Consider the following 112,641-nt stretch of genomic DNA (forward strand, 5'->3'; position numbering starts at 1 on the left):
GGACGTGGTGCTGGAGATGGACAAGAAGCCGGGTCTGTTCAGCGAGGGCAGCGACACCTTCCGTTCCTTCCAGGTCGGTCTGAACGACTACCAGGGGACCGACTGGGCGGCGTACCTCAACCAGTGGCTGTCCGAGGTCGGCAGCAAGCGCAACTGGTTCTAGGCTCGGTCCCGACTGCAGGAACCGATCAGGAGGTACCGAGGTGACCGAGCTCAAGCGGCGGCCGCTCCCCCATGACTTCCATCCGCCCGTGCCGTCCTTCACGGTCACGAGCGAGGACGTCCAGGAGGGCGGGACGCTCAAGGACGCTCAGGTCTACGCGGGCGGCAACACCTCGCCGCAGCTGCGGTGGGAGGGCTTCCCGCCGGAGACCAAGAGCTTCGCCGTGACGTGCTACGACCCGGACGCCCCGACGGGCAGCGGGTTCTGGCACTGGAGTGTCTTCGACATCCCGGCCTCCGTGACGGAGCTGCCGGCCGGTGCGGGCAGCGGCAAGTTCGAGGGGCTGCCCGAGGGCGCGGTGCAGGTGCGCAACGACTACGGCACCAAGGACTTCGGCGGTGCCGCGCCGCCTCCCGGGGACGGGCCGCACCGCTATGTGTTCACGGTGTACGCCGTGGACCAGGAGAAGCTCGGTCCGGACTCCGACGCCTCGCCCGCGGTGGTCGGCTTCAACCTGCGGTTCCACACGCTCGCGCGTGCGCAGCTGATCGGTGAGTACGAGGTGCCCGCCGAAGCCTGACGTTCACGGAACGTTTGCCCGCCTCTGGTCATGGAAGTGATCAGGGGCGGGCATTTTTTATTTCGTTGTCCATCTCGGCGTGCCCGGCCAGAGTTGACCCCAGCCCGCCAGGGGGTGGGCCGGTGCACATAGGAGGTGGGCTGGTATGCGGGACACGCTGGTACTGAACGCGAGCTTCGAGCCGCTGTCGACGGTGACGTTGAACCGAGCCGTCGTTCTGGTGCTTCAGGACAAGGCCGTCGTCGAGCAGGCCCACCCCGAACTGCGGATGCGGGGAGCCGCGGTCGACATACCGGCGCCTCGGGTGATCAGGCTGTGCAGGTACGTGCGGGTGCCGTTCCGAAGACAAGCCCCGTGGTCACGGCGGGGGGTGCTGGTCAGGGACCGGCACCGGTGCGCGTACTGCGGGGGCCGGGCGACGACCGTGGACCACGTGGTGCCGCGGGCCCAGGGCGGGCAGGACACGTGGCTGAACACCGTCGCCTCGTGCGCGGAGGACAACCACCGGAAGGCGGACCGGACTCCTGAGCAGGCGGGGATGCCGTTGCTTCGGGAGCCGTTCGAGCCGACTCCTGCGGATGCGATGCTGTTGGCTCTGGCGCGGGATGACTTCGATGCGCTGCCGGAGTGGTTGGCGCAGAGTGCGGCCTAGACCGTAGGGCTTCTGTCCGTCGCCGTCTGCTGGTTCGGCTGTGGCTGGTCGCGCAGTTCCCCGCGCCCCTGACGGGGTTCGGGGAACTGTCTGTTTCAAGGCTCCGTGAGTCGATGTCAGTCGATGCTCGGCTTCTCTGTGCGCTCCGTGCCGTTCCCGTTGCCTGAACCGGGCTTCGGGGCGCCGAAGTTGCCCATCGCGCCGCTCAGGCCCTTGAGGGCGTCGCCGATCTCGCTGGGGACGATCCAGAGCTTGTTGGCGTCGCCTTCGGCGATCTTGGGGAGCATCTGGAGGTACTGGTAGCTGAGGAGCTTCTGGTCGGGGTCGCCGGCGTGGATGGCCTCGAAGACGGTGCGGACGGCCTGGGCCTCGCCCTCCGCGCGGAGCGCCGCGGCCTTGGCCTCACCTTCGGCGCGCAGGATCTGGGACTGCTTCTCGCCCTCGGCGCGCAGGATCTCGGACTGGCGGACACCTTCGGCCTGGAGGATGGCGGCGCGCTTGTCGCGGTCGGCGCGCATCTGCTTCTCCATCGAGTCCTGGATGGAGGTGGGCGGTTCGATGGCCTTCAGTTCCACGCGGTTGACGCGGATGCCCCACTTGCCGGTGGCCTCGTCGAGGACGCCGCGCAGGGCGGCGTTGATCTCCTCGCGGGAGGTGAGGGTGCGTTCCAGGTCCATGCCGCCGATGATGTTGCGCAGGGTGGTGACCGTCAGCTGCTCGATCGCCTGGATGTAGCTGGCGACCTCGTAGGTCGCGGCTCGCGCGTCCGTCACCTGGTAGTAGATGACGGTGTCGATGTTGACGACCAGGTTGTCCTGGGTGATCACCGGCTGGGGCGGGAACGGCACGACCTGTTCGCGCAGGTCGATGCGGTTGCGGATGGTGTCGATGAACGGGACGACGATGTTGAGGCCCGCGTTCAGGGTCCGCGTGTAGCGGCCGAAGCGCTCGACGATGGCGGCGCTGGCCTGTGGGATGACCTGGATCGTCTTGATCAGGGCGATGAAGACCAACACCACCAGAATGATCAGGACGATGATGATCGGTTCCATCGTGGTTCCCCGTACCTCTCTCCGCCTCGGCGCTTTCGGCAGATCTTATGTTTGTCGAAGATCTTGCTGGTCGAGTCTGACAGACCGTCGCCTGCCCCGTGGGGCGTTCGGTCCAGTTGCGTCACACCTCGGCTGACAAGGTCACATGACGATCGCCGTGGCTCCCTCGATGTCCACCACGTCGACCTCCGCGCCGACTTCGTAGGTGCGGTCGGTGTCGAGGGCGCGGGCGGACCAGACCTCGCCGGCGAGTTTGATGCGTCCGCCGGAGCCGTCGACGCGTTCCAGGACGACGGCCTGTCTGCCCTTCAACGCCTCCACGCCGGTGACGAGTTGGGGGCGTTGGGTGCGGTGCCGGGCGGCGATGGGCCGTACGACGGCGATGAGGGCGACCGAGACGGCGACGAAGGCGAGGACCTGGAGGACCGCGCCGCCGCCGAAGCCCGCGACGACGGCGGCGGCGACGGCGCCCACCGCGAACATGCCGAACTCCGGCATGGCGGTGACCACGAGCGGGATTCCGAGCGCGGCCGCGCCGATGAGCCACCACACCCAGGCGTCGATGTCGTTCACACGGTCATGGTAGGACCGCGTCCCGGTCGCCGACAGGGCGCGACGGGTGTGAACGGGTCGGCGGCGGGGAGCCGTTGGCGATCAGGCGAGCGGCAGGCCCTGGGCGGTCCAGCGGTCGCCGACCTGCTCGACGACGAGCGGGAGGCCGAAGCAGAGGGAGAGGTTGCGGGAGGTGAGCTCCAGCTCCAGCGGACCGGCGGCGAGGACCTTGCCCTGGCGGATCATCAGGACGTGGGTGAAGCCGGGGGCGATCTCCTCGACATGGTGGGTGACCATGATCATGGAGGGGGCGATGGGGTCGCGGGCAAGGCGGCCGAGGCGGCGGACGAGGTCCTCGCGGCCGCCGAGGTCGAGACCGGCGGCGGGCTCGTCGAGGAGCAGCAGCTCGGGGTCGGTCATCAGGGCGCGGGCGATGAGGGTGCGCTTGCGCTCGCCCTCGGAGAGGGTGCCGAACCTGCGGTCGAGGTAGTCGCTCATGCCGAGGCGGTCGAGGAAGGCGCGGGCGCGCTGCTCGTCGACCTCGTCGTACTCCTCCTGCCAGCCGGCGGTCATGCCGTAGGCGGCGGTGAGCACGGTCTGCAGGACGGTCTGGCGCTTGGGGAGCTTGTCGGCCATGGCGATGCCGGCCATGCCGATGCGGGGGCGCAGTTCGAAGACGTCGGTGCCGGGCTTGCCGAGGGTCTCGCCGAGGATGGTGGCGGTGCCCTTGCTGGGGTAGAGGTAGCTCGAGGCGATGTTGAGGAGGGTGGTCTTGCCGGCGCCGTTGGGGCCGAGGATGACCCAGCGCTCGCCCTCCTTGACCGACCAGGAGACCTGGTCCACCAGAGCCCGGCCCTCGCGGACCACGGATACGTCCTGAAGCTCCAGAACATCGCTCATGAGCGCGTTGTCTCCCCTTGCAGTGTGGCCGGTCTCGGCTGTCGCGTACGCCTGTGGCTCGTAGCGCCGCGCCGGTGGGCGCAGCCCTCGAAGAAATCTACGCCACCGGTCGGGCGGGCAGTTCCATCGGTCCGGTGCTTGGGCGTTCCTTAGGCTGGGAGGCATGCTCTCGGAACCGCGCTCTGGTCGCCTTGCCGCTTGGGGAAATGCCCTTCTTGCCGGACTTGTCTCGCCGGACGACGCCGTGCTGGCGATCGTCGGGGAGGACGCCGTGCACCGGGTGGAGGGGTTGCCGGGTGAGTCCGCGCCGGTCGGGCTGACGCTCGCGCTGGGCCGGCTGCGGGGGCTGGGGGTGAGCGGGCTGCGGGTGGCGCTGCCGGCGCCGGGGCATCCGCTGGGGCTGAGCGGGCCGCCGGAGTTCAACGCGCGGGCGCTGGACGCGGAGGAGGCCGTCGTCTGTCACGGGGCCGCGCTGGGGCTCGTACCGGAGGTGTACGAGGCCGGGCCCGAGGGTGATCTGCATGTCGAGGTGGTGTGGCACTGCCTTCCGGTACGGGAGGCCCCGCCGGCCGATGTGCCGTCGCTGGGTGAGGCGGAGCGGGAGCTGGCGGAGGCGTTGCGGGAGGCGACGGAGGTGCTGACGCGGCTGGATGTGGCCGGGTCGGGGCCGGTGGCGGAGGCGGCGCTGGACGCGTACCGGGCGCGGGCCGAGCGGGGGCGGGAGGTGTTGGCGCCGGGGTATCCGCCGCGGGCGGTGCGGGTGCTGGAGCTGGCGCAGCGGGTGGGGCTGCTGATCTCGCTGGCCTACGAGAACGGGCACGGGGGTGCGGTGAGCGCCGGGGAGATGGCGGCGCGGGGGGCCGCGCTGCGGCCGGTGGAGCGGACGGCTCGGCGGGCGCAGGTCGCCGCGTACAACGCGTACGTGGAGGAGCGGGAGAGGGGCGTGCGCTGAGCGCCGGGTCATGCGCGCAGGGCCCCTCGCGTCGTCCTTGACGTGAGGGGCCCTGCTCGACCGACGGACGTCAGTCGTTGACGCCCTGGTTGCCGAACGCGGGGTTCAGGCCGGCGATGCCGTTGACCGTGTTGCCGACCACGTTGACGGGGACGTGGACCGGCACCTGGATGAGGTTGCCCGAGGCGACGCCCGGCGACTTCACGGCCGCGCCCTCGGCACCCGCGTCGGCGACAGCAGTGCCCGCGGACGCGCCCGCGGCGGCACCGGCGACGGCGATGGCCACGGCGGCCTTCTTGGCGATGTTCATGGGAAGGGTTCCTCCTGCGTGTACGGATCCGACCCGGCCGCGGGTCGTACGCTGATCAACGCCGGACGCGCCGTGAACGGCACGGAACGGCCCCATGAACAGCCCGTTCGGATCATTGGACGGACAAGCTGACCGCCGTACGGCTCACTTGTTGACGCCGAGGTTGCCGAACGCCGGGTTCAGCACGCCGATGACGTTGACGCTGTTGCCGACCGCGTTCACCGGCACGTGGACCGGGGCCTGGACGAGGTTGCCCGAGAGGACACCCGGAGAGTGCTCGGCCTTCCCGTGCGCCATCGCGCCGTCGGTCGCGGAGGCCATCCCGGCACCGGCGGCCACCAGACCACCGGCCACCATCGTCACGGCCGCTGCCTTCTTCAGGTTCTTCACTTTCCTAGCCCTCCTTGCGATCGCCGCGGCAGTCGCCGCAGCACGCACTGGAGAACGCCGGGGACCCCCGGAGGATGCGCCATCCGGGGGACATTCCCACGACGGTATGAATCTCAGCCCGGAGTGGAACCTTCCGAATTGCCGCGCCACTCGGGCGGAAGCGGTCACAAGCGCCCGGAAGCGGTGGATCAACCGGCCATTCCGTGTCGTACCGCCCACAGCGCGGCCTGGGTGCGGTCCGCCAGGTCGAGTTTCATGAGGATGTTCGAGACATGGGTCTTGACGGTCTTCTCGGACAGCACCAGCGCCCGGGCGATCTCGCGATTGGAGCGGCCGTCCGCTATCAGGCCGAGCACCTCGCGCTCCCGCTCGGTGAGCGAGCCGCCTCGGCCCTGCCCCGGGCCGGACTCCTCCTCGGACAGCAGGGCACCGGCGACCTCGGGCTGGAGCAGGATGTGACCGGCGTGGACGGAGCGGATGGCGCCGGCGAGCGCGTCGGGGTCGACGTCCTTGTAGACGTACCCCGCGGCGCCCGCGCGCAGGGCCGGGACCACCGTGCGCTGCTCGGTGAAGCTGGTGACGACCAGCACGCGCGCGGGGTTGTCGAGCTCGCGGAGGCGGCGCAGCGCCTCGACACCGTCCATGCCCGGCATCTTCACGTCCATGAGCACGACGTCGGGCCGCAGCTCCTCGGCGCGGGCGACGCCCTCCTCGCCATCGGCGGCCTCGCCGACGACCTCGATGTCGTCCTGGACCTCCAGGAAGGTGCGCAGGCCCCGGCGGACCACCTGGTGGTCGTCGACGAGCAGCACCTTGATTGGATCAGCCACCGGGGACCTCCATCTCGATCGTGGTGCCCTTGCCGGGCGCCGATTCCACCGTCAGCCGGCCGCCGACCCCGCTCGCCCGGTCCCGCATGGAGACCAGACCGAGGTGGCGTCCCGCCCGTCGTACCGCCTGGGGTTCGAAGCCGCTGCCGTCGTCCGTGACCCGCAGGACGGCGCCGGCGCCGCGCCGGTCCAGGGTGACGTCGACCTGCGCGGCGCCGGAGTGCCGCAGCGCGTTGTGCAGGGCCTCCTGGGCGACGCGCAGCAGGGCCTCCTCCTGGGCGGCGGGCAGGGCGCGCACACCATGGCCGGCGAAGGTCACGCGCGCGCTGTGGGCGCGGTCGAGGACCCGTATCTGGTCGCGCAGGGTGGCGACGAGGCCGTCCTCGTCGAGGGCGGCGGGGCGCAGTTCGACGACCGCGGCGCGCAGCTCGTCGGCGGCCTCGGCGGCGAGGGCGGCGACCTGCTGGAGCTCGCCCTTGGCGCGGGCCGGGTCGCGGTCGACGAGGGCGGCGGCGGCCTGGGCGGTCAGGCGCAGGGAGAAGAGCTTCTGGCTGACGGCGTCGTGCAGCTCGTGGGCGAGGCGGGAGCGCTCCTCGGCGATGGTCAGCTCGCGGCTGCGTTCGTAGAGGCGGGCGTTGGTGAGGGCGATGGCCGCGTGCTGGGCGAGGATGCCGAGGAGGTCCTCGTCCTCCTCGGTGAAGCCGCAGCCGCCGTCGGGCTTCGCGCAGTTCTTGTTCGCCAGGAACAGCGCGCCGATGATCTCGTCGCCGTCGCGGATCGGCAGGCCCAGGAAGTCGGACAGGTCGGGGTGGGCCGCGGGCCAGCCCTCGAAGCGGGGGTCCTTGCGCACGTCGGCGAGGCGCTCGGGGCGGGCCTCGTGGAGCATCGAGGCGAGGATGCCGTGCTGGCGGGGCAGCGGGCCGATGGCCTTCCACTGGGCGTCGCTGACGCCGTCGACGACGAACTGGGCGAAGCCTCCGTGGTCGTCGGGGACGCCGAGGGCGGCGTACTGCGCGTCGAGCAGCTCACGGGCGGAGGCGACGATCGTCTTGAGGACGTCGCGCACCTCCAGGTGCCTGCTCATGGCCAGCAGCGCGGAGCTGACCGCGGCGAGGCCGGACCGATGACCTTGACTCATGTCCTCACGGTACCGGCGGGGTGTGACAGTGAGGATCCGACCGGTGACGGCCCTCGCCTAGGGCGGCGGACCTAGGTCGTAAGGACCTGGTTCCCTGCTTCCCGCGTCGGAGGCGGTCGGCGTGGTCGGCGCGGCCGACGCGGCTGTCGCATCAGGGCGCCGGCCCTGCTGGGGCCTCCTCGAGAACGAGGGTGTCGGCCCTGCCGGAGCTACCCCGGCACGAGGGCGCGGACGGGGGTGTCATCCCTGGGGAGGAGACCGCTCACACAGAGCGTTGCTCCGGCAACTGCTGGTGAGGTTGTTACGCGACCGATGTGAGCCCGCGCATAGGGCGCAGGTCACGTACGAAGGTGCCTAGGAGACGTGGGCACCGGCCGGAGCGGGACAGACAGCCCAGTCTGTCCTGTTTTGCCGTTCCCTGATCCACTATCGGGGGTCGTAGGTCACACCTTTGCCTGGGGTTTTTGCGGCCGCTAAGAATGGCTCACGTCGCTCAACGCCGCGGGTTCCGGCCCGCGGCGTTCGTGTGGGAAGCACCCCGCGCCCCGCCGGACGAAGAGGTCCCCCGCCGGACGAATGAGCGACCTCCGCGCTATTCGAAGAGGTCCATTCCGCCATGCCGAAGTACACCCTGAATCCCGATCGCAGTCGTGCGCTGACCAAGACCCACAAGCTCGGCCTCGCCGGTGTCGCCACGCTCGGCGCCGCGGCGCTCGCGTTCTCCGTGGTCCCCGCGGGCGGCGAGACCACCACGACCGAGGCCGCCGCCGCGGCCGCGCCCGTGGCCTACGGCTCGGGCAAGGTCACCGAGGTCAAGGCCACCCTGACCGACCAGCTCGCCGCCGCGAGCCTGAAGGTCGAGGCGATCGAGGCGCAGCACAAGGCCGCCCAGGAGGCCGCCGCCAAGGCCAAGGCCGCCGCGGACGCCAAGAAGAAGGCCGAGGCCGAGGCGAAGAAGAAGGCCGCCGAGAAGGCCGCCAAGGAGCGCGCCGCGAAGGAGGCCGCGAGCCGGTCCGCGAAGCGCGCCCAGGTGAAGAAGGCCGCGGTGAAGAGCTACCCGAACAACCTGGACGGGTGGATCCGCGAGGCCCTGGACATCATGAAGAAGCACAACATCCCGGGCACCTACAACGGTCTCTACCGCAACATCATCCGGGAGTCCTCGGGCAACCCGAACGCCATCAACAACTGGGACATCAACGCCCAGAACGGCGTTCCGTCGATCGGCCTGCTCCAGGTCATCAAGCCGACCTTCGACGCGTACCACGTTCCGGGCACGGCCTGGAGCCAGTACGACCCGGTCGCCAACCTGACGGCCGCCGCGAACTACGCGGCCGACCGCTACGGCTCGATCGACAACGTGAACAGCGCGTACTGAGGTCGGCGCGGACCTCTGACGTGTGCGCCGAAGGGCGGCACCCTCCTGACGGGGTGCCGCCCTTCGGCGTCGTACGGATCCTTTGCGCGCGTCCGCGGCCTACTTGCGCATGACCTCGGGCTCGTGGCGGCGCAGGAAGCGGGCCACGAAGAAGCCGCAGAGCACGCCGAGCGCGATCAGGGCGGCCATGTCCAGGCCCCAGGTGCCGACGCTGTGGTCCCACAGCGGGTCGGTGTCGGCGCCCTGCTCGGGCGGGCTGATCTTGTTGAAGTCCAGCGTGGTGCCGGCGGCGGCGACGGCCCAGCGGGACGGCATCAGGTACGAGACCTGGTTGACACCGACCGTGCCGTTCAGCGCGAAGAGGCAGCCGGTGAAGACGACCTGGATGATCGCGAACATGACCAGCAGCGGCATGGTCTTCTCGGCGGTCTTCACCAGCGAGGAGATGATCAGCCCGAACATCATCGAGGTGAAGCCGAGCGCCATGATCGGCAGGGACAGCTCGACGAGCGTCATGCTGCCGAGGACCAGGCCCTCCTCCGGGATCTCGCGGCTGGCGAAGCCGATCACGCCGACCAGCAGGCCCTGCGCCACGGTGATCAGGCCGAGCACGAACACCTTGGACATCAGGTACGCCGAGCGGGACAGGCCGGTGGCGCGCTCCCGTTCGTAGATGACCCGTTCCTTGATCAGCTCACGGACGGAGTTCGCGGCGCCGGCGAAACAGGCGCCGACGGCCAGGATCAGCAGGACGGTGGTGGCCGTGCCGTTGGGGATGATCCGGCCCGTCTGCGGGTTGATGTTGGGCAGCAGGCCCTGGTCCGGCTTGATGAGCAGGCTCACCGAGCCGAGGACGGCCGGCAGGATCACCATCAGGGCCAGGAAGCCCTTGTCGGAGACGATCACCGAGACATAGCGGCGGACCAGGGTGATGAACTGCGACATCCAGCCCTGCGGCTTCGGCGGCCTGATGGCCTGCATGGGCTGCATCTGGACGGGCTGCGGGGCGACGGCGTCGATGTCGGCCGCGTACATCTGGTAGTGCTGCGAGCCCTTCCAGCGGCCCGCCCAGTCGTACTCGCGGTAGTTCTCGAAGGCGGAGAAGACATCGGCCCAGGTGTCGTAGCCGAAGAAGTTCAGCGCCTCCTCGGGCGGGCCGAAGTAGGCCACCGAGCCGCCGGGCGCCATCACCAGGAGCTTGTCGCACAGCGCCAGCTCGGCCACCGAGTGGGTGACGACGAGGACCGTGCGGCCGTCGTCGGCGAGGCCGCGCAGCAGCTGCATGACATCGCGGTCCATGCCCGGGTCGAGACCGGAGGTCGGCTCGTCCAGGAAGATCAGCGACGGCTTGGTCAGCAGCTCCAGGGCGACGGAGACGCGCTTGCGCTGGCCGCCGGAGAGGGAGGTGACCTTCTTGTCCTTGTGGATGTCGAGCTTGAGCTCGCGCAGCACCTCGTCGATACGGGCCTCACGCTCGGCCGCCGTGGTGTCGGCGGGGAAGCGGAGCTTGGCCGCGTACTTGAGGGCCTTCTTGACGGTCAGTTCCTTGTGCAGGATGTCGTCCTGCGGGACCAGACCGATGCGCTGGCGCAGCTCGGCGAACTGCTTGTAGAGGTTCCGGTTGTCGTACAGGACCTCGCCCTGGTTGGCGGGCCGGTAGCCGGTGAGCGCCTTGAGCAGGGTGGACTTGCCGGAGCCGGACGGGCCGATGACCGCGATCAGCGACTTCTCGGGGACGCCGAAGGAGACGTCCTTGAGGATCTGCTTGCCGCCGTCGACCGTGACGGTCAGATGGCGGGCGGAGAAGGACACCTCACCGGTGTCGACGAACTCCTCAAGACGGTCGCCGACGATACGGAACGTGGAGTGACCGACGCCGACGATGTCGGCCGGGCCGAGCAGCGCGGAGCCGCCCTTGGCGATCGGCTGACCGTTGACGTAGGTGCCGTTGTGCGAGCCGAGGTCGCGGATCTCCATGCGGCCGTCGGGCGTGGAGTGGAACTCCGCGTGGTGACGGGAGACCTGGAGGTCGGAGACGACCAGGTCGTTCTCCAGCGCACGGCCGATCCGCATCACGCGGCCGACGGCGAACTGGTGGAACGTGGTCGGGCTGCGGTCGCCGTAGACCGGCGGCGCCCCCGCGCCGGCGCCGGGGCCCTGCTGCGGCACCGCGGCGGCGGGCTGCTGCGGCTGCTGCCAGCCGGCCTGGGGGGCCTGCTGAGGTACGGCCTGCTGAGGCACGGCCTGCTGCGGGGCCTGGTGCTGCGCCTGAGGGGCCGAGTGCTGCGGGGCCTGCTGGGCCGCCCAGCCGGGGTTCGCGCCCTGCGCCGCGTACGGCTGCTGCTGCGGCTGCGGCTGCGCCTGCGGTGCGGCTACGCCGGCCGCGGCGCCCGTCAGGCTGACCTGCGGTCCGTCGGTCGCGTTGCCCAGGTGCACCGCGGTGCCCGGGCCGACCTCCAGCTGGTGGATCCGCTGCCCCTGCACGAACGTGCCGTTGGTGCTGCCGTGGTCCTCGACGACCCAACTGCGGCCGTTGAAGCTGACCGTGGCGTGGCGCCACGAGACCCTGGCGTCGTCGAAGACGACGTCTCCTTGTGGATCGCGTCCGAGCGTGTACGACCGGGACGGATCCAGCGTCCAGGTCCGTCCGTTTGATTCCAGTACGAGTTCCGGCACTCCATGCCCCACTGAGTTGTCCCCCGAGTTACCCCCGTCGCTGGGAGTCTAGGGATGTCGAACATCGGGGGGAACTATTTCAGGAGCGGCCCCCTGACCGAAAGTCGGGCCTTGTGAAGACCGCGCGCGGTGCACTCGGCTCTGCCGTCGACGGGGGTTGAAACCTGCCCGGAGGGTGGTAATCCACGCGATCGGCACGGTGGCGGCCGTGGTGGTCCTCCGGAGGGGGCGCGGCGGCTGCGGCGGCCGTCGAGATCGCGCCACTCGGCGTTGGTCGGGCCGGTGCGTTCCTTTTGTTCCGGTTCTTCCTACGGTTCCTGCGGGCGGCCGGAGTTGCGGCCCCAGCGGGCGAACTCCTCGCGCGCGGGGGCACGGTGGGCGTGAGGGTCGCGGCGCGGGCGGGCGGGCCGACACGGGCGGGACGGGTGGGTAGGTGGGACACGATGTGATCACGATCGGCCGGAGCCCGTCGAGGATGGGACCCTGCGGGGCCGGGGCGTCTCGGGCGGGGCTTCTCGTGCGGGGAGCCGCCTCTGCGGGGCGGGGCCTGTCGGGAGCGGGCAGCCACCTCGGACGGTGACCCGTCGCGGGGCTAAGGCCGTCGCGGGCGGGGCGCCGTCTTGAGTGAGGAGCTTCCCGGGCGAGGAGCCGCCTCTGCGGGGCGGGGCCTGTCGGGAGCGGGCAGCCACCTCGGACAGTGACCCGTCGCGGGCGGGGCGCCGTCTTGAGTGAGGAGTTTCTCGGGCAGGAGCCACCTCTCGGGGGCGGGGCCTGTCCGGCGCGGGGAGCCCTCTCGGGCGGGGCCCGTCGGGAGCGGGCAGCCGCTGCGGAAGGCGGGACCCGTTGTGTCGCAAGCGGTGAGCCCTCTCGGGACGAGAGCCCTCTCAGGGCGGGGAGCCCTGACGGGGCGGGGCGCCCTCTCAGGGCGGGGCGCCCTCTCAGGGCGGGGCGCCCTTGCGGGGCGGGGAGCCCTCTCAGGGCGGGGAGCCTTGGGGACGGGGTCTGTCTGATCGACGATCATGGGGGCTCCGGGGGCGGTAACCCCCGCGCCTTCTGTTCGGCCCTTCAGCGCCACGCAGTGGACCCGTAGTGTTCCGTGTCCGCCAGACGGACCTCGGGGGCGCACGGCACCGGGTGCCGGATACGGTGGGAGCACCATGAGTGCTTCACAGACCTCTGACGCCCCCACCCTCCTTGTCAAGATCTTCGGCAAGGACAGGCCGGGTATCACGGCCGGGCTCTTCGACACCCTCGCCGCCTACTCCCTCGACGTGGTCGACATCGAGCAGGTCGTCACCCGTGGCCGGATGGTGCTGTGCGCACTCGTCACCGAGCCGCCGCGCGGGCTGGAGGGCGACCTCCGGGCGACCGTGCACAGCTGGGCCGAGTCGATGAAGATGCAGGCGGAGATCATCTCCGGTCACGGCGACAACCGGCCGCGCGGCCACGGCCGCTCCCTGGTCACCGTGCTCGGGCACCCGCTGACCGCGGAGGCGACCGCCGCGATCGCCGCCAAGATCACCAAGGCCGGTGGCAACATCGACCGTATCTTCCGGCTCGCCAAGTACCCGGTGACCGCGGTGGAGTTCGCGGTCTCCGGTGTGGAGACCGAGCCGCTGCGCACCGCGCTGGTGACGGACGCGGCGGCGGTCGGCGTCGATGTCGCGGTCGTGTCCGCGGGACTGCACCGGCGCGCCCAGCGGCTGGTCGTCATGGACGTCGACTCCACGCTCATCCAGGACGAGGTGATCGAGCTCTTCGCCGCGCACGCCGGGTGCGAGGACAAGGTCGCCGAGGTGACGGCGGCCGCGATGCGCGGTGAGCTGGACTTCGAGCAGTCGCTGCACGCGCGCGTGGCCCTGCTGGAGGGGCTGGACGCCTCGGTCGTGGACAAGGTGCGCAGCGAGGTGCGGCTGACGCCGGGCGCGCGGACGCTGATCCGTACGCTGAAGCGGCTCGGCTACCAGGTGGGCGTGGTCTCCGGCGGCTTCACCCAGGTCACGGACGACCTCAAGGAGCGGCTGGGGCTGGACTTCGCCCAGGCGAACACGCTGGAGATCGTCGACGGCAAGCTCACCGGCCGGGTGACCGGTGAGATCGTGGACCGGGCGGGCAAGGCGCGGCTGCTGCGCCGGTTCGCCGCGGAGGCGGGGGTGCCGCTGTCGCAGACGGTGGCGATCGGCGACGGCGCCAACGATCTGGACATGCTGAACGCGGCCGGACTCGGGGTCGCCTTCAACGCCAAGCCCGTCGTCCGGGAGGCCGCGCACACCGCGGTGAACGTGCCGTTCCTGGACACGGTCCTCTATCTGCTGGGCATCACCCGTGAAGAGGTCGAGGCGGCGGACACCCACGGCGCCGACTGAGCCGGATCGGTGAGCGAAGGGCCCGGTGCCGCCATGGCGCCGGGCCCTCGTCCGTGCGGGCGGGTCACTCGGTGGGCGCCCAGTAGTCGAGCAGGGTGCCGACACCCGGTTCCAGGGACTTCCAGGAGCCCTCGAAGGAGATCACGGCGAAGGCGGCGGCGGGGAAGCCGCGGCGGCGCATCCGCTCGGCGGCGTCGCCCTCGGCGGTGCCGGACAGGATGTCGGCCAGGCCGTGGACGCCGGGGTTGTGGCCGATGAGCAGGACGTTGCGGGCGTCGTCGGGGGTCTCGTTGAGCAGGGCGATCAGCTCGCCGGGAGACGCCTCGTAGACCCGCTCCTCGTAGACGGTCTTCGGGCGGTGCGGAAACTCGTGGACGGCGAGCTTCCAGGTCTCCCGGGTCCGGGTCGCGGTGGAGCACAGGGCAAGGTCGAAGGGGATGCCGGAGTCAGCCAGCTTGCGGCCGGCGACCGCGGCGTCCATGCGGCCCCGCTCGGCGAGCGGCCGCTCATGATCGTTCACCTGCGGCCAGTCGGCCTTCGCGTGCCGGAAGAGGACAATCCTGCGGGGTTCTGCGACGCTCATGCGTCCCAGCTTCGCATGAAAGACGCCATGCGGCTCAGGGAGTTGACATGCCTCGTCACCGGCGCCGGGAGCGGATCCGGCGGGCGGGGGCGGCGGTCATCCGCCGGGGGTGAGCAGGTCGTGGGCGCGCTCCAGGAGGTGGGCGACGGCGGGGCCGGGGCCGGTCGTCGCGTGGGCCTCGGAGGGGGTGAGGAGGAGCGCGAAGAGGGCGAGGAAGGCGAGGGTGGGCAGCGCGAGGGCCCACCAGGGCAGTCGGGTGCCGGTGCCGCCCGTGGTCACCGGGTGCGGCCGGGGGTGCGTGGGTGCCGGCATGGGTGCCTCCGCGGAGCCTCGATTCCGTCCGTGAGCCGCCGCTCGCGGCCACACCTCGACGCTACGGACTCCGCGGCCCTCGACCCATCCGGTGATCCACCCACTTGACCCTGAGCCTCGCCCCCTAGGGGATGGTGGGGCCAGCCCCACCACCCGCGGCGCGGCCGGTCGGCTCAGGGAGCGGCGATCGACGCGATGACGGCGATGACCACGAAGATGGCGAAGAAGGCGCCGAACACGATCAGCATCTTCTTCTGGCCGTTCTGGGGGTTCGGATCGAGGACAGGCATAGGGCCAGTCTCGCACCCCGCGTCCCCGGCACCCGCTTCGGGGTCAGCGGGCCGCGGCCTCGTCCTCCACCGTGCGGTCGCGCCCGGCGAGGTACCCGATGGCCATCTGCGGCACCATCAGCGCGGCCATCAGCGCGAGCGGCACGCCCCAGCCGTCGGTGTGCTGGTAGAGCACACCGACCAGGAGCGGACCGGGGATGGAGATCAGATAGCCGGTGCTCTGCGCGAAGGCGGACAGCTGGGCCACCCCGGCCCCGGTGCGGGCGCGCATCCCGACCATGGTGAGGGCCAGCGGGAAGGCGCAGTTGGAGACGCCGACGAGGACCGCCCAGAGCCAGGCGCCGCCGGCCGGGGCGACGTACAGGCCCGCGTAGCCGGCCAGGCCGCTGGCGCCGAGGGCGAGGGCCATCGGGCCCTGGTGGGGCAGCCGGGCGGCCAGGCGCGGGATGAGGAAGGCGAGCGGCACGCCCATCACCATCGTCACGGCGAGCAGCACACCGGCGGTGGAGGCGGCCACGCCCGCGTCGCGGAAGATCTGCGCCATCCAGCCCATGGTGATGTAGGCGGCGGTGGCCTGGAGACCGAAGAAGACGGCGAGCGCCCAGGCGGTACGGCTGCGGGTGATCCGCAGCGGGGCCTGCTGCCGCTCCTCACGCGCGCGTGCCGGTTCGTCGGAGGCGGCCCCGGCGGCCGCCCCCCGGCCGCGGACGAACGGCAGCCACGGCAGTACGGCCGCCATCGCCAGCGCGGACCACACGGCGAGCCCGGTCTGCCAGTCGCCGCCGAGGGCGTCGGTGACGGGGACGGTCACGGCGGCCGCGACGGAGGTGCCCATGGCCAGGGCCATGGAGTACAGGCCGGTCATGGAGCCGACCCGGTCGGGGAACCAGCGCTTGACGATGACCGGCATCAGCACATTGCTGACCGCGATGCCCATCAGGGCCAGGGCGCTGGTGGCGAGGAAGGCGGGGGTGCTGCTCACGTACGGCCGGACGAGCAGACCGGTGGCGATGGCGGCCATGCCGGCGCAGACGACGGCGCCGGGTCCGAAGCGGCGGGCCAGGCGGGGGGCGGTGACGCCGAAGACGGCGAAGCACAGCGGCGGCACGGAGGTGAGCAGGCCGGCCACACTGCCGCTCATGCCGAGCCCGTCGCGGACCTCCTCCAGCAGGGCGCCGAGGCTGGTGATGGCGGGCCGCAGGTTGAGGGCGGACAGCACGATGGCGGCGATGAGCAGGCGGCTCGCCCACGCCGTACGCGCGCGTGTGGCGTCGTTCGCCACCGGGCGGCTCGGTGTCGTGGGGGTCTTGGTGCGTGTCTCCTCGGCTGCCATCCCTCCATCATAGAATCATGGGATGATTGGTTGTCCATCCCCGGGTGGCCCATGGCGGTCACGGACGTGCAAAGGTGAGCCATGCCCCTGAGCCATCCCCGTCGCTCGGCGCTGTCCGAGCAGGTCATCGCCGCGCTGCGCCACCAGATCACCTCGGGTGAGTGGCCGGTCGGATCCCGCATCCCCACCGAGCCGGAGCTGGTGGAGCAGCTGGGGGTGGCCCGCAACACGGTCCGCGAGGCGGTACGGGCGCTCGCGCACAACGGTCTGCTGGACATCCGCCAGGGCTCGGGGACCTATGTCGTGGCGACCAGTGAGCTGGCCGGCGTGATGCACCGCCGTTTCGCCGACGCCGACCCCCGGCACATCGCCGAGCTGCGGGCCGCGCTGGAGTCGAGCGCGGCCAAGCTCGCCGCCGAGCGGCGTACCGAGCGGGATCTGCGGCAGCTCGAGACGCTGCTGCGGCGGCGCGAGGACGCCTGGGAGTCCGGCGACAAGGAGGCGTTCGTGGCGGCGGACGCGACCTTCCATCTGGCCGTGGTGTCGGCCTCCCACAACGACGTCATGACCGCGATGTACGCCGACCTGGGCGAGGTGCTGCGGGACTGGCTGCGTGACGACGTCGGCGAGCAGCTGTCCCCGGAGACGTACATGGAGCACGGCCGGCTGATGGACGCGATCCGCGCGGGCGACGCGGAGACGGCGGCCGCCGAGGCGGCGAGCTATCCGCTCGGCTGCCGGCAGGGGCGTTTCACAGCCGCTGGTGACTGATCCACACCGAGCGGACCTCCTTCCAGCACCGGCCGGTGAGCTTCACGGTCATCGCCGGGCCGGTGTCCACGGGGGCGCTGTCGGTGTCGAGGTCCCACCAGCGGTCGCACTCGATGTGCAGGCGCACCCGGTCGACGTCGACGTAGGCGTTGTGGCAGTGGGCGACGACATGGGAGCCGCTGACGCTCGTACGGCACTCGGCGCCGAACGGCGACGGCCGTTCCTCCGCGGTCGCCTCGTACGGTGCGCAGAGGGCGAGAGAGACGGCGAGGGTCACTGGGGCCAGGCTTCTGGACAGGCGCACAAGGGAACCTCCTCGGCCGGGCTGGGGAGGAAAGAGCTTGGTGAACGCTGCCTCCAGAGTGCCCGGTGGTCGCCGGTGCCCGCCCGACCGGCTAGGCCGAACGAGGGAACGCGGAAGGCCCGCGTCCGCAGGGACGCGGGCCTTCGGGGGCCTGGGAGGCGGACCTTGTGGGCCCTGTGGCCCTGGTGTCGGCCGGGCTCGGGCGCGAGCGGTCAGGCGCCGATGGCGTGCAGACCGCCGTCGACGTGGATGATCTCGCCGGTGGTCTTCGGGAACCAGTCGCTCAGCAGGGCGACGATGCCGCGGCCCGCGGGCTCGGGGTCCTTCAGGTCCCACTCCAGCGGGGAGCGGGTGTCCCACACGGAGGCCAGCTCGCCGAAGCCCGGAATGGACTTGGCGGCCATGGAGCCGAGCGGGCCCGCGGAGATGAGGTTGCAGCGGATGTTCTGCTTGCCCAGGTCACGCGCCATGTAGCGGTTCGTGGCCTCCAGGGCGGCCTTGGCCGGGCCCATCCAGTCGTACTGCGGCCAGGCGAACTGCGCGTCGAAGGTGAGGCCGACGACGGAGCCGCCGTTCTGCATCAGCGGCAGGCAGGCCATGGTCAGCGACTTCAGCGAGAACGCCGAGACGTGCATGGCGGTGGCCACGGACTCGAACGGGGTGTTCAGGAAGTTGCCGCCGAGCGCGTCCTGCGGGGCGAAGCCGATGGAGTGCACGACGCCGTCGAGGCCGCCGAGCTCCTCGCCGACCACGTCGGCGAGGCACCCGAGGTGCTCCTCGTTGGTCACGTCCAGCTCGATGACCTTGGTGGGCTTCGGCAGCTTCTTGGCGATGCGCTCGGTCAGCGTGGGCCGCGGGAACGCGGTCAGCACGACCTCGGCGCCCTGCTCCTGCGCGAGCTTGGCGGCGTGGAAGGCGATGGACGCCTCCGTCAGCACACCGGTGATCAGGACGCGCTTGCCCTCGAGAATTCCGCTCATGGTGATCAGTGACCCATTCCCAGTCCGCCGTCAACGGGGATGACGGCTCCAGTGATGTACGAGGCGTCGTCCGAGGCGAGGAACCGCACCGTGGCGGCGATCTCCTCGGTCCGCGCGTACCGGCCGAGCGGAACCTGCGACACGATGTTCGCGCGCTGCTCCTCGGTGAGGGCCTTGGTCATGTCGGTGTCGACGAAACCGGGCGCGACGACGTTGAAGGTGATGTTGCGCGCGCCCATCTCGCGGACGAGGGAGCGCGCGAAGCCGACGAGGCCGGCCTTGGAGGCGGCGTAGTTCGCCTGGCCGGGTCCGCCGAACAGCCCGACGACCGACGAGATCAGCACGACGCGGCCCTTCTTGGCGCGCAGCATGCCGCGGTTGGCGCGCTTGACGACCCGGAAGGTGCCGGTGAGGTTGGTGTCGAGGACGGAGGTGAAGTCCTCCTCCGTCATGCGCATCAGGAGCTGGTCCTTGGTGATGCCGGCATTGGCGACCAGGACCTCGACGGGGCCGTGCGCGTCCTCGATCTCCTTGTACGCCTGCTCCACCTGCTCGGAGTCGGTGATGTCGCACTTGACTGCCAGGAAGCCGGCCGGCGGCTCACCCGAGCGGTACGTGATCGCGACCTTGTCGCCGGCGTCGGCGAATGCGCGGGCGATGGCGAGGCCGATGCCCCGGTTGCCTCCGGTGACGAGAACCGAGCGGCTCAACGGATCACCCTTTCGATTGCGGTCTGTGGGATCCGCCCGAACACCTGGATGACAGGCGGCTACATCGAAAACCTATCGGGCCGTCCGCCTCGGCGGACAATCGGGCACCGACAGTGGCACAGGGGCCGCACTGTCGGATCCCTACAGAAGTGTGCCGACTCCGGGCCGAAACCTGTGGTCCGCGAGCGGGATGGACGCGATGATCGGGTCTGCCGCCGCGGCATCGTGGCCCTCCTGAACCAGCCCTTGCAGAACCGACAGAACCCTTGCAGAACCGACAGAAAGAGACGCCGGTGCCTCATAGCATTGACGAGTCGTTCCTGGCCCTGCCGCTACGCGCCCTGGCCGACGCCGCGCTCGCACGCGCGCGTGCGCTCGGGGCCGAGCATGCCGACTTCCGGTTCGAGCGGGTGCGCAGCGCGTCCTGGCGGCTCAGGGACGCCAAGCCGGCCGGCACGTCGGACATCACCGACCTGGGGTACGCGGTGCGGGTCGTGCATGGCGGGACCTGGGGGTTCGCCTCGGGGGTCGATCTGACCATGGACGCGGCCGCGCGGGTCGCCTCGCAGGCGGTGGCGATGGCCAAGCTGTCCGCGCAGGTGATCAAGGCCGCCGGGTCGGAGGAGAGGGTGGAGCTCGCCGATGAGCCCGTGCACGCCGACCGGACGTGGATCTCGTCGTACGAGATCGATCCCTTCACCGTGCCCGACGAGGAGAAGTCGGGGCTGCTCGCGGAGTGGAGCGACCGGCTGCTCGCCGCGCGGGGCGTCGACCATGTGGACGCCTCGCTGCTCACCGTGCACGAGAACAAGTTCTACGCCGACACCGCCGGGACCGTGACCACCCAGCAGCGCGTGCGGCTGCACCCGCAGCTGACCGCGGTGTCGGTGGACGAGTCCAGCGGCGAGTTCGACTCCATGCGCACCCTCGCGCCGCCGGTCGGACGCGGCTGGGAGTATCTGACCGGCACCGGCTGGGACTGGGACGCCGAGCTCGCCGAGATGCCCGAGCTGCTGGCCGAGAAGATGCGGGCGCCGAGTGTGGAGCCGGGCTCGTACGACCTGGTCGTCGACCCGTCCAATCTGTGGCTGACCATCCACGAGTCCATCGGCCACGCCACCGAGCTGGACCGCGCCCTCGGCTACGAGGCCGCCTACGCCGGCACCTCGTTCGCCACCTTCGACCAGCTCGGCAAGCTGCGTTACGGCTCCGAGCTGATGAACGTCACCGGTGACCGCACCGCCGAGCACGGCCTGGCGACCGTCGGCTACGACGACGAGGGCGTCGAGGCGCAGTCCTGGGACCTGGTCAAGGACGGCACGCTGGTCGGCTACCAGCTGGACCGCCGGATCGCGCGGCTGACCGGGCTCGGGCGCTCCAACGGGTGCGCGTTCGCCGACTCGCCCGGCCATGTGCCGGTGCAGCGCATGGCCAATGTCTCGCTCCAGCCGGACCCCGCGGGGCTGTCGACGGAGGATCTGATCGGCGGGGTGGACCGCGGGATCTACGTCGTCGGCGACCGCTCCTGGTCCATCGACATGCAGCGCTACAACTTCCAGTTCACCGGGCAGCGGTTCTTCAGGATCGAGAACGGGCGGATCACCGGCCAGCTCAAGGACGTCGCCTACCAGGCCACGACCACCGACTTCTGGGGCTCCATGACGGCCGTCGGCGGCCCGGGGACCTATGTCCTGGGCGGCGCCTTCAACTGCGGCAAGGCCCAGCCCGGCCAGGTCGCCGCGGTGTCCCACGGCTGCCCGTCCGCCCTGTTCCGGGGCGTCAACATCCTCAACACCACCCAGGAGGCCGGCCGATGAGCGCCCGCACGAGCAAGCCGTACGAGATCGTCGAGCGGGCCCTGGAGCTGTCCCGCGCGGACGGGTGCGTCGTCATCGCCGACGAGCACTCCACCGCCAATCTGCGCTGGGCGGGCAACGCCCTGACGACGAACGGCGTCACGCGCGGGCGCACCCTCACCGTGATCGCCACCGTGGACGGCAAGGAGGGCACCTCCGCGGGCGTGGTCTCGCGTTCGGCGGTGACCGCCGACGAGTTGGAGCCGCTGGTGCGGGCCGCCGAGGCCGCCGCGCGCGGGGCCGCGCCCGCCGAGGACGCGCAGCCGCTGGTGACGGGCGTGGACGCGTCCCCCGCCTTCACGGACGCGCCCGCGGAGACGTCCTCCGCGGTGTTCGCCGACTTCGCCCCGGCGCTCGGCGAGGCGTTCGCCCGCGCGCGGGCGGGCGGGCGCGAGCTGTACGGCTTCGCCAACCATGAGATGACGTCCAGCTATGTCGGGACGTCGACGGGGCTCCGGCTGCGGCACGACCAGCCCAACGGCACGCTGGAGCTCAACGCCAAGTCGCCCGACCGCACCCGCTCGGCGTGGGCGGGCCGCTCCACCCGCGACTTCAAGGACGTCGACCCGGCGGCGCTGGACGCCGAGCTCGCCGTACGCCTCGGCTGGGCGCAGCGGCGGATCGAGCTGCCGGCCGGGCGGTACGAGACGCTGCTGCCGCCGACCGCGGTCGCGGACCTGCTGATCTACCAGATGTGGTCGGCGTCGGGCCGGGACGCGGCCGAGGGTCGCACGGTGTTCTCCAAGCCGGGCGGCGGCACCCGGATCGGCGAGAAGCTCACCGAGCTGCCGCTGACGCTGCGCAGCGACCCGCACGAGCCCGGCCTGGAGTCCCTGCCGTTCGTGCTCGCCCACTCCTCCGACAGCGACGCGTCGGTGTTCGACAACGGGCTGCCGCTCGCGCCGACGCAGTGGATCGCCGACGGCGAGCTGAGGAATCTGATCACCAGCCGGCACACCGCGGGCCTGACCGGGCTGCCGCTGGCGCCGGGCATCGACAACCTGATCCTGGACGGTGGCGAGGACCGCTCCCTGGAGGAGATGATCGCGAGCACCGAGCGGGGCCTGCTGCTGACCTGCCTCTGGTACATCCGCGAGGTCGACCCCGCGTCGCTGCTGCTCACGGGCCTGACGCGGGACGGTGTCTACCTGGTGGAGAACGGTGAGGTGACCGGCGAGGTGAACAACTTCCGGTTCAACGAGTCGCCGGTCGGGCTCCTCGGACGCGTCACCGAGGCCGGGCGCACCGAGCGGACGCTGCCCCGGGAATGGAGCGACTGGTTCACCAGGGCCGCGATGCCTCCGGTGCGGGTCCCCGATTTCAATATGAGCTCTGTCAGCCGGGGCGTATAACCTCATAGGCGTGGTCGCTCGACCACACTCAGATCATCCGAGGAGACACGAGAACCGTGACGGACATCGTCGACGAGCTGAAGTGGCGCGGGCTGTTCGCCCTGTCCACCGATGAGGAGGCCCTGCGCAAGGCTCTCGCGGACGGTCCCGTCACGTTCTATTGCGGCTTCGACCCGACCGCGCCGTCGCTGCACGTGGGGCACCTGGTGCAGGTGCTCACCGTGCGCCGGCTCCAGCAGGCCGGCCACCGGCCGCTGGCGCTGGTGGGCGGCGCGACCGGGCTGATCGGCGACCCGCGCCCGACGGCGGAGCGCACGCTGAACGACCCGGAGACGGTCGCCGGCTGGGTCGGCAAGCTGCGTGCCCAGATCGAGCCGTTCTTGTCCTTCGAGGGCGAGAACGCCGCGATCATGGTCAACAATCTCGACTGGACCGCGGGTCTGTCCGCGATCGAGTTCCTGCGGGACATCGGCAAGCACTTCCGTGTCAACAAGATGCTGACCAAGGACTCCGTGGCCCGCCGCCTGGAGTCCGACCAGGGCATCAGCTACACCGAGTTCAGCTACCAGATCCTCCAAGGCATGGACTTCCTCCAGCTCTACCGGCGCTACGGCTGCACGCTCCAGCAGGGCGGCAGCGACCAGTGGGGCAACCTCACGGCCGGTCTGGACCTGATCCACAGGCTGGAGCCGCACGCCGAGGTGCACGCGCTGGCCACGCCGCTGATGACCAAGGCGGACGGCACCAAGTTCGGCAAGACCGAGGGCGGGGCCGTCTGGCTCGACCCGGAGATGACGACGCCGTACGCGTTCTACCAGTTCTGGCTGAACGTGGACGACCGGGACATCTCCACCTACATGCGGATCCTGTCCTTCAAGTCCCGTGAGGAACTGGAGGAGTTGGAGAAGCAGACGCAGGAGCGGCCGCAGGCCCGTGCGGCGCAGCGGGCCCTCGCCGAGGAGCTGACGACGATGGTGCACGGGGCGGAGCAGACCGCCGCCGTCATCGCCGCGTCCAAGGCGCTGTTCGGTCAGGGCGAGCTGGGCGAGCTCGACGACAGGACGCTCGCCGCGGCGCTGTCGGAGGTGCCGCATGTCCAGGTCGCCGAGCTCGCGCCGGTGGTGGACCTGTTCGCCGAGGTCGGGCTCGTGCCGAGCAAGTCCGCCGCACGCCGGACGGTGAAGGAGGGCGGTGCCTACGTGAACAACGTCAAGGTCGCCTCCGAGGACGCCGTCCCGGCGAAGGAGGACCTGCTGCACGGGCGGTGGCTCGTGCTGCGGCGAGGGAAGAAGAACCTGGCCGCCGTGGAAGTGACGGGGGCCTAGGTGCCGTAGAGGTGCGGGTGGACTGGCGGCTGCCGGCTCGTTGAAGCCGGTCGCGCGCATGCGGCGGTGGCCGCCAGTCGGCCCGCGTCCCTCAGGGCGTCGCCGTCACGCCCGCCGCTTCCTCTTGCCCAGCGTCGCCATGTACACCATGTCGCCCAGCGCCACGATGATCACCGCGGCGATCAGCTGGAAGATGTGCCGGCTCCAGTCGATGCCGGATGTCTCCTCGACGCCGAATCCCCGGGCCATCGCGTTTCCCGCGATCGCGCCGAGCATGCCGAAGATGGTGGTCAGCCACAGCGGGCTGTGCTGTTTGCCGGGAAGGATCGCCTTCGCGATCAGGCCCAGCACGAACCCGACGATGATCGCCCACAACCAGCCCATGGCTGCCTCCTCGTATGGCTCCACGTGAGCAGTGCCCCCAGTCTGGGCTCGGTCGCGGTACGCCGCATGTCGTGGCGTCCTTACGCGCTACGCACGAGCGCGTTCGCGCAGGAAGAGGGGGGACCCGGTCTCGAATGCGGCGGGGGCGCGGCGTACCGTGGACGGTATGCGGAAGCGGCATGGTGGCGGCGGCAGCGCCCAGGTGTTCCGGATCACCGGTGCCCGGCAGGGGCTCCAGGAGGACGTGCGCGGGCGGCAGCGCCGGTACGTCATCTCGATGAGCGTGCGCACGGTGTCGGTCGTCCTGGCCGCGGTGCTGTGGAACGTGGAGCGGCACGTGGCGATCGTGGCGCTGGTGCTGGGCATGATCATGCCGTACATCGCGGTGGTGATCGCGAACGCCGGGCGGGAGAACGCGCCGGGGCTGCCGTCGACGTTCGTCCCGACGCCCCAGAGGCCGATGATCGCGCCGGCGCGGGACGAGGAGCGGGGCGGCGCGGAGCGGGAAAGCCCTCTCACCGAGCGGTAGCAAGCTCAGGAAAAGCTCAGATCAATCATGTGCTTCCGGTGCCCGGCAACCGGTTACCCGTGACATACTGCGTACGCGCTCCGCATCCCCCGTCGGAGCGACGGACCGACGCCGGGCAGCTCCCCCCGTGGCTGCTCGGCGTCGCCTTTGTGTGGGTTGAGAGACATAGCGTGAGTGACGAGATCCCGATCTGTTCCGCCAAGGGCTGCCGTGCCGACGCGGTGTGGGTGCTGGCGTGGAACAACCCGAAGATCCATACGCCGGAGCGGCGCAAGACATGGCTCGCGTGCGACGAGCACCGGGAGCATCTGTCCCAGTTCCTCGGGGTTCGGGGGTTCCTCAAGGACGTCGTGAAGCTTGCGGACTGGCAGGCGCGGGAGGAGTCCTAGCCGCCGATCGCCGACATCGGGCGGTCCGGCTGGACGAACGTCGGGTCGTCCAGGCCCGCTCCCGCCTTCTTGCCCCACATCGCCAGGCGCCAGATGCGGGCGATCTCCTCGTCGGGGGCGCCGGAGCGCAGGGCGGCTCGCAGGTCGGTCTCCTCGGTGGCGAAGAGGCAGGTTCTGACCTGGCCGTCGGCGGTGAGCCGGGTGCGGTCGCAGGCGGAGCAGAAGGGGCGGGTGACGGAGGCGATCACGCCGACGACATGCGGGCCGCCGTCGACGAGCCAGCGTTCGGCCGGGGCCGAGCCGCGCTTGTCGGAGCCCTCGGGGGTGAGGTCGAAGCGGGTGCGCAGGGAGGCGAGGATGTCTCCGGCGGTCACCATGCCCTCGCGCTTCCAGCCGTGCTGGGCGTCGAGGGGCATCTGCTCGATGAACCGCAGTTCGTAGTCGTGCTCCACCGCCCAGGCGAGCAGGTCCGGGGCCTCGTCGGCGTTGAGCCCGGGCATCAGGACCGAGTTGACCTTGACCGGGGTGAGTCCGGCCTCGCGGGCGGCCTGGAGTCCTTCGAGGACGTCCTTGTGGCGGTCGCGGCGGGTGAGGGTCTTGAAGACGTCCGGGCGCAGGGTGTCCAGGGAGACGTTGACCCGGTCCAGGCCCGCGGCCTTCAGGGCGCCGGCCGTGCGCCGCAGGCCGATGCCGTTGGTGGTCAGGGACATCTGGGGGCGCGGTTCCAGCGCGGCGACGCGCTCGACGATGCCGACCAGGCCGGGACGCAGCAGGGGCTCTCCGCCGGTGAAGCGGACCTCCTCGATGCCCAGGGTGCGCACCGCGATGTCGATCAGGCGGACGATCTCGTCGTCGGTGAGCAGGTCGGGCTTGGCCAGCCACTGCAGGCCCTCCTCGGGCATGCAGTAGGTGCATCGGAGGTTGCAGCGGTCGGTGAGCGAGACCCTGAGGTCGGTGGCCACCCGGCCGAAGGTGTCGATGAGCACGTGGCCCCCTCCCGCGCAGCGGATCGCACGTTTTCCGTCACCTGTGAGCCTACGTGACGGCACCGACAACGACACCAGCCCGATCCACCAGGTAAGACGCGGCCGTGTCGTAGAGACCTACGACACGGCCGCGCCGGGGCTCGGTGCGATCAGTGGGCGCCGGTGCCGGTGAGGGACCTGACCTCCAGCTCGGCGTACTTGTCGGCGTCCGGCTCCTCCTTGGACAGGACGGTGCCGAGCCAGCCCATCAGGAAGCCGAACGGGATGGAGATGATGCCCGGGTTCTTCAGCGGGAACCAGGCGAAGTCGACGTCCGGGAACATCGCCTTGGGGTCGCCGGAGACGACGGGCGAGAACAGCACCAGACCGGTGGCGACGATCAGACCGCCGTAGATCGACCACAGGGCGCCCTGGGTGGTGAACCTCTTCCAGAACAGGCTGTAGAGGATCGTCGGCAGGTTGGCGGACGCGGCCACCGCGAAGGCGAGGGCGACCAGACCGGCCACGTTGAGGTCGCGGGCGAGGGCGCCCAGGAGGATGGAGACGGCGCCGATGCCGATGGTGGCCAGGCGGGCCGCGCGGACCTCCTCCTTCTCCGTCGCCTTGCCCTTCCTGATGACGTTGGCGTAGATGTCGTGCGCGAACGACGAGGACGAGGCGAGGGTCAGACCGGCGACCACCGCGAGGATCGTCGCGAAGGCCACCGCCGAGATCGTGGCCAGCAGGATCGCGCCCCACGCCGAGTCGACGCCGCCGAGGTGCAGGGCGAGCAGCGGGGCGGCGGTGTTGCCGGACGGGTTGGACGCGATGATCTCCTCCTGGGAGATCAGCGCGGCGGCGCCGAAGCCGAGGGCGATGGTCATCAGATAAAAGCCGCCGATGATGCCGATGGCCCAGTTCACGGACTTACGGGCGGCCTTGGCGTTGGGCACCGTGTAGAAGCGGATCAGGATGTGCGGCAGACCGGCGGTGCCCAGGACCAGGGCGATGCCGAGGGAGATGAAGTCCAGCTTGGAGGTGCCGGTGGCACCGTACTGGAGGCCGGGCTCCAGGAAGGCGGTGCCCTTGCCGCTGTTCTCGGCGGCCGTGCCGAGCAGGTCGGAGATGTTGAAGTCGAACTTCAGCAGCACCAGGAAGGTGATCAGGAGGGTGCCGCCGATCAGCAGCACGGCCTTGACCATCTGGACCCAGGTGGTGCCCTTCATGCCGCCGATGGAGACGTAGACGATCATCAGGACGCCGACGAGGGCGACGATGGCGACCTTGCCCGCGTCGGAGGTGATGCCGAGCAGCAGGGAGACCAGGACGCCGGCGCCGGCCATCTGGGCGAGCAGGTAGAAGATCGACACGACGATGGTGGAGGTGCCGGCGGCCGTGCGCACCGGGCGCTGGCGCATGCGGTACGCCAGGACGTCGCCCATGGTGTAGCGGCCGGAGTTGCGCAGCGGCTCGGCGACCAGGAGCAGGGCCACCAGCCAGGCGACCAGGAAGCCGATGGAGTACAGGAAGCCGTCGTAGCCGAACAGGGCGATGGCGCCGGCGATGCCCAGGAAGGACGCGGCGGACATGTAGTCGCCGGAGACGGCGAGGCCGTTCTGGAAGGCGCTGAAGGAGCGGCCGCCGGCGTAGAAGTCGGCGGCGTCCTTGGTCTGCCGGCCGGCCCACACGGTGATGATCAGGGTGGCCACGACGAACAGGCTGAACAGCGTGATGATGAGTGGCCGGTGCTCGCTGGCCTCGTTGGCGGCGAGCTGGACCTGGCCCGCGGTCAGCTGCACATGGGTGATCGCGGGGCTCATGCGCCGCCCTCCATCCGGGACTTGATGGCCTCCGCCTTGGGGTCGAGCTTCGCGGCGGCGTGCCGCGCGTACCACCAGGCGATGAGGAACGTGGTGAGGAACTGGGCGAGGCCGAAGACGAAGGCCACGTTGATGTTGCCGAAGAGCTTGGTGCCCATGAAGCCGCCGGCGTAGTTCGAGAGCAGGACGTACAGCAGGTACCAGGTGATGAAGGCGATGGTGAGCGGGAAGGCGAAGGAGCGGTAGGAGCGGCGCAGTTCACCGAACTCGGGGCTCTCCTGCACCTGGACGAACTCCTCGGCGGAGGGGAGTCGTTGCGGTGTCTTCGAGGGGGGCGGTGTCTCGGTGGCCACGGAGTCTCCTCGCGTTGCGACGGTGGACGGGGGGCGTTCGGGGGTGGGGGACGAATCGGGTGCGACGGACATGACGGCTCTGACCTCACTGTGACGTGGATCACCGAGCCAGGCGGTGAGGGTAATGCCCGGGGCGGTGATCCGACAGGGGGCACGATCGTGCTCGTGCGCCCTGTTCAACGTCACGGCGCCACGCGCGGCATGGTTCAACGTCAGTCGCGTGTCTTTCCGGGGGAGGCAGAGGGAAAACCCTCGGACCGTCATGTCAGGGGTTCCGGAACATTGCTGGCCAGCGAGTTCCGGGGATAGCTTCGCCCTGCACAACCCCGTCATGTACCTGCCCGAGTGCTCACTTCGCCTCGGGCCGGTTCCGTTTCAGGATGATGTGGAGACCCCATGGCTCATCTGCCTTCCAGAGGCCGACTCGCGCTGGCCGTGCCTGTCGTGCTGTCGCTGACCGCCTCGCTCGGCTTCCTGCCGGCGGCCGCCGCGGCCGCTCCGGTGCAGGAGTCCGGCGTCCAGGCGACGCAGGACGCGCCGACCCTGTCGTACGTGGTCAACACGAGGACGGACAGCGGCACACTCAAGTCGGTGAAGAAGGCGATCGCCGCAGCGGGCGGCACCGTCGTGATCTCGTACGACAAGATCGGTGTCATCGTCGTCCGCTCGGCGAACCCCGACTTCGGCGCGCAGATACGCACGGCCCCCGGGGTGCAGTCGGCGGGTGCCAGCCGCACCGCGCCGCTGGAGCCGATGCGCACCACGGACGAGGGTGCCGTGGACTACCTGACCGCCGCCGAGGCCGCGAAGGTCGAGGCCGCGGCGACGCCGGGCAGCGAGCCCCTCGAAGCCGACCAGTGGGACCTGCGCGCGATCGGCGCCGACAAGGCCGCCGCCATCAACCCGGGCAGCTCCCAGGTGACCGTCGCCGTCATCGACACCGGCGTCGACGACACCCACCCCGACCTCCAGGCCAACTTCTCCAAGTCGCAGTCGGCCAACTGCGACGGCGGTGTCCCGGACACCAGCGAGGGCGCCTGGCGGCCGTACACCACCGGCGACTACCACGGCACGCACGTGGCCGGTGAGATCGCCGCCGCCCGCAACGGCATCGGTGTCGCCGGTGTCGCGCCGGGCGTGAAGGTGTCCAGCATCAATGTCACCGACCGCAAGAGCGGCCTGTTCTACGCGGAGAGCGTGGTCTGCGCGTTCGTCTTCGCCGCCGACAACGGCGTGGAGATCACGAACAACAGCTACTACGTCGACCCGTGGCTGTACAACTGCATGGACGACCCCGACCAGAAGGCGATCGTCGACGCGGTCAACCGGGCCCAGCTGTACGCCCAGAAGAAGGGCACCCTGCACCTGGCCTCGGCGGGCAACTCCAACCACGACATGGACTCGGACGCGATCGTCGACAAGACGAGCCCGAACGACACCACGCCGGTGGAGCGCACCATCGACCCGCACGAGTGCTACGACGTGCCCACCCAGCTGCCGGGCGTCGTCACGGTCAGCGCGACCGGTGTGCAGAACCTGAAGTCGTACTACTCGTCGTACGGCAAGGGTGTCGTGGACGTGGCCGCGCCGGGCGGTGACCGCCGCTACCAGCTGCCGGACACCCCGTCGAAGGACGGGCGCATCCTGTCCACCATGCCGAACAACGGCTACGCCTACCTCCAGGGCACCTCGATGGCCGCGCCGCACGCCTCCGCGGTGGCCGCGCTGCTGAAGTCGAAGCACCCGTGGGCGACCCCGGGCGCGCTGCAGGCCATGCTGAAGGCACAGGCGGACGAGCGGGCCTGCCCCGAGTCCTACGACCAGAACGGTGACGGCGTCCAGGACGCCACCTGCGTGGGTGACGAGGACTACAACGGCTTCTACGGCTTCGGCATCGTCAACGCGCTGAGGGCCGTGACCAAGTAGGAGCCCTGGCCGGCCCGGCCGGCAGGGGATCGGCTCCAGGGGCCGGACGGTTCGCCGTCCGGCCCCTTCGCGCGCGTGGGGACGGTCGTACGGCCGACGGCTCCTCAGGGTCGCCCGCGTCAAGGCGGCTTGACTTGCCCGGTCCAGGAGGACTGGTGAAGATCTTGAGGTGACGTTGACACGACCCACCGGCGGGACGGCCGGGGCGAGGAGCACGCGCCCGCGTGCCGGTACGGGCCGGGCGGTGGCCGTTCTCGTGCTGGTGGCGCTGGGTGCCCTGATCCCGCTGCTGGGCCCGTCGGTCGCGTTGCGCGACACGGGGGAGGCGGCGGCGCCGGGGGTCGGCGGCATCGGGCTGCTGCGCACGGTGCTGTTCGCCGCGCTGGCCGTGCCGCTGGGCGAGCTGTTCGTGGACCGGCTGGCGCGCCGGGTGCCGGGGGCGCCGGCGCAACGGCCGCGCGGCTGGGGGGCGTACGCGGCGGGCGCCGGGTTCGCGGCGGCCCTCGGGCTGGCCTCGGTCGTGGCGACCGGCAACCTCGTGCCGAGCAGCCCCGCCGAGATCGACCTGGGCGGGCTGTACGCCTCCCGCGACGGCAAGCTGGCGCTGCTGGAGGTGAACGCGTTCGCGGTGGCGTGGCTGTGCGCGCTGTCGCGGCGCCCGGCGTCGCAGGTGTGGCCGCTGGCCGCGGTCGTGGTGGCGGAGGCGCTGCGGGCGCATCCGGTGACCGAGGACAGCCCGCTGCTCGGCTCGTCCCTGACCCTGGTGCACCTGACGTGCGCGTCGCTGTGGGCGGGCGGTCTGCTGTACGCGCTGCGGACCCTGCGGCGGTGGGGCGCGCCGGAGGCGGGGGCGGCCCTGCTGGGGCTGTACGCGCGCGTGGCGGCGATGCTGCTGGCCGCCGTCACGGCGACCGGGGTGTGCAGCACGCTGCGCCGGATGCCCGCGGCGACGGTCCTGGAGCAGCTGACGACGACGGCCTACGGGCGCGCTCTGCTGGCCAAGGTGCTGCTCGTGGCCACCGTCGCCGCGCTCGCGCTGTGGGCGCGGATCCGGCTGCGCCGCGCCGCCGACCCGCTGACCGCCTGCTTCCCCGCGCGCGTGGAGGTGGCTCTGCTGGGGGTCGTGGTCGCGGTGTCGGGGCTGCTGACGGCGCTGCCGGTGCCGATCCGCTGGTGAGGTGTCAGAAGAGCGGGCCGTTGAAGACGGTGCCGGAAGGCTTCCCGTCGAGGGCGGTGTCGGAAGGTTCCCCGTCAGGCACGGCGCAGAACGCCCCCGTCGACGGCGGTGCCGGAAGGCTTCCCGTCGAGGACGGTGTCCGAAGGTTCCCCGTCAGGCACGGCGCAGAACGCCCCCGTCGACGGCGGTGCGCCGGTCCGGGCGCACTCCCGGCGTACGGCCCGGCCCTGCCTCACACCCCCGCCGCGTCCAGCATCGCCCCCGCCGCGTAGGTCACCGCCATGGCCAGCGCTCCTCCCCCGACGTTGCGCAGTACCGCGCGTCCGGGGGCCGCGGCGCCCAGGCGGGCGCTGCTGAATCCGGTGCAGCACAGGGCGGCGAGGACCGACAGGACGGTGACCGGCAGCCGCCAGCCGGCGGGCGGCAGGACGATGGCGAGCAGCGGCAGCAGCGCGCCGGCGGTGAAGGCGAGGAAGCTCGCCCAGGCCGCGTGCCAGGGGTTGGTGAGCTGATCCGGGTCGATACCGAGCTCCACGCGCGCGTGTGCCCGCAGCGCGTCGCGTTCCGTCAACTGCTCGGCGGCCTCACGGGCCACGTCACGGGAGAGGCCGCGCCGGGCGAGGAGTTCGGTCAGTTCCGCCAGTTCGGCCTCGGGGCGTTCGCGCAGTTCCCGTCTCTCCACCGCGAGGGCCGCCTTCTCGGAGTCGCGCTGGGTGGAGACGGACACATACTCGCCGGCCGCCATCGACATGGACCCGGCGAGCAGCCCGGACAGGCCCGCGGTGAGCAGGGCGGCGCGGCTGTCGGTGGCGCCGGCCACACCGACGACGAGGCCGGCGGTGGAGACGATGCCGTCGTTGGCGCCGAGCACCGCCGCGCGCAGCCAGTTGAGCCGCTCGCCCAGGGCGCCGCCGTGGGGCTCGTCGTGCGTAGCTTCCGTCACATCGGGAGGATGGCACCGGTGTCGGCGGCGACCGCGCACCGACCCGCGCGAGGCGAACGGAGCCGGGGTGGGGCGCACCTGGGCGACGACGCTGTCAGTCCCGGCCCGTATCCTCAGTGACCATGCTCGAAGACCGTACGACCGCAGCGTCCCCCGCCACACCGTGGCCGGCCGCGTATCCCCGTGGATACGCGGTCGTTGACGTGGAGACCACCGGCCTGGCCCGTGACGACCGCATCATCTCCGCGGCCGTCTACCGCCTGGACGCGCGCGGTGAGGTCGAGGACCACTGGTACACGCTGGTCAATCCGGAGCGGGATCCGGGTCCGGTGTGGATACACGGTCTGACGAGCGAGGTGCTGCGGGGCGCTCCCCTGTTCGCGGACATCGCCGAGGAGTTCGCGGCCCGGCTGGACGGCCGGGTGCTCGTCGCGCACAACGCCGTCTTCGACTGGCAGATGATCGCGCGGGAGTACGCGCGCGCGAGGCGTGAGCCGCCGGTGCGTCAACGGCTGTGCACCATCGCGCTCTCCAAGGAGCTGGGCCTTCCGCTGCCCAACCACAAGCTGGAGTCGCTGGCCGCGCACTTCGGTGTCGTCCAGCAGCGCGCGCACCACGCGCTGGACGACGCTCGGGTGCTGGCGGAGGCGTTCCGGCCGAGTCTGCGGGCCGCGGCCGAGGGCCGTGTGCGGCTGCCGCTCCAGGAGTGCCGGCCGCTGACGGAGTGGACCGACCGGCCCGCTGCGCGCATCGGGCAGCAGCCGGGCGGCTACGGCGGCTACCGGGCCACCAGTTGGCGTCCCTCCCGCAAGCGGCCCGCCTGCCCGTACCCCAACCCCGGCCGGTACGAAGAGGGCAAAAGGCTCAAGCAGGGCATGCGCGTCGCCTTTTCGGGGGACACGTCGGTCGAACGCGAGCTGCTGGAGGACCGCGCGATCGAGGCCGGGCTGCATGTGGCCACCAGCGTCTCCCGGCTCACCAGCCTGCTCGTCACCAACGACCCCGGCTCCGCCACCTCCAAGGTGCTCAAGGCCCGCCAGTACGGCACACCGGTGGTCGACGAGGCGGCGTTCGGGCAGCTGCTGCGGGACGTGGAGCCGGCCGAGGAGCCCCGCGGGGGCGGTGACCGTACGGACGGGTGATTGCCGGGCGACTCGCCCGGCGCCCGCTCGCCCGCGTGGCGGTGACGGCTCACCCTGTGGCGCATGGCGAGATGCGAAGTATGCGGCAATGACTACGGAATGACCTTCGAGATCCACGCGCAGGGCGCGGTGCATGTCTTCGACTGCTTCTCCTGCGCGATCCACCGCATGGCCCCCATCTGCGAGCACTGCCGGGTGCAGATCATCGGCCAGGGCGTCGAGGTCGAGGGCCGCTGGTACTGCGGTGCGCACTGCGCCCGGGCGGCAGAGGGGCAGGTGGGCATCGTCGACCGGGTCTGACCCCTGGGAGGCCCGGCGTGGCCCTGCAAAAGCCCGTGAGGCCCCCCTCCCGGAAACACCCCGCGACCCGCGATGTACGGTCGTGGGGTGTTCCGCTTCCTCTTGTCCCGGCAGTGGGTGATTCTCACCCTCGTCGCTGTCGCGCTCGTCCCGACGATGATCGAGCTGGGCTTCTGGCAGCTGCACCGCCATGAGCGCCGGGTCGAGCTGAACGGGGTCATCGCGGACTCGCTCGCCGCCAAGCCGGTGCCGGCGGAGTCGCTGACCTCCCCGGGCGCCGAGGTGAAGGACGCGGACCGCTACCGCCGGGTGACGGCCACCGGCCGCTTCGACACGGCCCGCGAGGTCGTCGTCCGCCGCCGTGTCAACGCGGACGAGAAGGTGGGCTTCCACGTCCTGACGCCGTTCGTCCTGACCGACGGCAAGGTCCTGCTGGTCAACCGGGGCTGGATCCCGGCGAACGGCGCGCAGACCGAGTTTCCCGAGATCCCGGCCCCGCCGAAGGGTGAGATCACCGTCACCGGGCGGCTGATGCCCGACGAGACGACCGCGAAGAGCGGCATCAAGGACCGCGAGGGCCTGCCGGACCGCCAGGTCATGCTGATCAGCAGCGAGCAGGCGGAACGCCGGCTCGGCGAGCCCGTGCTCGGCGGCTACGTCGAGCTGGTCTCCCCCGAGCCGCGCGGCGAGACCCCCCAGCTGATCCCCGCCCCCTCGCACGACGAGATCGGGGCGCATCTGGCGTACGCCGTCCAGTGGTGGCTGTTCGCCGCGGGCGTCCCCGTGGGCTGGACGGTCCTGGTCCGCCGTGAGCTGCGCGAGCGCCGGGAGGCCGCCCGCGCGGAGCCGGCGCAGGCGGAGCCGGCGGGGGTCTGAAGCCACCGAGCCGGCGAGGGCCTGAAGCCCCGCAGGGGCGGGCGGAACCGCAGGGTCCGAAGCCCGCAGGGGCGGGCGGAACCGGCAGGGTCCGAAGCCCCGAAGAGGTCGCGGCGGGCCCCCGTACCGCCCCGTCACTCGCACAGCCCCGCGCCGGATTGCCTCCCCCGTTCGCCGGGAACCCGCACTCCGTGCATCACCGCATCGAGGACTACGCCGTGATCGGCGACGAGCAGACCGTGGCGCTGATCGGTCGGGACGGCTCCGTCGACTGGCTGTGTCTCCCCCGGTTCGACTCGGGCTCCTGCTTCGCGCGGCTGCTGGGGGCCGAGGACGACGGGCACTGGCGGATCGCGCCGAAGGGGGCCCGCAGATGCGCGCGCCGCGCCTACCGGCCCGGCACCCTGGTGCTCGACACCGAGTGGGAGACGGACGAGGGCACCGTGCGGGTCACCGACCTGATGCCGCAGCGGGACCGCGCCCCCGACGTCGTACGCATCGTCGAGGGCCTGCGCGGCCGCGTCACGGTGCACAGCACGCTCCGGCTCCGCTTCGACTACGGCTCGATCGTGCCGTGGGTGCGCAACAGCGGGGGCCACCGGGTGGCGGTGGCCGGGCCGGACGCGGTGTGGCTGCGCAGCGAGCCGCCGGTGCGCACCTGGGGCGCGGACTTCGCCACGCACGCCGAGTTCACCGTCGAGGAGGGCGAGAAGGTCGCCTTCGTCATGACCTGGCACCCCTCGCACCAGGAACGCCCGCCGCTGATCGACCCGTACGAGGCGCTGGAGGCGAGCGTCGCCGACTGGCGGGCGTGGTCCGCGCGCTGCCGCTACGACGGCCCGCACCGGGACACGGTGGTGCGCTCCCTCATCACCCTGAAGGCCCTCACCTACCAGCCGACCGGCGGCATCGTCGCCGCCCCCACCACCTCCCTGCCCGAGGAGCTGGGCGGGGTGCGCAACTGGGACTACCGCTACTGCTGGCTGCGCGACTCCACCCTCACCCTCGGCTCCCTGCTGGCCGCCGGCTACCTCGAGGAGGCCGAGGCGTGGCGCGAGTGGCTGCTGCGCGCGGTCGCGGGCGACCCGGCGGACCTGCAGATCATGTACGGCGTGGCGGGCGAGCGCCGGCTGCCCGAGCTGGAGGTGCCCTGGCTGTCCGGCTACGGCGGCTCGCGGCCGGTGCGGATCGGCAACGCCGCCGTGCGCCAGCTCCAGCTCGATGTGTACGGCGAGGTCATGGACACCCTGTCGCTGGCCCGGCGGGCGGGGCTGCCGGCCGAGCCGCACTCCTGGTCCCTCCAGGCCGCCCTGATGGAGTGGCTGCGCCGGAACTGGCGGCAGCCGGACGAGGGCCTGTGGGAGGTGCGCGGCGGGCGCCGCCACTTCGTGCACTCCAAGGTGATGGTCTGGGTGGCCGCGGACCGCGCGGTGCGCGCGCTGGAGGAGCATCCGGAGCTCGGCGGCAACCTGGAGGGCTGGCGCGCGATGCGCGAGGACGTGCACCGCGAGGTGTGCGAGAAGGGCTACGACCCGGCGCGCAACACCTTCACCCAGTCCTACGGCTCGCGCGAGCTGGACGCCGCGCTGCTGCTCATCCCGCAGGTCGGCTTCCTGCCGCCCGACGACCCGCGCGTGGTCGGCACGGTCGACGCGATCCGCGCGGAACTGAGCCACGACGGCTTCCTGCACCGCTACAGCACCGACGGCTCCGCCGTCGACGGTCTGCCCGGTGGCGAGGGCACCTTCCTCGCCTGCTCCTTCTGGCTCGCCCACGCGCTGCATCTGACGGGCCGCGAGACGCAGGCCCGCGAGCTGTTCGAGCGGCTGGTCGGCCTCACCAACGACGTGGGCCTGCTGGCGGAGGAGTACGAGCCGGAGTCCGGCCGCCAGCTGGGCAACTTCCCGCAGGCGTTCAGCCACATCGCTCTCGTGAACACCGCCCTCGCCCTGTTCGGGAACGAGGGGGCAGGATAGGGCCATGGATCTTGGACTGAAGGACCGGGTGTACGTCGTCACCGGCGCCACGCGCGGGCTCGGCAACGCGGTCGCGCGCGAGCTGGTGGCCGACGGGGCGAAGGTCGTGCTGACCGGGCGGGACGAGAAGCGGGCGCTCGACGCGGCCGCCGAGCTGGGGCCGGACGCCGTCGGTGTGGGCGTGGACAACGCCGACCCCGAGGCGCCCGCGCGGCTGATCGGGGCGGCCCGTGAGCGTTTCGGGCGGTTCGACGGGGTGCTGGTGAGCGTGGGCGGCCCGCCGCCGGGGTTCGTCGCCGACACCACGGACGAGCAGTGGCAGGCGGCGTTCGAGTCGGTGTTCCTCGGGGCGGTGCGGCTCGCTCGCGCGGCGGCGGCCGAGCTGGAGGACGGGGGTGTCATCGGGTTCGTGCTGTCCGGGTCGGTGCACGAGCCGATTCCGGGGCTGACGATCTCCAACGGGCTGCGGCCCGGGCTCGCCGGGTTCGCCAAGTCGCTGGCGGACGAGCTGGGGCCGCGGGGCATCCGGGTCGTCGGGCTGCTGCCGGCGCGGATCGACACGGACCGGGTGCGGGAGCTGGACGCGCTGTCGGCGGATCCCGAGGCCACTCGGGCGGCGAACGAGGCGCGGATTCCTCTTCGGCGGTACGGGACGCCGGAGGAGTTCGGGCGGACGGCGGCGTTCCTGCTGTCGCCGGCCGCTTCCTATCTGACCGGGATCATGGTTCCGGTCGACGGCGGGTTCCGGCACGGGTTCTGACGCGGCGTCACGATTCCGGCGTGGCGTCACGGTTCTGGCGCGGCGTCACGGCTCTGGCGCGGCGTCACGTGTCCTAACTGACCCGTTCCGCTTTGTGCCGGGCCGAGCTCATGCGGATCACCGCCGGCAGTGCGTCCAGGCGGGCCGAGTCCTTGGCGTGGGTCAGGGTCCCGGTGGTCAGCTCGTCGAGGGTCGTCGCCGGGGCCGCGTGGGGTTCCAGGACGAGGCGGATCCTCGCCGAGGGGGCGTTAGGGCGGCCCTTGAGACGGACGTGGGCCCTGGAGACACCGTCCAGGGCCGACGCCTCCGCCCGGACGACGGACTGGAGGGCCCCGCCCCGCAGCTGGGCGCCCGCGCCGTCGCCCGTGTCGACCAGGACCTCGGCCAGCCTGCGGCGGCGCAGCACCGCGGTGAGCCACCACAGCGCGAGGATCAGCAGGACGGCGAGGACGGCGATGACGGTGGGCCACCACCAGGCGTCGTCGCGCCAGCGGGTGCGCTCGGCCTGGTCCAGGAGCACGTCGTGGCGGCCGTCGTGGATCCACCAGGACGGCGCCGGGGCCCCGAGGCCGACGGCGAGCACCGAGCCGCCGAGGACGAGCAGGGCGAGCCCGGTCAGGGCCAGCAGCACCCGGTTGACGGTCACACGCACCGGCCTACCCCTTCCGTCCGGGGCGCCGCACATGGACCGACAGCGCGAGCGGCCGGGCGAGGCCGAGGGCGCGTACGGCCTCTGCGAGTACGGCGTCCAGGTCCTGTCGTACGTCGTCCAGTGCGCGGAAGTGCGAGACCGCGCGGACATCGGCGCGCCGGCGGCCCGCGCGCACCCGGACGGACTGCACACCCGCGACCTCCATGGCGCGGTCGCGCAGCACCATCGCGGCGGCGGCCCGGTCCAGTGCTGCACGGACGTCGGGGTCGGTGCGCCGCATGGGCAGCAGGGCGCGCAGTCCGGGGGTGACGGCGAGGACGATCAGCCACAGCCCGAGGGCCGCCGCCACACCCGCGCCGACGAGGACCCAGGTGTCGTCCAGGGGACGCTGGGCCAGCTGGTGGGCGAGTTCGCGTCGCCAGCGCATGCCCGGGCGCCCGGCGCGGACGGCGGCGATGTCGTAGAGGAAGACGCCCGTGACCCCGAGCAGCAGCAGGGCGGTGAGGGCGGCGGGGACGCGCCGGGCCGACCAGAAGCGGTGGGTGCGGGGCTCGTAGGTGGCCAGCGGGACCGGTGGCGGGTCCGGTTCGGCGGGGGGCTTGTCCAGGACCGGCATGCGCCGGGTGGTCCGCTCGCCCTCGTCGTGGGGTTCGCTCATCGCGTCCTCCCCTGTGCCGCGCCCTGCGCGGCCGCCAGGTGCAGCCGCTCGACGTGGACGGCCACCTCGGGGACTCTCATCCCCACCAGGGCGCCCACCCGTTCGGCGACATGACGACGCACCGAGCGGCAGCGGGCGCCGAGGTCGGTCGGGTAGTCGAGTTCGAGGTGGACGTGGATGTGCGCCGCGTCCTGGCCCTCGTGGCCGGGGGTGCGCGCCTGGCGCACGGCGACGCTCGCGTGCGGGCGGGCGGCCTCCGCCGGCAGCGGGCCCAGGACCTCGCGGGCCGCCTGCGCGGCGATCTTCGCGACGACCCGGTCGGCGATCCGCGTCGCACCGCGTTCGCCCGCCGGAACGACGGCGAGCGGCCTGCCGAGCTCACCGGTTCCTTCGGTCACGCGGGTCACCGCCGGCGTTCGTCACGGGGACGGAAGAAGTCGCCCAGCTCGTAGTCGCCCTCCAGGAACCGTCCGGCGGCGAAGCCGACCGCTCCCAGCGCGGCGACGAGCAGGAAGGCGCCGAAGCCACCGAAGTATCCGGCGAAGCCCAGCGTCATTCCGGCGATCAGGCCGACCAAGGCCATGCTCATGGTGCGCTCCCCTCAGGTGTGCGGTTGTCCGGCCGGCCGTGCGTCACTGGATCCGGGGCTCCGGTTCCTCTTCCTCCTCGTCGGGCAGCTTCACGTCGCTGACCGCGATGTTCACCTCGACCACTTCCAGGCCGGTCATCCGCTCGACCGCCGCGACGACGTTCTCGCGCACCTCGCGGGCGACATCGGCGATCGCGTAGCCGTACTCGACCACGATCTCCAGGTCCAGGGCGGTCTGCACCTCGCCGACCTCGGCTTTGACGCCGCGGGTCACCGACTTGGCGCCGCCGCCGGGCACCCGGTCGCGCACCGCGCCGAAGGTGCGGCTGATGCCGCTGCCCATCGCGTGAACACCGACGACGTCGCGGGCCGCCAGTCCCGCGATCTTCTCCACCACGCCGTCGGCGATGGTGGTACGCCCCCGGGTGCCGGGGTCTCCCCCGCCGCGCCGGGCGGCCTTGCGTGTCTGTACCGACGGCTCGTTCTCGCCCTCGGTGGTCTGCGTCCGGGTCGTCTCGGTCATCGCCGTACGTCCTTTTCGGTCGTCGTCCTTCTGCCACCGTAAGTGCGGTTCCGCCGCCGCGCGCCATGGATGCGGCAGGCTGGAGGAATGACGGCTGATCGGTGGACACGAGTGGTACGGGACCAGCTCGGGCTGGGCAGACTGCTGCCCCTGGGCGGACCGCGCGACGGCGCGTGGATCGCGGAGCGTGCGGCGGAGCGCATGCTGAGGCGGGCTGTGGCGGGCGTGCCCGGCGTGCGCCTGGGCCCCCTGCGCATCGCCCCGGCAGGCCCGGACGAGGCGTACGAACCCGCCGTACCGCCCCCGCCGAGCGCCCTGCCGCCCGGCCCCCTGCGGGTGACGGCCGACTTCACGGCGAGCGGCACGGAGCCCCTGCCGACGGCCGCGTCCCGCCTGCGCACGGCACTGGCGAAGGCCGCGACCGACGAGGTGGGGCTGACGGTCACCGAGGTGGATCTGCGGGTGACGGGGCTGGGGGAAGCGGACGGGGCATCGCCGGAGCCCTCGGACGCCGGCACCCCCGGCACGAGTGCGCAGGGCGACGACTCCCTGGTGACCGCCGCCGTCCTCTCCGTACCCGGCGTCTCCCGCCTCACCGGCACCCTGGGCGGCCTGGGCCGCGCGGTCCACATCGAGGAACGCCAGGACGGATCCGCGTCGCTCCCCCGCCGTCATGTCCGCGTGGAACTGGCGGTGCGCGCGGGCCACCGCGCGGTGACGGTGGCCCGAGAGGTGAGGACGGCGGTGGCGGGCGCGCTGACGGACGCCCCCACGGTGGCGGTCGTGGTGACGGCGGCGGACTGACCTACCGCACGGGAACGTCCCTCAAGGGGCGCGGGGAACCGCGCGACCAGCCACCCACGGCCCGCGCCCGGCGACGAACGCAGCCGCCCGCCACGGACTCCGGACTACTCCCCCAGACCCGCCAGGTCACGCAGACGGCGAGCCTGCGCCTGACGCTCGGCGGCACGCTGGTCCTCGTACGTCCGGTCCGCCGCGCCCCGCAGCAGCGCCTTCGTCTCGATGACCGCGTCCCGCGGCGCAGCCAGCAGCGCCGCCGCGAGATCCCGCACCGTCGAGTCCAGCTGGTCCAACGGCACGGCGAGGTTGGCCAGCCCGGTGCTCACCGCTTCCTCGGCCAGCACGAAGCGCCCCGTGGCGCAGATCTCCAGCGCACGGGCGTACCCGACCAGCGACACCAGCGGATGCGTACCCGTCAGGTCGGGAACGAGCCCGAGGCTGGTCTCGCGCATGGCGAACTGCACATCGTCGGCGACGACTCGCAGGTCGCAGGCGAGGGCGAGCTGGAAGCCCGCCCCGATGGCGTGGCCCTGGACGGCGGCGATGGACACGATGTCGCTCTGCCGCCACCAGGTGAACCCCTCCTGGAACTCGGCGATGGCCGCGTCCAGTTCGGTGTCGCTGCCGCGCGCGAGGTCGACGAAGGACTTCTCGCCCTCGATGCCCTCGGGCGTGAACATCTGCCGGTCGAGGCCGGCGGAGAAGGACTTGCCCTCTCCACGGAGCACCACGACACGGACGGAGCCCGGCAGCGACCGCCCGGCCTCGGCGAGCGTCCGCCACATGGCGGGGCTCTGCGCATTGCGCTTGGCCGGGTTGGTCAGGGTCACCGTGGCGATCGCGTCGTCGACGGTGAGCCGTACGCCGTCCTTGTCGAGAACCGGGTCGAGCGAAGCCATGGGGCGCCTCCGATGGGTGCGGTCAGCAGAGGATGCCGTACGACGACATCCGTAAGTGACTGCACAGTAACCACCCGGCCGACCGTAGAACCGACCGGGTGGCCACCGTCACGCCGTGGGCCGCCCGACCGGTCAGGCCGAGGCGGCCTTCTTGCCCCTCGTCGCTCCGCCACGCCCACGAAGCGTGACGCCCGACTCACTGAGCATGCGGTGCACGAAGCCATACGAGCGGCCGGTCTCCTCGGCCAACGCCCGGATGCTCGCACCGGCGTCGTACTTCTTCTTCAGGTCTGCCGCGAGCTTGTCGCGCGCGGCGCCGGTCACCCGGCTGCCCTTCTTCAGAGTCTCGGCCACCCGTGCCTCCTCATGGGAAGTGCGCTCTGGTCCCCTCATGATCACCCCTCTCGGCCGTCATGGCCACCCATTCGGCAAGGTCTGTGCGACAGGGTTGTGACGACAGGAGCGGGTCCACACATACGGAATGCGGGGTTCCGCCCGGTGGTGTGCGTACCGCCGAACGGGTAATTCCGCGAAGTGCCAGGTCAGTGACGCACCACGGCCGAGCCCTTGTCCGCCAAGGGCTCGGCCGGAAAATCGATGTAGGACGCACCTCGGTACGAGGAGATCTCACACAGATGATGGATCACCGATGGGCCGAATGATCCATACTCAGTGGATCACGCATTCGATCAAGCGAGGGCGACGAGGTCCGCGTAGTCGGAACCCCACAGATCCTCCACACCGTCCGGCAGCAGGATGATCCGCTCCGGCTGGAGCGCCTCGACGGCGCCTTCGTCATGGGTGACCAGCACGACCGCGCCCTTGTAGGTGCGCAGCGCGCCGAGGATCTCCTCGCGGCTGGCCGGGTCGAGGTTGTTGGTGGGCTCGTCCAGCAGCAGGACGTTCGCCGAGGAGACGACCAGGGTGGCCAGGGCGAGGCGGGTCTTCTCGCCGCCGGAGAGGACCCCGGCCGGCTTGTCGACGTCGTCGCCGGAGAACAGGAAGGAGCCCAGCACCTTGCGGACCTCGACCAGGTCCATGTCGGGGGCGGCCGAGCGCATGTTCTCCAGGACCGTGCGGTCGGCGTCCAGGGTCTCGTGCTCCTGGGCGTAGTAGCCGAGCTTGAGGCCGTGGCCGGGGACGACCGAGCCGGTGTCGGGCTGCTCCACGCCCGCCAGGAGGCGCAGCAGGGTGGTCTTGCCGGCGCCGTTGAGGCCGAGGATGACGACCCGCGAGCCCTTGTCGATGGCCAGGTCGACGTCGGTGAAGATCTCCAGGGAGCCGTACGACTTCGACAGGCCCTCGGCCGTCAGCGGGGTCCTGCCGCAGGGCGCGGGCTCCGGGAAGCGGAGCTTGGCGACCTTGTCGGACTGGCGGACCTCCTCCAGGCCGGAGAGCAGCTTCTCGGCGCGGCGGGCCATGTTCTGCGCGGCGACCGTCTTGGTGGCCTTGGCCCGCATCTTGTCGGCCTGGGCGTTGAGCGCGGCGGCCTTCTTCTCGGCGTTCTGCCGCTCGCGCCTGCGGCGCTTCTCGTCGGCCTCGCGCTGCTGCTGGTACAGCTTCCAGCCCATGTTGTAGATGTCGATCGTGGAGCGGTTGGCGTCCAGGTAGAACACCTTGTTGACGACCGTCTCGACCAGGTCGACGTCGTGGGAGATCACGATGAAGCCGCCGCGGTACGTCTTGAGGTAGTCGCGCAGCCAGACGATCGAGTCGGCGTCGAGGTGGTTGGTGGGCTCGTCGAGCAGCAGGGTGTCCGCGTCGGAGAACAGGATGCGGGCCAGCTCGATACGGCGGCGCTGACCGCCGGAGAGCGTGTGCAGGGGCTGGCCGAGCACGCGGTCGGGCAGGTTGAGCGCGGCGGCGATGGTGGCGGCCTCGGCCTCGGCGGCGTACCCGCCCTTGGTGAGGAACTCCGTCTCCTGGCGCTCGTACTGCCTCATCGCCTTCTCGCGGGTGGCGCCCTTGCCGCCCGCGATCCGCTCCTCGTTCTCGCGCATCTTGCGGATCAGTACGTCGAGGCCGCGGGCGGAGAGGATGCGGTCGCGGGCGAGGATGTCCAGGTCGCCGGTGCGGGGGTCCTGCGGGAGGTAGCCGACCTCGCCGGAGCGGGTGATGGTGCCGGCTGCGGGCATGCCCTCGCCGGCGAGGCACTTGGTGAGGGTGGTCTTGCCGGCGCCGTTGCGGCCGACCAGGCCGATGCGGTCGCCCTTGGCGACACGGAAGGTGGCGTTCTCGAGGAGGACGCGCGCACCGGCGCGCAGCTCGATACCGGAGGCGGAGATCACGGACAGACTCCAGGGCGGAAGGGTTGGCGGGACGGGCGGAGCGTGGCTGCCGCGCGTGGCGCGCCCAGCGGGGGCGGCGACGGGCGGGCGTTCCCGCCGTCTAATGCGCGAGGAGAATGGCCATGGGATTCAGTCTAACGGGCCCATGCAACCGGTTTTCCCGCGTTCGCCGGGTGAGGATGGCGTCAGCGATCAGGGGGGCGAGGCCGAGGACGGTGCCCCATGCAGTTCGACGACGACGCCCGGCTGGACACCTCAGAGGTGCAGGACGTGCGCGGGAGCCGGATCCCCGGCGGGAGGGCGACGGTGGGCGGCGGGATCGCCGGGCTGATCGCGCTGCTGCTCGCGCTGTTCCTGGGGGTCGGCCCGGACCAGCTGGGGCTGTCCTCCGGCTCGGAGGAGCCCGCGCCGACCGCGTCCTCGCTGGCCCAGGTGCAGCAGAGCTGCCGTACCGGGCAGGACGCGAACAGCCGGGAGGACTGCCGGACCGTCGCCGTGGTCAACAGCGTGCAGGACTTCTGGGACCAGGAGTTCCAGCGCCGGTCCGGGAGCTACTCGCGCTCCCCCACCGTCTTCTTCTCCCAGCGGGTGGGCACGGCGTGCGGCGCGGCGACCTCAGCGGTGGGGCCGTTCTACTGTCCCGGCGACCGGAAGGTCTATCTCGACCTGGGCTTCTTCGAGGAGCTGCGCACGAAGTTCGGCTCCAGCGGCGGGCCGTTCGCGCAGGCGTACGTGGTGGCGCACGAGTACGGGCATCACGTGCAGGACCTGATGGGCACCCTGCGGCGGGCGCAGGACGGGCGCACGGGCGCCGACAGCAACGCGGTGCGGGTGGAGCTGCAGGCCGACTGCTACGCGGGGGTGTGGGCACACCATGCGACGACGACGCCGGACGAGTCGACCGGGCGGCCGTTGATCAGCGGGCTGACCGAGGCGGACATCCGCGACGGCATGGACGCGGCGGCGGCCGTGGGCGACGACCGGATCCAGGAGCGGTTCCAGGGGCGGGTGACGCCGGAGAACTGGACCCACGGGTCCGCGGCACAGCGGCAGCAGTGGTTCCAGGAGGGGTATCGCAGCGGGGACATGGGGCGGTGCAACACGTTCCGGTGAGCGGGGCGGCTGCGGGGGCGGGGAGGAGTTGGGGGGAGCGGGAGGGTGGCGGGCGGCGGAGGGCGGCGGGCGGCGCCGGGGGGTGGGGACGGGCGTCGGCAGGGAAGTGGGGGCGGGGGAAGCGGGCGTCGGCGGGGCGGCGGGAGCGGGCGGCGACAGCGGGCGTCGGCGGGGCGGTTACGGCGGGCGACGGCAGAGCCGCGGCAGCCAGCGGCGGCGGGCGACGGCAGAGCAGTGGCAGCAAGGGGCGGCGGGCGACGGCAGAGCAGTGGCAGCAAGGGGCGGCGGGCGTCGGCAGAGCAGTGGCAGCAAGGGGCGGCGGGCGTCGGCAGAGCAGTGGCAGCGGGCGACGGCAGGGCCGTGGAGCGGGCGGGTGCGGCGTCGGCAGGGCGTTGTCAGTGGTGGCTGCGAGACTGAGCAGCAGGTGATTCTTCCGGCTTGATCCCGACTCGACGATGAAGGGTGTGATCGGCATGGCAGGCACGAGCGGGGGTGCTCCGAGCATCTATCCGACGGTGCTGTACGCCGACGCGAAGGCGGCGATCCGGCAGCTCACGGAGGGCCTGGGCTTCACGGAGCTGTCGCTGTACGAGAGCGAGGACGGCACGGTGATGCACGCCGAGCTGGTCCAGGGCAACGGCGCGGTGATGATCGGCTCCAAGGGCCGCGGCGGCGTCTTCGACGGCGCGATGAAGAGCGCCGGCCCGGCCGGGGTGTACGTCGTCGTGGACGATGTCGACGCACACCACCGGCGGGCGGTGGAGCACGGCGTGGAGATCCTGATGCCCCCGACGGACCAGGACTACGGCTCACGGGACTACATGGCCCGGGACGCCGAGGGCAACATCTGGAGCTTCGGCACGTACGCCCCCGCGATAGGCGGCTGAGCCGCCCTCACAGGCCCCCGGTGTGAACCTGGAAGGCCGCGCGGCGCACCGCCTTGGCCAGGGCCGGGTCGGGGTGGGCCGCGGCGAGCGCGACCAGGACCTGCACGGTGCGGGGATGGCCGACCGCGCGCACCTCGTCGAGCAGCGCGGGGACCGTGGGCTGCACCGCCGACTCCAGGTGGCGCACCAGCATCGGGGCCTCGCCGTGGTCGGCGACGGCGGCGGCGGTGTCCACCCACAGCCAGGTGGCCTCTTCACGGGTGAGGACCTCGTGCGCGTCCTCGGGGTCGGTGCCGTCGTGCTCGGCCAGCCACAGCAGGGCGTAGGGACGCAGGGTCGGCTCGTCGAGCACGGCGCGTACGTCGGGCTCGGCGGGGGCGCCGACGACGCGCAGCGCCTCGAAGGCCAGGCCGCGCAGCAGGGCGTCCTCGCCACGGGCGGCGGCGATGAGCTCGGTGACGGCGCTGCCGACGGGCCGGGCGGCCAGCCAGGCGCGGTACTCGGCGCGGGCGGCGTTGGGGCGCAGCTGGGCGCAGCCGCGCAGCATCGCCTCGGCGGATGCCTCGATGTTGCCGGCGGGGCTCTGCGCGGCGACGCAGATCTGCTCCAGCTTGACCCACACCGCCCAGCTGCCGAGCGGGGTGAGGGTGGCCTGGGCGGCGTCGTAGGTGAGGGCGCCGACGCAGGCGAGGGCGTGCAGGGCCCAGTCGAGGAGGGGGGCGAGGGGGGTGTCCTCGGGGGGCTCCACCGGCTGCGGCTCGAACGGGGCGGCGCGCAGTGCCTCGTCGTAGGGGTGCTGGGCGGCGGGTGGGGCGTAGGGGATCTCGCAGCGTTCGGTGCGCAGTTCGGTGACCCGCTGGTCGAGCAGGTCCAGGAGCTGGGGCACGGGCACGGGGCCGGCGGAGAGCTGGAGGAAGGAGAGCACCTGGGGCATGGCCGAGACGACCTCGGCGACGGCTGCGGGCTCGTGTCCGGCGGGTTCCGGGTGGGCGAGCGACCAGGCGTCGAAGAGGGCGACCCAGCCGCGCAGGACGGCGCTGTCGTCGCGGTCCCAGGCGCGCAGCCGCCAGCCGGGGCGGGCGCTGTCGCCGTGCACCTCGACGAGTCCGGCGAGCCGGGCGGTGTCCCAGTCGGTGCGGACCTGAGCGGGGGTCAGGCCGAGGTCGGCCGCGGCCCGTTCGGCGGTGGTGTCGGACAGGGTGGCCTTGCCGTCGGGGGCACCGATCCGGCCGGGGCGCAGCACGGCGTCGGCCCAGCGGGCCACGCGCACGGCGCCGGCCAGCTGGGCGCGTGCCATTCCGGCCAGTTCCGAGGGCGCCGGGGTGCCCTCGGGAGGCCGGGGTGCGGGGCGGCGCGGGCGCCGCTGGTCCATCGCTCGGGGGGCGGCGGCCAGGGGTCGTGGGCGGACGAGTCGAAGCCTGGAGTCGCGCGGGATACGGGACGTCACGGGTGCAGTCTTCCGGTTGACGCTCCGAAAACCCAAACGGAATGTCACGGCGGGCGACGGGACTGGCCAATGCACCGGGTGAGGGAGGCGATGACCAGGGGGGAACCGGCCAGTGGTACGGGGTTAAACGGAACGTCGGCGACCGGTGCGGAGCGGCTGGGGCGGGTTCACATGAGAGGGGTGAGGAAGCGGCGGAGGGCTTCCTGGTAGGCGGCGGGGTCGGGGTTCCACATGGCGCCGTGCGGGGCGTCCGGGACGGTGTGGAGGGAGACCTGGCCGGGGCGCCGGTCGGCGAGGCGCCGGGAGAGGGTCCAGGGGGCCACGGTGTCGCCGGGGCCGTGGAAGATCAGGGTCGGCACGGTGAGGCTGTCGGCCTCGGCGGTGCTGCGGCCGGGGTCGCCGTGCAGGCCGGTGCGGCCCTGGGCGGCGCGGACGGCCAGTGGCAGCAGGGCGCCGGGGGTGCGGCGGGCCGCGGCGAGGGCGCGCAGGGTGGTCTGCCAGTCCAGGACCGGGGAGTCCAGCACCAGGCCGCGGATGCGGTCGCGGACGGCGGAGCGGGCCGCCGTGTGCAGGCACATCGCGGCGCCGGTGGACCAGCCGTGCAGGACGACGCGCTGGGCGCCGTAGCGCACGGCGTAGCGGATGGCGGCGTCGACGTCCCGCCACTCGGTCTCGCCGAGGTGGTTGAGGCCGTCGCGGGAGCGGGGGGCGCCGAGGTCGCCGCGGTAGGCGAGGGCGAGGAGGGGGAAGCGCAGGCGGTGCAGGAAGCCCATGACGTTCATGGCGAGTTCGCGGGTGGTGCCGAGGCCGTGCACGGCGATCACCCAGGTGTCGCGGGCGCCGGGGACGAACCAGGCGGGCAGGGCGCCGAGCTCGCCGGGGACGTCGATGTCGGCGTGGTCCAGGCCGAGGGCGCTCGCGGGGTCGCCGATGTGCACGTTGGGGGTGAGCCAGACGTGGTCGCCGGGTTCCAGGGTGCCGTGGGTGACGCGTTCCAGGCGGCGTACGACGGTGTCGGCGGGGTGGGGGGCGGCGTCCAGGACGGGGCCGACCACGGCGTGGCTGCCGTGTCCGGACAGGCCGTACGTCCCCGGGCGCAGGGAGGCGAAGTCGCGGGTCAGGGTGATCCGGCCGGCCGCCGTGCCGTGCACGGTGAGTCTCGGCTCCGTGGGCAGGGGTCGGCCGGGCGGCGTCTTCAGCGCGGCGTCGCTGGCGAGGCGTCCTGCGGCGACACCGGCCACGCCGGCTGCCAGGGCAACGGTGACGGCGGCGGCCGTCGCTTTGACAGTGCGCACGGGTTCAGTGTCGGGGCGCGGGCGCCGCGCGGCCAGCGGGCGGGGGCGTTTGAGGCGCGGGTGCCGGAAGAGGGCCCGCGGAGCGGTGGGGTGGGCCGGCATCGACTGTGAAGGAGGGGGCCGTGGGGTTGCGGGGGGGGTTACCGGGGCTGGCCGTAGGTCCGGAGGCGTTCTGTCACGTCGGTGAGCTGGGCGGGGGTGAGGAGGGTGGGGGTGTGGCCGGGGACGGCGGAGGCGGTGAGCCAGAGGCGGCACATCCATTCGAGCTGGGCGGTGCGGTCGTACGCCTGGGCAAGGGTGGCGCCGTAGGCGATGGTGCCGTGGTTCTGGAGGAGGCAGGCCGTGCGGTCGGTGAGGGCGCGGAGCATGTGGGCGGCCAGTTCCTCCGTGCCGTAGGTCGCGTAGGGGGCGACGCGGACGGGGCCGCCCAGGGCCGCGGCCATGTAGTGGATCAGGGGCAGCTCGGGGACGAGGGTCGAGACGGCCGTGGCGTGCACGGCGTGGGTGTGGACGATCGCCCGGGCGTCGGTGGTGCGGTAGACCGCCAGGTGCATGGGCAGCTCGCTGGTGGGGACGAGGGTGCCGAGGACCTGGCGCCCCGCGAGGTCGACGCCCGTGACGTCGTCCGGCGTGAGCCGGTCGTAGGGCACGCCCGAGGGGGTGACCAGCACGGTGTCGCCGACGCGTACGGAGACGTTGCCCGAGGTGCCGACGACGAGTCCGTCGGCGACGGTGCGGCGGGCCGTGTCCACGAGGTCGGCCCAGGCCGCCTCGACCTCCGCGGACCGCGGGCGCGCCCGCACCCCCTCCCCCGCGTCCGGTACGTCCCGTTTCTCCCGCTGGTTCCCGCGCTGCTCGGCCATGCCGTGATCCTGCCAGGCGGGGCGACGCCGGCACGGCACGAGGGCGGCTCGACCCCGGCGGAACTCCTGCGGGTGACCAGGATCTCTTCGGTGAATCTGCAGCCGTCCCCGGGCATGGTTCGAGCGGTTCACGAGGGGGCCGCGAGCGGCCTCGGGCCCGGAATCCGGGGGCCGACGTGCGGTGCACGGAGGCGCGGCCGCCTGTTATGGACACCCTCATGCCCTGCCCAGTTCACCTGGCGTTCACCTGGGTTACCTACGTTCGACGAGCCAACGACCTTCGAACGATTGCCTGGGTAAATGGAAAACCTCTCACTGATCCTCGCGATTGTGGTGGTAACCGCACTCGCGTTCGATTTCACGAACGGTTTTCACGACACCGCCAACGCGATGGCCACCACCATCTCGACCGGTGCGCTCAAGCCCAAGGTCGCGGTGGCCATGTCCGCCGTCCTCAACCTTGTGGGTGCTTTCCTCTCCGTGGAGGTCGCCAACACGATCTCCAAGGGTCTGGTCGACGAATCAGGCATCCGTCCGGAGGTCATCTTCGCCGCCTTGGTGGGCGCGATCCTCTGGAACCTGCTGACCTGGCTCGTCGGTCTGCCGTCCTCCTCGTCGCACGCCCTGATGGGCGGTCTGATCGGTGCGACCGTCGCCTCGGCCGGCTTCGGTGCCGTCCACGGTGACGCGCTGGTCACCAAGGTGCTGATCCCGGCGATCGCGGCCCCGCTGGTCGCGGGCATCGCGGCGATGTTCGCCACGCGGCTCACCTACAGCCTGGGCAAGAAGGCCGAGGACAAGGCGTCGGCCAAGGGCTACCGCGCCGGCCAGATCGCCTCGGCGGGCCTGGTCTCGCTGGCCCACGGCACCAACGACGCCCAGAAGACGATGGGCATCATCACTCTCGCCCTGGTCGCCGGCGGCGCCCTCGCCCCCGACTCGGACCCGCCCATGTGGGTCATCGTCTCCGCGGGCCTGGCCATCGCGCTCGGCACCTACCTCGGCGGCTGGCGCATCATCCGCACCATGGGCAAGGGCCTGACCGACCTCCAGCCGCAGCAGGGCTTCGCCGCCCAGACCAGCGCCGCGACGGTCATCCTGGCCTCCTCCCACCTGGGCTTCTCGCTCTCCACCACGCACTCGGTCTCCGGCGCCGTGATGGGCGCGGGCCTGGGCCGCAAGGGCGGTGTGGTCCGCTGGTCCACCGCGACCCGGATGTTCGTCGCCTGGGGTCTGACCCTGCCGGCCGCCGCGCTGGTCGGCGCGCTCGCCGAGTACGTCACCGGCTTCGGCGACTGGGGCACCGCGCTGGTGGCCGTCTTCCTGGTCGTCTCCAGCGCCGCCATCTGGAAGATCTCGCGCCGCGAGGTCGTCGACCACACCAACGTCAACGACACCGACGAGGAGCCGGCCGGCGTGGTCACCACCGCGATGGCCGCCGTCACCCCGCCGCCCACGGCCGCCGTGGCCGAGGAGCTGGCGGCCACCATCCCCGCTCCGGCGAGCGCCGACCCGGCCGCCCCCAAGGCCGCGGTCTGACCCCCCACCCAGGTTGTAAGGAATCAGCAGCATGAAGATCGACTGGGCGGCCCTCGGCTCCGTCTTCGGCGTCAGTCTCGTGGTCACCGTGGCCCTCGTCGGCCTGTTCACCCTCGGCATCGTCGGCCTGTCCCGCCAGGAGCGGGCCCAGGCGCAGGGCGGCTCCGCGGCCCTCGCGGTCACCGGCGCGTACGCGTGCTTCGCGGCCTGCGCGGCGGCCATCGGCTACGGCATCTACCTGATCATGGCCTGACCTCAGGCCCTGACCGAGGGGGCCGTCACGGACAAGGAGAGTCCGTGACGGCCCCCTCGCGCGTGAGCACGACCCTCTCGGCCTCGGTGTAGGCGCCGGGCCAGTGGCGGCACAGGGAGCGGTGCCAGGTCTCCGGATCGAGCGGGACGCTCAGTTCGCCGTCCTCATGCCGGGAGACCAGACGGTCGCGATCGAGGCGCACGTCGATCTCCCCAGGGCCGAAGGGCAGGGTCACATGCGGCTCCTCCTCGTCCTGGGGGCGCCACACCTCCACGCCCGTCCCCTGACTCCTCAGCAGCGTTCCGTCGTCGGCGAGCGCCACCACCTGCGGGGAGTCACCTCCCTCGATGGCCCTCCCCACGACACCACCGCTGGTCACATCACGCCGGACGACCGTCCTGCTGTCCAGCGGTACGGCGAGCAGGTCGCCGCGCGGCGCGAAGGCCAGGGGCACGCGGTAGCTGTCGGTGGCCACCCTGACCCCGGCGATCCGGGTTCCCTTCGCGTCGTCGACGTGCCACAGGGTGAGCCCGCCCTCCGTGTCGGCGAGCGCCACCTCGTGCGGATGCGAGGGACGTACCGCGAATCCCGGACATTCGCCGGCGGAAGCACCGCAGGGCCGGTCGGCCACCTGCTCGCGCCCGCCCGAAGCGACGTCGTAGAGGATCAGCTCCTCGCGGGTCAGCACCGCGATCTTGCTGCCGTACAAGGGGGCGGCGAACAGGACGGCGCTGGAGAACGGCTGGGTGCGTTCGTGGGCGCCCCGGCCGGCGGTACGCACGGACAGCGTGTCGTGGTCGTCGTACCAGAGGACGATGTGGCGGCTGTCCGCGGTGAAGAACCCGTGCGGGGGGCCGGTGTCGCGGTTGTCCCACTCGGGCAGCGCGATGGGTTCCGCCGACAGTTCCTCACCGGTGCGGGCCACCGTCAGCCAGGCCGTGTACCCCTGGTCGTCCGCTTCCGTCGCCTCCGTCCGGGCGTGGAACCGGCCGTCGGTGCTGCGCGCATAGGTGCCCATGCTGCGCGAGACGGTGCCGTCGTCCGGGCTCGGCAGCGGTGTCCGGGGCTCCGGGGCCGTCCGCAGCACGAGCAGTTCCGTTCCCACGGCGAGCAGGAGGTGGGGCACTCCCCCGGGCCCGGAGACGACGGCGGGACGTCCGCTCGGCTCCATCGAGCCGCGCCAGCCGGGCGCCCGGTGACGCAGTCCGGTCCTGAGGTCCGTCACCCGGATCACGGCGTCGTCCGAGCGGTCCACCAGATGGTGTCCGCCGGGATCGACGGCGTCCGGTCTCCGGGCCACGAGAACGGGGCCGGCGGCGCCGGACCCGGTCAGGGAGCGCGACGCGTACCGCTGGAAGGCGCGGTCGACCAGGACGCCCGCGCCGCGCTCGACGAGCATGGCCGCCCGCGGGATCGTGTCGAGGAGCTTCCCGGTACCCAGCTCGCGCACGGTCGCGGTGGCCGGGCCGGAATCGGACGCGCTCAGGTGGACGACCGCGTTCCCGTCCCCGACCAGGGCGGCGTCCTGCGGGGCGGCGCCCCGGTCCACGACGGACACCGGTCCCCCGTCGGCCGTCTCCCAGACGTCGGCCGACCAGCGCCGGCTCTCGCCGTCCGCCGCGAAGCCGACCCCCACCCGCATGACGCGGCTCGCGTCGTCGGAGAAGTCCAGTGCGAGCGTGTCGGCCGTGCCGTCGGTCGGCCCGGTCCACAGGGCCTTGCGGCGCCGCAGGTCGTACAGCGTCACCGAGCCGTCGCCCGTGACGACCGCCAGCAGGCGTCCGTCGTCGCTGAGGGCCATGCTCTCGGGAGCGCCGGGCAGTCCCGGCACCGGCCAGGACCGGGCTCGCTCCCCCAGGACACCGGTCCACACCCGCACCCGCGCCTCGCCGGCCTTGGCCGAGGACAGGGTCACGACGGTGGAGCCGTCGGCGGTCGTGTCGAGGCTGCCGATCTGCTCGGCGGCCGGCCCCGCGTGCCCCCGGACCAGGGAAACGCTCCTGAGATAGGCGTCCAGCAGCGCCTGCCGGGCCTCCTTGCCCCCGGCGTTGTGCCAGGCGGCCAGGGCCAGATGGAACGACATCAGGGGCCGGGTGGCCACAAGCCGCTCCGCCTCCTCGGCCAGCGTGCGGGAGGCGATGACCCGGCCGCGCGCCTGGAGTTGCGTCCCCCGCTGCCAGGCCGCCACCGCGAGACCCCCCGCGAGCAGGGCGAGCGCCACCAGGACCGCCACCGCCAGACGCCACCTGCGCAGGCCCCGTTGCTGATGGCGGCGGCTCGCCTCGACGAAGGCGCGTTCGGGCTGCGTGATGTCCTCGCGGTGTTCCGGGCAGGCCAGTTGCTCCAGGGAGGTGGCGAGCATCGTGCCCCTGAGCAGGGCTCCCGTCTCCCGTCCCGTCTCCTGCCAGTGGGCCAGGGCCTGGAGCAGGCGTTCCTGCCAGGCCCGGAAGTCCCGCGACGCCTCCAGCCACTTCCGCAGCCGGGGCCAGGCGCGGACGAGTTCCTCGTGGGCGAGGTCGACGAGGGGGTCGCCGTCGGGGCCGTGGGTGATGCGGACGAAGCGGGTGCGGGTGGCCAGGGACTCGGCAGCGGCGCGGAGTTCGGCGGGCAGAGGTGCCAGGCGCACCGGTTTGCGGGTGAAGCCGCCCGCGTCGTCCGGGCGGGCCAGCTGGGTGAAGAGGCGGCGGACCGGGGCCTCACCGTGCTCCGCGATCACCTCGCCGACCCGTTGCTCGGCGTGGGCCGACAGGGCCCCCGCCACCCCGCCCAACGCCTCGTAGCCGCTGTGGGTGAGGCGGACGCCCTGCTCGCGGGACCACAGTTCCGTCAGTGCGAACTCCACCATCGGCAGATGGCCCGGCTCGCCCTCGGCGTCGTCCACGATCCGTTCCGCGAGGCCGGGTTCCAGGGTGAGGCCGGGGACGCGGGAGGCGGGGCCCTCCACGGCGCGCAGGAGGGCCGCGCGGTCCAGGGGGGCGACCACCTGGGCGCAGTCGCTGAGGACGCGGGCGGTGGCGGGCTCCACCAGGTCGTCCAGGGAGGCCGAGCGCAGCGTGGCGAGGACCCGCAGGCGCCTGCCCTCGGCCGGGACCGCGGCCAGCGCGAGCGTGAGGCCCAGCAGGCTCCGGGCGGTGGCCGGTTCCGCGGTGACGGTCTCCTCCAACTGGTTGAGGAAGAGGACGTGTCCGGCCGGGCCGCACCGCTCCAGCACCCGCCGGCCCAGCGCGGCCGCCCCGGTGACGCCCTCCGCGTCCAGCACCTCCGCGAGCGCCAGGGCCGCCCGCTCCTGTTCCGCCACGCCGGGCTCCGCGGTGAGCAGCGGGGCCAGTGCGCGGGCCAGGGTGAGGGTGGCGCGGGTACCGGGCAGCGGGCGGATCTCCGACACCGTATGGCCCTCGGCGCGCAGGCGGGGCAGGACGCCCGCGCGGACCAGGGAGGTCTTGCCGCTGCCGGACGGGCCGACCACCGGCACGAACAGATGGCGCTGCACCGCGTCGAGGAGGCGTTCCGTCTCGTCCTCGCGGCCGAAGAAGTGCTCGGCGTCCTTCTCGCGGAAGGCGTCGAGGCCGCGGTAGGGGCAGCGGCGCAGGCCCGGTCGGAGGTCGAGGAGGGCGGCGGCCGGGATGAGGTAGGAGGTGACGGCGGCGGGGCCCCGGTCCGCCGCGACCGTCATGCCGACGACCGCGCCGACCTCCTCGTCCCACACGGGGGCTCCGCTGCAGCCCGGCGTGATGCGGTGGGCCGTACCGTCCGCCTCCATCGAGATCCAGCCGTGGCCGACCGCGCCCCTCAGACGTCCGCCGATCCAGGTCCCGTGCTCCGCGGCGGCCGGGAAGGCGAGGATGCGGAAGCGGTGGTCCCAGACATCGCCGGCTCCGGCGAGGGGGACAGGGCGCTGGGTGGGAAGGCTGGTCGGGCGCTCCGGCTCGGGGACCGCGGTGTCCCCCTTCCCCGGCTGCAGCGTGAGCAGGGCCACGTCGCCCGACCCGTCGGCCGTGACCGGGCGCCAGGCGGTCACGGTCGCCTCGAAGGCCGCGCAGCCCCGCTGCAGCGGGAACTCCACCGTCAGCGGTGCCGTCGGAGGCGTCGCGTCCCGTCCGTCCACGCGCAGCGCCTGCGCCACCACATGGGCGCACGTGGCCACCAGCCCCGGCGCGAGCAGGAACCCCGTGCCGACGGCCGTGCCGTCGGCGGCGCGTACGCGGGCCACCGCGGGGCCGAGCGCCTCGGGGAAGCGGTCACCTGTCACTCGTGGGTCTCCTCCCGCACCTCGTCGGACGTATTGCAGACGGCTGTGACGGTGTGTCACAAGGGAGGGCGCCCAATGCCGCCCGGCAGAGCGCATTTCGGCGCGAGTCGGTCCCGGCGGGCCGCTCGGCGTGGTAGCGGTGTGGGCCTCGGCACACTCCAGCCTCGCAGGTCAACAGCGAGTTGACGGGTGTTCGCAGGCCGTGGTGGACTGCCGGAGCCAAGTACGGCGGCAGGGGAGGAAGTCCGGTGCGAATCCGGCGCGGTCCCGCCACTGTCACCGGGGTGCCACAGCACTCCGGGAGCCAGGAACTCCCACCGCCGGTCTCGTCGAACCAGGGCGCGGACACCCTGAGTGAGGACATAACGCCATGCGCGGCTGCCGAACGCGGTTCACCACCCCTGCTCTCGCCGACCCCACGGCCGGCTGAGCCCGATGCGTGCCGATCGCGTCTTCGCGTACGGCGCCGCCGCCGGCCTCCTCGGTGACCTCCTCCTCGGCGATCCCCGCCGCAGGCATCCGGTCGCCGCGTTCGGCCGTGCCGCCGGTGCCGTGGAACGGCTGCTGTGGCGCGACCACCGCGGCCGGGGCGCCCTGCACACCGCGGTGTGCGTGGGCGGCACGGTCGCCCTGGGCGCCGCGGCCGCCCGTGCCGTACGCCGCTCCCCCGCCGCCTCGGTCGCGCTGACCGGCGCCGCCACCTGGGCCGTCGTCGGCGGCACCTCACTCGCGCGCGAGGCCCGTGCCATCGGTCGCGCGCTGGAAGCCGGTGACGTGGAGGCCGCCCGCGCCCGGCTGCCCCACCTGTGCGGCCGCGACCCGCAGGCACTGGACGCCGACGGGATCGCACGGGCCGTCGTGGAGTCGGTCGCGGAGAACACCTCCGACGCGGTCGTGGGCGCGCTGGTGTGGGGTGCCGTCGGCGGGGTGCCGGGGCTGCTCGGCTTCCGGGCCGTCAACACCCTGGACGCCATGGTGGGCCACAGATCGCCCCGGTACCGGCGGTTCGGGTGGGCCTCGGCCCGCCTCGACGACCTCGCCGGATGGCCGGGGGCGCGGCTCACCGCCGTACTCGCCGCGGCCGCCGGTCCCGATCCGCGCGGTGCCGTACGGGCCTGGCGGGCCGACGCGGCCCGGCATCCGAGCCCCAACGCCGGTCCTGTGGAGGCCGCCTTCGCGGGCGCCCTCGGTGTACGGCTCGGCGGCACCCTCTCCTACGGCGGCCGGGTCGAGCACCGGCCCGTGCTGAACGGGGCGACGGGACGCGCCGTCGCCGTCACCGACATCGACCGGGCGGTACGGCTGTCCCGCCGGGTCGGCTGGCTCGCGCTCGGCGTGGGAGTCGCCGGGCGCCTCGCAGGAAAGGGGCGGAAGGGATGAGCGGGGGTCTCCTCGTCGCCGGCACCACCTCCGACGCCGGCAAGAGCGTCGTCACGGCCGGGATCTGCCGGTGGCTGGTGCGCCAGGGGGTCAAGGTCGCGCCCTTCAAGGCGCAGAACATGTCCCTGAACTCGTTCGTCACGCGCGAAGGCGCCGAGATCGGGCGGGCGCAGGCCATGCAGGCCCAGGCGTGCCGGGTCGAGCCGACCGCGCTGATGAACCCCGTGCTGCTCAAGCCCGGTGGTGAGCAGAGCAGCCAGGTGGTGCTGCTGGGCAAGCCGGTGGGCGAGCTGAGCGCACGCGGGTACCACGGCGGGCGGCAGCAGAAGCTGCTGGGCACGGTGCTGGACTGTCTGGCCGAGTTGCGGGGCACGTATGACGCGGTGATCTGTGAGGGGGCGGGCAGTCCGGCCGAGATCAACCTGCGCCGGACCGACATCGTGAACATGGGGATCGCCCGCAATGCCGGGCTCCCCGTCCTGGTCGTCGGTGACATCGACCGCGGGGGCGTCTTCGCGTCCTTCTTCGGGACGGTGGCGCTGCTGTCCGAGGAGGACCAGAAGCTCGTCGCCGGGTTCCTCGTCAACAAGTTCCGCGGGGACGTCTCCCTGCTGGAGCCCGGCCTCGACATGCTCCTCGGCCTCACCGGGCGGCGGACGTACGGCGTGCTGCCCTTCCGGCACGGGCTGGGCATCGACGAGGAGGACGGACTGCGGGTGTCCCTGCGCGGGACGGTCCGGGAGTCGAACGTGGCGCCGCCGCACGGCGAGGACGTGCTGCGGGTCGCCGTGTGCGCGATCCCGCTGATGTCCAACTTCACCGACGTGGACGCCCTCGCCGCCGAACCGGGCGTCGTGGTGCGGTTCGTGGACCGGCCGGAGGAGCTGGCCGACGCGGACCTGGTCGTCATCCCCGGCACCCGCGGGACCGTGCGGGCGCTGGAGTGGCTGCGGGAGCGGGGGCTGGCGCAGGCCGTGCGGCGCAGGGTCGCCGAGGGGCGGCCCGTGCTCGGCATCTGCGGCGGCTTCCAGATCCTCGGCGAACACATCGAGGACGAGGTCGAGAGCCGCCGAGGGCACGTCGACGGCCTCGGCGTCCTGCCCGTGCGGGTGCGCTTCGCCCGCGAGAAGACCCTGACCCGGCCGCGGGGCGAGGCCCTCGGCGAGCCGGTCGAGGGATACGAGATCCACCACGGCGTCGCCACCGTCGACGGCGGCGAACCCTTCCTCGACGGCTGCCGGGTCGGCCAGACCTGGGGCACCCACTGGCACGGCTCGCTGGAGTCGGACGGCTTCCGGCGCGCCTTCCTGCGCGAGGTGGCCGCCGCCGCGGGCCGCCGGTTCGTACCGGCACCCGACACGTCCTTCGCCGCGCTGCGCGAGGAGCAGCTCGACCGGCTCGGCGACCTGATCGAACAGCACGCGGACACGGACGCGCTGTGGCGGCTCATCGAGTCCGGCGCGCCGCAAGGACTGCCTTTCATTCCACCGGGAGCACCCGCATGAGCACAGTGTTGTTGTTGTCGACCGCCGACACGGATCTGCTGGCGGCCCGTGCCTCGGGTGCGTCCTACCGGATCGGCAACCCGACCCGCGTGGACGTCGCCGAGGAGCTGCCCGCGCTGCTGGACGGCGCCGACATCGCCGTCGTACGCCTGCTCGGCGGCAAGCGCGCCTGGGAGGACGGGCTCGCCGCGCTGAAGGCGTCCGGCGTCCCGACCGTGCTGCTGGGCGGCGAGGCCGTGCCGGACGCGGAGCTGATGGCCGAGTCCAGCGTGCCCGCGGGCGTGGTCGCGGAGGCGCTGAAGTACCTGGTCGAGGGCGGCCCCGAGAACCTCGTGGAGCTCTCCCGCTTCCTGTCCGACACGGTGCTGCTGACCGGCGAGGGCTTCGAAGCGCCGCGGAAGATGCCGGAGTACGGCGTGCACGGCGAGCGCGCCCTCCAGGAGGGCCGCCCGACCGTCGGCGTGCTCTTCTACCGCGCCCACGAGCTCAGCGGCAACACCGCCTTCGTCGACACCCTCTGCGACGCGATCGAGGCGCGTGGGGCCAACGCCCTGCCGGTGTACTGCGGTTCGCTGCGCGGCGCGGACGCCGGGCTGTACGAGATCCTGGCGCGGGCCGACGCCCTGGTCGCCACCGTCCTCGCGGCGGGCGGCACGCACGCCTCGCAGGCTTCGGCGGGCGGCGACGAGGAGGCGTGGGACATCGGGGCCCTCGCCGACCTGAACGTCCCTGTGCTGCAAGGGCTCTGCCTGACCTCCTCGCGGGCAGCCTGGGACGAGTCGGACGCCGCCCTGTCCCCCATGGACGCGGCGATGCAGGTGGCGATCCCGGAGTTCGACGGGCGCCTCGTCACCGTGCCGTTCTCCTTCAAGGAGCAGGGCCCGGACGACGTCCCGGTGTACGTGGCGGACCCCGAGCGCGCCGCGCGGGTGGCCGGGATCGCCGTACGGCACGCGCAGTTGAAGCACAAGCCGAACGCCGAGAAGAAGCTCGCGCTGGTCTTCACCGCGTACCCGACGAAGCACTCGCGGGTCGGCAACGCGGTGGGCCTGGACACGCCCGCGTCGGCGGTGCGGGTGCTGGACGCGCTGCGGGACGCGGGCTACAGCCTCACGGACTACCCGTCCGGCGGTGACGAGCTGATCCACCGGCTCATCGAGGCCGGTGGCCACGACGTGGAGTGGCTGACCGAGGAGCAGCTGGCCGCCGCGCCCGCGCGGGTGCCGCTCGCCGACTACCGGGCGTGGTTCGACAAGCTGGACCCGGAGCTGCGGGACGCCATGCTGCAGGCGTGGGGCGAGCCGCCGGGCAGCCTGTACGTCGACGGCGAGGACATCGTGCTGGCGTCCCTCCAGTTCGGCAACGTCGTCGTGATGATCCAGCCGCCCCGCGGCTTCGGCGAGAACCCGATCGCGATCTACCACGACCCCGACATGCCGCCCTCCCACCACTACATGGCGGCCTACCGCTGGCTGGAGGCTGCGGCATCGGAGGGGGGCTTCGGCGCCGACGCGATCGTGCACATGGGCAAGCACGGCACGATGGAGTGGCTGCCGGGCAAGGGCCTCGGGCTCTCCGGCGGTTGCGCACCGGACGCGGTCCTCGGCGACCTGCCCCTGATCTACCCGTTCATCGTCAACGACCCCGGCGAGGGCACCCAGGCCAAGCGGCGCGGCCACGCCACGGTCGTCGACCACCTGGTGCCGCCGATGGCCCGCGCCGACACCTACGGCGACCTGGCCAAGCTGGAGCAGCTGCTCGACGAGTACGCGCTGGTCAGCGACCTGGACCCGGCGAAGGCACCGGCCGTGCGGGCGCAGATCTGGACGCTGGTGAAGGCGGCCGAGCTGCACCACGACCTGCATGTGGACGAGCAGCCGGACGACGACGAGTTCGACGAGTTCGTCATGCACATCGACGGCTACCTCTGCGAGATCAAGGACGTCCAGATCCGCGACGGTCTGCACATCCTGGGCGGCGGCCCGGTCGGTGAGCCGCGGGTGAACCTCGTGCTCGCCGTGCTGCGCGCCTCACAGGTGTGGGGCGGGCAGGCGAACGCCCTGCCGGGGCTGCGGGCGTGCCTGGCCGCGCACTTCGGCCTGGTGGAGAAGGAACTGCTGGCCGAGCCGGGCGCTCCGGTGAAGGTGCCGGTGGAGCTGACGGACCTGGTGGAGGGTCCTGCGCGCACGGCCGCCGACGCGATCGACCTGCTGGAGCAGCTGTGCCGGCGGATCGCGGAGGGGATGGAGGAGCGCGACTGGGCGGTGGCCTCGGTCCCGGCGCTCGTGCGTGAGGTCGTCGGGACCGAACTCCCTGACGCGGTCGCGGTGCTGGAGTTCGCCTGCAACGAGGTCGTCCCGCGGCTCGCCCGGACGACGGACGAGATCGGGCACATCCTGCGCGCCCTGGACGGCGGTTACGTCCCGGCGGGCCCCTCGGGCTCCCCGACCCGCGGCCTGGTCAACGTCCTGCCGACCGGCCGGAACTTCTACTCCGTCGACCCCAAGGCGATTCCGTCCCGGCTGAGCTGGGAGGTCGGGCAGGCGCTCGCGGACTCGCTGGTGCAGCGGTATCTGGCCGACACCGGCGCGTACCCGAAGTCCGTGGGACTGACGGTCTGGGGCACGTCCGCGATGCGCACCCAGGGCGACGACATCGCCGAGATCCTGGCCCTGCTGGGCTGCCGTCCGGTGTGGGACGAGGCGTCCAGGCGGGTGACGGGCTTCGAGGTGATCTCGCCGGCGGAGCTGGGCCGTCCGCGTATCGACGTCACGGTCCGTATCTCCGGCTTCTTCCGGGACGCGTTCCCGCACGTGGTCGGGCTGATCGACGACGCGGTCCGCACGGTGGCCGAGCTGGACGAGCCCGCGGAGCAGAACTTCGTGAAGGCCCACGCCGACGAGGACACCGCCGAGCACGGCGACCGGCGCCGGGCCACCGCCCGCATCTTCGGCTCCAAGCCGGGTGCGTACGGCGCCGGTCTGCTGCCGCTGATCGACGCCCGCAACTGGCGCTCCGACGCCGACCTCGCCGAGGTGTACGCCGTCTGGGGCGGCTACGCCTACGGGCGCGGGCTGGACGGGCGCGCGGCGCGCGGGGACATGGAGACGGCGTTCAAGCGGATCGCGGTGGCGGCGAAGAATGTCGACACGCGCGAGCACGACCTCGTCGACGCCGACGACTACTTCCAGTACCACGGCGGCATGGTCGCCATGGTCCGCCACCTCACCGGCGCCAACCCCGAGGCGTACGTGGGCGATTCGGCGACCCCGGACCAGGTGAGGACCCGCACGCTGGGCGAGGAGACCCACCGCGTCTTCCGCGCCCGCGTGGTCAACCCGCGCTGGATGGCGGCCATGCGGCGCCACGGCTACAAGGGCGCCTTCGAGATGGCGGCGACCGTGGACTACCTGTTCGGGTACGACGCCACGGCCGGCGTGGTCGACGACTGGATGTACGAGAAGCTCAGCGCCGAGTACGTCTTCGACCCGGAGAACCGGGACTTCATGAAGCAGTCCAACCCGTGGGCGCTGCGCGGCATCACCGAGCGGCTTCTGGAGGCCGCCGACCGGGGCCTGTGGGCGGAGCCGGACGCGGAGACGCTGGAGCGGCTGCGGGCCACCTATCTGGAGCTGGAAGGCGATCTGGAGGGCGACCAGTGACGACTCCCTTTCCGTTCACGGCCGTTGTCGGCCAGGACGACCTGCGGCTCGCGCTGCTGCTGAACGCCGTGTCACCGGCGGTCGGCGGTGTGCTGGTGCGCGGCGAGAAGGGCACCGCCAAGTCCACGGCCGTGCGCGCGCTGTCGGCGCTGCTGCCCGAGGTGCCGGTCGTCGCCGGGTGCCGCTTCTCGTGCGACCCCGCGAAGCCGGACCCCGCGTGCCCGGACGGGCCGCACGAGCCGGGCGACGGCACCGAGCGCCCCGCGCGCATGGTCGAGCTGCCCGTCGGTGCCTCCGAGGACCGGCTGGTGGGCGCCCTGGACATCGAGCGGGCGCTGGCGGAGGGCGTGAAGGCGTTCGAGCCGGGTCTGCTGGCCGACGCCCACCGCGGGATCCTCTATGTCGACGAGGTCAACCTCCTGCACGACCACCTGGTCGACCTGCTGCTGGACGCGGCGGCGATGGGTGCCTCGTACGTCGAGCGCGAGGGTGTCTCCGTGCGGCACGCGGCGCGCTTCCTGCTGGTCGGCACCATGAACCCGGAGGAGGGCGAGCTGCGGCCGCAGCTGCTCGACCGGTTCGGGCTGACCGTCGAGGTCGCGGCCTCGCGGGAGCCGGAGCAGCGGGTGGAGGTCGTGCGGCGGCGGCTGGCCTACGACGACGATCCGGTCGCCTTCGCCGCGCGCTGGGCCGACGAGGAGGCCGCCGTACGGCAACGGATCGTGGCGGCACGGGAGTTGCTGCCGCAGGTGCGGCTGGGCGACGGGGCGCTGCGGCAGATCGCGGCGACCTGTGCCGCCTTCGAGGTGGACGGCATGCGGGCCGACATCGTGATGGCGCGTACCGCCACCGCGCTGGCCGCGTGGGCGGGGCGGTCCGAGGTGCTGGCCGAGGATGTGCGGCAGGCGGCGCTGCTGGCGCTGCCGCACCGGCGCAGGCGCAATCCCTTCGACGCGCCCGGCCTCGACGAGGACAAGCTGGACCGGACGCTGGAGGAGTTCTCCGGGGAGTCGCCCGAGGACGATCCGGACCCGGACGGGCCGGGTGGCGGTCCCGGCGGGGGCGGCGGACAGCCGGACGACGGACCTGCGCAGGGCGGTGACACCGGAGCGCGGCCCGAAGAGGGTGAGGGCGCCGAGTCCCCCGCGGGCGCGGGGGAACAGTCCGCCGTACGGGCCGCCGAGCCGTTCCGGACGAAGGTGCTCAGCGTGCCCGGGATCGGTGAGGGTGCCGCGGGGCGGCGGTCGCGGGCGCGGACCGCGCACGGGCGGACGACCGGTGCCCGGCGTCCGCAGGGTGCGCTGACGAAGCTGCATCTGGCGGCGACCGTGCAGGCGGCGGCCCCGCATCAGCGGGCGCGCGGGCGGTCGGGGCCGGGCCTGGTGGTCCGGCGGGACGATCTGCGGCAGGCGGTGCGCGAGGGGCGTGAGGGCAATCTCGTGCTCTTCGTGGTCGACGCCTCCGGGTCGATGGCCGCGCGTCAGCGGATGAGCGCGGTGAAGGGTGCCGTGCTGTCGCTGCTCCTCGACGCCTATCAGCGGCGGGACAAGGTGGGGCTGGTGACCTTCCGGGGTTCCTCGGCCGACGTGGCGCTGCCGCCGACCTCCTCGGTCGACGCCGCCGCCGCGCGCCTGGAGTCCCTGCCGACCGGTGGGCGTACGCCCCTTGCCGCCGGGCTGCTCAAGGCGCACGAGGTGCTGCGGGTGGAGCGGCTGCGGGACGCGGCGCGCCGGCCGCTGGTGGTCGTGGTGACGGACGGGCGGGCCACGGGTGGCCCCGAGCCGCTGCTGCTGGCCTCCAAGGCGGCGGGGCTGTTCGCGGCCGACGGGGTCGCCTCGGTGGTCGTGGACTGCGAGTCGGGGCCGGTGCGCCTCGGGCTCGCCGGGAAGCTCGCCGGTGAGCTGGGTGGGACCGCGGTGACGCTGGACGAGCTGCGCGCCGACAGCATCGCCGGTCTGGTGAAGGACGTGACGTCGACGAGGAGGGCCGCGTAGTGCCGCAGGGACAGCCGAGTGTGGTGCCGGACGACGGACTGACGACGCGGCAGCGCCGCAACCGTCCGCTGGTCGTCGTGCACACGGGCATCGGCAAGGGCAAGTCGACCGCCGCCTTCGGGCTGGCGCTGCGGGCCTGGAACCAGGGATGGCCCATCGGGGTGTTCCAGTTCGTCAAGTCGGCCAAGTGGAAGGTCGGCGAGGAGAACGCGCTGCGCGTGCTCGGCGCCTCCGGCGAGGGCGGGACCGTCGACTGGCACAAGATGGGCGAGGGCTGGTCCTGGGTCCAGCGGGACGCCCAGATGGACAACGAGGAGAAGGCCCGCGAGGGCTGGGAGCAGGTCAAGCGGGACCTGGCCGCCGAGACGTACAGGCTGTACGTGCTCGACGAGTTCGCCTACCCGATGCACTGGGGCTGGGTCGACACCGACGAGGTCGTCGACGTGCTGCGCAACCGGCCCGGCACCCAGCATGTGGTGATCACGGGCCGCAACGCGCCCGAGAAGCTGGTGGACTTCGCCGACCTGGTCACCGACATGTCCAAGGTCAAGCACCCGATGGACGCCGGCCAGAAGGGCCAGAAGGGCATCGAGTGGTGACGTCCGTTCCCCGGCTGGTCGTCGCCGCGCCCTCCTCGGGCAGCGGCAAGACCACCGTCGCCACGGGGCTGATGGCCGCGCTCGCCGCGCGGGGGCTCACCGTGTCCCCGCACAAGGTCGGGCCGGACTACATCGACCCCGGGTATCACGCGCTCGCCACCGGGCGCGTGGGGCGCAATCTCGACGCGTACCTGTGCGGGCCGGAGCTGGTCGCTCCGCTGTTCCTGCACGGGGCGCGGGGGTGCGACCTCGCGGTCGTCGAGGGGGTGATGGGGCTGTTCGACGGGGCGGCGGGCGAGGGTGAGCTCGCGTCCACCGCCCATGTCGCCAAGCTGCTGCGGGCGCCGGTCGTGCTCGTCGTGGACGCCTCCAGGCAGTCCCGGTCGGTCGCGGCGCTGGTGCACGGGTTCGCGTCCTGGGATCCGGAGGTGCGGGTCGCGGGCGTGATCCTGAACAAGGTGGGGTCCGAGAGGCACGCACAGCTGCTGCGGGACGCGTTGGATGCCACGGGGGTGCCCGTTCTGGGCGTGCTGCGGCGGGCGCCGCAGGTGGACACGCCCTCACGGCATCTGGGGCTGGTGCCGGTCGCCGAGCGGCGGTCGGCCGCTGTGGAGGCCGTGGCCGCGATGGCCGCGCAGGTCTCGGCGGGGTGTGACCTGGACGCGCTGGTGGCACTGGCGCGGGGTGCGGGTGCCTTGGCGTACGAGGCATGGCAGCCGCCCGTCCACCGGGAGGAGCGGCGTCCGGTCGTCGCCGTCGCCGGCGGTCCCGCGTTCACCTTCTCCTACGCCGAGCACACCGAGCTGCTCACCGCCGCCGGGGCCGAGGTCGTCGCCTTCGATCCGCTGCGGGACGCGGAACTCCCCGAGGGCACGCGCGGCTTGGTCATCGGCGGCGGGTTCCCCGAGGTGTACGCCGCCGAGCTGTCCGCCAACGAGCCGTTGCGCAAGGCCGTGGCCGAGCTGGCGCTCAGCGGCGCCCCCGTGGCCGCCGAGTGCGCCGGGCTGCTCTACCTGTGCCGGGAGCTGGACGGGCAGCCGATGTGCGGGGTGCTGGACGCCTCCGCGCGGATGTCGGAGCGGCTGACCCTCGGCTACCGGGACGCGGTCGCCGTGTCGGACGGTGTGCTGGCCGCGGCCGGGACCCGGATGCGGGGCCATGAGTTCCATCGCACGGTCGTCGAACCGGGCGCCGGGGCGGCTCCGGCGTGGGGGGTGCGCGCCCCTGAGCGGCGCGTCGAAGGTTTCGTACAACAAGGTGTGCACGCCAGTTATCTGCACACGCACTGGGCGTCCCAGCCCGGTGTCGCCCGTCGGTTCGTGGAGAGGTGCCGGACGTCATGAGCAGCAGGTTGATCGGAGTCGGGGTGGGCCCGGGCGACCCCGAGCTGGTGACCGTCAAGGGGGTCAACGCGCTGCGGGACGCCGACGTGGTCGTCGTGCCCGTGATGGACACGGGTGAGCGGGGGCGGGCCGAGGCGACGGTGCTGCACTACGTCGGCGAGGAGAAAGTCGTCCGGGTCGTGTTCGCGCTCAACGAGCGGACCGACCGGGCGCGTCGGGAGGCGGCCTGGGACGCGGCGGGCGAGCGCGTCGCCGAGCTGCTGAACACGCACGGCACCGTCGCCTTCGCCACCATCGGCGATCCCAACGTGTACTCGACGTTCACCTACCTCGCGCAGACCATCGGCGACCTCGTACCGGGCGTGAAGGTCGAGACCGTGCCCGGCATCACCGCCATGCAGGACCTGGCCTCGCGTTCCGGTGCCGTGCTCACCGAGGGCACCGAGCCGCTGACCCTCGTCCCGGTGACCGCGGGGGCGGCCGTGCTGAAGGAGGCGCTGGCCGGGCCCGGCACCGTGGTGGCGTACAAGTTCGGGCGGCTGGCCGGTGAGGTCGCCGAGGCGCTGCGGGAGAGCGGGCGGATCGAGGACGCCGTGTGGGGTGCCTCGCTGGGGCTGCCGGAGGAGACGATCCGCCCGGCCGCCGGGCTCGGTGACGAGCCGCTCCCCTATCTGTCGACGCTGATCGCTCCCGCGCGGCGGGACGGCGGACGGGGCGGCAAGCTGTGACGTCCCCCGGCCCGGCCGGGGGCTCACTCGGCCAGCCCGACCACCAGCCACATGAACCCCGCCCCCGCGACCGTGCACAGCAGCGTCGAGCGGGCCGGGTGGGTGTGGTGGGCCTCGGGCAGGATCTCGGCGGCGGCCAGATACAGCAGGGCGCCGCCGAAGAAGCCGAGATAGCCGCCGAGCACCGGCTCCGGGATGCTGACGAAGGACGCCGAGGCCGCGCCCGCCACCGGTGCCGCCGCGTCCGCGACCAGCATCGCCACCGCCCGGCGGCGGGCGTTGCCGTACAGGGTCGTCAGGGTGAAGGTGTTGAAGCCGTCCGCGAAGTCGTGCGCGATCACGGCCACCGCGACGGCCGCTCCCATGCCGCCGCCCACCTGGAAGGCCGCGCCGATCGCGACGCCGTCCATGGCGCTGTGCAGCACCATGGCACCGGCGGCCGTCAGGCCCACCTCAGGGGTGCGGTGGCCGTCCTCCTCGGCTCCATGGGCCGCGAGCAGCCGCTCCACCGTATGGGCGAACAGAAAGCCCGCCACGAAGAGCAGCAGCGCGGCCGGTACGCCGAACACCTCGTCGCCCGCGGCCTGCAGGGACTCCGGCAGCAGATCGAGGCCGACGACGCCCAGCATCAGGCCGCCGGCCAGGCCCAGCACCAGGTGACGCCGGTCGGTGACACGGCCCGCGGTCCAGCCGCCGGCCAGCGTCATCAGGAACGCGCCGAGCGCGACAAGGACCGCCATGGCCCCTTGCTATCGGATCGACCGGCGTCCCCGCACTCCCCCACGCTCGACTTCGCTCGCGCGGGGGGACCCCCATGCCACGAGCAGTAACCCGAAGAACGTAGGAGAGGACCGATTCCCATGGCCGATGCCCCCACCGGCAAGGTGACCTTCGTCGGTGCCGGCCCCGGCGCCGCCGATCTGCTGACGTTCCGGGCCGCGCGCGCGATCGCCGAGGCCGACGTCGTGATCTGGGCGGCGAGCCTGGTGCAGGCGGAGGTCCTCGAGCACGCGCGCGAGGGCGCGGAGATCCTGGACTCCGCCCAGATGTCGCTGGAGGACGTGGTCGCCGTGTACCGGCGTGCCGCCGAGGAGGGTCTGAGGGTGGCCCGCATCCACTCCGGCGACCCCGCCCTGTGGGGCGGTACGCAGGAGCAGGTCGACCGGTGTGCCGAGATCGGCATCGCCGTCGAGATCGTGCCCGGCGTGTCGTCCTTCTCGGCGGTCGCCGCGCTCGCCCAGCGCGAGCTGACCATCCCGGAGGTGGCGCAGTCCGTCGTGCTGACCCGGCTCGGCGGCGGCAAGACGCCGATGCCGCCCGGCGAGGAGGTGCGGGAGTTCGCCAAGCACGGCACCACCATGGCGATCTTCCTGTCGGCGGCCCGCAGCGGCCAGCTGGTGCGGGAGCTGCTGGAGGGCGGCTACCCGACGACCACCCCGGTCGTCGTCGCCTACCAGGCGACCTGGCCGGAGGAGCTGGTCGTCAAGTGCACGATCGGCACGCTGGAGGAGACGGTCAAGGAGCACAAGCTCTGGAAGCACACCCTCTTCCTGGTCGGCCCGGCGCTCGACGCGCACGGCACGCGCTCGCACCTGTACCACCCAGGCCACTTCCACGGCTACCGCAAGGCCGACCCGGAGGCCCGCCGGGCCCTGCGCGAACGGGGTGCCTCCACATGATCACGGTCGTCGGTCAGCCGGTCCCGGTGGACGTCCTCGCCGGTGCGGAGCTCGTCGTGGGCGGGCGGCGGCATCTGGAGGCGGTCGCACTGCCCGAGGCGGCCGAGCGGATCGTGCTCGGGCCGCTGGCGCCCGCCCTGGACACGATCGGGGAGTACGTCGAGAAGGACCGTTGCGTCGTCGTGCTGGCCTCGGGCGACCCCGGGTTCTTCGGGATCGTGCGGGCGCTGGCCGAGCGGTTCGGGCCGGAGCGGCTGGACGTGCGGCCGGGTGTGTCGTCGGTGGCGACGGCGTTTTCGCGGGCCGGGCTGCCGTGGGAGGACGCCGTGGTGGTCAGCGCGCACGGGCGCGATCCGCGCACGGCGGTCAACGTCTGCCGGGCGTACCCGAAGGTGGCGGTGCTGACCGGCCCCGGCGCCGGGCCCGCGGAACTCGGGGCCGCGCTGCGGTCGTACGACCGGGTCCTGGTCGTCGCCACCGCGCTGGGCTCCCCCGAGGAGCGCCTGGAGCGGGTCACGCCCGCCGAGGCGGCGGCCCGCGACTGGGGCACGGCGGTCAGCGTCGTGATCAGCCTGGACGACAGGCGTGCCCTCGGGCCCGTGCGCGCGCACGCCGGGCTGCCGCTGCCGCCCGCGGGATGGGCGCTGGCGGAGGACGCGTTCGCCCACCGGGACTCGATGATCACCAAGTTCGAGGTGCGGGCGCTGGCGCTCGCCCGGCTGGGGCCGCGCCCCGGCGACCTGGTGTGGGACGTCGGCGCGGGCTCCGGGTCGGTGGCCGTGGAGTGCGCGCGGCTCGGTGCCGCGGTGACGGCGGTGGAGAAGACCGCGGACGGCGTGGAGCGGGTCCGGGCGAACGCCGTCGCGCACGGTGTCGATGTGCACGTGGTGCACGGGGCGGCGCCGACCGTGCTGTCCGATCTGGACGATCCCGACGCCGTGTTCGTGGGCGGCGGGGGGCGCGAGCTGCCCGCCGTGGTCACCGCCTGCGCGCGCCGGGCGCGGCGTGCGGTGGTCGTCGCCATGGCCGCGCTGGACCGGGTCCCGGCGGCCCGCGCGGCCCTGGAAGGTGCCGGGTTCGACTGCGACGGGGTGCTGCTGCAGTCCTCCCGACTGGCGCCGCTGCCGGGTGATGTGACCCGGCTGGCGGCGACCAATCCCGTTTTTCTGCTGTGGGGCGTGCGGCCTCCGGCCCGTAGTGAAGGAGTAACCCAGTGATCGGCCTCATTTCCGCCACCGCGGCGGGGGCGGCGGCACGCGACCGGCTGGCCGCGGCGTGGCCGGAGCGGACGCGGGTGTACGACGGCCCCGTCGCCGACGCCGTGCGGCGGGCGTTCGCCGAGTGCGAGCAGCTGGTGTGCTTCCTGGCCACGGGAGCGGTCGTCCGGCTCGTCGCGCCCCTGCTGGGCGACAAGGCGGGCGATCCGGGTGTGGTGTGCGTCGACGAGGGCGGCCGGTACGCGGTCGCGCTGCTCGGCGGGCACGGCGGTGGCGCCAACGGCCTCGCCCGCGAGGTGGGCGAGGTGCTGGCCGCCGAGCCCGTGGTGACGACGGCGACGGACGCGGTCGGCATCCCCGGCCTGGACACGCTCGGCCTGCCGTACGAGGGCGATGTCGCCGGAGTGACGCGGGCGCTGCTGGACGGTGAGCCGGTGGCGCTGGAGACGGAGGTGGCGTGGCCGCTGCCGCCGCTGCCGTTCGCCGCCGAGGGGGACCGCCGGGTGCGGGTGACGGACCGCGCGGGCGAACCGGCTTCCGGGGAGGTGTGGTTGCGGCCGCCGACGCTGGTGGTCGGGGTCGGCGCGTCCAAGGGGGCGCCGGTCGCGGAGGTCCTGGACCTGATCACGGGGACCTTGCGGGAGGCGGGCCTGTCCCCCCGCAGCATCGCCGCACTCGCCACCGTCGACGTCAAGTCGGAGGAGCCCGGCATCGTGGAGGCCGCCGCGCGGCTCGGGGTGCCGGTGGTGACGTACTCGGCCGAGGAGCTGGCGGGCGTCGAGGTGCCCAACCCGTCCGACGCCCCGCTGGCCGCCGTGGGCACGCCGTCCGTGGCGGAGGCGGCGGCGCTGATCGGCGGCGGCGAACTCCTCGTACCCAAGCGGAAGTCGGCGGCCCGGCCCGCGATGGCGACCTGTGCCGTCGTACGGCGTCCGGGGCGCGGCCGGCTCGCGGTGGTCGGGCTCGGGCCCGGCGCCCGCGACCTGCTCACCCCGCGCGCGAAGGCCGAACTGCGGCGCGCCTCGGTGCTGGTGGGGCTCGACCAGTACGTCGACCAGATCCGCGATCTGCTGCGGCCGGGCACCCTGGTCCTGGAGTCCGGGCTGGGCGCCGAGGAGGAGCGGGCGCGCACCGCGGTCGCCGAGGCCCGTAAGGGGCAGGCGGTCGCGCTGATCGGCAGCGGTGACGCGGGCGTGTACGCGATGGCGTCCCCGGCGCTCGCCGAGGCGTCCGACGACATCGACGTGGTCGGTGTGCCGGGCGTGACCGCCGCGCTGGCGGCCGCCGCGATCCTGGGCGCGCCGCTCGGCCACGACCATGTGTCGATCAGCCTGTCCGACCTGCACACGCCCTGGGAGGTCATCGAGCGGCGGGTGAAGGCGGCCGCGGAGGCGGACATCGTCGTGACCTTCTACAACCCCCGCTCGCGGGGCCGGGACTGGCAGCTGCCGAAGGCCCTGGGCATCCTCGCCGAGCACCGCGCGCCCACCACGCCGGTCGGCATCGTGCGCCAGGCTTCGCGCCCGGACGAGTCCAGCCGGGTGACCACGCTCGGGGAACTCGACCCGGCGACGGTCGACATGATGACGGTCGTGACGGTGGGCAACACCGCGACCCGGAACGTCGCGGGGCGCATGGTGACCCCGCGCGGCTACCGCTGGCAGGAGGCGTCCCGGTGAACCGTGTCGTCCACCCCATCGAGGAGGAGTCCTACCGGCGGCTGCGCGCCCGCCTGGACACCTCGCACTTCCCGCCGCTGACCCGTGCGGTGGTGGAGCGGGTCATCCACTCCGCCGCCGACCTGGAGTACGCGACCGACCTCGTCATGGACGAGGGTGACCTGGTGAAGGCGCACGCCGCGCTGCACGCCGGGGCGCCCGTCGTCGTGGACGTGGAGATGGTCGGCGCGGGCATCACCCGCCGGGAGACCGTCTGCCGGCTGAAGGACGGCGTGGCCGGGCCGGGGCTGACCCGCTCGGCGCACGGCATCCGGCTCGCCTACGAGCAGGTCGGGCCCGGCGCCCTCTGGGTGATCGGCAACGCGCCGACCGCGCTGGAGGAACTGCTGACCCTGGACGCCGACCCGGCGCTCGTCATCGGACTGCCCGTCGGCTTCGTCGGCGCGGTCGAGTCCAAGGCCGCGCTGCGGGAGAGCGGGCTGCCCGCCGTGAGCAACGTGTCCGAGAAGGGCGGCTCGGCGGTCGCGTCCGCCGCGCTCAACGCCCTGCTGTACCACCCCGTTTCACACTCCGAGGAGACATCGTGACCACCCCGCCGCCCGCCCTGCTCATCGCCGGTCATGGCACTCGGGACGATGCGGGAGCCGAGGCGTTCCGCGACTTCGTACGGGAGCTCGGCCGCCGCCACCCCGAACTGCCCGTCGCGGGCGGCTTCATCGAGCTGTCCCCGCCGCCGCTGGGCGAGGCCGTGACCGAGCTGGTCGGCAAGGGCGTACGGCGGTTCGCGGCCGTGCCGCTGATGCTGGTGTCCGCCGGGCACGCCAAGGGCGACATCCCGGCGGCGCTGGCCCGCGAGAAGGAGCGGCACCCGGGGATCTCGTACACCTACGGCCGTCCGCTGGGCCCGCACCCGTCGCTGCTGAGCGTGCTGGAGCGGCGCCTGGACGCGGTGCTCGGCGACTGGGACCGCTCCGAGGTGACCGTGCTGCTGGTGGGGCGCGGCTCCACCGACCCGGACGCCAACGCCGAGGTGCACAAGGCGGCGCGGCTGTTCTGGGAGGGCCGCGGGTACGCCGGTGTGGAGACGGCGTTCGTGTCGCTGGCGGCGCCGGACGTGCCGAGCGGCCTGGACCGGTGCGCGAAGCTGGGGGCGCGGCGGATCGTGGTCCTGCCGTACTTCCTGTTCACCGGCATCCTGCCGGACCGGGTGCGGGAGCAGACGCGGGAGTGGGCGGACGCGCACCCTGAGCTCCAGGTGCGGTCGGCGGACGTCATCGGTCCTGAGCCGGAGCTGCTGGATCTGGTGATGGAGCGGTACGAGGAGGCCGTGAAGGGCGATCTGCGGATGAACTGCGACTCGTGCGTGTACCGGATCGCGCTGCCGGGCTTCGAGGACAAGGTGGGTCTGCCGCAGCAGCCGCACTACCACCCGGACGACGACGGCCATCACCACGGGCACGGCCATGGGCACGGGGGGCACCACCACCATCACGGCGGCCACGCGCATGCGCACTGAGGACGGCGCCGGGCACGATCTGCGGCACCACGGGGACGCGGAGGTCCGCGACGGCGGTTCGGGGCTGGTGGATCTGGCCGTGAACGTCCGCGCGGACACCCCGCCCGCGTGGCTGCGGGAGGTCGTCGCCGGGTCGCTGGCCTCTCTCGCGGCCTATCCCGACGGGCGGGCCGCGCGGGCCGCGGTCGCCGCCCGGCACGGGGTCGCGCCGGAGCGGGTGCTGCTGACGTCCGGGGCGGCGGAGGCGTTCGTGCTGCTGGCGCGGGCGCTGAAGGTGCGCCGGCCGGTCGTGGTGCATCCGCAGTTCACCGAGCCGGAGGCGGCGCTGCGGGACGCCGGGCACACCGTGGACCGGGTGCTGCTGCGGGAGGCGGACGGCTTCCGGCTGGATCCCTCGCTGGTGCCGGAGAGCGCGGATCTGGTGGTGCTCGGCAATCCGACGAATCCGACGTCCGTGCTGCATCCGGCCGAGGCCGTGGTGCGGCTGGCCCGGCCCGGGCGGACGCTCGTCGTCGACGAGGCGTTCATGGACGCGGTGCCCGGTGAGCGGGAGGCGCTGGCCGGGCGGACGGATGTGCCGGGGCTCGTGGTGCTGCGCAGCCTGACCAAGACGTGGGGGCTCGCCGGGCTGCGGATCGGGTACGTGCTGGCCGCGCCGGAGACGATCGCCGAGCTGGAGCGGGCGCAGCCGTTGTGGCCGGTGTCCACTCCGGCGCTGGCGGCGGCGGAGGCGTGTGTGGCGCCGCGGGCGCTGGCGGAGGCCGCGCACGCGGCGCATCGGGTGGCCGCGGACCGGGCGCATCTCGTCGCCGGGCTCGCGGAGTTCGCCGGGGCCGGGCTGCGGGTCGCGGGGCCCGCGGAGGGGCCGTTCGTGCTCGTGCGGGTGCCGGACGCGGCGCGGGTGCGGGCGCGGCTGCGCGAGCTGGGGTACGCGGTGCGGCGCGGGGACACGTTTCCGGGGCTGGACGGGGAGTGGCTGCGGGTCGCGGTGCGGGACCGGGTGACGACGGGCGGGTTCCTGGAGGCGCTGCGGGTGGCGCTGGGCTGAGGCGGGAGGCGCCCGGGGTCGGGGCCGGGCACCTCCCTCGGTGTGCCGGGTTCAGCCCTTGCGTCGCGCCAGTGCCACCGCTCCCCCGCCGGCCACCAGCAGGGCCACCGCGCCGCCTGCCACGTACGGCGTGGTCGAACTGCCGCCCGTCTCGGCGAGGCCGGGGCCCTCCGCGCCGCCCTGGGGCTTCTCCGGGGCGGGGGGCGGCGGGGTGGACGGGGTCGTGGCCGGCGGCGTCTCGCAGGTGGACTCGACGAGGGTCACCGTGCCCTTGACGTCGGCCACGTTGAGCTTCAACGGGTTGACCGAGACCGTCAGTTCGAGGGCCGTGGCGGCGGCCGTGCGGGAGGTGGTCTCCCGCCGGGAGAGGTCGAGGCGGACCTCGCCGACGCCCGGGACCTGGACGTCGGTGGTGCCGCCCGCGGTGAGGGTGACGGCCTTGCCGAGGACGGTGACGGTGCCGAGGACGTTCGCGTCGGCGACGGGTGCCTTGCCGGTCTCGCAGACCGCGCTGGAGGTGACCTCCTCGACCTCGATGACCGACAGCAGGGGCAGTCCGGGGACGTGGACCTCGGCGTGGACGAGCCGGGCGCTGCCCTCGGCCCTGTCCGCGGTGACCGTGGCCTTCGCCTGGGCCACCTCGGCGGCGAGCACGGTGAAGGGCTTGCCGCCCTCGACACCGTCCAGCTGCGCCGTCAGCGTGGTCTTCTCGGCGCTGGCCGGGGCCTGGACCTCGTTCAGGGTGACCGCGAGCGGGACGTTCACGGTCTTGTTGAGCAGGGACACGTCGAGCCCGGTGCGCAGGACGACGGCGCTCGCGCGACCCTGGTCGGGGGTCGCGTGGGCGGGGCCCGCGGCCACGGCTATGACGGCCGCGGCGGTGGCGATTCTGAGTGCGGGCATGCGGAAGGTGTTGCCGTTCACTGTTGGGACCCCCAGTAAGGGTGTGCTCGGGACCCCGCAAGAATTACGCACTGAGAGTGAACGGGCGGCGATCCAGCGTCACTTCACCCCATCGTGGGGTTTCCGCCCGCGTTTTCGAATAGCGCGGTACGGATGTTCCCGGCCATCACCCACGGGTACCTCGGCGAGCGAACACGCGGGGTGACGTGGGGGCGCGCATGCGGGGATGCACAACGAACGCGCCCGGCACCGGTCACGTACGGTCAGCCCACGACCCGCCCGTTGAGCACGACCCGGCGTGGGGCCTTGAGGACCCGTACGTCGGCTCGTGGGTCCTCCTCGTACACGACCAGGTCGGCCGGGGCCCCTTCATGGAGGTTGGGGCGGCCCAGCCAGGTGCGGGCCGACCACGCCGTGGCCGCGAGGGCGTCGACCGGGGGGATCCCGGCGGTCACCAGCTCGGCCACCTCGTCGGCGACCAGTCCGTGCGGGAGGGAGCCGCCGGCGTCGGTGCCGACGTAGATCGGGATCCCGGCGTCGTAGGCGGCGCGCACGGTGTCGTAGCGGCGTTCGTGGAGTCGGCGCATATGCGCCGACCAGCGCGGGAACTTGGTCTCGCCGCCGGCGGCGAGCTGCGGGAAGGTGGCGATGTTGACGAGGGTCGGGACGATTGCGACGCCGCGCTCGGCGAAGAGCGGGATCAGATCCTCGGTGAGGCCGGTGGCGTGCTCGATGCAGTCGATGCCGGACTCGACGAGGTCGCGCAGGGACTCGGTGGCGAAGCAGTGGGCCGTGACACGGGCGCCGAGCCGGTGGGCCTCCGCGATCGCCGCGCGGGCGGCCTCGCGCGGCCAGCACGCGGTGAGGTCGCCGACCTCCCGGTCGATCCAGTCGCCGACCAGCTTGACCCAGCCGTCGCCGCGCCGGGCCTCGCGGGCGACGTAGGCGACGAGCTGGTCGGGCTCGATCTCATGGCCGTAGTTGCGGATGTAGCGGCGGGTGCGGGCGATGTGCCGGCCCGCGCGGATGATCTTCGGCAGGTCCTCGCGGTGGTCGACCCAGCGGGTGTCCGAGGGCGAGCCCGCGTCGCGGATCAGCAGGGTGCCGGCCTCACGGTCGGTGAGGGCCTGCTTCTCGGCCTCCTCCGCGGGGACCGCGCCGTGCGCGTCCAGGCCGACGTGGCAGTGCGCGTCGACCAGGCCGGGCAGCGCCCAGCCCTCGACCGTGCGCACCTCGCGGGCGCCGGCGGGACGGTCGTAGGTGATCCGCCCGCCGACGACCCACAGTTCGTCCCGGACCTCGTCGGGGCCGAGCAGGATCCGGCCCTTCACATGCAGCACCGCACGTTCGCTCATGCACTGCACGATAGTGAGGGGTCAGTCGGACGTGCCCACCTGGTCGCTGGTCTCCTCCTCGACCTCGGCCATCGCCGGGTCCAGCAGGCGGGAGAGGAAGTGGCGGGTGCGCTCGTGGCGGGGGCTGCCGATGACCTGCTCGGGGCTGCCGTCCTCGACGACCACACCGCCGTCCATGAAGACGACCCGGTCGGCGACCTCGCGGGCGAAGGTCATCTCATGGGTGACGACCATCATGGTCATGCCCTCGTCGGCCAGCATCCGCATGACCGCGAGGACGTCCCCGACGAGCTCCGGGTCGAGCGCCGAGGTCGGCTCGTCGAACAGCATCACCTCGGGGCCCATCGCCAGCGCGCGGGCGATGGCGACGCGCTGCTGCTGGCCGCCGGACAGGGACGACGGGTAGGCGCCGGCCTTCTCGGCGAGACCGACCCGCTCCAGGTTCTCGGCGGCGACCTTCGCGGCCTCCGCCTTGCCGCGCCTGAGGACCCGGCGCTGGGGCAGCGTGAGGTTCTCGGTCACGGTCAGGTGCGGGAAGAGGTTGAACTGCTGGAAGACCATGCCGATACGGCGGCGTACGGCGTCGATGTCGACGTCCGGGTCGGTGACCTCGGTACCGCCGACGAACACCTGGCCCTTGGTGGGCTCCTCGAGGAGGTTCACGCACCGCAGCAGCGTGGACTTGCCCGAGCCCGAGGGGCCGATGACACAGACGACCTCGCCCTGGGCGATCTCCAGGTCGATGCCGCGCAGCACCTCGTTGTCGCCGAAGGACTTGTGCAGATCCTTGACCAGGATCTCGGGTCGGCTCATTTCACGGCCTCCTGGGCCTTGGCCTCCATGCGGCGCACGACGAAGCCGAGCGGGATCGTCACCAGCAGGTAGCACAGGCCGGCGACGAGGATCGGCGTGGAGTTGGCGGTCGTGCTGGCCAGGTCGCGGCCGAACTTGGTCAGCTCGCGCTCCTCCAGGGTGACGCCGAGGAACAGCACCAGCGAGGAGTCCTTGAACAGCAGGACGAGTTCGTTGGTCAGCGGCGGCAGGATGATCCGGAACGCCTGCGGCAGGATGATCGAGACCATGGCCCGCGCGGGCGAGAAGCCCAGCGAACGGGCCGCCTCCATCTGCCCCTTGGGCACGGCCTGGATGCCCGCGCGGAAGGTCTCGGCCATGTAGGCGGCGGCGACCAGGCCGAGCGCGAGCGCGACCTTGCCGTAGGTGCCGCCGGGGATCTCCGTGCCGGGGAAGGCCAGCGGCACGGCCACACCGATGAACACGAAGATCAGCAGCGCGGGCAGCCCGCGGAAGATCTCGATGTAGACACCGGCGACCCAGCGGTAGGGCCGCACCGGCGACAGCCGCATCAGCGCGATGACCAGGCCCAGGACCAGCCCGACGGCGAAGCCGGACAGCGTGAACAGCACGGTGTTCTTCAGCGCCATCGTGATGACGTCGGGGAACATCTGCTCCGCGATGTCCTTCTGGGCGAACTGGTTCTGCAACCGGTCCCAGTCCGCCGCGAGCACGACGGCGATCACGGCCGCGACGAACACCACGTACTGGGTGCCGCGCGACAGCTTCTGCTTCTGACGCCGGGTCAGGCCCTTTTTCTTCGGCTGGAGTTCTGCGTCCGTGTCGGTCATCGGGTCAGGAGGCGGCCGGGGAGGCGGCGGCCTCGTCGTAGGGGCCGATCCACTGCTCGTAGATCTTCTTGTAGGTGCCGTCGGCCTTGGCGTCGGCGAGGGCCTTGTTGATGGCCTCGCGCAGCTTGGTGTTGCCCTTCTTCACCGTGAAGCCGTACTGCTCACCGGTGTTGATCTGCTCGGCGACCTGGAAGGCGTCGGCGTTGGCCTTGTCCTTCAGCCAGCCCTGGACGACCGGGTAGTCGATGACGACGGCCTTGACCTGGCCGGTGCGCAGGCCGTTGAGGACGGCGTCGGAGGACTCGAAGGAGACCGGGTCCAGGCCCTTGCTCTTGGCGTAGTCCTCACCGGTGGTCTGCGCCTGGGTGCCGACCTTCTCGCCCTTGAGGTCCGCGAAGGACTTGATGCCGCTCTTCTTGTCCACCAGGACGGCCTGGGTGGCGTCGAAGTACGGGTCGGAGAAGTCGACGTTCTTCTTGCGCTCGTCGGTGATGGTCATGCCGGCGGCGGCCAGGTCGCACTGGCCGGAGTTCAGGAAGGCGCCGGTCTTGAAGTTCTCGAACGGCGTGTCGAGGATCTCCTGCTTCACGCCGAGGTTCTCGGCGACCAGGTCGATCAGCGCCACGTCGAAGCCCTGCACCTTGCCGTCGATCTCCGACTGGAAGGGCGGGTACGGCAGGTGGGTGCAGGTGGTGAGCTGGCCGGCCTTGACCAGCTCGACGCCGCCGGCGGCGGTCTTCGCACCGCTGCCGCCGTCGTCTTCGGAGCCGCAGCCGGCCACGAGGACCAGCCCGGCCGTCGCGGTGATGGCGGCCAGGACGCGGGCCCGGCGGCCGATGACGGTGTTCACGGGTGGACCTCCTGGTAGGGAACTGTGCGTTCCGATTATAAGGAGATGTTTGAGCTCCTCAAATCAATCCCATGGTGCGACGGCCATCCGGCCTAAGAACTGAGCGGTGACCTAGGCTCGACGCGAGTCTGCCCCTGAGTGAAGAGAGCCACACGTGTCCCATCCCTTCCTGGACCTCGCCCCGCTGAGCGCCGCCCGGTTCGCCTCGATCGAGGACCGGGTGGCGAAGCTGCTGGACACCCGGCAGGACGTCGTGATCATGCAGGGCGAGGCGCTGCTGCCGCTGGAGGGCGCGATCCGGGGCACCGCGGGCCCCGGCACGACCGCGCTGAACGTGATCACGGGGCCGTACGGGCAGACCTTCGGCGACTGGCTGCGGGACTGCGGCGCCACGGTGATCGATCTCGCGGTGCCGTTCCACGCGGCGGTCACCGCCGAGCAGATCCGGGACGCGTTCGCCGAGCACCCGGAGATCGACTTCGTGTCGCTGGTGCACGCGGAGGCGGCGACCGGCAACACCAATCCCGTCGGGGAGATCGGGGAGGTCGTGCGTGCGCACGGGGCGCTGTTCTATCTCGACGCCGTGGCGGCCGTGGGCGCCGAGCCCGTGCTGCCGGACGCATGGGGTGTGGACCTGTGCGTGATCGGGGCGCAGAAGGCGATGGGCGGGCCCGCGGGCGTCTCGGCGGTGTCGGTGAGCGAGCGGGCGTGGGAGCGGATGCGGGCGAACCCGCGCGCGCCTCGGCGGTCGTATCTGTCGCTGCTCGACTGGAAGGAGCGGTGGATCGACGGCGGCCGTCGCGCGCTGCTGCACGCGCCCGCGCAGCTGGAGATGCTGGCGCTGGAGGCGTGCCTGGAGCGGATCGAGACGGAGGGGCTGGAGGCGGTGATGGCCCGCCACCGCGCGTGTGCGGGCGCCGCGCGGGCCGGAGCGGCGGCGGCCGGTCTTGAGCCGTACGTGTACGAGGAGAGGGACGCGGCGCCGGTCGCCACGACGCTTCGGGTGCCGGAGGGGGTCGTGGCGTCCGAGGTGGTCGCCCGGGCGCTGAAGGTCGATCCGTCCGTGCCGATCGCCGCGGGCGGGGGTGCGCTCGCCAAGGAGATGATCCGGGTCAATCACTACGGGGCGGACGCGTCCCTGGATGTGGTGCGGGCGAGTCTCGCGGCGCTTGCGGCCGTCCTGTGAGTGCGGATCGGATGCGGCCGGCCGCACAGTGCCCCGCGCCGCCCCTTTACGGCGTCTCCGCACAGTCAATTCCATGAATTCCTGAATTCACTCAAGAATAGCTTCCCATATTCTCCTGCCCCGTTTCCCCAGGGCTAAACGCGAAGATTTCGCGAACGCTTTAGCGGGTGTGATCCATTCCACAGGCGGCCCGATATGCACCGTATGCGAGGTGCATATCGGGCCAAACCGCATCCTCCTCGCGCCCGCGTGATAACACGTATCGCCGCCGGACGTAAGACCACCCGGCCGTGCAATTTTGAATTTACGTCGCTAAATTCAATCCGCATGACCGCTGCACCCGCAGACCTGTACATCGACCGCCCGACAATTTCCGACGGGGCCGCTCTGTGGCGCCTGGCCAAGGAATCCGGGACGCTCGACCTCAACTCCTCCTACAGCTATCTGCTGTGGTGCCGTGACTTCGCCGGCACCTCGGCGGTGGTGCGGGGGGAGGACGGGGAGCCCGTCGGGTTCGTGACCGGATACCTGCGCCCCGATCGCCCCGAGACGCTGCTCGTGTGGCAGGTGGCCGTCGATGCCGCCCACCGCGGACGCGGACTCGCGGCGCGGCTGCTGGACGGGCTGGTCGCGCGGGTCGCCGATGAGCGGGCGGTCGCCTGCGTCGAGACCACGATCACCCCGGGCAACACCGCTTCCGAGGCCCTGTTCACCTCGTTCGCGGCGCGCCACGGCGCCCGTGTCGAGCGGGAGGTGCTGTTCGACCGGGGGCAGTTCCCCGACGGCCCACACGATCCCGAAGTCCTGTACCGCATCGGCCCGTTGACCCTTCCGTCGCATTGAGGAGCGATTCGTCGTGACCATCACCCAGCCCGACCTCAGCGTCTTCGAGACCCTCGAGTCCGAGGTGCGCAGCTACTGCCGCGGCTGGCCCACCGTCTTCGACCGCGCGCGGGGCAGCCGTATGTACGACGAGGACGGCCATGAGTACCTCGACTTCTTCGCCGGCGCCGGTTCGCTGAACTACGGGCACAACAACCCCGTGCTGAAACGGGCGCTGCTGGACTATCTGGAGCGGGACGGCGTCACCCACGGCCTCGACATGTCGACGACGGCCAAACGCGCCTTCCTGCAGACCTTCCAGGACCTGATCCTGCGGCCGCGCGATCTGCCGTACAAGGTGATGTTCCCGGGCCCGACCGGCACCAACGCCGTGGAGTCGGCGCTGAAGCTGGCGCGGAAGGTGAAGGGGCGCGAGTCGATCGTGTCGTTCACCAACGCCTTCCACGGGATGTCGCTGGGCTCGCTGGCGGTGACCGGCAACGCCTTCAAGCGGGCCGGCGCCGGTATCCCGCTGGTGCACGGCACGCCGATGCCGTTCGACAACTACTTCGACGGCACGGTCCCGGACTTCCTGTGGTTCGAGCGGCTGCTGGAGGACCAGGGCTCCGGGCTGAACAAGCCGGCCGCGGTGATCGTGGAGACCGTGCAGGGCGAGGGCGGCATCAATGTCGCCCGGCCCGAGTGGCTGCGCGCGCTGAAGGAGCTGTGCGAGCGGCAGGACATGCTGCTGATCGTCGACGACATCCAGATGGGCTGCGGCCGTACCGGCGCGTTCTTCTCCTTCGAGGAGGCCGGCATCGTCCCGGACATCGTCACCGTCTCCAAGTCCATCAGCGGCTACGGCCTGCCGATGTCGCTGTGCCTGTTCACACCGGAGCTCGACGTGTGGGAGCCGGGCGAGCACAACGGCACCTTCCGCGGCAACAACCCGGCGTTCGTCACCGCGACGGCCGCGCTGGAGAGCTACTGGGCCGACGGCTCCGCCATGGAGAAGCAGACCCGCACCCGCGGCGAGCAGATCGAGCAGGCGCTGATCGGCATCACCGAGGAGAACCTCGCCGACGTACGCGAGTACCGCGGGCGCGGGCTGGTGTGGGGCCTGGAGTTCCACGACAAGGAGCGGGCCGGGCGGGTCGCGCGCCGCGCCTTCGAACTCGGGCTGCTCATCGAGACGTCCGGCCCCGAGAGCGAGGTCGTCAAACTGCTGCCCGCCCTGACCATCACCCCGGAGGAACTGGACGAGGGCCTCAGGGTCCTGGCCCGTGCCGTCCGGGAGACCGCCCCGGCCATCACCGTCTGACCAGGAGGGACCCCACCACCGTGATCGTCCGTTCGTTCAAGGACATCGAAGGAACCGACCGCCATGTGAAGGCCGCGTCCGGGACCTGGGAGAGCAAACGCATCGTCCTGGCCCGGGAACGGGTCGGCTTCTCGCTGCACGAGACGGTCCTGTACGCCGGGACCGAGACGTCGATGTGGTACGCCAACCACGTCGAGGCCGTCGTCTGCGTCGAGGGCAAGGCCGAACTCACCGACCACGAGACCGGGACGTCGTACACGATCACTCCCGGCACGATGTACCTCCTGGACGGTCACGAGCGGCACACGCTGCGCGTCCTGGAGGACTTCCGCTGCATCTGCGTCTTCAATCCGCCCGTCACCGGACGGGAGGACCACGACGAGAACGGCGTCTACCCCCTGCTCACCGAACCCGAGGAGGTGTGAATCACGTGACCGCCACCGTCACCGACCTCTACCCCACCCGCGGCACCACCGAGGTGCGGGTCCCGCGTCAGGACCCCGTCGTGTGGGGCTCCCCCGACACGCCCGGCCCCATCGCGACCGCCGACCTCCAGGCGTACGAGCGCGACGGCTTCCTCGCCATCGACCAGCTCATCACCGACGACGAGGTCGCCGTCTACCGGCAGGAGCTGGAGCGGCTGGTGACCGATCCGGCGATCCGCGCCGACGAGCGCTCCATCGTGGAGCCGAAGTCCAAGGAGATCCGCTCGGTCTTCGAGGTGCACCGGATCAGCGAGGTGTTCGCGGCGCTGGTGCGCGACGAGCGCGTCGTCGGGCGGGCCCGGCAGATCCTCGGCTCGGACGTGTACGTCCACCAGTCGCGGATCAACGTCAAGCCCGGCTTCGGCGCCAGCGGCTTCTACTGGCACTCCGACTTCGAGACCTGGCACGCCGAGGACGGTCTGCCGAACATGCGGACGGTGTCCGTGTCGATCGCGCTGACCGAGAACTACGCCACCAACGGCGGGCTCATGATCATGCCCGGTTCGCACAGGACGTTCCTGGGCTGCGCGGGCGCGACCCCGAAGGACAACTACAAGAAGTCGCTCCAGATGCAGGACGCGGGCACCCCGTCCGACGAGGCGCTGACCGAGATGGCCTCGGAGCACGGCATCCGGCTGTTCACCGGCCGGGCCGGTTCGGCGACCTGGTTCGACTGCAACGCCATGCACGGGTCCGGGGACAACATCACGCCCTTCCCGCGCAGCAACGTCTTCATCGTGTTCAACAGCGTGGAGAACACGGCGGTCGAGCCGTTCGCGGCGCCGATACGGCGACCGGAGTTCATCGGCGCGCGGGACTTCACGCCGGTGCGGTGAGCCCTTCCGGGGACTGCACGCCCGTACGGTGACCAGCGCGTGACGGGGCCTGCCGAGTGCGGCAGGCCCCTTCGCCGTACGGGGGCGCCGCTCCGCCGTGACTGCGGAGCGCGGCGCTCCGCGGTGGCTACAGCGCCGGGTAGTCGGTGTAGCCCCGCGCGCCGCCGCCGTAGAACGTGGCCCGGTCGGGCTCGTTGAACGGGCCGCCGGCCCTGAGGCGGGCGGGCAGGTCGGGGTTGGCGAGGAAGAGCTGGCCGAAGGCGAGGAGGTCGGCGAGGCCGTCCTCGATCAGGGGGAGGGCGTCGGGGCCGGTCGGGCCCTCGCTGTAGGGGTTGAGCACGAGCGTGCCGCCGAAGCGCTTGCGCAGGGCCAGCGTGATGTCGCGGGTGTCGGTCATCTCCGCGATGTGCAGATAGGCCAGGTCCAGCGGTTCCAGGGCGGCCAGCAGCGCGAGGTAGGTGGCCTCGGCGTCGGGCTCGCTCATGCTGTTGAACGGGTTGGCGGGCGAGATGCGCAGGGCGGTGCGCTCGGCGCCGATGGCGGCGGCGACGGCCCGGACGGTCTCGGCGGCGAAGCGGATGCGGTGCTCCACGGGGCCGCCCCACTCGTCGGTGCGCCGGTTGCTGTCGGGCGACAGGAACTGGTGGATGAGGTAGCCGTTGGCGCCGTGCAGTTCGACCCCGTCGAAGCCGGCCTCGACGGCACGGCCGGCGGCGGCCGCGAAGTCCTCGACGGTCGCGCGGATCTCGTCGCCGGTCAGCTCCCGCGGGGTGACGTACTCCTTGGGACCCTCGTGGGTGTGGACCTGGCCCTGGGCGGCCACCGCGGACGGCGCGACATTGTGCAGTCCGTCGGGGAGCAGCGCGGGGTGGCCGATGCGGCCGGTGTGCATCAGCTGGGCGAAGATCCTGCCGCCCGCGGCGTGCACGGCGTCGGTGACCCGGCGCCAGGCGGTGACCTGTTCGGCGGTGTGCAGCCCCGGCGTGTCGGGGTAGCCCTGGCCGACGGCCGAGGGCTGTATGCCCTCGGTGACGATCAGGCCGGCGGAGGCGCGCTGGGCGTAGTACTCGGCGGTCAGGGCGGTGGGCAGGCCGCCCTCGGCGGCCCTGCTGCGGGTCATCGGCGCCATGACGATGCGGTTCGGCAGGCGCGTGCCGGACAGGTCGATCGGGTCGAATGCGGTGGTCACAGGGGCTCCCTGAAGGGTTTATGTGGTCGACCAAGCATTAATGTTGGTCGGCCAAGTAACTCAACCGGCTGACACTGTAACCCATTCCTTGGTCGGCCAAGTTAAAATTCGGGGGATACCTGGCCGGGGGGCCGTCCAGGAGCGAGGAGAAACCGATGGAGGAGGCCGCCAGGCTGCCGGCCGCCGCGCGCAGCGGACCGGTCAGCCACGCCCTCAGTCGCACCGCACGGCTGCACCGCACGGCCGCGTCCGGTCTGCTGCGCGGGCTGGGGCTCTATCCGGGCCAGGAACTGGTGATGATGATGCTGTGGGAGCAGGGGGCCTGCCGGCAGTCGGATCTGATCAAGCTGCTGGACCTCGACCCGTCGACGGTCACCAAGATGCTCCAGCGGCTGGAGCAGGCGGGCCATGTGCGCCGCCTGCCCGACCCCGCGGACCGCCGTGCGGTCCTGGTGGAGGCGACCGAGGGCAGCGCCGGCCTGCTCGCCGAGGTCGAGCAGGCATGGGGCACGCTGGAGGAGCGGACGCTGGAGGGGCTGAGCCCGGACGAACGCGACCGCCTCCTCGCCCTGCTCCTCAAGGTCGAGGGCAACCTGTGCCCGGAGGCGAGCCGGCGTCACATGGACGGCGACTGACGGGCGGGGCGGGCTCTGCCCCAGGGCGAGTCGGCATCAGGCGGCCTCCGTCCCAGGGCGAGTCGGCATCAGGCGGCCACCGCCCCAGGACGCGCCGGCATCAGGCGGCCACCGGCGCCCCCAGGCGCGCCCGCGTCAACCGGACACCGCCACCCCGAGGCGCGCCCGCGTCAGCCGGACAGCTGCTCAAGCAGGCGGTCCACGTCGGACTCGGTGTTGTACAGGTGGAAGGACGCCCGCAGATTGCCCGCCCGGTCGGAGACCTGGATGCCCGCCTCGGCCAGCCGGGGCTGGAGATGGTCGAGGCCGGGCACCGAGACGATGGCCGAGCCGGGTGAGGGCAGCGGCTCGTGCCCGAGGGCGGCGACACCGGCGCGGAAGCGGTCGGCGAGGGCGAGGTCGTGGGCGTGGACGGCGTCGACGCCGATGGTCTCGAGGAGTTCCAGGGAGGCGCGCAGTCCGGGGTAGCCGAGCAGGCTGGGGGCGATGTCGAAGCGCCGTGCGGAGTGGGCGAGTTCGGCGACCGGCCCGTAGCAGCTGTCGAAGGGCACCTCGCCAGCGACCCAGCCGGCGAGCAGCGGCACCAGGTCGCCGAAGTCCTCCGGCGCGGTGAAGAACGCGATCCCGTGCGGGCCGAGCAGCCACTTGTAGGCGACGACGGCGACGAAGTCGTAGGCCCCCGCGTCCAGCGGCAGCCAGCCGAACGCCTGGGAGGCGTCGATGTAGGTGCGCGCCCCGTGGGTGAGGGCGGCCTCGCGGATCCCGGCCAGGTCGGCGATGCGCCCGTCGGCGGACTGGGCGGCGCTGACGGCGACGAGCGCGGTGCCGGGGCGGACCGACTCGGCGAGCCCCTCCAGCGGCACAGCCCGCACCTTGAGGTCCCCGCGCATGTGGAAGGGGTTGACCAGGGACGCGAAGTCGCCCTCGGCGGTGAGGACTTCGGCGCCGGCGGGCAGCGACGCGGCGATCAGCCCGCCGTACTCGGCGACCGATCCCCCGGTCGCCACCCGGTGCGAGGGGACGCCCGCCAACCGGGCGAAGGCGGCGCGGACATGCTCCACGTCCTCGTACAGCGAGCCCAGCGGCAGGCCCTGCGCCCGCATCCGGGCCGCCCGGTCGAGGGCGGTCACGGTGCGGGCGGGCAGCAGGCCGTTGCTCGCGGTGTTGAGGAAGGTGTTCTCCGGGGCGAACTCGGCGCGGACGAGGTTCGTCAAGGTCTCCATGGGACCACTCTGGCCCCCGGATATCTATCGGTCCATGGCGATTTTCTACGTGGTTCCGCCAAGGAACGCTTATAGATGGACGCTGACCTGCGGCTCAGCCCCGCTGCGGGACCGCGCAGCCGTCGGGGCCGCAGGCGTCCGCGTCGCCCTGGTCGATCAGGGTCAGCGGGGAGCGCTCGCCCCACGCCTGGGCGAGGGCCTGGGTGAAGACCTCGGCGGGCTGGGCGCCGGAGACGCCGTACTTGCGGTCGAGGACGAAGAAGGGGACGCCGGTCGCGCCGAGCTGAGCGGCCTCGCGCTCGTCGGCGCGGACGTCGTCGGCGTAGGCGCTCGGGTCGGCGAGGACCTCGCGGGCCGCGTCGGCGTCCAGGCCCGCCTCGACGGCGAGTTCGACGAGCCGCTCGTCGCCCTCGGTGAACACCGAGCGCTCCTCGGCGAAGTTCGCCCGGTACAGGATCTGGACCAGCTCGTCCTGGCGCCCGTGCTCCTTGGCCAGGTGCAGCAGGCGGTGCATGTCGAAGGTGTTGCCGTGGTCGCGGCCGCGGGTGCGGTAGGCGAGGCCCTCGGCGGCGGCCTGCGCGCCGACGTTGTCCTCGGCGGCCTCGGCCTGCGCCTCGCTGAGCCCGTACTTCTTGGCGATCATCGGGATCACGGGGCCGGTGTCGTCCTTGGCGCGGCCCGGGTCGAGCTCGAAGGAGCGGTGCACGACCTCGACCTGGTCACGGTGCGGGAAGGCCGCGAGCGCCTTCTCGAAGCGGGCCTTGCCCACGTAGCACCAGGGGCAGGCGATGTCGCTCCAGATCTCGACGCGCATGTTCTCGGCTTCCTTCGGGTCGTACGGATACGGAGACTCTCTCCGCCTGTCGTACGTGAACCTTCAACGACCTGGTTTCATTCCCCGGTCAGCTCCAGCCGCAGCGCGAGATGATGGTCACCCTCGGTGACGGGCCGGCCGGGGTCGGGGACCCAGCCATGGCGGTCGTAGAAGGCCCGCGCCCGCCGGTTGCCGACGTGCACGGACAGCGCCGCCGCCCGCTTGCCGTCGGCGCGCCACTGCTCCAGACAGGCCGTGTGCAGGGCGGTGCCGATGCCGCAGCGCCAGCGGTCGGGGTCGACGTGGAGCTGGAGCAGGTCGACGGTGCCGGCCCCGGCGTCGCGGAAGGAGGCGAGCCCCACGATCCGGCCGTCCTCGACGGCGCACAGCACCTGCCCGTCGGTCCGCCCGATGGCCCCGCGCCAGGCGGCCCGCCAGTCGGTGCCGTCCTGCGGGACGCCGTCCGGGTAGTACGTCGCCCGGGCCCGGGCGTGCAGCGCGGCGACCGCCTCCGCCTCGGCCCGCACGACGGTCCGGATCACCCGGACCCCGGTCACTCGCTCACTGATCACGCCCTTGAGGACGCGTTCTCGGCCACCTCGGTTTCCCGGTTCAGCTGCCGTCCCGCAGATCGGCCGGCCAGCTCGGCCGGAACGCGATGTGGTCGTACGTCACCACACACCCCTCCCCGAGCGGCGCCTGCGCCATGAACCCGACCAGCGCGGCGCCCGTCTCCCTCTCGTCGCCGAGCGTGAACAGCCGCACGAACCTCCACCGCTGCCCGTCCGCCGAGGCGTGGAAGGCGAAGGCCCGCCCGGTGCGGCTGACCCGCAGCCACACCGAACTCCCCTCCACCGTGAAGGAGTTGGCGTCGTCCGAGTGTCCGCGCGTGACCACCGTGCACACGGTCGGCACGTCCGGCGAGTACTCCAGACACAGCTTGGCCCAGGCCCGCTCCCCCACCTGCACGTACAACACGCCGGCGTCGAAGGCCGAGTTGAACCCCACGGTGACCCGTGCGATCAACTGGAAGTCCCCGTCGGGCGTCCCGAGCAGCCGCGGCGCGTCGGTGGGCGGGTCCAGAGCCTCACCGGTCGGCGGCACGAAGCGGTCCTGCCGCGGCCCGGCCCACCCGGAGAGGATCCCGTCCTCGTACGACCAGTGCCCGTCGGGCCCGTAGGTGCGCAGGGGGAAGGGGAGTTCGGGAAGCGAAACGTCCATCGACTCATTCTCCCAGGCGGAGGTGACGCACCCCTACGGCGCTACCGCTCCAGACGCCCGTTGAACCGCCGAGGAAGCCCGAGCGGGTTGTCGTCGTGGAGCTCCGCGGGCAGCAACGCCTCCGGCGCCCCCTGATACACCACCGGCCGCAGCCACCGCTCGATGGCCGTACCACCCACCGACGTGGACGTGGACGTCGTGGCCGGGTAAGGCCCCCCATGATGCTGGGCCGCCGCCACGGCGACCCCCGTCGGCCACCCGTTGACCAGCACCCGCCCCGCCAGCGGCGTCAGTTCGGCCAGCAGCTCGGGCCCGCGGCCACGACCCTCCGCCTCCTCGGCAGAGACATGCACGGTGGCCGTGAGGTTGCCCGGCAGCCGCGACAGCACCGCCTTGGCCTCGGCCTCGTCCTCGTAGCGGGCCACGACGGTGACCGGCCCGAAGCACTCCTCCAGGAGCAGGTCGTACGCACCCTCGCCGGTCAGCTTCTCGGCCGGTACGGACAGGAACCCGGCGCTGACCGTGTGCTCCCCGCCCGCGCCCGGCGTGACCGGGGACTCCACGCCGGGCAGCTCGCGCCGCTCGGCGACTCCGGCGACGAAGTTGTCCCGCATCCGGTGGTCCAGCAGGACACCGGCGTCCGTGTCGCTGACCGCGTCGGTGAGCGCCTTGACCAGCCCGTCACCGGCGGAGCCGCTCGGCACCAGCACGAGCCCCGGCTTCACACAGAACTGGCCCACACCCAGCGTCATGGAGCCCGCGAGCCCCGTACCGATGGCCTCCCCGCGCTCGGCGGCGGCGGCCTCGGTGATCAGGACGGGGTTCAGGGAGCCCAGCTCGCCGTGGAACGGGATCGGCACCGGACGCGCCGCGGCGGCGTCGAAGAGCGCGCGACCGCCCCGTACCGAACCGGTGAAGCCCGCCGCGGCGACCAGCGGGTGCTTGATCAGCTCGACGCCCGCCTCGAAGCCGTGCACCAGGCCGAGGACGCCCTCGGGGATGCCGTGCTCGGCGGCGGCCCGGCGCAGCACGGCCGCGACCAGTTCGGACAGGCCCGGGTGGTCGGGGTGGGCCTTGACCACGACCGGGCAGCCCGCGGCGAACGCGCTCGCGGTGTCGCCGCCGGGGACGGAGAAGGCGAAGGGGAAGTTGGAGGCGGAGTAGACGGCGACGACGCCGAGCGGCACCTTGTAGCGGCGCAGGTCGGGGATCGGCGGGGTGGCGGTGTCGTCGGGGTGGTCGATGACGATGTCCAGGAAGGCGCCCTCGTCGACGATGTCCGCGAAGGCGCGCAGCTGGTAGCAGGTGCGGGCGAGTTCGCCGGTGAGGCGGACCGGGCCGAGCGCGGTCTCCGCGTCGGCGGCCTCGACGAGCTGGTCCCGGGCGGCCTCCAGCTGCGCGGCGGCGCCGCGCAGGAAGGCGGAGCGGACGGTCCGGTCGGCGAGCGCCTCCCGTGCGTCGTGCGCGGCGCGGACGGCGGCGTCCACCTCCTGGGCCGTGGCCTCCACCGCAACCTGTTCCCGCTGCTTCCCGGTACGGGGGTCGACACTCCAGACTGGTGCTGCTGCCACCGCAGATCCCTCCACGTGTATCTGGGTCCATCACCAGCGTTGTTCGATATACTGAACGCTGTCTCGGATGATGAATATGCTGTCGGAGACTATTTGGCGTCGATCGAAGGGGTCAAGGGCGATGTCAGGCGAGACGGGGGGCGGAGCGCAGGTCAAGTCCGCCGTGCGGACGGTCGAACTGCTCGAGTACTTCGCCGGGCGCCCCGGCATGCACTCCCTCGGGGCGGTCCAGGAGGCCGTCGGCTACCCCAAGTCCAGCCTGTACATGCTGCTGCGCACGCTCGTGGAGCTGGGCTGGGTGGAGACGGACGCCACCGGCACGCGGTACGGCATCGGCGTACGGGCGCTGCTGGTCGGCACCTCCTACATCGACGGCGACGAGGTGGTCGCGGTGGCGCGGCCGACGCTGGACCGGCTCTCCGACGACACCACCGAGACCATCCACCTCGCGCGCCTGGACGGCACGAACGTCGTCTATCTGGCCACCCGGCAGTCGCAGCACTATCTGCGCCCCTTCACCAGGGTCGGCCGCCGGCTGCCCGCGCACTCCACCTCGCTGGGCAAGGCGCTGCTGAGCACCTACTCGGACGAGCAGGTGCGCAAGATGCTGCCCGAGACGCTGCCCGCGCTGACCGAGCACACCATCACCGACCGGGAGAGGCTCATCGAGGAGCTGCACCAGGTCCGTGAGCAGGGCTACGCGGTCGACCGCGAGGAGAACACCCTGGGCCTGCGCTGCTTCGGCGTGGCCATCCCCTACCGCACCCCGGCCCGCGACGCGATCAGCTGCTCGGTCCCGGTGGCCCGGCTGACCCCCGCGCACGAACAGATGGTGAAGGACGCCCTGTTCGACGCCCGCGACCGGCTGACCCTGGCGACCCGGAGGCTCTGAACACCCATGGACGTCGTACTGCGCCCGGTCCACGACAGCGATCTGCCGGTGTTCTTCCGGCAGCTGAACGATCCCGAGGCGCTGCGCATGGCCGCCTTCACCCCGCGCGACCCGGCCGACCGGGACGCCTTCGAGGCTCACTGGGCGAAGATCCGTGCCACCGACGACATCCAGCGGACCGTCCTCGTGGACGGGGACGTGGTCGGCAGCGCGGCGGTCTACGGCGCTCCGGGCGAGCGCGAGGTGACGTACTGGATCGACCGTGCCCACTGGGGGCGCGGTATCGCCACGGCCGCGCTGCGCGGGCTGCTAGCCGAGGTGTCCGAGCGGCCGCTGTACGCGCGGGCGGCGGCGGACAACTCCGGTTCGCTTCGGGTGCTGGAGAAGTGCGGGTTCCGCAGGACGGCTCGTGAGCGGGGGTTCGCCAACGCCCGGGGCGAGGAGATCGAGGAGTTCGTGCTCGTCCTGGAGGGCTGAGCCCCTCCCCCGCGCGGCGGAGGCGGATCGTCGGAGGGCACGACGTGCGGGAGGCGGTGGGCGCGGGAGGGTGGGGGCATGACGCAGACAGCCCTCGCCCCCGCAGCCCCCGCCCCCACGGCACCCGACCGGACCCGGCGGACGCTGCGGGCCGTCGCGATCGCCGCGTGCGTGCCGTATCTGGGGCTCAAGGTCGCCTGGCTGGCAGGGAGCCGGGTCGGCATCCCGGACGGCAGCTCGCTGCTGGACCACCGCGCCGCCGTGGCCGTCGCCAACGGGGTGACCGTCCTGATGGACGCGTGTGTGATCGTGCTGGCCGTCGCGCTGACCCGGCCGTGGGGCAGGCGGCTGCCCGCGTGGCTGCTGACGGTGCCGGTGTGGGCGGCGACCGGACTGCTGGCCCCGATCATGACCGGTTTCCCGGTGCAGCTGGTCGTCAGGGCACTCGGCGGCGGGGACACCACCGGCGACGGGGACGAAGTCTTCCTGGACTCCTGGGTGTTCGGGTTGGTCTACGGCGGCTTCATCGTGCAGGGCCTGGCCCTCGGGGCGCTGTTCGCGCTCTACGCCCGTGAGCGCTGGGGACGTCTGTGGCAGGGCCGGGTGTGGGACGTGCCGCGGGCGCTGCTCGGCACCGGCGCCCAGAAGGCGGTCGCCGTCGGGGCGGCCGTACTCGCCGTGCCGCCGCTGGCGGGGCACCTGCTGTGGGCCTTCGGCGGCACCACCGGGCTCGACGGGGCCCGGATCGACGACCGGGGCAGCGACTTCACCATCGTCGAGGCCCAGGCCGCCGCGTTCCTCGTGGTCGCCGTCGCGGCCGCCCTGCTGCTCGCCTTCCGCCGCGGCCCCGCGCTGCGGCTGGCGGTGCCGCTCACCGCGGCCTGGGTCGGGTCCGCCGCCTCGGCGTGCTGGGCGGCCTGGCAGGGGACGGCCGCGCTGGTCGTCGCGGAGGGGGCCGACGAGCGGCCCACCGCGCTGATGAACCTCACCTACGCTTGCGGCGTGATCGTCGGCGTTCTCGTGGCGGGCCTGGTCGCCCGCCTCCTCCTCGCGCGCTCGGCGGCCGTCGGCCGCCTCACGGGGTGAGCGCGTTCGTCCGGGCGCTGCTCGGACGGCGGGCGCGCCGCCGCTGGATCCATCTGATCCTCGGCGGCGCGCTCGCCATGCCGTACTTCTTCGTCGGCCAGCTGATCGTGGGACCGGCCGCCCACTCGCGGTTCGTCTTCCAGGACATCGCCCTGCAACTCGCCTCGTTCGCCCTCGGGTTGCCGCTCGCCGCGGTCACCTCGCTGTTCCCGCCGACCCGGACCCTGGAGTCGGGCGCGGCCCGCGCGCTGTGCGGCGTCGACGCGGACGCGCTGGCGTACGGGCCGGCCCGCAGCCGGGCGGCGAGGAGGCGGACGGCCGCCTGGTTCACGCTGCATCTGGGGCTGGGCGGGATCGTGTCCGGGATGTCGCTGGCCGTGCCGCCGTTCGCGGGGGTGCTGATCGCACTGCCGGCCGTGTCGTGGCTGACGGACAGCCGGCTGGGGATGCCCGCACTCTTCGACCGGGCCTGGGTGCTGGCGCTGTGCGCGCCCGCGGGTGCGGCGATGCTCGTGCTGCTGGCCGCGTGCGCGGCCGGGGCCGGTGCGCTGCTCGCCCGGTGGGCGCCGGTGCTGCTCGGGCCGGGCCCCGAGGACCGGCTCGCGGCGGCCGAGGCGCGCGCCGCCGACCTGGCCGTGCGCAACCGGCTCGCCCGTGAGCTGCACGACTCCGTGGGCCACGCCCTCAGCGCGGTCACCCTCCAGGCGAGCGCGGCCCGGCGGGTGCTGGACAGCGACCCGGAGTTCGTCCGTGAGGCGCTCGCCGCGATCGAGGACACCACCCGGCGCACGGTCGGCGAACTGGACGCCGTCCTCGGCGTGTTGCGCGCCGGTGACGCCCCCGGCACGGCGCCCGCCCCGACGCTCGCCGACGATCTGGACGGCCTGCTGCGCCGCACCCGCGCGGGCGGCACCGACCTGACCGCCGACATCGCGGTGGAGCCCGCCGCCGTACCGCCGATGCTGTCCCGCGAGGCGTACCGGATCGTGCAGGAGGGGCTGAGCAACGCGCTGCGGCACGCGGGCGGCGAGGTGCCGGTGCGCCTGCGGCTGGCCGTGGCGGGGGGCGCCCTCGAGATCGGCGTGGAGAACCCGGTGAGCGGGACGGCGCCCTGCCGCCCCGGCGGCGGCCACGGGCTGCGCGGCATCGCCGACCGGGCCCGGCTGCTGGGCGGCACCGCGCAGGCGGGGGCCGAGGGGGACGTGTGGCGGCTGCGGGTGCGGCTGCCGCTGACAGGACAGGAGACCGTATGAACGACCGGCCGATCCGGATCGTCCTCGCCGACGACGAGCGCATGGTGCGCACCGCCCTGCGCGCGATCCTCTCCGCCGAGCCCGGACTGGAGGTGGTCGGCGAGGCGTCGACCGGCGCGGAGGCGGTGTCCGTCGTACGGGAGGCGCGGCCCGACGTCGTCCTGATGGACGTCCGAATGCCCGGCACGGACGGCATCCGGGCCACCGAGCAGATCCTCGCGACCCTGTCCGAGCCGCCGCGGATCGTCGTCGTCACCACCTTCGAGAACGACTCCTATGTGTACGACGCGCTGCGCGCGGGCGCGGCCGGGTTCCTGCTGAAGCGGGCGGACGCGGACGAACTGGTCCAGGCGGTACGGCTGATCGCGCGCACCGACGCGCTGCTGTTCCCGGCGGCCGTGCGGGCCCTCGCGGTCGAGCACGGGCGGGCGACCGCGGCACCCCCGGCGTGGGTGGCGCGGCTCACCGGCCGGGAGAGCGAGGTGCTGCGGCTGATGGCGGGCGGGCTGACCAACGCGGAGATCGCCCGGCGCATGGAGGTGGGCGCCGCGACGGTGAAGACGCATGTGGCGGCCGTCCTGGCCAAGACGGGGGCGCGGGACCGCACACAGGCGGTGATCGCGGCGTACGAGGCGGGGTTTCTGAGGACGACCTCATGAGAGGCGCATGAGAAAACGGACGGAAGGGAACGGTCCGGTCGCATTCGCTCGTCTTGTGAGCGGGATGAACAAGACGATCAGGCGCGCGTCCGTCTTCACGCTGCTGCTGGTGCTGGCCCTGCTGATCAGGGCCACCTGGGTGCAGTTCTACGAGGGCAGGGCGCTGGCGGCAGACAAGGACAACCGGCGGAACGCGATCGCGCTGTACAGCGAGCCGCTCGGCAACATCGTGGTGGGCGGCGAGGCGGTCACCGGCTCGGCGCGGACGACGAGCGGCGACCTCAGATACCGGCGGACCTACACCGACGGCGAGCTGTACGCGGCCGTCACCGGGTACAGCTCGCAGGTGTACGGCGCCACCCAGCTGGAGGGCGTCTACCAGGACCTCCTCGACGGCACCGACCCCCGGCTGCAGACCGTCATGGACACGGTCACCGGCAAGCGGGCCGCTCCCGGCGACGTGCTCACCACGATCGACCCGGCCGTGCAGAAGGCGGCGTACGAGGCGCTGGGCGACAAGAAGGGCGCCGCGGTCGCCATCGACCCGGAGACCGGCCGGATCCTGGCGGTGGTCTCCACACCGTCCTACGACCCCTCCGACCTCGCCACGGGCGACTCCGACCGCTGGAAGCAGCTCCAGCAGGACCCCGACAAGCCGATGACCAACCGCGCGCTGCGCCAGCCGCTGCCGCCGGGTTCCACGTTCAAGCTGGTCGTCGCGGCGGCGGCACTGGAGGACGGGCTGTACGCGTCGGTGGACGACAGGACGGACAGCCCGGACCCGTACGACCTGCCGCAGTCCAGCGACGACCTGACCAACGAGAACCCGTCGGCGCCCTGCGAGAACGCCTCGATCCGGGTCGCGCTCCGGTACTCGTGCAACAACGTCTTCGGCAAGATGGCCGTCGACCTCGGTCAGGACAAGGTCCGGGCGATGGCCGAGAAGTTCGGCTTCAACGACGACGAGCAGGACGTGCCGGTGCGCGCCTACGCGAGCGTCTACCCGAAGGACATGGACGAGCCGCAGACCGCGCTGTCCGGCATCGGCCAGTTCGACGTGACCGCGACGCCGCTGCAGATCGCGATGGTGTCGGCGGCGATAGCCAACGGCGGTGAGCTCATCTCCCCGCACATGGTGTCGCGGATCACCGACAGCGACGGCGATGTGCTGAAGGACTACGACGACAGCGCGTCCGGCACACGGATCGTGAGCGCCTCCACGGCCGAACAGCTCCAGTCGGCCATGCAGACGGTCGTGGAGGAGGGCACCGGCACCAACGCGCGGATCGACGGCGTCACGGTGGGCGGCAAGACGGGCACCGCCCAGCACGGTGAGAACAACTCCAAGACGCCGTACGCCTGGTTCACCTCCTACGGGAAGTCCGAGGCCACCGGCAAGCAGGTCGCCGTCGCGGTGATCGTGGAGCAGTCGGACGCCGAGCGCTCCGAGGTCAGCGGCAACGGGCTGGCCGCGCCGGTGGCCAAGGCCGTGATGGAGGCCGCGCTGGCGGACTAGCCGAGCAGCTGCTCGACGGGGTCGATGGCGAAGTACACCAGGAACAGCGCCGAGGCGCCCCACAGCAGCCAGTGCACCTCCCGTGCCTTGCCGAGGACCGTCTTGATCAGGACGTAGGCGACGAAGCCGGCGCCGATGCCGTTGGTGATGGAGTAGGTGAAGGGCATCACGGCGATGGTGAGGAACGCGGGGATGGCGATGTCGTAGCGGTCCCAGTCGATGTGCTTGACCTGGGTCATCATCAGGAAGCCGACGGCGACCAGGGCGGGGGCCGCAGCCTGGAGCGGGACGATGGTGAGCAGCGGGGTGAAGAACAGGGCGAGGGCGAACAGCCCGCCGGTGACGAGGTTGGCGAAGCCGGTGCGGGCGCCCTCGCCGACACCGGCCGCCGACTCGATGTAGGAGGTGGCCGAGGACGCCGAGGAGGCGCCGCCCGCGACGGCCGCGGCGCCGTCGATGAGCAGGACCCGGCCGAGGTTCGGGACCTTGCCGTCCTCTCGCAGCAGGCCCGCCTCGGCGCTGACGCCGACGACCGTGCCCATGGTGTCGAAGAAGTCGGACAGGATGAGCGTGAAGATCAGCAGGACGACGGTGATCACCCCGACGCCGGGTTCGTCGAAGGCGCCGAACAGGCTGAACTGACCGAGCAGCCCGAAGTCCGGGGTGTCGACGACCTTGTCGGGCCACTCGGGCGTGGTCAGTCCCCAGCTCTTCACGTCGGCGGCCGACTCGATGAGGATCGCCAGCAGCGTCGTCGTCACGATGCTGACGAGGATCGCGCCCTTGACCTTGCGGGCGAGCAGGGCGACGGTCAGCAGCACGCCGAGGCAGAAGACCAGCACGGGCCAGCCGGCGAGGGTGCCCGTGCCGCCCAGCTGCACCGGCACGGTGGTGTTCGCGGCGTCCGGGATGCGGCTGACGAAACCGGCGTCCACGAAGCCGATGAAGGCGATGAACAGGCCGATGCCGACGCTGATCGCCTGCTTCAGCGGCTGCGGGATGGCGTGCATGACGGCCTCGCGCAGCCCGGTGACCACCAGCAGACAGATAACCAGACCTTCCAGGACGATGAGGCCCATCGCGTCGTCCCAGCTCATCAGCGGGGCGATCTGGAAGGCGACCACCGCGTTCAGGCCGAGTCCGGCGGCGAGCGCGAGGGGCAGGTTGCCGCCGACGCCCATGACGACCGTCATCACCGCGGCCACCAGGGCGGTGGCGGTGGTGAGTTGGACCGGGTCGAGCGCCTCGCCGTACTTGTCCTTGGCGCTGCCCAGGATGATCGGGTTGAGCACAAGGATGTAGGCCATGGTGAAGAACGTGGCGAAACCGCCGCGTATCTCCCGGCCGATGGTGGATCCCCGTTCGGAGATCCGGAAGTACCTGTCGAACATGGCGGACAACTCCCCGGCGCGCGCTTGATCGTGTGCGGATGCTGGCTGGATTGTTCCCCTGTCGAACCCGTTTCAGGTTTTCCGCGTGTTACGGAATCGGGTTCGGTCTGCCATACGGCGTTCGAATCCTCGTACGGATCGCTGATACAGTTCCGGATCTCGTCCCGGCGTACGGCTGTTCGACGTGCCCGGGGAATCACTGCGAGGAGAGACCGCCCGTGGGGACAGTCGTCGACGACGCCGCCTCCGTGGAGTTCCACGCCTTCTTCGAACGCCACTACGCCGAACTGGCCCGCCTCGCCCACCTGTTGACCGGTGAGGCCGATGCCGCCGACGATCTGGCGGCGGACGCGCTGCTCGCGCTGTGGCACCGCTGGGACCGGGTCCGCGCGGCCGACCGGCCGGTGGCGTACGCGCGCGGGGTGGTCGCCAACCTGGCCCGCAGCCGTATCCGCGGCGCGGTGCGCGAGCGGCGCCGGATCGCCCTGTTCTGGTCGCGCGGCGAGGAGCGGACCGAGGGTCCGGACGTCGCCGGGGCGGTGGACGTCCAGGCAGCGCTGCGCATGCTGCCGTTCCGCAAGCGGGCCTGTGTGGTGCTGCGGCACGCCTTCGATCTGTCGGAGAAGGACACCGCGCTCGCCCTCGGTGTGTCGGTGGGTACGGTGAAGAGCCAGACCTCGAAGGGAATGGCCGAGTTGCAGCGGCTGCTCGGGGCCCAGGGGGCGCCGCAGCGGGTGCGCGCGGTGATGGCGCGCAGCGGCGAGGCCGGAGGAAGGAACCGATGACGCGGGACGTGCACGACGAGCTGCGCGCCCGGCTGCGCGAGGCGGCCGAGGCGCATCGGCCGGACCGCGCGCGCATCCTGGCCAGGATCGAGCACGGCATGTCCGACCGGGCCCGCGCGGACCACCGCGCCCGGCCGCGGCCGGCGCTCGGCTGGCTGCGGGTGGCGGGCGCCACGGCCGCGGTCGCCGGTGTGCTGGCGGTCGGCGGATACGCGGTGGCCTCCGCGGTGAAGGAGGAGGCTCCCCCGCCGCAGGGCACGGTCGCCGCGTCGCCGACGCCCGCCCCGTCACCGGAACCGAGCCGCCCGCCCGCCTTCCCGGCGGACCCGACGCCCGGCGCCGAGGACAGCACCCGGCGGCCCGACCCGACCGGCGGCGCGACCGCGTCCGGCACCCCGGCCCCTCGCACCCCGTCGGCCACGCCCGAGACCCCGGCCCGGCCGCCCGCCTCCGGCGCCGAGGACGGCCCGCTGTGGTCGGACGGCTCGGTGGACCCGCACAGCCACGACTTCTGGGCGCAGAGCAACCTCACCCTGCGGACCTCCGAGGAACTGGCCGCGCTCACCGTGCGGTTGGAGATCGCCCAGACCGGCGGGGTGTCCTCCACGGGCGCCTGGCGCTCGCTGCCCGAGGAGGACTTCACGCTCACCGTCGAGGAGCGCGGCGGGCTCCTGCGGTACACCTGGGTGCTCAAGGCGGGCCGGACGGTCCCGGCGGGCGAGTGGGTGTTCGCCGGGCAGTACGACCACGAGCGCGGCGGCCGGGACGCCGGGGACGACCGCTACTCGGCGACGGCGACGACCGCGGACGGCGAACGGCTCGCCGTGGCAGGCGGCTTCGCACCCCAGGGCGACCCCGCGGACGCGGACCGGTAAAAAAGTCCGACGGCACGGCAACCCCTTCCGCACCGGTGGCGACAAGGAGACGCAAGGATCCCCCACCCGGCAAGGAAACGCGTATGACAGCACGACCCGACCAGCGTGTCCGTCACCGCCGCCGCCTCACCAAGCGGCGCGCGGCCATCGGCGGCACCGCCGCGCTCGGCATCACCGCCACGGCGATCGTCACCACGACGATGCTGTCCTCGGCCGGCGCCGCGTCGTCCTGGCCGACCGCCACCGGCGAGAAGCCCGTCAGCAGCACCGTCGAGGTGTCCGGCACCTACGACGGCGGGTACCGGCGCTTCTACGGCAGCGGCCCGCTCGGCGGCAGCGGCCAGGACGAGGACCAAAAGCCGGTCTTCACCCTCGCGGACGGCGCCGTCCTGAAGAACGTCATCCTGGGCGCCCCCGCCGCCGACGGCATCCACTGCCTGGGCAGCTGCACCCTGCGGAACGTCTGGTGGGAGGACGTCGGCGAGGACGCCGCCACCTTCAAGGGCACGTCCGCGTCGGCCGTGTACACGGTGTACGGCGGCGGCGCCCGCAAGGCCGACGACAAGGTGTTCCAGTTCAACGGCGCCGGCAAGCTGGTCGTGACCAGGTTCCAGGTGTCGGACTTCGGCAAGCTGGTGCGCACCTGCGGCAACTGCCGGACGCAGTACAAGAACCGCCAGGTGATCATCAACGACGTGGACGTGACCGCGCCGGGCAGGTCGATCGTCGGCATCAACGCCAACTACGGCGAGACAGCCGCCCTGCGCAAGGTGCGCATCCACGGCGACAGCGGCAGGAAGATCAAGCCGTGCACCCGCTTCCAGGGCAACAGCACCGGCGCCGAGCCCAAGGAGCTGGGCACCGGCCCCGACGGCACCCACTGCCGTCACACCGCTTCGGATCTCCTCTACCAGTGAGCCGCCGGCCGCCCCCCGGCCGGCCTTCCGGGTGTCGACCCCCATCGCGCCCGGACACGGAACGCCCCCGCCGGTGACGACCGGCGGGGGCGTCTCCCTGTGCCGGGACGTTCGCTGCGACGACCGTCTCCGGCTCAGGTCCGCTCGTACGGCGTCCAGTCCCCCAGGTAGGTCCGCCGCGTGTGGGCGGCGGCCTCGTCGGCGGTCAGCCGCGGCCGGTTCTCCGGCACCGAGACCACCGCTCCCGGCCCGTGGTTGGCGTACTCCGCAAAGCGCATGGCCTGCCACGGATGGGCCTCGCGCATGTGCGTGTAGGGCGCGACCGCGTCGATGCCCGGCCCCAGCCAGGTGTCCCGCACGGTCAGCATCGGGCGGGCGGTGAGGTCGGAGCTGGGCACCCAGGGGCGGGCCAGCTTGTAGAAGGCATCCGGGGCCTCGCTGCTGATCCGGCTCCTGGTCACCAGGTAGCCGCGCGGGTTGGCGCCGGCCGTGGAGGGGGCGAAGACGAAGCCGTACGGGGCGGAGGGCAGGTCGGTGCGGTCCAGGGTGCGGAAGTGGCAGTGCTCGAAGACGGCGGTGGCCCGCCCGAAGACGAAGTCGACGTCGCCCTCGACATAGCAGTGGGCGTAGTAGTGCCGGGCGAAGACACCGAGTGCGCCGGAGTCGGCGTACAGGGTGTCCTGGTGGCCGAGGAAGCGGCAGTGGTGGAACGCCGACCGGTCGCCCAGCACCTTGATCGCGACGGCCTGGGTGCCGGAGACACCGGGGTGGTCGGCGCGCAGCCAGTCGTTGGCGAAGGTGATCCGGTGGGCGGTGAACCCGTCGGGGCGGACCAGGGTGGTGGCGGAGCCGGAGGTGCCGTAGGTGCCGGAGCCGTCGGGCCTGGGGGTGCCGGCCGCGTTGTCGTGGACGATCACGGTGTCGCGGGGGTCCCCGCTCGCCCCGATCCAGGTCATCTCGGTGGCGGTGGCGGGGACGGCGACCGTCTCCCGGTACACGCCCGGCGCGAGGACCAGCGTGTGGCCGGGCGCGGCGGCGGCGGTCACGGCGGCCTGGACGGTGGTGAAGTCGCCGCGGCCGTGCGGATCGACGTAGAGCGTCCGCCCGGTGAGGCGGGCGGCCGGGGAGCCGTACCGGCCGAACGGCGCGGCCGGGGTGCGGCCGGCGGCGTGCGCGGGCAGCGGGGCGAGGGCCAGGGCGGAGGCGCCGGCGACCAGAAGTCGCCTTCTCGACAAGGGCATGGGGCAGGTGCTCCTTCACGGTGCGGGCGTGAGGGGGTGGGTGCCGGGGCGGGCACGCCCTGGGATGGGGGCGCGGTGCGGCGCCGCCCCGGCGGTCCGGGTCGGGCAGGCCGGTTCCGGATCCGGTCGGCCGGTCAGCGCAGCCGGCCTGCGCCCGCGTGGTGGCGGACGATGCCGGGGACGGCCTGCGCGGGGTGGACCTTGGTGCGCAGCACGGGCGTCCAGCCGGCGCCTGACCGGAGGGTCTCGGCGGGGATCTCCGCGTTGTGCACGGCGATCAGGTCGACGGGGCTGCCGTTGACGACGTTGCCGTGCGCGGTGACCGGCGCGTCGTTCCACTTCTTGAGGATCTTCGCCGGGCTGATCCCGTCCGGCAGCGTGAACGCGTTGTGCTCGGCGACGAGCTGGGACTCCTTGCCGATGCCGAAGCTGTAGGAGTACGAGGCGTCGGCCACGAAGTGGTTGTTGTACGAGTCGACCTGTCCGAACCGCACGCGCGGGGCCCGCTCGACGAGGTTGCGGAAGAGGTTGTGGTGGAAGGTGACCTTCAGGCGGCCCCGGTCGGTGGCGGTCGCGGACGCGCCGTCGCTGTTGCCGATCAGGATCGTCTTGTCGTGGTCGGCGAAGACGTTCCAGGACGCGGTGACGTAGTCGGAGCCGCGCACGACGTCCAGTTCGCCGTCGTGCTGCTGGTACAGCATCCCGAAGTAGGTGGGGGCGGCGCTGTCGGGGTGGCTGCCGTCGGTGAAGGTGTTGTGGTCCATCCAGACGTGGGTGGAGCCGTGGACGACGGCGGTGTCGTACTCGGAGTTCCAGTTGCCCTTGCTGCCGTCGGTGGGGTCCCACTGCGGGAAGCAGTCGACCGGGCTCTCCAGGGTCAGGTTGCGGACGATGACGTTGTCGACGCCCTTGATCTGGAGGCTGGCCCCCTTGATGCCGGCGTTCCGTCCGACGCCGATGACGGTCGTGTTGGAGGGCACCTCGACCTTGATGGCCTTGTCCTGGTTGGCGGCCGAGGCGCGCCGCAGCCCCTCGGGGCTGTCGTCCGGCTCGGCGCTGAGGTCGGTGTCGAGCCCCCAGGTCTCGGGCGCGTACTTCTCCAGATAGGCGGCGAAGTCGTACCCCGGCACGGCGAAGGCGTCACAGCCCTGCGCCACGGCGTCGATCGTCCCCTTCACCTTGACGATCTTCGGCGCGCTGCCTCCGGCCGCGAGGGCGGCCCTGAACTCGTCCCAGGTGCGGACGGTGTACACGTGCTCGGCATCGGCGTCGGCCCCGCCGGTGGTACCGGTTCCGTACGAGGCCCACCCGTCGTTCGCCGGCAGCACCTCCCGCGCCACGTCCCGCCGGCTCTCGCTGTGGGCGACGGCACCCGCGGTGACGGACAGCACGAGTGCGGTGCATCCGACGAGCACGGTGATGACACGTGCATGACACTTTGTGGTGCTCACAGTTGCGGCTCTCCTCAGTTCAGTTCTCGACGTCCGAAGGCCAGGTGATCCAGGACTCCGGGATCTCGTCCTCCAGCCGGCGCACGTCCCGCGGCGCCAGCACCCGCGCCCGCACCAGCTCCCGCGCCACCGTCCGGGCCACGGCGATCGCACCGGGCGGATTGAAGTGCGTGTTGTCCTGCTCGCTCTCGGTCCAGTTGAAGTACGCCTTGGTCCCCTCGGCCCCGAGCTCCTGCCACAACGCCAGCGACAGCGCCTGCACATCCAGCAGCGCGACGCCCTCCTCGGCGGCCAGCGCCCGCATCGCCGCCGGGTACTCCCCATGACTGGGCAGCGCCTTGCCTCCGGCGTCGAAACGCCGCCGCTCGACCGGGGTCACCAGCACGGGCCGGGCTCCCCGCGCCCGCGCCCCGTCGACGTACATCCGCAGGTGCTCCTGATACGTCGACCAGGGCTCGGTGTACCGGGCGGGATCGCTGATCTTCTGATCGTTGTGCCCGAACTGGATCAGAAGAACATCGCCGGGCCGGATCACGCGGAGAAGCGCGTCGAGCCGCCCCTCGTCGACGAAACTCTTCGAACTCCGGCCGTTCACCGCGTGATTGGCGACCGGCCGGTCCTTGTGCAGAAAGAAGGGCAACGCCATGCCCCAGCCGGTCTCGGGGGCGGCGGAGAGGTACTTCTGAGCGGCGGTGGAATCGCCGGCTATGCAGAGGGTGCGCGTGGCGTTCTTGGCGCCGTGCGCGGAACCGGCAGCAGCCACGCCGAGCGGAACGGCGGCGATCGCCGCACCGGTCACTTGTCTACGGGTGAGGGACACGTGAGGCGCCTTTCGACGGGGAGGGAACCCCGCGCCCCGAAGGGCGCGGGGCTGTATTCGCCAGGCGGCTACCGCCGCGTGGGCGCGACCGGCCGCGGCGAACCGGCGGCCGAGGAGCGACCGTCAGCCCTTCTGCTCGTTCCACTCCGCCTGAGCCTCGTTCAGCTGCTCGGCCAGCCCGTCCAGGAATTCCTTCGCGCTCATCTTCCCGAGCAGCACCTTCTGGAAGTTCGGCTCGTTGTCGGCCTTGGAAATGGTGTTCCAGTCCGGCAGGTAGTACGGCAGCTGCACAATGGTCGTGGAACCGTCGCTCAGCGCCTGCGCCGCCAGCTTCGTGGGCTCCGCCTTCCCCACCCACGCGTCCTGCGCCGCCTGCGTGTTCGACGGCACCTGTCCGGCCGCCTCGTTGAACTTCGAGTTCTGCTCGTGGGACAGCGCGAACTCGATGAACTTCCAGGCGGCTTCCTTGTTCTTGGAGCTCTTGAACATCCCGATGCCGTCGACCGGGTTGGACACCTGAACCCGCTTCCCCGTGGAGCCCACCGGCTGCGGAATGCCCCGGAACTTCTCCGTCCCCAGCGCCTTCACATGGTCCTGGTAGGACCCGAGGTTGTGGTTCAGCATCCCGATCGTGCCGGAGTCCCACTGCGCGACCATCTTGGTGAAGTCGTTGTTGAGGTCGGCCGCGGGAGTGACCCGCTTGAACAGCCCGGCGTACTTCTCCAGCGCCGCGACGTTCTTCGGATCGTTCACGGTGGTCTTGTCGCCGTTCCAGAACGACGTGATCCCGGACTGCCCGTACATCGCGTCCAGCGCCTGGGCGATGGACCCGGCGCCACCGCGGATGGTGTAGCCGAACTCGTTCTTCTTGGCGTCGGTCAGCTTCTCGGCCGCCTCGTAGAACGTGTCCCACGTCGAGGGCTCGTCGAGACCGGCCTTCTCGAACAGGTCGGTGCGGTAGTACAGCACACCGTTGTTCGCGGAGGTCGGGATGGAGTACAGGGTCCCGTCACCGCCGCCGGCCGCCTTCATGGACTCGACCATGTCCTTGTTGAGCATGCCCTTCAGGGCGGACTTGGCGAGCCGCTCGTCCAGCGGCTCCAGCGCGTCCTGCGCGGAGAACCCGGCGAGCATGGCCGCGCCGACGCCTCCGACGTCCGGCAGGCCGCCGCCCTGGATGGCGGTGTCGACCTTGGACTGGTACTCGGTGGAGGCGATGCCGACGTACTCGACGTCGATGTCCGGGTTGGCCTTCTCGAAGTCGGCGATGAGCGCCTTCCAGGCGTCGGTGCGGACACCTCCGTTGTTGTCCCAGAAGACGATCTCGCCCTTGCCGTCGCCCTCGGAGCCCGTACCGCCGCCGCTGCCGTCGTCACCGCAGGCGGTGGCGGTCAGGGCGAGCACGGATCCCAGGGCGACGGCCACGGCGGTGCGCCTGCTTCTGCTGATGCTGATCTTCATCGGTCGGCTCTCTTCTTCCGGATCCCAACGAGGGTGGTGAAGGTGTGGGGGTCAGTGGTGGTGCGGCGCCCAGTCGTCGGCGCCCCCGAGGTAGTCCGCGACCTGGTGCGAGGCGGCCTCGGCGTCGCTCATCTGCGGCCGGTCCGCGGTGACATCGGCCCCCGGCCCGTGGTTGCGGTACTCCGCGAACCGCGCGTCCTTCCACGAGAAGCCGCCCATGTCGGTCCAGGGCGACGCCTTGATCGCGGCCGGCAGCTCGGTCTCCCGGATCAGGACCTGGCCCACGGCGTCCGGCTCCCCGCCCGGATGCCAGGGCCGCCCGAGGTGGAAGGACCCGTCGGGGGCGTCGCTCACGATCCTCGACCGGGTGATCAGGAACCCGTACGGGTTGCCCTTCCAGGTCGAAGGAGCCGTGATGTAGCCGTTGTTGGTCGCCGAACCCCGGCTCAGCGCCCGGATCACCGACCGGTCGATCACCGTGGTGGCCCGCCCGTAGACGAAATCGACATCGCCCTCGATGTACGCGTCCCGGATGTAGACCCGGCTGACGGTGGTCAGCCTGGGGCTGTCGGTCATCAGGGTGTCCTGGTTGCCCAGGAAGGCGGTGTCCTCGAAGACGATCCGGTCGCCGGTCGTCTTCACCGCCAGCGCCTGCTCGCCCTTCAGCTCGTGCGCGGCCTCGTCGAAGTCGTTGCTGAGGGTCAGGTGCCGGACGGTGACGTCGTGCGCGGCGATCCGTACAGTCGCGCTCCCGTTGGAGCCGCCGTACTCGGCCGGTGTGTCGTAGACGATGACGGTGTCCGACCGGTTCTGTCCAGTCCCCTGCACCACCAAGTTCGGCTTTGTCGCGGGAATCAGTACTTTCTCGCGATACGTCCCCGGTGCGACGGCGATCGTCACCGGCACGTCATTGCCCGCCGGCACGGCGTCCACGGCGGCCTGCACGGTCGGGTGGTCGCCCGGAACGCGCAGGACGACACCGATCTGCCGCTGCGGCCCGGAGAAGCGCCGGACGAGCGCGGGGACGGCCTCGGCCGGGTCCAGCCGGTACGCGTAGAAGTCCCGCGGCTCGAAGGCGGCACCCCACGCGTCGTGCCGTCCCGTCGTGTTCCTCAGGATCGACCCGCGCTGCACCAACTCGGCGGTGGCGTCCGCCTGGTAGGGATGCTGGACGTCCTCGTAGTAGCTGTTCTCGATGACCATCCTGGTGCGCCCGCGCGACCAGTTGCCGTACGTCCACACGGGGTCACCGGGATCGGCCTGGGCCGTCAGATAGTTGTTGTACAGGTGCGCGTAGGCGGCGTTGTCCACGGACGGATTGCGCTGTTTCGTTCGATCGAACCAGTTGTGATCGATCGTGATCCGTGTGCGCACATTCGGCGTCCAGCCCACTCCGAACGTCTTGTTGTTCTTTTCGAACCGGTTGGCGGAGACGGTCACGTAGTCGCTGTCCTTGCGGATGTCGAGTTGACCGTCGCAGATGTTCGAGAAGCGATTGTGATCGATCCAGATGTGATGGACGGAGTCCATCTGGATGCCGTCGAAGTCGGTGTCCTTGCAGTCCCAGTTGCCCGCGACCGCCGAATCGCGGATCGTCAGGTTACGGATGATCACGTTGTGCGTTCCGGGGTTCAGATGCAGCTCCCCCTGAACGATCTCGCCGGTGGCGCCGACTCCGATCACCGTCTTGTTCGAAGCGACATCGATCTCGGCCCCGAACGGCTCCACCGTGATGGAGCCCTTGACCCGGATGATGTACGGCTCCTCGGCCGCCGCGTAGCGGGCCAGCGAGGCATGGTCGGTGACGGTGACGACCTTGCCCCCGGCCCCGCCGGTGGTGCCTCCGGCGAGGGAGGCGAACCCGTGCGGGCGGTCGGTGAAGCGGTGCCCCACGACCGGCTCGGCGGCATGGGACTCACCGACCGCGCCCAGCCCCAGCGAGGCGAGGAGCCCCGCCACGGCGGCCGTCACCACACCACGTCTCGGCAAGCGCTTGCTAGGGAAATGCGGCATTGCGGCTCCCAACAGGCAGACGAACAGGGGGACTCAGGCGGGCGTGATCCTGAAGCGGGTGAAGGTGGCCGTGCCCGCGTGACCGGCACCCTCCGGTGCCACGGCGACCAGGCCGAGCAGCGCACCGACCCAGCGCCAGGGAGTGGCCGCGAAGACCTGCCCGGACGGCGTCCAGCCGTCCCCGAGGTCCGCGGCGAACCGGCAGCGGGCCCCGGCGCCGATCTCGATCCGCAGCCGCACCCCGCCCTCGGGCGCGACCCGCGGATGCGCGGCGTCCCGTTCCCGCTCGGCGACGCCCTCGGCGAACCGGTGCACCAACCGGACCGTCCCGTCGGCCCCCCGCTCCAGCCCGATCCACGAGAACGCGTCCCCGAGCACCGCGAGCCCGGCCCGCGCCCCCGGCTCCCCGCCGTCCAGACGCAGCCCGACCTCGACCGTGCAGGGCATGCCCGGCAGCCGCTGGGTCAGGACGTTCGGCAGCCTGCGCAGGTCGTGCGCGTCGGCCGAGCGGACGCAGACCGCCCGCAGCCCGTCGCCCGAGTGCTGGGTGGTCCAGCCGGCACGGGGGTTGGCGGTCCACTGCCACTGGCGGCCGAACCGCCCGCCGGGGAAGTCGTCGTCGGTGGCGGGCGCGGCGGGCGGCTGCGGCGGCAGGTCGGGCAGCTTGTGCACGGCGACGGGGGCGCCGTCGTCGCCCATCACGGGCCAGCCGTCCGCGTCCCAGCGCATCGGCTGGAGGTGGACGACCCTGCCGTACGCGCCGCGCTGCTGGAAGTGCACGAACCAGTCCTCACCGCAGGGCGTGCGCACCCAGCCCCCCTGGTGGGGGCCGTTGACGTCGGTGTCCTTCTGCTCGAGGACGACCTTCTCCTCGTAGGGCCCGAAGAACCCGCGTGAGCGGAAGGCGCCCTGCCAGCCGGTCTCCACACCGCCGGCGGGGGCGAGGATCCAGAACCAGCCGTCGTGTCTGTACAGCTTGGGCCCTTCGAGGGTGAACCAGCCGGGGATGCGGTCGGCGTCCACGATCACGGTGCCCTCGTCGAGCAGTCCGGTGGCGTCGGGGCGCATCCGGTGCCCGGTGAGCCGGTTCTTGACGCCCGAGCGGGACTTGGCCCAGGCGTGCACCAGGTAGGCGTCGCCGGTCTCCTCGTCCCACAGCGGGCAGGGGTCGATCAGGCCCTTGCCCTCCTTCAGCAGGTGCGGTCGGGTCCAGGGTCCCCTGATCTCGGGGGCGTTGATCTGGAAGATGCCCCGGTCGGGGTCGCCCCAGAAGATCCAGTAGCGGTCGTCGTGATGCCTGAGCGAGGGGGCCCAGACCCCGCAGTCGTGCCGCGGCCGCGCGAACTCCTCGGCGGGTTCGAGGCGTTCGAGGGCGTGACCGACGAGCGTCCAGTTGACCAGGTCGCGGGAGTGCAGCAGGGGCAGTCCGGGGACGCGGCCGAAGCTGGAGGCGGTGAGGTAGAAGTCGTCGCCGACGCGCAGCACGTCCGGGTCGGACCAGTCGGCGTTCAGGATCGGGTTGGTGTACGTCACGGGGCGACCGCCTTGCGGATCAGGGCCGCGGCTCGGGTGCGGTCGAGGCGGCCGTCGGCGACGACGGTGACGACCCGGCGGACGAGGGTGTCGCCGGGGGCGATCGAAACGCGCTCGGTGTGGGCGAGGGAGGAGCCGACGCCGGGGTACTCGGCGGTGCGCACGAACCAGGGGTCGCGGCGGGTGGCGTCGGTGGCGCCGGCGAGGACCAGCGTCCAGGTGCTGCCGGCCAGGGCCAGCCAGTCGGCGGTGCGGCCGTGCGCCTCGGCCTCGCCCTCGGCGTCCGGGGTGAACACCCTGGGCGCCTCGGCCTCCTTGCGGGCCCGCCAGAAGAAGCCGCCGTAGGCCGCGCCGGGCCGTCCATTGGTGGCCGGGCTGCCGATGGTGAGCTGCTGCGCGGTGGTGTTGGTCAGAGCGAAGGTGAAGTCCAACGCCCAGGCCGTGTCGGTCAGTTCGGTGGCCGCCACGGTACGGCGCTCGCGCAACAGCTCGCCGCCGTCGGCCACCCAGCGCAGCTCCTCCACGAACCCGTCGGGGTCGCGCAGCTGGAAGGAGAGGTGCCGCTGGGCGCCGTGGTTGTCCAGCTCCGTCGGGCCCTGGCCGCGCACGAAGGTGCGGCCGCCCCAGAAGTTGGACCCCTCGACGTCGGGAACGGCGACACCGACGCCGAGGTGGTGGAGGTGGTCGGCAGGGCTCAGCTCGGTGACGGCCGTGCCGGCGAGGGTGGTGACGGGGTGCAGATAGGGGCGCGGCGAGAGCCGGGCGGGCAGTTCGGGGCGGGTGACGTAGCGGCCCACGGGGCGGCCCGCGACCCGCAGGACCGGGGACTCGGTCATCGGGCGCTCACCTCCTGGGTTCGGGCCGGGACCGCCCAGGGGGCGCCCAGCTCGGAGTACAGGGCGAGGGTGTCGGCGCAGGCCGCGACCAGGCCGTCGACGCCGGGCACGACCCGGCGCCGCTCGGCGGGCAGCCGCCGCCAGGCCGACTCGGGCAGCGGGGCCGGGTCGGGGGCCCGGCGGACCGCCTCGACGACCTTCATGAAGGCGCCGGTGGCGTCCGGCGGGACGAGCAGGTCGGCGCCGGACGTCAGATGCGCGACCAGGTTCTCCAGCAGGTCCGTACGGCCGTACTCGAACTCCTCCGGGCCGTGGCCGGCGCGCTGGAGCAGCACGCGGTCCTGCTTGTACCAGAAGGTGATCCGGCCGCGGCTGCCGTGCACCAGGACGTACGGCTCGTCGGCCCGCTCGGCGCACAGGGTCGCGGCGACGACGACCGGGCGGCCCTGAGCCGTGGTGACACGGACGCAGGAGGTGTCGTCGGCCTCGATGGCGTTGGCGTGCCACAGCTCGGTCTCGACCGCGGTGACGTCCTCGGCGCGTCCGGCACCGGCCAGCGCCAGGGCGGTGGCGACGGCGTGCGCGAGGGGGTTGGTGAGCGCCCCGTCGATCACGTCGACGCCGTTCAGGCGCCGCCTGCCGGCCCAGGGCGCCCGGCGGAAGTAGTCCTCGTCCCGCACCCAGGCCCCCGCGCCGCCGTACCCGACGACCTCGCCGATCGCCCCGCCGGCGATCAGCTCACGGATCGCGGGCACGGCGTGCGAGCCGAGCGACTGGAACCCCACCTGGCAGGCGACGCCCTGCGCCGCCACGCCGTCCGCCATGCGCCGGAACTCGGCGTACGACGGCGCGGGCGGCTTCTCCAGCAGCAGGTGCACACCCCTGCGGGCGGCGGCCAGCGCCAGGTCGGTGTGGGTCGGGATCGGCGTGCAGACGACGGCGACGCGGGCGCCGGTGGCGTCGAGCAGCGCGCCGAGGTCGGCGGACTGGGCGGGGAGTTCACCGCCGTACTCCTCCTCGGTGAGCGGGGTCAGCTCGCAGATGCCGACGAGCCGGACGAGTCCCTTGTCCTGGAGTCGCCCGATGTTGCGGACATGCCAGCGGCCGTGTCCGCGCGCGCCCGCCAGCACGATGGGTACGGTCATGGGATCCTCCCGGCGCCCGCGCCCTCGCGTACGGCCCGGTCGGCCGCGGCGGCGCTGTCGATCGGCCCGTGCAGCGCGGGTGTCCAGCCGACGTCGGCGGTCAGGTCGCGTTCGCTGCCGGAGTTGTAGGCGTTGTGGATGGCCAGCAGGTCCACCGGATAGCCGTTGAACAGACTCCCGCGCTGGAAGAAGGCGCTGCCGTTCCAGCTCTTGACCAGGTCGGCGGCCTCCACGTGGCCCGGCACGGTGAACGCGTTGTTCTCCGCGTACACGGCCGACTCGGTGCTCACGCCGATCGAGTAGCGGTAGTCGTGGGCGTCCTCGGGGACGACATAGCGGTTGTTGTAGAGGTGCACCTGTCCGAAGCGCACGCGCGGGGCGCGCTGGACGACGGACTCGAACGCGTTGTGGTGCAGGGTGACCCGGAGTCTGCCCCGGTCGGCGACGGCCGTGTCGCCGTTGCCGATCAGCATGGCCTTGTCGTGGTCGGCGAACCGGCTCCAGGAGACGGTGATCAGGTCGGAGGCGTGGGTGATGTCCAGCAGGCCGTCGTGGCGCAGGTAGGTGCGGCCGAAGTGGGTCGGCTCGTCCTCGTCGGGGTGTCCCTGGTCGCTGAAGGTCACATGGTCGACCCAGACATGGGTGGCGCCGGCCAGCCAGAGGTTGTCGTAGGCCGTCTTCCAGTCGCCGAGGCCGCCGCTGTTGGGCTGCCAGACGGGGAAGCAGTCGTAGGCGTCGCGCAGTTCGAGGTTGCGGACGATGACGTTGTCCGCGTTCCGGACCTGGAGACTGGCGCCCTTGATCACGGCGTCGTCGCCCACCCCCACGATCGTGGTGTGGGAGCCGACGCGCAGCACGACCCGCTCGGCCTGCCGAGCGGCCGACGCCTGCCGGGCCTCCTCCTGGGGCCCGCCGGGTCGGGCGGAGCCCCAGGTGCGGGGGTCGTAGGCGGTGAGGTACTTCTTCAGGCCGTAGCCGTCGGTGGCGTAGTCCGCGCAGTCGATCCGGCGGCCCCGGTCGTCCGTGTTGGCGTCGATGGTCCCGGCGACCCGGATGATCTTCGGGGTGTCGCTGCCCCCGTCGAGGGCGCGTACCAGCCCGGCCCGGTCGGTCACGGTGAACACATGCGCGTCGTCGGCGGCGGCCCCGCCCGTCGTACCGGAGCCGTGGGCCGCCCAGCCGTCGTGCGCGGCCAGGACGTCCCGGCCGATGTCGCGCTCCTCGGCGTGGGCGGGGACGGAGAGCACCGCCAGGAGAGCGAGCGGCACGATCAGTCGCTGCTTCCTCACCCCTTCACCGCCCCCGCGCTGAAGCCGGTGATGAGCCACTTCTGGATGAAGGCGAACACGAGCACGACCGGTACGGCCGCGATGATGCCGCCCGCCGCCAGCGCCCCGAGGTCCACGCTGTCGGCGCTCATCAGGGTGTTGAGGCCGACCGGGATGGTCTGCTTGTCGGGGTTGTTGAGGAACATCAGGGCGAACAGGAAGTGGTTCCAGGAGTGCACGAAGGCGAAGGAACCGACGGCGATCAGACCGGGCCGCAGCAGCGGCAGCACGATGATCCGGAAGGACGTGAACCGGTTGCAGCCGTCGACCCAGGCGGCCTCCTCCAGGGAGTACGGCACGTTCTTGATGAAGTTGCTGATCAGGATCATCGACAGCGGCAGCTGGAACACCGTCTCGGCGATGATCACGCTGCTCAGCGAGTTGATCATCCGGAGCTCGGCGAAGATCTCGAACAGCGGCACGAGCAGCAGCGCGCCCGGCACGAACTGGGAGCACAGCAGGGCCAGCATGAACGCCCGCTTGACCTTGAAGTCGAACCGGGCGAGGGCATAGCCGCCGGCCAGGGCCACGATCGTCGTCATCACCAGCGTGGCGAGGCCGACGAGCAGGCTGTTCTGGAAGTACGTACCGAAGGACCGCTCGGTCCACACCTTCTCGAAGTGCTCGCCGGTCATCGGCCAGGGCAGCAGCGAGGTCGAGCCGGACGGCCGGACGGCGAACAGCAGGATCCAGTAGAAGGGGATGAGCGTGAACACCAGGTAGATCGACAGCGGCACATAGATCTGCCAGCGGGGAACCTCGTCCCAGGAACGCTCTCTGCCGCGTTGGGCGGCCGGCGGGCGCTGCTGCACGACCACCCGGGTCTCGGGTAGGGCCTCCTTGACCGTCACTTGTCCGTACCTCCGAACTTGCTCAGCCGCAGATAGACGATCGAGCAGAAGAGCAGGATCACGAACGCCACCGTGGTCAGCGCGGACGCGTATCCGAAGTCATGGGATTCGACGCTGGTGTTGGCGATGTAGAGCGGCAGGGTCGTGGTCTCGCCCGCCGGTCCGCCGCCGGTCAGCGTGTAGAGCAGGTCGACGTTGTTGAACTCCCACACCGCGCGCAGCAGCGTGGAGAGGATGATCGCGTCCTTCAGATGGGGCAGCGTGATGTGCCAGAACTGCTGGAGCCGGCCGGCCCCGTCGACCTCGGCGGCCTCGTAGAGGTCCTTGGAGACGGACTGGAGGTCGGCGAGGATGAG

General features: G+C 72.3%; 108 protein-coding genes and 1 riboswitch (2 of these 109 only partly in view). Of the genes, 52 read left to right on the top strand and 56 right to left on the bottom strand.

Annotated elements, in window-relative coordinates; translation table 11 throughout:
* From ACSU6M_RS07455 to ACSU6M_RS07465, 3 genes are all read left to right on the top strand, one after another.
* Positions 1-163, top strand: the 3' portion of a protein-coding gene (locus ACSU6M_RS07455; protein WP_437068069.1) for a sporulation protein. The gene continues 620 nt to the left of window position 1, outside the view; the window shows 163 of its 783 coding nt (coding positions 621-783); its start codon lies off the left edge, out of view; its stop codon occupies positions 161-163.
* 40 nt (positions 164-203) lie between these two features.
* Positions 204-743, top strand: coding sequence for a YbhB/YbcL family Raf kinase inhibitor-like protein (locus ACSU6M_RS07460; protein ID WP_437068070.1), 540 nt, complete (start codon positions 204-206; stop codon positions 741-743).
* A 145-nt stretch (positions 744-888) separates the two neighbouring features.
* Entirely contained in the window at positions 889-1,395 is a 507-nt protein-coding gene (locus ACSU6M_RS07465; RefSeq protein ID WP_437068072.1) for an HNH endonuclease, read from the top strand.
* Positions 1,396-1,511: 116 nt separating this feature from the next.
* Here the strand turns inward: ACSU6M_RS07465 and ACSU6M_RS07470 are convergent, their stop codons facing one another.
* From ACSU6M_RS07470 to ACSU6M_RS07480, 3 genes are all read right to left on the bottom strand, one after another.
* Positions 1,512-2,447 carry an SPFH domain-containing protein gene (locus ACSU6M_RS07470; protein WP_437068074.1) on the bottom strand — a complete coding sequence of 312 codons (936 nt, stop codon included), beginning with the start codon at positions 2,445-2,447 and terminating at the stop codon, positions 1,512-1,514.
* 141 nt (positions 2,448-2,588) lie between these two features.
* Positions 2,589-3,020 (bottom strand): NfeD family protein, encoded by a 432-nt coding sequence (locus ACSU6M_RS07475; protein ID WP_437068076.1) that lies wholly within the window; start codon positions 3,018-3,020, stop codon positions 2,589-2,591.
* An 81-nt stretch (positions 3,021-3,101) separates the two neighbouring features.
* A complete protein-coding gene (locus tag ACSU6M_RS07480; protein WP_437068077.1) occupies positions 3,102-3,899 on the bottom strand; it encodes an ABC transporter ATP-binding protein in 798 nt (265 codons plus the stop codon).
* 163 nt (positions 3,900-4,062) lie between these two features.
* On the opposite strand from ACSU6M_RS07480, the gene ACSU6M_RS07485 reads away from it, so the two are divergent.
* Positions 4,063-4,851, top strand: a complete 789-nt coding sequence (locus ACSU6M_RS07485) for a hypothetical protein (protein ID WP_437068079.1) — start codon at positions 4,063-4,065, stop codon at positions 4,849-4,851.
* A gap of 70 nt (positions 4,852-4,921) precedes the next feature.
* Here the strand turns inward: ACSU6M_RS07485 and ACSU6M_RS07490 are convergent, their stop codons facing one another.
* From ACSU6M_RS07490 to ACSU6M_RS07505, 4 genes are all read right to left on the bottom strand, one after another.
* Positions 4,922-5,161 carry a chaplin gene (locus ACSU6M_RS07490; protein ID WP_437068080.1) on the bottom strand — a complete coding sequence of 80 codons (240 nt, stop codon included), beginning with the start codon at positions 5,159-5,161 and terminating at the stop codon, positions 4,922-4,924.
* 144 nt (positions 5,162-5,305) lie between these two features.
* On the bottom strand, positions 5,306-5,551 hold the full coding sequence (chpE, locus tag ACSU6M_RS07495; RefSeq protein ID WP_437068082.1) for a chaplin ChpE: 246 nt from the start codon (positions 5,549-5,551) through the stop codon (positions 5,306-5,308).
* A gap of 188 nt (positions 5,552-5,739) precedes the next feature.
* Complete coding sequence (locus ACSU6M_RS07500; RefSeq protein ID WP_437068084.1) at positions 5,740-6,381, bottom strand: response regulator; 642 nt, start codon at positions 6,379-6,381, stop codon at positions 5,740-5,742.
* Positions 6,374-7,519, bottom strand: a complete 1,146-nt coding sequence (locus ACSU6M_RS07505) for a GAF domain-containing sensor histidine kinase (RefSeq protein ID WP_437068085.1) — start codon at positions 7,517-7,519, stop codon at positions 6,374-6,376. The genes ACSU6M_RS07500 and ACSU6M_RS07505 overlap by 8 nt, the downstream gene beginning before the upstream one ends.
* A 616-nt stretch (positions 7,520-8,135) precedes the next feature.
* On the opposite strand from ACSU6M_RS07505, the gene ACSU6M_RS07510 reads away from it, so the two are divergent.
* A complete protein-coding gene (locus ACSU6M_RS07510) occupies positions 8,136-8,897 on the top strand; it encodes a transglycosylase SLT domain-containing protein (RefSeq protein WP_437068087.1) in 762 nt (253 codons plus the stop codon).
* 99 nt (positions 8,898-8,996) lie between these two features.
* Here ACSU6M_RS07510 and ACSU6M_RS07515 read toward each other — a convergent pair whose 3' ends face one another.
* Positions 8,997-11,573, bottom strand: coding sequence for an FHA domain-containing protein (locus tag ACSU6M_RS07515; protein ID WP_437068088.1), 2,577 nt, complete (start codon positions 11,571-11,573; stop codon positions 8,997-8,999).
* Between the two features lie 1,157 nt (positions 11,574-12,730).
* Here ACSU6M_RS07515 and serB point away from each other — a divergent pair.
* Positions 12,731-13,939 carry a phosphoserine phosphatase SerB gene (gene serB / locus ACSU6M_RS07520; RefSeq protein WP_437068089.1) on the top strand — a complete coding sequence of 403 codons (1,209 nt, stop codon included), beginning with the start codon at positions 12,731-12,733 and terminating at the stop codon, positions 13,937-13,939.
* Between the two features lie 64 nt (positions 13,940-14,003).
* On the opposite strand, the gene ACSU6M_RS07525 is transcribed toward serB, so the two are convergent.
* From ACSU6M_RS07525 to ACSU6M_RS07540, 4 genes are all read right to left on the bottom strand, one after another.
* Entirely contained in the window at positions 14,004-14,522 is a 519-nt protein-coding gene (locus ACSU6M_RS07525; protein ID WP_437068091.1) for a SixA phosphatase family protein, read from the bottom strand.
* 96 nt (positions 14,523-14,618) lie between these two features.
* Positions 14,619-14,834: a hypothetical protein gene (locus tag ACSU6M_RS07530; RefSeq protein ID WP_437068093.1), complete on the bottom strand. Its 216-nt coding sequence runs from the start codon at positions 14,832-14,834 to the stop codon at positions 14,619-14,621.
* Positions 14,835-15,007: 173 nt separating this feature from the next.
* The gene (locus ACSU6M_RS07535; RefSeq protein ID WP_437068095.1) at positions 15,008-15,124 is read right to left on the bottom strand and encodes an SGM_5486 family transporter-associated protein; all 117 of its coding nucleotides are present in this window, start codon (positions 15,122-15,124) and stop codon (positions 15,008-15,010) included.
* 43 nt (positions 15,125-15,167) lie between these two features.
* Positions 15,168-16,457: a CynX/NimT family MFS transporter gene (locus ACSU6M_RS07540; RefSeq protein WP_437068097.1), complete on the bottom strand. Its 1,290-nt coding sequence runs from the start codon at positions 16,455-16,457 to the stop codon at positions 15,168-15,170.
* A gap of 81 nt (positions 16,458-16,538) precedes the next feature.
* Here ACSU6M_RS07540 and ACSU6M_RS07545 point away from each other — a divergent pair, with 81 nt between their 5' ends.
* Positions 16,539-17,228: a FadR/GntR family transcriptional regulator gene (locus ACSU6M_RS07545; protein WP_437068099.1), complete on the top strand. Its 690-nt coding sequence runs from the start codon at positions 16,539-16,541 to the stop codon at positions 17,226-17,228.
* Here ACSU6M_RS07545 and ACSU6M_RS07550 read toward each other — a convergent pair.
* From ACSU6M_RS07550 to fabG, 3 genes are all read right to left on the bottom strand, one after another.
* Positions 17,209-17,532, bottom strand: coding sequence for a hypothetical protein (locus tag ACSU6M_RS07550; RefSeq protein WP_437068100.1), 324 nt, complete (start codon positions 17,530-17,532; stop codon positions 17,209-17,211). The two genes, ACSU6M_RS07545 and ACSU6M_RS07550, sit on opposite strands and share 20 nt — an antisense overlap.
* A 212-nt stretch (positions 17,533-17,744) precedes the next feature.
* A complete protein-coding gene (gene fabI, locus ACSU6M_RS07555; RefSeq protein ID WP_437068101.1) occupies positions 17,745-18,512 on the bottom strand; it encodes an enoyl-ACP reductase FabI in 768 nt (255 codons plus the stop codon).
* Between the two features lie 5 nt (positions 18,513-18,517).
* Positions 18,518-19,222 carry a 3-oxoacyl-[acyl-carrier-protein] reductase gene (gene fabG, locus ACSU6M_RS07560; protein ID WP_437068103.1) on the bottom strand — a complete coding sequence of 235 codons (705 nt, stop codon included), beginning with the start codon at positions 19,220-19,222 and terminating at the stop codon, positions 18,518-18,520.
* 293 nt (positions 19,223-19,515) lie between these two features.
* Between fabG and ACSU6M_RS07565 the strand changes: the two genes are divergently transcribed.
* The 3 genes from ACSU6M_RS07565 to tyrS are packed head-to-tail and all read left to right on the top strand — an operon-like array spanning position 19,516 to position 23,755.
* A complete protein-coding gene (locus ACSU6M_RS07565; protein ID WP_437068105.1) occupies positions 19,516-21,039 on the top strand; it encodes a TldD/PmbA family protein in 1,524 nt (507 codons plus the stop codon).
* Positions 21,036-22,430 carry a metallopeptidase TldD-related protein gene (locus ACSU6M_RS07570; RefSeq protein ID WP_437068107.1) on the top strand — a complete coding sequence of 465 codons (1,395 nt, stop codon included), beginning with the start codon at positions 21,036-21,038 and terminating at the stop codon, positions 22,428-22,430. Before ACSU6M_RS07565 ends, ACSU6M_RS07570 begins: the two co-directional genes overlap by 4 nt.
* A gap of 56 nt (positions 22,431-22,486) precedes the next feature.
* Positions 22,487-23,755, top strand: coding sequence for a tyrosine--tRNA ligase (gene tyrS, locus ACSU6M_RS07575; protein WP_437068108.1), 1,269 nt, complete (start codon positions 22,487-22,489; stop codon positions 23,753-23,755).
* Between the two features lie 105 nt (positions 23,756-23,860).
* Here tyrS and ACSU6M_RS07580 read toward each other — a convergent pair whose 3' ends face one another.
* Positions 23,861-24,139 carry a GlsB/YeaQ/YmgE family stress response membrane protein gene (locus tag ACSU6M_RS07580; RefSeq protein WP_437068110.1) on the bottom strand — a complete coding sequence of 93 codons (279 nt, stop codon included), beginning with the start codon at positions 24,137-24,139 and terminating at the stop codon, positions 23,861-23,863.
* 166 nt (positions 24,140-24,305) lie between these two features.
* Here ACSU6M_RS07580 and ACSU6M_RS07585 point away from each other — a divergent pair, with 166 nt between their 5' ends.
* Positions 24,306-24,668 (top strand): DUF3099 domain-containing protein, encoded by a 363-nt coding sequence (locus ACSU6M_RS07585; RefSeq protein WP_437068111.1) that lies wholly within the window; start codon positions 24,306-24,308, stop codon positions 24,666-24,668.
* Between the two features lie 170 nt (positions 24,669-24,838).
* Entirely contained in the window at positions 24,839-25,057 is a 219-nt protein-coding gene (locus ACSU6M_RS07590) for a hypothetical protein (RefSeq protein WP_437068112.1), read from the top strand.
* Here ACSU6M_RS07590 and moaA read toward each other — a convergent pair.
* The 3 genes from moaA to ACSU6M_RS07605 form a co-directional block, all read right to left on the bottom strand.
* A complete protein-coding gene (gene moaA / locus ACSU6M_RS07595; RefSeq protein ID WP_437068113.1) occupies positions 25,054-26,043 on the bottom strand; it encodes a GTP 3',8-cyclase MoaA in 990 nt (329 codons plus the stop codon). The two genes, ACSU6M_RS07590 and moaA, sit on opposite strands and share 4 nt — an antisense overlap.
* Before the next feature lie 149 nt (positions 26,044-26,192).
* A complete protein-coding gene (locus ACSU6M_RS07600) occupies positions 26,193-27,842 on the bottom strand; it encodes a solute symporter family protein (protein ID WP_437068115.1) in 1,650 nt (549 codons plus the stop codon).
* A complete protein-coding gene (locus ACSU6M_RS07605; RefSeq protein WP_437068117.1) occupies positions 27,839-28,195 on the bottom strand; it encodes a DUF485 domain-containing protein in 357 nt (118 codons plus the stop codon). The genes ACSU6M_RS07600 and ACSU6M_RS07605 overlap by 4 nt, the downstream gene beginning before the upstream one ends.
* 396 nt (positions 28,196-28,591) lie before the next feature.
* Between ACSU6M_RS07605 and ACSU6M_RS07610 the strand changes: the two genes are divergently transcribed.
* Both ACSU6M_RS07610 and ACSU6M_RS07615 read left to right on the top strand, forming a co-directional pair.
* Positions 28,592-30,121, top strand: a complete 1,530-nt coding sequence (locus ACSU6M_RS07610; protein WP_437068118.1) for a S8 family peptidase — start codon at positions 28,592-28,594, stop codon at positions 30,119-30,121.
* A 169-nt stretch (positions 30,122-30,290) separates the two neighbouring features.
* Entirely contained in the window at positions 30,291-31,298 is a 1,008-nt protein-coding gene (locus tag ACSU6M_RS07615) for a CopD family protein (RefSeq protein WP_437068120.1), read from the top strand.
* Between the two features lie 232 nt (positions 31,299-31,530).
* Here ACSU6M_RS07615 and ACSU6M_RS07620 read toward each other — a convergent pair whose 3' ends face one another.
* Positions 31,531-32,241 carry a VIT1/CCC1 transporter family protein gene (locus tag ACSU6M_RS07620; protein WP_437068122.1) on the bottom strand — a complete coding sequence of 237 codons (711 nt, stop codon included), beginning with the start codon at positions 32,239-32,241 and terminating at the stop codon, positions 31,531-31,533.
* A 122-nt stretch (positions 32,242-32,363) separates the two neighbouring features.
* Between ACSU6M_RS07620 and ACSU6M_RS07625 the strand changes: the two genes are divergently transcribed.
* The 5 genes from ACSU6M_RS07625 to ACSU6M_RS07645 all read left to right on the top strand — a co-directional run bounded on the left by ACSU6M_RS07625 (position 32,364) and on the right by ACSU6M_RS07645 (position 37,295).
* Positions 32,364-33,383, top strand: a complete 1,020-nt coding sequence (locus tag ACSU6M_RS07625; protein ID WP_437068124.1) for a DEDDh family exonuclease — start codon at positions 32,364-32,366, stop codon at positions 33,381-33,383.
* A 63-nt stretch (positions 33,384-33,446) separates the two neighbouring features.
* The gene (locus tag ACSU6M_RS07630; RefSeq protein WP_437068126.1) at positions 33,447-33,683 is read left to right on the top strand and encodes a hypothetical protein; all 237 of its coding nucleotides are present in this window, start codon (positions 33,447-33,449) and stop codon (positions 33,681-33,683) included.
* Positions 33,684-33,770: 87 nt separating this feature from the next.
* Complete coding sequence (locus tag ACSU6M_RS07635) at positions 33,771-34,559, top strand: SURF1 family cytochrome oxidase biogenesis protein (protein WP_437068127.1); 789 nt, start codon at positions 33,771-33,773, stop codon at positions 34,557-34,559.
* A gap of 191 nt (positions 34,560-34,750) precedes the next feature.
* Positions 34,751-36,535: a glycoside hydrolase family 15 protein gene (locus ACSU6M_RS07640; RefSeq protein ID WP_437068129.1), complete on the top strand. Its 1,785-nt coding sequence runs from the start codon at positions 34,751-34,753 to the stop codon at positions 36,533-36,535.
* 4 nt (positions 36,536-36,539) lie between these two features.
* Positions 36,540-37,295: an SDR family oxidoreductase gene (locus tag ACSU6M_RS07645; protein WP_437068131.1), complete on the top strand. Its 756-nt coding sequence runs from the start codon at positions 36,540-36,542 to the stop codon at positions 37,293-37,295.
* A 73-nt stretch (positions 37,296-37,368) separates the two neighbouring features.
* Here ACSU6M_RS07645 and amaP read toward each other — a convergent pair whose 3' ends face one another.
* From amaP to ACSU6M_RS07670, 5 genes are read right to left on the bottom strand one after another with little or no spacing between them, the layout of a single operon-like run.
* Positions 37,369-37,980, bottom strand: coding sequence for an alkaline shock response membrane anchor protein AmaP (gene amaP, locus ACSU6M_RS07650; RefSeq protein ID WP_437068133.1), 612 nt, complete (start codon positions 37,978-37,980; stop codon positions 37,369-37,371).
* Positions 37,952-38,605, bottom strand: a complete 654-nt coding sequence (locus tag ACSU6M_RS07655; RefSeq protein ID WP_437068135.1) for a DUF6286 domain-containing protein — start codon at positions 38,603-38,605, stop codon at positions 37,952-37,954. The genes amaP and ACSU6M_RS07655 overlap by 29 nt, the downstream gene beginning before the upstream one ends.
* The gene (locus tag ACSU6M_RS07660; RefSeq protein ID WP_437068137.1) at positions 38,602-39,012 is read right to left on the bottom strand and encodes an Asp23/Gls24 family envelope stress response protein; all 411 of its coding nucleotides are present in this window, start codon (positions 39,010-39,012) and stop codon (positions 38,602-38,604) included. Before ACSU6M_RS07660 ends, ACSU6M_RS07655 begins: the two co-directional genes overlap by 4 nt.
* Entirely contained in the window at positions 39,009-39,194 is a 186-nt protein-coding gene (locus ACSU6M_RS07665; RefSeq protein ID WP_437068138.1) for a hypothetical protein, read from the bottom strand. The genes ACSU6M_RS07660 and ACSU6M_RS07665 overlap by 4 nt, the downstream gene beginning before the upstream one ends.
* A gap of 43 nt (positions 39,195-39,237) precedes the next feature.
* A complete protein-coding gene (locus ACSU6M_RS07670; RefSeq protein WP_437068139.1) occupies positions 39,238-39,717 on the bottom strand; it encodes an Asp23/Gls24 family envelope stress response protein in 480 nt (159 codons plus the stop codon).
* An 87-nt stretch (positions 39,718-39,804) separates the two neighbouring features.
* On the opposite strand from ACSU6M_RS07670, the gene ACSU6M_RS07675 reads away from it, so the two are divergent.
* Entirely contained in the window at positions 39,805-40,521 is a 717-nt protein-coding gene (locus ACSU6M_RS07675; RefSeq protein WP_437068141.1) for a nucleopolyhedrovirus P10 family protein, read from the top strand.
* 104 nt (positions 40,522-40,625) lie between these two features.
* On the opposite strand, the gene ACSU6M_RS07680 is transcribed toward ACSU6M_RS07675, so the two are convergent.
* The 3 genes from ACSU6M_RS07680 to ACSU6M_RS07690 form a co-directional block, all read right to left on the bottom strand.
* On the bottom strand, positions 40,626-41,417 hold the full coding sequence (locus tag ACSU6M_RS07680) for an enoyl-CoA hydratase/isomerase family protein (RefSeq protein WP_437068142.1): 792 nt from the start codon (positions 41,415-41,417) through the stop codon (positions 40,626-40,628).
* A gap of 132 nt (positions 41,418-41,549) precedes the next feature.
* Positions 41,550-41,771 (bottom strand): helix-turn-helix domain-containing protein, encoded by a 222-nt coding sequence (locus ACSU6M_RS07685; RefSeq protein ID WP_018567695.1) that lies wholly within the window; start codon positions 41,769-41,771, stop codon positions 41,550-41,552.
* Positions 41,772-42,106: 335 nt separating this feature from the next.
* On the bottom strand, positions 42,107-43,705 hold the full coding sequence (locus ACSU6M_RS07690; protein ID WP_437068143.1) for an ABC-F family ATP-binding cassette domain-containing protein: 1,599 nt from the start codon (positions 43,703-43,705) through the stop codon (positions 42,107-42,109).
* 222 nt (positions 43,706-43,927) lie between these two features.
* Between ACSU6M_RS07690 and ypfJ the strand changes: the two genes are divergently transcribed.
* Both ypfJ and ACSU6M_RS07700 read left to right on the top strand, forming a co-directional pair.
* Positions 43,928-44,818 (top strand): KPN_02809 family neutral zinc metallopeptidase, encoded by an 891-nt coding sequence (gene ypfJ / locus ACSU6M_RS07695; protein ID WP_437068145.1) that lies wholly within the window; start codon positions 43,928-43,930, stop codon positions 44,816-44,818.
* Between the two features lie 473 nt (positions 44,819-45,291).
* Entirely contained in the window at positions 45,292-45,705 is a 414-nt protein-coding gene (locus tag ACSU6M_RS07700; RefSeq protein ID WP_437068146.1) for a VOC family protein, read from the top strand.
* A 7-nt stretch (positions 45,706-45,712) separates the two neighbouring features.
* Here ACSU6M_RS07700 and ACSU6M_RS07705 read toward each other — a convergent pair whose 3' ends face one another.
* The 3 genes from ACSU6M_RS07705 to ACSU6M_RS07715 form a co-directional block, all read right to left on the bottom strand.
* A complete protein-coding gene (locus ACSU6M_RS07705) occupies positions 45,713-47,152 on the bottom strand; it encodes a hypothetical protein (RefSeq protein ID WP_437068147.1) in 1,440 nt (479 codons plus the stop codon).
* Positions 47,153-47,319: 167 nt separating this feature from the next.
* The gene (locus ACSU6M_RS07710) at positions 47,320-48,447 is read right to left on the bottom strand and encodes an alpha/beta hydrolase (protein WP_437068148.1); all 1,128 of its coding nucleotides are present in this window, start codon (positions 48,445-48,447) and stop codon (positions 47,320-47,322) included.
* Positions 48,448-48,587: 140 nt separating this feature from the next.
* Positions 48,588-49,310, bottom strand: a complete 723-nt coding sequence (locus tag ACSU6M_RS07715) for a class II aldolase/adducin family protein (RefSeq protein WP_437068150.1) — start codon at positions 49,308-49,310, stop codon at positions 48,588-48,590.
* A 300-nt stretch (positions 49,311-49,610) separates the two neighbouring features.
* Between ACSU6M_RS07715 and ACSU6M_RS07720 the strand changes: the two genes are divergently transcribed.
* Together ACSU6M_RS07720 and ACSU6M_RS07725 are read left to right on the top strand one after the other, a co-directional pair.
* The gene (locus ACSU6M_RS07720; protein WP_437068152.1) at positions 49,611-50,849 is read left to right on the top strand and encodes an anion permease; all 1,239 of its coding nucleotides are present in this window, start codon (positions 49,611-49,613) and stop codon (positions 50,847-50,849) included.
* Between the two features lie 31 nt (positions 50,850-50,880).
* Complete coding sequence (locus ACSU6M_RS07725; RefSeq protein ID WP_437068153.1) at positions 50,881-51,102, top strand: hypothetical protein; 222 nt, start codon at positions 50,881-50,883, stop codon at positions 51,100-51,102.
* 25 nt (positions 51,103-51,127) lie between these two features.
* Here ACSU6M_RS07725 and ACSU6M_RS07730 read toward each other — a convergent pair whose 3' ends face one another.
* A complete protein-coding gene (locus ACSU6M_RS07730) occupies positions 51,128-55,351 on the bottom strand; it encodes an nSTAND1 domain-containing NTPase (RefSeq protein ID WP_437068155.1) in 4,224 nt (1,407 codons plus the stop codon).
* 190 nt (positions 55,352-55,541) lie between these two features.
* Positions 55,542-55,684, top strand: a riboswitch (cobalamin riboswitch).
* 102 nt (positions 55,685-55,786) lie between these two features.
* On the opposite strand from ACSU6M_RS07730, the gene ACSU6M_RS07735 reads away from it, so the two are divergent.
* The 7 genes from ACSU6M_RS07735 to cobI are packed head-to-tail and all read left to right on the top strand — an operon-like array spanning position 55,787 to position 66,562.
* Positions 55,787-56,731, top strand: a complete 945-nt coding sequence (locus ACSU6M_RS07735; protein WP_437068157.1) for a cobalamin biosynthesis protein — start codon at positions 55,787-55,789, stop codon at positions 56,729-56,731.
* Positions 56,728-58,236, top strand: coding sequence for a cobyric acid synthase (locus ACSU6M_RS07740; RefSeq protein WP_437068159.1), 1,509 nt, complete (start codon positions 56,728-56,730; stop codon positions 58,234-58,236). The genes ACSU6M_RS07735 and ACSU6M_RS07740 overlap by 4 nt, the downstream gene beginning before the upstream one ends.
* Positions 58,233-61,898, top strand: a complete 3,666-nt coding sequence (gene cobN / locus ACSU6M_RS07745; protein WP_437068161.1) for a cobaltochelatase subunit CobN — start codon at positions 58,233-58,235, stop codon at positions 61,896-61,898. Before ACSU6M_RS07740 ends, cobN begins: the two co-directional genes overlap by 4 nt.
* Positions 61,895-63,892 (top strand): putative cobaltochelatase, encoded by a 1,998-nt coding sequence (locus ACSU6M_RS07750; RefSeq protein ID WP_437068163.1) that lies wholly within the window; start codon positions 61,895-61,897, stop codon positions 63,890-63,892. The genes cobN and ACSU6M_RS07750 overlap by 4 nt, the downstream gene beginning before the upstream one ends.
* The gene (gene cobO / locus ACSU6M_RS07755; protein WP_097255411.1) at positions 63,892-64,491 is read left to right on the top strand and encodes a cob(I)yrinic acid a,c-diamide adenosyltransferase; all 600 of its coding nucleotides are present in this window, start codon (positions 63,892-63,894) and stop codon (positions 64,489-64,491) included. The genes ACSU6M_RS07750 and cobO overlap by 1 nt, the downstream gene beginning before the upstream one ends.
* Entirely contained in the window at positions 64,485-65,834 is a 1,350-nt protein-coding gene (locus ACSU6M_RS07760) for a cobyrinate a,c-diamide synthase (RefSeq protein WP_437068165.1), read from the top strand. Before cobO ends, ACSU6M_RS07760 begins: the two co-directional genes overlap by 7 nt.
* Positions 65,831-66,562 carry a precorrin-2 C(20)-methyltransferase gene (cobI, locus tag ACSU6M_RS07765; protein WP_437068167.1) on the top strand — a complete coding sequence of 244 codons (732 nt, stop codon included), beginning with the start codon at positions 65,831-65,833 and terminating at the stop codon, positions 66,560-66,562. Before ACSU6M_RS07760 ends, cobI begins: the two co-directional genes overlap by 4 nt.
* A gap of 23 nt (positions 66,563-66,585) precedes the next feature.
* Here the strand turns inward: cobI and ACSU6M_RS07770 are convergent, their stop codons facing one another.
* The gene (locus tag ACSU6M_RS07770; RefSeq protein ID WP_437068168.1) at positions 66,586-67,302 is read right to left on the bottom strand and encodes a ZIP family metal transporter; all 717 of its coding nucleotides are present in this window, start codon (positions 67,300-67,302) and stop codon (positions 66,586-66,588) included.
* A gap of 120 nt (positions 67,303-67,422) precedes the next feature.
* Between ACSU6M_RS07770 and cobM the strand changes: the two genes are divergently transcribed.
* Genes cobM through cobC form a run of 6 tightly spaced genes read left to right on the top strand, consistent with a single transcriptional unit; the run spans position 67,423 to position 73,701 of the window.
* Positions 67,423-68,241, top strand: a complete 819-nt coding sequence (cobM, locus tag ACSU6M_RS07775) for a precorrin-4 C(11)-methyltransferase (protein WP_437068170.1) — start codon at positions 67,423-67,425, stop codon at positions 68,239-68,241.
* Positions 68,238-69,458, top strand: coding sequence for a precorrin-6y C5,15-methyltransferase (decarboxylating) subunit CbiE (cbiE, locus tag ACSU6M_RS07780; protein ID WP_437068172.1), 1,221 nt, complete (start codon positions 68,238-68,240; stop codon positions 69,456-69,458). Before cobM ends, cbiE begins: the two co-directional genes overlap by 4 nt.
* Positions 69,455-71,137: a precorrin-3B C(17)-methyltransferase gene (gene cobJ / locus ACSU6M_RS07785; protein WP_437068174.1), complete on the top strand. Its 1,683-nt coding sequence runs from the start codon at positions 69,455-69,457 to the stop codon at positions 71,135-71,137. Before cbiE ends, cobJ begins: the two co-directional genes overlap by 4 nt.
* Entirely contained in the window at positions 71,134-71,724 is a 591-nt protein-coding gene (locus ACSU6M_RS07790; RefSeq protein WP_437068176.1) for a precorrin-8X methylmutase, read from the top strand. Before cobJ ends, ACSU6M_RS07790 begins: the two co-directional genes overlap by 4 nt.
* On the top strand, positions 71,721-72,653 hold the full coding sequence (locus ACSU6M_RS07795) for a sirohydrochlorin chelatase (RefSeq protein ID WP_437068177.1): 933 nt from the start codon (positions 71,721-71,723) through the stop codon (positions 72,651-72,653). Before ACSU6M_RS07790 ends, ACSU6M_RS07795 begins: the two co-directional genes overlap by 4 nt.
* Positions 72,643-73,701, top strand: coding sequence for an Rv2231c family pyridoxal phosphate-dependent protein CobC (gene cobC / locus ACSU6M_RS07800; protein ID WP_437068179.1), 1,059 nt, complete (start codon positions 72,643-72,645; stop codon positions 73,699-73,701). The genes ACSU6M_RS07795 and cobC overlap by 11 nt, the downstream gene beginning before the upstream one ends.
* A 51-nt stretch (positions 73,702-73,752) precedes the next feature.
* On the opposite strand, the gene ACSU6M_RS07805 is transcribed toward cobC, so the two are convergent.
* The 5 genes from ACSU6M_RS07805 to ACSU6M_RS07825 form a co-directional block, all read right to left on the bottom strand.
* Entirely contained in the window at positions 73,753-74,625 is an 873-nt protein-coding gene (locus ACSU6M_RS07805) for an SCO1860 family LAETG-anchored protein (RefSeq protein ID WP_437068181.1), read from the bottom strand.
* Positions 74,626-74,867: 242 nt separating this feature from the next.
* Positions 74,868-75,959 (bottom strand): amidohydrolase family protein, encoded by a 1,092-nt coding sequence (locus ACSU6M_RS07810; RefSeq protein ID WP_437068182.1) that lies wholly within the window; start codon positions 75,957-75,959, stop codon positions 74,868-74,870.
* A gap of 21 nt (positions 75,960-75,980) precedes the next feature.
* Positions 75,981-76,772 (bottom strand): amino acid ABC transporter ATP-binding protein, encoded by a 792-nt coding sequence (locus tag ACSU6M_RS07815; protein WP_437068184.1) that lies wholly within the window; start codon positions 76,770-76,772, stop codon positions 75,981-75,983.
* Positions 76,769-77,602 carry an amino acid ABC transporter permease gene (locus tag ACSU6M_RS07820; RefSeq protein ID WP_437068186.1) on the bottom strand — a complete coding sequence of 278 codons (834 nt, stop codon included), beginning with the start codon at positions 77,600-77,602 and terminating at the stop codon, positions 76,769-76,771. The genes ACSU6M_RS07815 and ACSU6M_RS07820 overlap by 4 nt, the downstream gene beginning before the upstream one ends.
* A 4-nt stretch (positions 77,603-77,606) precedes the next feature.
* A complete protein-coding gene (locus ACSU6M_RS07825) occupies positions 77,607-78,452 on the bottom strand; it encodes a transporter substrate-binding domain-containing protein (RefSeq protein WP_437068188.1) in 846 nt (281 codons plus the stop codon).
* A 154-nt stretch (positions 78,453-78,606) separates the two neighbouring features.
* Here ACSU6M_RS07825 and ACSU6M_RS07830 point away from each other — a divergent pair, with 154 nt between their 5' ends.
* From ACSU6M_RS07830 to thpD, 5 genes are all read left to right on the top strand, one after another.
* Positions 78,607-79,638, top strand: a complete 1,032-nt coding sequence (locus ACSU6M_RS07830; protein WP_437068189.1) for a pyridoxal-phosphate-dependent aminotransferase family protein — start codon at positions 78,607-78,609, stop codon at positions 79,636-79,638.
* Positions 79,639-79,965: 327 nt separating this feature from the next.
* Complete coding sequence (ectA, locus tag ACSU6M_RS07835) at positions 79,966-80,481, top strand: diaminobutyrate acetyltransferase (protein WP_437068190.1); 516 nt, start codon at positions 79,966-79,968, stop codon at positions 80,479-80,481.
* Positions 80,482-80,494: 13 nt separating this feature from the next.
* On the top strand, positions 80,495-81,781 hold the full coding sequence (gene ectB, locus ACSU6M_RS07840) for a diaminobutyrate--2-oxoglutarate transaminase (RefSeq protein WP_437068191.1): 1,287 nt from the start codon (positions 80,495-80,497) through the stop codon (positions 81,779-81,781).
* A 20-nt stretch (positions 81,782-81,801) separates the two neighbouring features.
* Positions 81,802-82,206 (top strand): ectoine synthase, encoded by a 405-nt coding sequence (locus ACSU6M_RS07845; RefSeq protein WP_437068193.1) that lies wholly within the window; start codon positions 81,802-81,804, stop codon positions 82,204-82,206.
* A gap of 5 nt (positions 82,207-82,211) precedes the next feature.
* Positions 82,212-83,102: an ectoine hydroxylase gene (gene thpD, locus ACSU6M_RS07850; protein WP_437068195.1), complete on the top strand. Its 891-nt coding sequence runs from the start codon at positions 82,212-82,214 to the stop codon at positions 83,100-83,102.
* 127 nt (positions 83,103-83,229) lie between these two features.
* Here the strand turns inward: thpD and ACSU6M_RS07855 are convergent, their stop codons facing one another.
* Positions 83,230-84,291, bottom strand: coding sequence for an alkene reductase (locus tag ACSU6M_RS07855; RefSeq protein ID WP_437068197.1), 1,062 nt, complete (start codon positions 84,289-84,291; stop codon positions 83,230-83,232).
* Between the two features lie 155 nt (positions 84,292-84,446).
* On the opposite strand from ACSU6M_RS07855, the gene ACSU6M_RS07860 reads away from it, so the two are divergent.
* Positions 84,447-84,926 carry a MarR family winged helix-turn-helix transcriptional regulator gene (locus ACSU6M_RS07860; protein ID WP_437068199.1) on the top strand — a complete coding sequence of 160 codons (480 nt, stop codon included), beginning with the start codon at positions 84,447-84,449 and terminating at the stop codon, positions 84,924-84,926.
* 170 nt (positions 84,927-85,096) lie between these two features.
* Here ACSU6M_RS07860 and ACSU6M_RS07865 read toward each other — a convergent pair whose 3' ends face one another.
* The 5 genes from ACSU6M_RS07865 to ACSU6M_RS07885 all read right to left on the bottom strand — a co-directional run bounded on the left by ACSU6M_RS07865 (position 85,097) and on the right by ACSU6M_RS07885 (position 89,755).
* Positions 85,097-86,149, bottom strand: coding sequence for an aminotransferase class V-fold PLP-dependent enzyme (locus tag ACSU6M_RS07865; RefSeq protein WP_437068200.1), 1,053 nt, complete (start codon positions 86,147-86,149; stop codon positions 85,097-85,099).
* A gap of 94 nt (positions 86,150-86,243) precedes the next feature.
* Entirely contained in the window at positions 86,244-86,963 is a 720-nt protein-coding gene (locus tag ACSU6M_RS07870; RefSeq protein WP_437068202.1) for a DsbA family oxidoreductase, read from the bottom strand.
* 77 nt (positions 86,964-87,040) lie between these two features.
* On the bottom strand, positions 87,041-87,535 hold the full coding sequence (locus ACSU6M_RS07875) for an N-acetyltransferase family protein (RefSeq protein ID WP_437068204.1): 495 nt from the start codon (positions 87,533-87,535) through the stop codon (positions 87,041-87,043).
* Positions 87,536-87,575: 40 nt separating this feature from the next.
* On the bottom strand, positions 87,576-88,184 hold the full coding sequence (locus ACSU6M_RS07880) for a DUF1349 domain-containing protein (RefSeq protein ID WP_437068205.1): 609 nt from the start codon (positions 88,182-88,184) through the stop codon (positions 87,576-87,578).
* A 41-nt stretch (positions 88,185-88,225) separates the two neighbouring features.
* A complete protein-coding gene (locus ACSU6M_RS07885) occupies positions 88,226-89,755 on the bottom strand; it encodes an aldehyde dehydrogenase (NADP(+)) (protein ID WP_437068207.1) in 1,530 nt (509 codons plus the stop codon).
* Positions 89,756-89,876: 121 nt separating this feature from the next.
* On the opposite strand from ACSU6M_RS07885, the gene ACSU6M_RS07890 reads away from it, so the two are divergent.
* The 6 genes from ACSU6M_RS07890 to ACSU6M_RS07915 all read left to right on the top strand — a co-directional run bounded on the left by ACSU6M_RS07890 (position 89,877) and on the right by ACSU6M_RS07915 (position 95,638).
* Positions 89,877-90,647: an IclR family transcriptional regulator gene (locus tag ACSU6M_RS07890; RefSeq protein WP_437068209.1), complete on the top strand. Its 771-nt coding sequence runs from the start codon at positions 89,877-89,879 to the stop codon at positions 90,645-90,647.
* Positions 90,648-90,653: 6 nt separating this feature from the next.
* Positions 90,654-91,124 carry a GNAT family N-acetyltransferase gene (locus ACSU6M_RS07895; RefSeq protein ID WP_437068210.1) on the top strand — a complete coding sequence of 157 codons (471 nt, stop codon included), beginning with the start codon at positions 90,654-90,656 and terminating at the stop codon, positions 91,122-91,124.
* A gap of 78 nt (positions 91,125-91,202) precedes the next feature.
* The gene (locus ACSU6M_RS07900) at positions 91,203-92,210 is read left to right on the top strand and encodes a hypothetical protein (protein WP_437068212.1); all 1,008 of its coding nucleotides are present in this window, start codon (positions 91,203-91,205) and stop codon (positions 92,208-92,210) included.
* The gene (locus ACSU6M_RS07905) at positions 92,207-93,463 is read left to right on the top strand and encodes a sensor histidine kinase (protein ID WP_437068213.1); all 1,257 of its coding nucleotides are present in this window, start codon (positions 92,207-92,209) and stop codon (positions 93,461-93,463) included. Before ACSU6M_RS07900 ends, ACSU6M_RS07905 begins: the two co-directional genes overlap by 4 nt.
* On the top strand, positions 93,460-94,122 hold the full coding sequence (locus ACSU6M_RS07910; RefSeq protein ID WP_437068215.1) for a response regulator: 663 nt from the start codon (positions 93,460-93,462) through the stop codon (positions 94,120-94,122). The genes ACSU6M_RS07905 and ACSU6M_RS07910 overlap by 4 nt, the downstream gene beginning before the upstream one ends.
* Positions 94,123-94,186: 64 nt before the next feature.
* Complete coding sequence (locus ACSU6M_RS07915) at positions 94,187-95,638, top strand: peptidoglycan D,D-transpeptidase FtsI family protein (protein WP_437068216.1); 1,452 nt, start codon at positions 94,187-94,189, stop codon at positions 95,636-95,638.
* On the opposite strand, the gene ACSU6M_RS07920 is transcribed toward ACSU6M_RS07915, so the two are convergent.
* Complete coding sequence (locus ACSU6M_RS07920; RefSeq protein ID WP_437068218.1) at positions 95,635-97,029, bottom strand: NCS2 family permease; 1,395 nt, start codon at positions 97,027-97,029, stop codon at positions 95,635-95,637. The genes ACSU6M_RS07915 and ACSU6M_RS07920 overlap by 4 nt on opposite strands.
* Before the next feature lie 218 nt (positions 97,030-97,247).
* Between ACSU6M_RS07920 and ACSU6M_RS07925 the strand changes: the two genes are divergently transcribed.
* The 3 genes from ACSU6M_RS07925 to ACSU6M_RS07935 all read left to right on the top strand — a co-directional run bounded on the left by ACSU6M_RS07925 (position 97,248) and on the right by ACSU6M_RS07935 (position 99,606).
* Positions 97,248-97,814, top strand: coding sequence for a SigE family RNA polymerase sigma factor (locus ACSU6M_RS07925; protein WP_437068219.1), 567 nt, complete (start codon positions 97,248-97,250; stop codon positions 97,812-97,814).
* Positions 97,811-98,689, top strand: coding sequence for a hypothetical protein (locus ACSU6M_RS07930; RefSeq protein ID WP_437068220.1), 879 nt, complete (start codon positions 97,811-97,813; stop codon positions 98,687-98,689). The genes ACSU6M_RS07925 and ACSU6M_RS07930 overlap by 4 nt, the downstream gene beginning before the upstream one ends.
* Positions 98,690-98,772: 83 nt before the next feature.
* On the top strand, positions 98,773-99,606 hold the full coding sequence (locus ACSU6M_RS07935) for a pectate lyase (RefSeq protein ID WP_437068222.1): 834 nt from the start codon (positions 98,773-98,775) through the stop codon (positions 99,604-99,606).
* 134 nt (positions 99,607-99,740) lie between these two features.
* Here ACSU6M_RS07935 and ACSU6M_RS07940 read toward each other — a convergent pair whose 3' ends face one another.
* The 11 genes from ACSU6M_RS07940 to ACSU6M_RS07990 form a co-directional block, all read right to left on the bottom strand.
* Positions 99,741-100,847 carry a pectinesterase family protein gene (locus ACSU6M_RS07940; RefSeq protein ID WP_437068223.1) on the bottom strand — a complete coding sequence of 369 codons (1,107 nt, stop codon included), beginning with the start codon at positions 100,845-100,847 and terminating at the stop codon, positions 99,741-99,743.
* Between the two features lie 134 nt (positions 100,848-100,981).
* A complete protein-coding gene (locus tag ACSU6M_RS07945) occupies positions 100,982-102,298 on the bottom strand; it encodes a pectate lyase family protein (protein ID WP_437068225.1) in 1,317 nt (438 codons plus the stop codon).
* A 19-nt stretch (positions 102,299-102,317) separates the two neighbouring features.
* Positions 102,318-103,118, bottom strand: coding sequence for a rhamnogalacturonan acetylesterase (locus tag ACSU6M_RS07950; RefSeq protein ID WP_437068226.1), 801 nt, complete (start codon positions 103,116-103,118; stop codon positions 102,318-102,320).
* A gap of 123 nt (positions 103,119-103,241) precedes the next feature.
* Positions 103,242-104,579, bottom strand: a complete 1,338-nt coding sequence (locus ACSU6M_RS07955; RefSeq protein WP_437068228.1) for an ABC transporter substrate-binding protein — start codon at positions 104,577-104,579, stop codon at positions 103,242-103,244.
* 51 nt (positions 104,580-104,630) lie between these two features.
* On the bottom strand, positions 104,631-106,592 hold the full coding sequence (locus ACSU6M_RS07960) for a pectinesterase family protein (RefSeq protein WP_437068230.1): 1,962 nt from the start codon (positions 106,590-106,592) through the stop codon (positions 104,631-104,633).
* Positions 106,593-106,625: 33 nt separating this feature from the next.
* Positions 106,626-108,125, bottom strand: a complete 1,500-nt coding sequence (locus tag ACSU6M_RS07965) for a family 43 glycosylhydrolase (RefSeq protein WP_437068232.1) — start codon at positions 108,123-108,125, stop codon at positions 106,626-106,628.
* A complete protein-coding gene (locus tag ACSU6M_RS07970; RefSeq protein WP_437068234.1) occupies positions 108,122-108,961 on the bottom strand; it encodes a PmoA family protein in 840 nt (279 codons plus the stop codon). Before ACSU6M_RS07970 ends, ACSU6M_RS07965 begins: the two co-directional genes overlap by 4 nt.
* Positions 108,958-110,106 (bottom strand): Gfo/Idh/MocA family protein, encoded by a 1,149-nt coding sequence (locus ACSU6M_RS07975; RefSeq protein ID WP_437068236.1) that lies wholly within the window; start codon positions 110,104-110,106, stop codon positions 108,958-108,960. The genes ACSU6M_RS07970 and ACSU6M_RS07975 overlap by 4 nt, the downstream gene beginning before the upstream one ends.
* Positions 110,103-111,395 carry a pectate lyase family protein gene (locus tag ACSU6M_RS07980; RefSeq protein ID WP_437068238.1) on the bottom strand — a complete coding sequence of 431 codons (1,293 nt, stop codon included), beginning with the start codon at positions 111,393-111,395 and terminating at the stop codon, positions 110,103-110,105. The genes ACSU6M_RS07975 and ACSU6M_RS07980 overlap by 4 nt, the downstream gene beginning before the upstream one ends.
* Entirely contained in the window at positions 111,392-112,285 is an 894-nt protein-coding gene (locus tag ACSU6M_RS07985) for a carbohydrate ABC transporter permease (protein WP_437068240.1), read from the bottom strand. The genes ACSU6M_RS07980 and ACSU6M_RS07985 overlap by 4 nt, the downstream gene beginning before the upstream one ends.
* Positions 112,282-112,641: the 3' portion of a carbohydrate ABC transporter permease gene (locus ACSU6M_RS07990; RefSeq protein WP_437068241.1), read on the bottom strand. It continues 576 nt past the right edge of the window; the window shows 360 of its 936 coding nt (coding positions 577-936); its start codon lies beyond the right edge, outside the window; the stop codon is at positions 112,282-112,284. The genes ACSU6M_RS07985 and ACSU6M_RS07990 overlap by 4 nt, the downstream gene beginning before the upstream one ends.

Source organism: Streptomyces sp. enrichment culture (genome assembly GCF_964272895.1).
GTDB lineage: Bacteria > Actinomycetota > Actinomycetes > Streptomycetales > Streptomycetaceae > Streptomyces.

Coding starts and splice junctions, on each gene's coding strand:
- ACSU6M_RS07465 (WP_437068072.1), top strand. CDS start 889: ATGCGGGACACGCTGGTACTGAACGCGAGCTTCGAGCCGCTGTCGACG.
- ACSU6M_RS07470 (WP_437068074.1), bottom strand. CDS start 2,447: ATGGAACCGATCATCATCGTCCTGATCATTCTGGTGGTGTTGGTCTTC.
- ACSU6M_RS07480 (WP_437068077.1), bottom strand. CDS start 3,899: ATGAGCGATGTTCTGGAGCTTCAGGACGTATCCGTGGTCCGCGAGGGC.
- ACSU6M_RS07485 (WP_437068079.1), top strand. CDS start 4,063: ATGCTCTCGGAACCGCGCTCTGGTCGCCTTGCCGCTTGGGGAAATGCC.
- ACSU6M_RS07490 (WP_437068080.1), bottom strand. CDS start 5,161: ATGAACATCGCCAAGAAGGCCGCCGTGGCCATCGCCGTCGCCGGTGCC.
- ACSU6M_RS07505 (WP_437068085.1), bottom strand. CDS start 7,519: ATGAGTCAAGGTCATCGGTCCGGCCTCGCCGCGGTCAGCTCCGCGCTG.
- ACSU6M_RS07510 (WP_437068087.1), top strand. CDS start 8,136: ATGCCGAAGTACACCCTGAATCCCGATCGCAGTCGTGCGCTGACCAAG.
- serB (WP_437068089.1), top strand. CDS start 12,731: ATGAGTGCTTCACAGACCTCTGACGCCCCCACCCTCCTTGTCAAGATC.
- ACSU6M_RS07525 (WP_437068091.1), bottom strand. CDS start 14,522: ATGAGCGTCGCAGAACCCCGCAGGATTGTCCTCTTCCGGCACGCGAAG.
- ACSU6M_RS07530 (WP_437068093.1), bottom strand. CDS start 14,834: ATGCCGGCACCCACGCACCCCCGGCCGCACCCGGTGACCACGGGCGGC.
- ACSU6M_RS07535 (WP_437068095.1), bottom strand. CDS start 15,124: ATGCCTGTCCTCGATCCGAACCCCCAGAACGGCCAGAAGAAGATGCTG.
- ACSU6M_RS07540 (WP_437068097.1), bottom strand. CDS start 16,457: ATGGCAGCCGAGGAGACACGCACCAAGACCCCCACGACACCGAGCCGC.
- ACSU6M_RS07545 (WP_437068099.1), top strand. CDS start 16,539: ATGCCCCTGAGCCATCCCCGTCGCTCGGCGCTGTCCGAGCAGGTCATC.
- fabI (WP_437068101.1), bottom strand. CDS start 18,512: ATGAGCGGAATTCTCGAGGGCAAGCGCGTCCTGATCACCGGTGTGCTG.
- ACSU6M_RS07570 (WP_437068107.1), top strand. CDS start 21,036: ATGAGCGCCCGCACGAGCAAGCCGTACGAGATCGTCGAGCGGGCCCTG.
- ACSU6M_RS07580 (WP_437068110.1), bottom strand. CDS start 24,139: ATGGGCTGGTTGTGGGCGATCATCGTCGGGTTCGTGCTGGGCCTGATC.
- ACSU6M_RS07585 (WP_437068111.1), top strand. CDS start 24,306: ATGCGGAAGCGGCATGGTGGCGGCGGCAGCGCCCAGGTGTTCCGGATC.
- ACSU6M_RS07600 (WP_437068115.1), bottom strand. CDS start 27,842: ATGAGCCCCGCGATCACCCATGTGCAGCTGACCGCGGGCCAGGTCCAG.
- ACSU6M_RS07610 (WP_437068118.1), top strand. CDS start 28,592: ATGGCTCATCTGCCTTCCAGAGGCCGACTCGCGCTGGCCGTGCCTGTC.
- ACSU6M_RS07625 (WP_437068124.1), top strand. CDS start 32,364: ATGCTCGAAGACCGTACGACCGCAGCGTCCCCCGCCACACCGTGGCCG.
- ACSU6M_RS07630 (WP_437068126.1), top strand. CDS start 33,447: ATGGCGAGATGCGAAGTATGCGGCAATGACTACGGAATGACCTTCGAG.
- ACSU6M_RS07645 (WP_437068131.1), top strand. CDS start 36,540: ATGGATCTTGGACTGAAGGACCGGGTGTACGTCGTCACCGGCGCCACG.
- amaP (WP_437068133.1), bottom strand. CDS start 37,980: ATGTGCGGCGCCCCGGACGGAAGGGGTAGGCCGGTGCGTGTGACCGTC.
- ACSU6M_RS07655 (WP_437068135.1), bottom strand. CDS start 38,605: ATGAGCGAACCCCACGACGAGGGCGAGCGGACCACCCGGCGCATGCCG.
- ACSU6M_RS07665 (WP_437068138.1), bottom strand. CDS start 39,194: ATGAGCATGGCCTTGGTCGGCCTGATCGCCGGAATGACGCTGGGCTTC.
- ACSU6M_RS07670 (WP_437068139.1), bottom strand. CDS start 39,717: ATGACCGAGACGACCCGGACGCAGACCACCGAGGGCGAGAACGAGCCG.
- ACSU6M_RS07675 (WP_437068141.1), top strand. CDS start 39,805: ATGACGGCTGATCGGTGGACACGAGTGGTACGGGACCAGCTCGGGCTG.
- ACSU6M_RS07680 (WP_437068142.1), bottom strand. CDS start 41,417: ATGGCTTCGCTCGACCCGGTTCTCGACAAGGACGGCGTACGGCTCACC.
- ypfJ (WP_437068145.1), top strand. CDS start 43,928: ATGCAGTTCGACGACGACGCCCGGCTGGACACCTCAGAGGTGCAGGAC.
- ACSU6M_RS07700 (WP_437068146.1), top strand. CDS start 45,292: ATGGCAGGCACGAGCGGGGGTGCTCCGAGCATCTATCCGACGGTGCTG.
- ACSU6M_RS07715 (WP_437068150.1), bottom strand. CDS start 49,310: ATGGCCGAGCAGCGCGGGAACCAGCGGGAGAAACGGGACGTACCGGAC.
- ACSU6M_RS07720 (WP_437068152.1), top strand. CDS start 49,611: ATGGAAAACCTCTCACTGATCCTCGCGATTGTGGTGGTAACCGCACTC.
- ACSU6M_RS07725 (WP_437068153.1), top strand. CDS start 50,881: ATGAAGATCGACTGGGCGGCCCTCGGCTCCGTCTTCGGCGTCAGTCTC.
- ACSU6M_RS07735 (WP_437068157.1), top strand. CDS start 55,787: ATGCGTGCCGATCGCGTCTTCGCGTACGGCGCCGCCGCCGGCCTCCTC.
- ACSU6M_RS07740 (WP_437068159.1), top strand. CDS start 56,728: ATGAGCGGGGGTCTCCTCGTCGCCGGCACCACCTCCGACGCCGGCAAG.
- cobN (WP_437068161.1), top strand. CDS start 58,233: ATGAGCACAGTGTTGTTGTTGTCGACCGCCGACACGGATCTGCTGGCG.
- cobI (WP_437068167.1), top strand. CDS start 65,831: ATGAGCAGCAGGTTGATCGGAGTCGGGGTGGGCCCGGGCGACCCCGAG.
- ACSU6M_RS07770 (WP_437068168.1), bottom strand. CDS start 67,302: ATGGCGGTCCTTGTCGCGCTCGGCGCGTTCCTGATGACGCTGGCCGGC.
- cobM (WP_437068170.1), top strand. CDS start 67,423: ATGGCCGATGCCCCCACCGGCAAGGTGACCTTCGTCGGTGCCGGCCCC.
- cbiE (WP_437068172.1), top strand. CDS start 68,238: ATGATCACGGTCGTCGGTCAGCCGGTCCCGGTGGACGTCCTCGCCGGT.
- cobC (WP_437068179.1), top strand. CDS start 72,643: ATGCGCACTGAGGACGGCGCCGGGCACGATCTGCGGCACCACGGGGAC.
- ACSU6M_RS07810 (WP_437068182.1), bottom strand. CDS start 75,959: ATGAGCGAACGTGCGGTGCTGCATGTGAAGGGCCGGATCCTGCTCGGC.
- ACSU6M_RS07815 (WP_437068184.1), bottom strand. CDS start 76,772: ATGAGCCGACCCGAGATCCTGGTCAAGGATCTGCACAAGTCCTTCGGC.
- ACSU6M_RS07820 (WP_437068186.1), bottom strand. CDS start 77,602: ATGACCGACACGGACGCAGAACTCCAGCCGAAGAAAAAGGGCCTGACC.
- ectA (WP_437068190.1), top strand. CDS start 79,966: ATGACCGCTGCACCCGCAGACCTGTACATCGACCGCCCGACAATTTCC.
- ACSU6M_RS07860 (WP_437068199.1), top strand. CDS start 84,447: ATGGAGGAGGCCGCCAGGCTGCCGGCCGCCGCGCGCAGCGGACCGGTC.
- ACSU6M_RS07865 (WP_437068200.1), bottom strand. CDS start 86,149: ATGGAGACCTTGACGAACCTCGTCCGCGCCGAGTTCGCCCCGGAGAAC.
- ACSU6M_RS07870 (WP_437068202.1), bottom strand. CDS start 86,963: ATGCGCGTCGAGATCTGGAGCGACATCGCCTGCCCCTGGTGCTACGTG.
- ACSU6M_RS07880 (WP_437068205.1), bottom strand. CDS start 88,184: ATGGACGTTTCGCTTCCCGAACTCCCCTTCCCCCTGCGCACCTACGGG.
- ACSU6M_RS07890 (WP_437068209.1), top strand. CDS start 89,877: ATGTCAGGCGAGACGGGGGGCGGAGCGCAGGTCAAGTCCGCCGTGCGG.
- ACSU6M_RS07895 (WP_437068210.1), top strand. CDS start 90,654: ATGGACGTCGTACTGCGCCCGGTCCACGACAGCGATCTGCCGGTGTTC.
- ACSU6M_RS07900 (WP_437068212.1), top strand. CDS start 91,203: ATGACGCAGACAGCCCTCGCCCCCGCAGCCCCCGCCCCCACGGCACCC.
- ACSU6M_RS07910 (WP_437068215.1), top strand. CDS start 93,460: ATGAACGACCGGCCGATCCGGATCGTCCTCGCCGACGACGAGCGCATG.
- ACSU6M_RS07915 (WP_437068216.1), top strand. CDS start 94,187: ATGAACAAGACGATCAGGCGCGCGTCCGTCTTCACGCTGCTGCTGGTG.
- ACSU6M_RS07920 (WP_437068218.1), bottom strand. CDS start 97,029: ATGTTCGACAGGTACTTCCGGATCTCCGAACGGGGATCCACCATCGGC.
- ACSU6M_RS07930 (WP_437068220.1), top strand. CDS start 97,811: ATGACGCGGGACGTGCACGACGAGCTGCGCGCCCGGCTGCGCGAGGCG.
- ACSU6M_RS07935 (WP_437068222.1), top strand. CDS start 98,773: ATGACAGCACGACCCGACCAGCGTGTCCGTCACCGCCGCCGCCTCACC.
- ACSU6M_RS07940 (WP_437068223.1), bottom strand. CDS start 100,847: ATGCCCTTGTCGAGAAGGCGACTTCTGGTCGCCGGCGCCTCCGCCCTG.
- ACSU6M_RS07955 (WP_437068228.1), bottom strand. CDS start 104,579: ATGAAGATCAGCATCAGCAGAAGCAGGCGCACCGCCGTGGCCGTCGCC.
- ACSU6M_RS07960 (WP_437068230.1), bottom strand. CDS start 106,592: ATGCCGCATTTCCCTAGCAAGCGCTTGCCGAGACGTGGTGTGGTGACG.
- ACSU6M_RS07970 (WP_437068234.1), bottom strand. CDS start 108,961: ATGACCGAGTCCCCGGTCCTGCGGGTCGCGGGCCGCCCCGTGGGCCGC.
- ACSU6M_RS07975 (WP_437068236.1), bottom strand. CDS start 110,106: ATGACCGTACCCATCGTGCTGGCGGGCGCGCGCGGACACGGCCGCTGG.